Annotated in this window: 69 protein-coding genes and 1 pseudogene (2 of these 70 only partly in view); 32 read left to right on the top strand and 38 right to left on the bottom strand. The window is 46.8% G+C overall.

Features of this window, described 5'->3' with window-relative positions:
• A protein-coding gene (locus D0C16_RS14115; protein ID WP_151032939.1) for a TonB-dependent siderophore receptor crosses the window boundary here: on the top strand, positions 1-367 show its 3' end. 1,592 nt of this gene lie to the left of the window's left edge; 367 of the gene's 1,959 nt are visible here — the last part of the coding sequence; its start codon lies off the left edge, out of view; it ends in the stop codon at positions 365-367.
• Here D0C16_RS14115 and D0C16_RS14110 read toward each other — a convergent pair.
• Complete coding sequence (locus D0C16_RS14110; RefSeq protein ID WP_151032938.1) at positions 354-1,112, bottom strand: polysaccharide lyase; 759 nt, start codon at positions 1,110-1,112, stop codon at positions 354-356. The genes D0C16_RS14115 and D0C16_RS14110 overlap by 14 nt on opposite strands.
• 306 nt (positions 1,113-1,418) lie before the next feature.
• Here D0C16_RS14110 and D0C16_RS14105 point away from each other — a divergent pair, with 306 nt between their 5' ends.
• Entirely contained in the window at positions 1,419-2,990 is a 1,572-nt protein-coding gene (locus D0C16_RS14105) for a serine protease (RefSeq protein ID WP_151032937.1), read from the top strand.
• Positions 2,991-3,058: 68 nt separating this feature from the next.
• Here the strand turns inward: D0C16_RS14105 and D0C16_RS14100 are convergent, their stop codons facing one another.
• The 3 genes from D0C16_RS14100 to D0C16_RS14090 are packed head-to-tail and all read right to left on the bottom strand — an operon-like array spanning position 3,059 to position 8,459.
• Entirely contained in the window at positions 3,059-4,675 is a 1,617-nt protein-coding gene (locus D0C16_RS14100; protein WP_151032936.1) for a general secretion pathway protein GspF, read from the bottom strand.
• Between the two features lie 11 nt (positions 4,676-4,686).
• Entirely contained in the window at positions 4,687-7,209 is a 2,523-nt protein-coding gene (locus D0C16_RS14095) for a LamG domain-containing protein (RefSeq protein ID WP_225318686.1), read from the bottom strand.
• A gap of 11 nt (positions 7,210-7,220) precedes the next feature.
• The gene (locus tag D0C16_RS14090; protein WP_191968492.1) at positions 7,221-8,459 is read right to left on the bottom strand and encodes a hypothetical protein; all 1,239 of its coding nucleotides are present in this window, start codon (positions 8,457-8,459) and stop codon (positions 7,221-7,223) included.
• Positions 8,460-8,966: 507 nt separating this feature from the next.
• Between D0C16_RS14090 and D0C16_RS14085 the strand changes: the two genes are divergently transcribed.
• The 6 genes from D0C16_RS14085 to D0C16_RS14060 are packed head-to-tail and all read left to right on the top strand — an operon-like array spanning position 8,967 to position 15,232.
• A complete protein-coding gene (locus D0C16_RS14085) occupies positions 8,967-11,912 on the top strand; it encodes a hypothetical protein (protein WP_225318685.1) in 2,946 nt (981 codons plus the stop codon).
• Positions 11,913-11,918: 6 nt separating this feature from the next.
• Positions 11,919-12,719: an SH3 domain-containing protein gene (locus tag D0C16_RS14080; protein ID WP_151032934.1), complete on the top strand. Its 801-nt coding sequence runs from the start codon at positions 11,919-11,921 to the stop codon at positions 12,717-12,719.
• Positions 12,689-13,354, top strand: a complete 666-nt coding sequence (locus D0C16_RS14075) for an outer membrane beta-barrel domain-containing protein (RefSeq protein ID WP_151032933.1) — start codon at positions 12,689-12,691, stop codon at positions 13,352-13,354. Before D0C16_RS14080 ends, D0C16_RS14075 begins: the two co-directional genes overlap by 31 nt.
• Before the next feature lie 27 nt (positions 13,355-13,381).
• A complete protein-coding gene (locus D0C16_RS14070) occupies positions 13,382-13,864 on the top strand; it encodes a TlpA disulfide reductase family protein (protein WP_151032932.1) in 483 nt (160 codons plus the stop codon).
• Positions 13,861-14,085 (top strand): DUF4266 domain-containing protein, encoded by a 225-nt coding sequence (locus D0C16_RS14065; RefSeq protein ID WP_151032931.1) that lies wholly within the window; start codon positions 13,861-13,863, stop codon positions 14,083-14,085. Before D0C16_RS14070 ends, D0C16_RS14065 begins: the two co-directional genes overlap by 4 nt.
• On the top strand, positions 14,072-15,232 hold the full coding sequence (locus D0C16_RS14060; protein ID WP_225318684.1) for a DUF3570 domain-containing protein: 1,161 nt from the start codon (positions 14,072-14,074) through the stop codon (positions 15,230-15,232). The genes D0C16_RS14065 and D0C16_RS14060 overlap by 14 nt, the downstream gene beginning before the upstream one ends.
• Positions 15,233-15,269: 37 nt before the next feature.
• Here the strand turns inward: D0C16_RS14060 and D0C16_RS14055 are convergent, their stop codons facing one another.
• From D0C16_RS14055 to D0C16_RS14045, 3 genes are all read right to left on the bottom strand, one after another.
• Positions 15,270-16,247 (bottom strand): esterase family protein, encoded by a 978-nt coding sequence (locus D0C16_RS14055; protein ID WP_151032929.1) that lies wholly within the window; start codon positions 16,245-16,247, stop codon positions 15,270-15,272.
• 96 nt (positions 16,248-16,343) lie between these two features.
• Entirely contained in the window at positions 16,344-18,293 is a 1,950-nt protein-coding gene (gene mdoH / locus D0C16_RS14050) for a glucans biosynthesis glucosyltransferase MdoH (RefSeq protein WP_225318683.1), read from the bottom strand.
• Between the two features lies 1 nt (position 18,294).
• Positions 18,295-19,935, bottom strand: a complete 1,641-nt coding sequence (locus D0C16_RS14045) for a glucan biosynthesis protein (RefSeq protein WP_151032927.1) — start codon at positions 19,933-19,935, stop codon at positions 18,295-18,297.
• A 502-nt stretch (positions 19,936-20,437) separates the two neighbouring features.
• Here D0C16_RS14045 and D0C16_RS14040 point away from each other — a divergent pair.
• The 7 genes from D0C16_RS14040 to mscL all read left to right on the top strand — a co-directional run bounded on the left by D0C16_RS14040 (position 20,438) and on the right by mscL (position 27,759).
• On the top strand, positions 20,438-20,728 hold the full coding sequence (locus tag D0C16_RS14040) for a hypothetical protein (protein WP_151032926.1): 291 nt from the start codon (positions 20,438-20,440) through the stop codon (positions 20,726-20,728).
• Between the two features lie 118 nt (positions 20,729-20,846).
• The gene (locus D0C16_RS14035; protein ID WP_191968491.1) at positions 20,847-23,264 is read left to right on the top strand and encodes a response regulator; all 2,418 of its coding nucleotides are present in this window, start codon (positions 20,847-20,849) and stop codon (positions 23,262-23,264) included.
• 120 nt (positions 23,265-23,384) lie between these two features.
• Positions 23,385-23,714, top strand: a complete 330-nt coding sequence (gene trxA, locus D0C16_RS14030) for a thioredoxin TrxA (RefSeq protein ID WP_151032925.1) — start codon at positions 23,385-23,387, stop codon at positions 23,712-23,714.
• Positions 23,715-24,188: 474 nt separating this feature from the next.
• The gene (rho, locus tag D0C16_RS14025) at positions 24,189-25,448 is read left to right on the top strand and encodes a transcription termination factor Rho (protein ID WP_151032924.1); all 1,260 of its coding nucleotides are present in this window, start codon (positions 24,189-24,191) and stop codon (positions 25,446-25,448) included.
• Positions 25,449-25,553: 105 nt separating this feature from the next.
• On the top strand, positions 25,554-27,035 hold the full coding sequence (gene ubiD / locus D0C16_RS14020) for a 4-hydroxy-3-polyprenylbenzoate decarboxylase (protein WP_151032923.1): 1,482 nt from the start codon (positions 25,554-25,556) through the stop codon (positions 27,033-27,035).
• Between the two features lie 26 nt (positions 27,036-27,061).
• On the top strand, positions 27,062-27,253 hold the full coding sequence (locus tag D0C16_RS14015; RefSeq protein ID WP_151032922.1) for a CPXCG motif-containing cysteine-rich protein: 192 nt from the start codon (positions 27,062-27,064) through the stop codon (positions 27,251-27,253).
• 104 nt (positions 27,254-27,357) lie between these two features.
• Complete coding sequence (gene mscL, locus D0C16_RS14010; RefSeq protein ID WP_151032921.1) at positions 27,358-27,759, top strand: large-conductance mechanosensitive channel protein MscL; 402 nt, start codon at positions 27,358-27,360, stop codon at positions 27,757-27,759.
• An 11-nt stretch (positions 27,760-27,770) separates the two neighbouring features.
• Here mscL and D0C16_RS14005 read toward each other — a convergent pair whose 3' ends face one another.
• From D0C16_RS14005 to D0C16_RS13990, 4 genes and pseudogenes are all read right to left on the bottom strand, one after another.
• A complete protein-coding gene (locus tag D0C16_RS14005; protein ID WP_151032920.1) occupies positions 27,771-28,664 on the bottom strand; it encodes a hypothetical protein in 894 nt (297 codons plus the stop codon).
• A gap of 82 nt (positions 28,665-28,746) precedes the next feature.
• Positions 28,747-29,127, bottom strand: coding sequence for a hypothetical protein (locus D0C16_RS14000; RefSeq protein WP_151032919.1), 381 nt, complete (start codon positions 29,125-29,127; stop codon positions 28,747-28,749).
• Between the two features lie 236 nt (positions 29,128-29,363).
• Positions 29,364-30,161 carry a serine O-acetyltransferase gene (gene cysE, locus D0C16_RS13995; protein WP_151032918.1) on the bottom strand — a complete coding sequence of 266 codons (798 nt, stop codon included), beginning with the start codon at positions 30,159-30,161 and terminating at the stop codon, positions 29,364-29,366.
• A gap of 75 nt (positions 30,162-30,236) precedes the next feature.
• A pseudogene (locus D0C16_RS13990) lies at positions 30,237-31,112 on the bottom strand (serine/threonine protein kinase); the annotation flags it as partial.
• 341 nt (positions 31,113-31,453) lie between these two features.
• Here D0C16_RS13990 and D0C16_RS13985 point away from each other — a divergent pair.
• Entirely contained in the window at positions 31,454-31,750 is a 297-nt protein-coding gene (locus D0C16_RS13985; protein ID WP_151032916.1) for a hypothetical protein, read from the top strand.
• A gap of 56 nt (positions 31,751-31,806) precedes the next feature.
• Here D0C16_RS13985 and D0C16_RS13980 read toward each other — a convergent pair whose 3' ends face one another.
• Both D0C16_RS13980 and D0C16_RS24460 read right to left on the bottom strand, forming a co-directional pair.
• On the bottom strand, positions 31,807-32,382 hold the full coding sequence (locus D0C16_RS13980; RefSeq protein ID WP_225318682.1) for a hypothetical protein: 576 nt from the start codon (positions 32,380-32,382) through the stop codon (positions 31,807-31,809).
• Between the two features lie 46 nt (positions 32,383-32,428).
• Positions 32,429-32,644, bottom strand: coding sequence for a hypothetical protein (locus D0C16_RS24460; RefSeq protein WP_225318681.1), 216 nt, complete (start codon positions 32,642-32,644; stop codon positions 32,429-32,431).
• Positions 32,645-33,505: 861 nt separating this feature from the next.
• Here D0C16_RS24460 and D0C16_RS13975 point away from each other — a divergent pair.
• Positions 33,506-38,863 (top strand): cellulase family glycosylhydrolase, encoded by a 5,358-nt coding sequence (locus D0C16_RS13975; protein ID WP_062064441.1) that lies wholly within the window; start codon positions 33,506-33,508, stop codon positions 38,861-38,863.
• Positions 38,864-39,466: 603 nt separating this feature from the next.
• Positions 39,467-42,478: a TonB-dependent receptor gene (locus D0C16_RS13970; protein ID WP_151032915.1), complete on the top strand. Its 3,012-nt coding sequence runs from the start codon at positions 39,467-39,469 to the stop codon at positions 42,476-42,478.
• 65 nt (positions 42,479-42,543) lie between these two features.
• On the opposite strand, the gene D0C16_RS24055 is transcribed toward D0C16_RS13970, so the two are convergent.
• Positions 42,544-42,681, bottom strand: a complete 138-nt coding sequence (locus D0C16_RS24055) for a hypothetical protein (RefSeq protein ID WP_191968490.1) — start codon at positions 42,679-42,681, stop codon at positions 42,544-42,546.
• Between D0C16_RS24055 and D0C16_RS13965 the strand changes: the two genes are divergently transcribed.
• Positions 42,665-44,188: a tryptophan halogenase family protein gene (locus D0C16_RS13965; protein ID WP_151032914.1), complete on the top strand. Its 1,524-nt coding sequence runs from the start codon at positions 42,665-42,667 to the stop codon at positions 44,186-44,188. The two genes, D0C16_RS24055 and D0C16_RS13965, sit on opposite strands and share 17 nt — an antisense overlap.
• Before the next feature lie 108 nt (positions 44,189-44,296).
• Here the strand turns inward: D0C16_RS13965 and D0C16_RS13960 are convergent, their stop codons facing one another.
• Together D0C16_RS13960 and D0C16_RS13955 are read right to left on the bottom strand one after the other, a co-directional pair.
• On the bottom strand, positions 44,297-45,346 hold the full coding sequence (locus D0C16_RS13960) for a LacI family DNA-binding transcriptional regulator (protein ID WP_062058716.1): 1,050 nt from the start codon (positions 45,344-45,346) through the stop codon (positions 44,297-44,299).
• A 317-nt stretch (positions 45,347-45,663) separates the two neighbouring features.
• Positions 45,664-50,295, bottom strand: coding sequence for a family 31 carbohydrate-binding protein (locus D0C16_RS13955; RefSeq protein WP_151032913.1), 4,632 nt, complete (start codon positions 50,293-50,295; stop codon positions 45,664-45,666).
• Between the two features lie 261 nt (positions 50,296-50,556).
• Here D0C16_RS13955 and D0C16_RS13950 point away from each other — a divergent pair, with 261 nt between their 5' ends.
• Positions 50,557-51,975 (top strand): hypothetical protein, encoded by a 1,419-nt coding sequence (locus tag D0C16_RS13950; RefSeq protein WP_062058648.1) that lies wholly within the window; start codon positions 50,557-50,559, stop codon positions 51,973-51,975.
• Positions 51,976-51,986: 11 nt separating this feature from the next.
• On the opposite strand, the gene D0C16_RS13945 is transcribed toward D0C16_RS13950, so the two are convergent.
• The 3 genes from D0C16_RS13945 to D0C16_RS13935 form a co-directional block, all read right to left on the bottom strand.
• Positions 51,987-52,580: a hypothetical protein gene (locus D0C16_RS13945; RefSeq protein WP_062058645.1), complete on the bottom strand. Its 594-nt coding sequence runs from the start codon at positions 52,578-52,580 to the stop codon at positions 51,987-51,989.
• Positions 52,581-52,643: 63 nt separating this feature from the next.
• Positions 52,644-55,031 carry a family 31 carbohydrate-binding protein gene (locus D0C16_RS13940; RefSeq protein ID WP_151032911.1) on the bottom strand — a complete coding sequence of 796 codons (2,388 nt, stop codon included), beginning with the start codon at positions 55,029-55,031 and terminating at the stop codon, positions 52,644-52,646.
• 886 nt (positions 55,032-55,917) lie between these two features.
• A complete protein-coding gene (locus D0C16_RS13935) occupies positions 55,918-58,425 on the bottom strand; it encodes a CBM35 domain-containing protein (protein ID WP_084617975.1) in 2,508 nt (835 codons plus the stop codon).
• A gap of 622 nt (positions 58,426-59,047) precedes the next feature.
• On the opposite strand from D0C16_RS13935, the gene D0C16_RS13930 reads away from it, so the two are divergent.
• A complete protein-coding gene (locus D0C16_RS13930) occupies positions 59,048-62,086 on the top strand; it encodes a ligand-binding sensor domain-containing diguanylate cyclase (RefSeq protein WP_062059178.1) in 3,039 nt (1,012 codons plus the stop codon).
• 113 nt (positions 62,087-62,199) lie between these two features.
• Here the strand turns inward: D0C16_RS13930 and D0C16_RS13925 are convergent, their stop codons facing one another.
• The 9 genes from D0C16_RS13925 to D0C16_RS13885 all read right to left on the bottom strand — a co-directional run bounded on the left by D0C16_RS13925 (position 62,200) and on the right by D0C16_RS13885 (position 81,352).
• Entirely contained in the window at positions 62,200-63,684 is a 1,485-nt protein-coding gene (locus D0C16_RS13925; protein WP_062059181.1) for a hypothetical protein, read from the bottom strand.
• A gap of 86 nt (positions 63,685-63,770) precedes the next feature.
• On the bottom strand, positions 63,771-65,726 hold the full coding sequence (locus tag D0C16_RS13920) for a methyl-accepting chemotaxis protein (protein WP_191968489.1): 1,956 nt from the start codon (positions 65,724-65,726) through the stop codon (positions 63,771-63,773).
• Between the two features lie 83 nt (positions 65,727-65,809).
• Positions 65,810-67,042 (bottom strand): ABC transporter substrate-binding protein, encoded by a 1,233-nt coding sequence (locus D0C16_RS13915; RefSeq protein WP_062059186.1) that lies wholly within the window; start codon positions 67,040-67,042, stop codon positions 65,810-65,812.
• Between the two features lie 86 nt (positions 67,043-67,128).
• Positions 67,129-68,658 carry a tryptophan halogenase family protein gene (locus tag D0C16_RS13910; protein ID WP_062059189.1) on the bottom strand — a complete coding sequence of 510 codons (1,530 nt, stop codon included), beginning with the start codon at positions 68,656-68,658 and terminating at the stop codon, positions 67,129-67,131.
• Between the two features lie 90 nt (positions 68,659-68,748).
• Positions 68,749-71,808, bottom strand: coding sequence for a TonB-dependent receptor (locus D0C16_RS13905; protein ID WP_062059192.1), 3,060 nt, complete (start codon positions 71,806-71,808; stop codon positions 68,749-68,751).
• Between the two features lie 411 nt (positions 71,809-72,219).
• A complete protein-coding gene (locus D0C16_RS13900) occupies positions 72,220-75,360 on the bottom strand; it encodes a TonB-dependent receptor (protein WP_062059194.1) in 3,141 nt (1,046 codons plus the stop codon).
• Positions 75,361-75,454: 94 nt separating this feature from the next.
• Complete coding sequence (locus D0C16_RS13895) at positions 75,455-78,715, bottom strand: glycosyl hydrolase (protein ID WP_084617981.1); 3,261 nt, start codon at positions 78,713-78,715, stop codon at positions 75,455-75,457.
• Between the two features lie 459 nt (positions 78,716-79,174).
• On the bottom strand, positions 79,175-79,903 hold the full coding sequence (locus D0C16_RS13890; RefSeq protein WP_062059199.1) for a carbohydrate-binding domain-containing protein: 729 nt from the start codon (positions 79,901-79,903) through the stop codon (positions 79,175-79,177).
• A gap of 429 nt (positions 79,904-80,332) precedes the next feature.
• On the bottom strand, positions 80,333-81,352 hold the full coding sequence (locus tag D0C16_RS13885) for a LacI family DNA-binding transcriptional regulator (protein WP_062059202.1): 1,020 nt from the start codon (positions 81,350-81,352) through the stop codon (positions 80,333-80,335).
• A 456-nt stretch (positions 81,353-81,808) separates the two neighbouring features.
• Between D0C16_RS13885 and mgp130 the strand changes: the two genes are divergently transcribed.
• From mgp130 to D0C16_RS13870, 3 genes are all read left to right on the top strand, one after another.
• The gene (gene mgp130 / locus D0C16_RS13880; protein ID WP_062059205.1) at positions 81,809-82,990 is read left to right on the top strand and encodes a 4-O-beta-d-mannosyl-d-glucose phosphorylase Mgp130; all 1,182 of its coding nucleotides are present in this window, start codon (positions 81,809-81,811) and stop codon (positions 82,988-82,990) included.
• 3 nt (positions 82,991-82,993) lie between these two features.
• Entirely contained in the window at positions 82,994-84,232 is a 1,239-nt protein-coding gene (locus D0C16_RS13875; protein ID WP_151032910.1) for an AGE family epimerase/isomerase, read from the top strand.
• A 263-nt stretch (positions 84,233-84,495) separates the two neighbouring features.
• Entirely contained in the window at positions 84,496-85,884 is a 1,389-nt protein-coding gene (locus tag D0C16_RS13870) for an MFS transporter (protein WP_062059259.1), read from the top strand.
• 447 nt (positions 85,885-86,331) lie between these two features.
• Here D0C16_RS13870 and D0C16_RS13865 read toward each other — a convergent pair whose 3' ends face one another.
• The 4 genes from D0C16_RS13865 to D0C16_RS13850 form a co-directional block, all read right to left on the bottom strand.
• Positions 86,332-87,864 (bottom strand): VCBS repeat-containing protein, encoded by a 1,533-nt coding sequence (locus tag D0C16_RS13865; RefSeq protein WP_084617989.1) that lies wholly within the window; start codon positions 87,862-87,864, stop codon positions 86,332-86,334.
• A gap of 18 nt (positions 87,865-87,882) precedes the next feature.
• Positions 87,883-89,436, bottom strand: a complete 1,554-nt coding sequence (locus D0C16_RS13860) for a tryptophan halogenase family protein (RefSeq protein ID WP_062059256.1) — start codon at positions 89,434-89,436, stop codon at positions 87,883-87,885.
• Positions 89,433-90,992 (bottom strand): tryptophan halogenase family protein, encoded by a 1,560-nt coding sequence (locus D0C16_RS13855; protein WP_062059253.1) that lies wholly within the window; start codon positions 90,990-90,992, stop codon positions 89,433-89,435. The genes D0C16_RS13860 and D0C16_RS13855 overlap by 4 nt, the downstream gene beginning before the upstream one ends.
• Before the next feature lie 77 nt (positions 90,993-91,069).
• Positions 91,070-94,045, bottom strand: coding sequence for a TonB-dependent receptor (locus tag D0C16_RS13850; protein WP_062059250.1), 2,976 nt, complete (start codon positions 94,043-94,045; stop codon positions 91,070-91,072).
• Positions 94,046-94,449: 404 nt separating this feature from the next.
• On the opposite strand from D0C16_RS13850, the gene D0C16_RS13845 reads away from it, so the two are divergent.
• Positions 94,450-96,009 (top strand): sugar porter family MFS transporter, encoded by a 1,560-nt coding sequence (locus D0C16_RS13845; RefSeq protein WP_062059247.1) that lies wholly within the window; start codon positions 94,450-94,452, stop codon positions 96,007-96,009.
• Positions 96,010-96,044: 35 nt separating this feature from the next.
• Complete coding sequence (locus D0C16_RS13840; RefSeq protein WP_225318680.1) at positions 96,045-97,016, top strand: Gfo/Idh/MocA family protein; 972 nt, start codon at positions 96,045-96,047, stop codon at positions 97,014-97,016.
• A 47-nt stretch (positions 97,017-97,063) separates the two neighbouring features.
• Here the strand turns inward: D0C16_RS13840 and D0C16_RS13835 are convergent, their stop codons facing one another.
• From D0C16_RS13835 to D0C16_RS13815, 5 genes are all read right to left on the bottom strand, one after another.
• Positions 97,064-98,011, bottom strand: coding sequence for an ABC transporter substrate-binding protein (locus D0C16_RS13835; protein WP_084617985.1), 948 nt, complete (start codon positions 98,009-98,011; stop codon positions 97,064-97,066).
• Between the two features lie 293 nt (positions 98,012-98,304).
• Entirely contained in the window at positions 98,305-99,039 is a 735-nt protein-coding gene (locus D0C16_RS13830) for a GntR family transcriptional regulator (RefSeq protein ID WP_062059237.1), read from the bottom strand.
• A gap of 82 nt (positions 99,040-99,121) precedes the next feature.
• Positions 99,122-99,838 carry a phytanoyl-CoA dioxygenase family protein gene (locus D0C16_RS13825; protein WP_062059234.1) on the bottom strand — a complete coding sequence of 239 codons (717 nt, stop codon included), beginning with the start codon at positions 99,836-99,838 and terminating at the stop codon, positions 99,122-99,124.
• 19 nt (positions 99,839-99,857) lie between these two features.
• Positions 99,858-101,153: a hypothetical protein gene (locus D0C16_RS13820; protein WP_062059231.1), complete on the bottom strand. Its 1,296-nt coding sequence runs from the start codon at positions 101,151-101,153 to the stop codon at positions 99,858-99,860.
• Positions 101,154-101,168: 15 nt separating this feature from the next.
• Positions 101,169-102,779 (bottom strand): glycoside hydrolase family 43 protein, encoded by a 1,611-nt coding sequence (locus D0C16_RS13815; RefSeq protein WP_062059230.1) that lies wholly within the window; start codon positions 102,777-102,779, stop codon positions 101,169-101,171.
• Between the two features lie 382 nt (positions 102,780-103,161).
• Here D0C16_RS13815 and D0C16_RS13810 point away from each other — a divergent pair, with 382 nt between their 5' ends.
• The 4 genes from D0C16_RS13810 to D0C16_RS13795 all read left to right on the top strand — a co-directional run bounded on the left by D0C16_RS13810 (position 103,162) and on the right by D0C16_RS13795 (position 109,825).
• Positions 103,162-104,019, top strand: coding sequence for a diguanylate cyclase (locus D0C16_RS13810; RefSeq protein WP_225318679.1), 858 nt, complete (start codon positions 103,162-103,164; stop codon positions 104,017-104,019).
• Positions 104,020-104,282: 263 nt separating this feature from the next.
• A complete protein-coding gene (locus D0C16_RS13805; RefSeq protein ID WP_151032909.1) occupies positions 104,283-107,948 on the top strand; it encodes a family 31 carbohydrate-binding protein in 3,666 nt (1,221 codons plus the stop codon).
• A gap of 129 nt (positions 107,949-108,077) precedes the next feature.
• The gene (locus tag D0C16_RS13800; protein ID WP_062059220.1) at positions 108,078-108,938 is read left to right on the top strand and encodes a hypothetical protein; all 861 of its coding nucleotides are present in this window, start codon (positions 108,078-108,080) and stop codon (positions 108,936-108,938) included.
• A 149-nt stretch (positions 108,939-109,087) separates the two neighbouring features.
• Complete coding sequence (locus D0C16_RS13795; protein WP_062059219.1) at positions 109,088-109,825, top strand: phytanoyl-CoA dioxygenase family protein; 738 nt, start codon at positions 109,088-109,090, stop codon at positions 109,823-109,825.
• A gap of 68 nt (positions 109,826-109,893) precedes the next feature.
• Here D0C16_RS13795 and D0C16_RS13790 read toward each other — a convergent pair whose 3' ends face one another.
• Positions 109,894-111,843 carry a methyl-accepting chemotaxis protein gene (locus tag D0C16_RS13790; protein WP_062059214.1) on the bottom strand — a complete coding sequence of 650 codons (1,950 nt, stop codon included), beginning with the start codon at positions 111,841-111,843 and terminating at the stop codon, positions 109,894-109,896.
• A 296-nt stretch (positions 111,844-112,139) separates the two neighbouring features.
• Here D0C16_RS13790 and D0C16_RS13785 point away from each other — a divergent pair, with 296 nt between their 5' ends.
• Positions 112,140-112,766, top strand: a complete 627-nt coding sequence (locus tag D0C16_RS13785; RefSeq protein WP_062059212.1) for a putative glycoside hydrolase — start codon at positions 112,140-112,142, stop codon at positions 112,764-112,766.
• Between the two features lie 240 nt (positions 112,767-113,006).
• On the top strand, positions 113,007-115,343 hold the start of the coding sequence (locus tag D0C16_RS13780; protein WP_151032908.1) for a putative Ig domain-containing protein. Its footprint extends 6,075 nt past the window's final position; only the first 2,337 of its 8,412 coding nucleotides appear in the window; the start codon lies at positions 113,007-113,009; its stop codon lies off the right edge, out of view.

The raw sequence follows: 115,343 nt of genomic DNA, 5'->3' as shown, positions 1-115,343 counted from the left end.
CCCCTATGATGTTCCCAAACGCTCAGGTCAAAACATGGGGGCAGCGAGCGGCGTTGCGAATCTTTGGTTTAGCATGAAAACGCCCATAGAAAATCTCAGCACGAATTTCGATTTTCGCTACCTTGGCAGTCGATATGCTCGTCAATACTCAGCGCAAATCGGCGCGGTGCAGATACAAAAAGTTGATGCTGAGAAAAGCGTAAACTTAGCCGTGGAATATCGCCTTAGAACTGTGCACTGGACGTTCGCGGTCAACAATCTGACCAATACAGCTCAGGTAATTCCACAGCCCTATAACGATGTGAGCACGCCGTTTCCTGTTGGAGAGCGAGAATATTGGCTGCGGGCAGAATTTACCTGGCGCTAGCGCATTTTTTTCCGATCAAGTGTCGATCTCTTTCAAGTAGCTCCGTTATGTTGTCAGTTTCCAACGCTCCATCGATAAAAATTTCTTCGATGGTTTCCTCCTGTGTGCGTAAGATACCGATTTGGGTAAACATCAGTGCATCTTTTGCTGGCAGGTTTTTGAAGAAATTTTTCCCCATGTGCTGGCCGTTAACCCAAACTTCAGCGGAGCCAATTTGGGGGTCTGTGGCCCAGTGGATATGCATGGCAACGCGATGCCATTGCCCCGGTGCTGCACCTTGCGGCAATTTCCATAACACCTCTTTGCCTGCACTTTCCTGAAAGCTTAATTCACTGCCGGTAATATTGAAGCGCAACATTTGTTGCCAACTCTTATCCGATTCCCAATACCCCAATTCATGTTTTTGTTCAGTTAATTTATTCGGCAAATAAAAACTGAATGCAAAAAACGTGTCTTTACCTTCGTATGTATTTCCCGCTGCGCTGCGGTGATGAAACTCGCTGCGATTTAAAAATTTATTACCCTTCCAAATAAACGAATCATCGCCCGTTAAGCGCACCTTGCCTGAATATTTCCCATCAAAAGCACACTCAGTGATGACCGATAATCCTGCCGGATTAATGGATGTGTGCCATTGCGATAAATCCTTGGTTTCGAAGTCGCCTTGCCAAAAGATGCTGGCTGTTACCGTAGGGCTGAAAACTATTAATAAGAGGAGAGATTGAGTGCGAAAGAGGTAATTCATGAAGAGTCCTTGCTGGAACTAAATAAATTTTGACCTGATATTTTGGTTGTTTAACGAGTGCAGTATTGAGGTTTTTCGTGAGGAAGTCGATAGCAATATGTGTTTAATATGTTGTGCTTGGTTAACATAGTTTATGTTTCGTGATTAACGTTATAAATGCATAATTTGATGTCGGACATAACTTTTAAAAAATGGCGTCAAAACCACTTTTTTGTCTTAAGTTGATTGTTGATGTGAGCTATTGTTGTCGCGCTGTTGCTAGTTATATCAAATGTACATTGGTTAATAACTTAATATGGAATATTCATGATGAATAAGATCGTGTTTGGACTTTTTTTTACGATTGCAATTAATTCCGCTCTCGCTGATGTTGGGCATTCGCAAGTCCCAGTATTTTCGGGAGTTGCTGCAGAGTCATTGTGCGGGCCTACTGCAACCTATCAGGATGTTGAGCGCTATGATGGTGCCCTCGGACCTACAGTGAATTTTGTTTCACTTCATCAAAGTCGAGTTGGACAAATTCAGTGGAACAATAATTTGGCGAGTGTCTTTAGTAATCCTGGAAATGTAAATGATCATCGGTGGTGCTCAGGAACATTAATCGCTGATAATTTGTTTCTTACAGCAGGGCATTGTTTTGATCCGCAATTAAATGACGGTAGTGGTTGGGATTTTCCTGTGGCAGCTAACGGTGTGCTCATCGATGCGAGTGCCGCAGCAATGAATATGCATGTTAACTTTGGATATCAATTTAATAGCGTGGGCGTATTACGCGAGCCGGAGCGCGTTGCAATAACTGCACTGCGAGAATATAGGAATAATGGCCTTGATTATGCCATCGTCGAGTTGGCGGGCAACCCTGGCGCTAGATATGGTGTTGCTACATTAAGCCAGAATATTCCGGCGTTGGACTCATTGCTCACTATTATTCAGCATCCCAATGGTCGCCCAAAGGTCATTGAGGCGGGACGGTATAGTGGGCAGAATGCTAGCGGTTACGCGAGATATATTAATCTGGATACAGAAGGGGGAAGTTCGGGTTCTGGTATTCTTGCTGAAAATGGAACGCTTGTTGGTGTTCATACTAATGCGGGATGTTCCGCGAATGGGACTGGCTCCAATCATGGGATTTTAATTAATTCAATAGTAAGTTTTTCTCCAATAGTTGATGGAATAATTTTTCAGCCATCAATGGAATTTGAGGTATCTTCAAGAAAGGTTATTGAAGGTGAAACGATTACCAGAACATGGGCTTCGCGCAATACGGATTATTGCTTAAGTAAAACCGGGCAGCGTTTAGCGACCTCCGGAGCTTGGGTTACAGCACCACTGACTGCTTCAAACGAATTCGAAATTTCATGTCATGGGTCAAGAGGCGCTGTGAAAAAATCGATCTATGTTGAAGTTATTCCAAAGCCCAAAATGACTTTTGATGTTTCGCCGCGCAAAGTAATTGAAGGGCAAACGGTTACCAGAATATGGTCCTCAACTAACGCCGATTATTGTTTGAGCAAAACTGGTATGCGTTTGGCAACCTCGGGCGTGTGGGAAACAACACCATTGAGCGCATCGAATGATTTTGAAATTTCTTGTTATGGTCCAGGAGGGGCGGTAAAGCAGTCTATCTATGTTGAAGTGGTTCCAGCGCCGACGATGAGTTTCAGTGTATCGCCAACGGTCGTAAAAGCGGGAGAAGCTGTTGTTCGAACCTGGACATCACAGAATACTGATTATTGCCTTAGTAAAACAGGTGTGAGATTGGGAACTTCTGGTGTTTGGCCAACATCGCCTCTTGGCGCGTCTAATCTATTTGAGATTAGCTGTTATGGGGCTGGTGGCTCAGTAACTAAATCGCAATATGTGACGGTTCTAAATTAATTTAGTGGGCCGTGAGAGGAAGCGCCGACAAAAAATGTCGGCGTTTTTAATTGATCACAAACCGTATATCACACCGGTTGCGAAATCACTCCATTACAAATCGGGGCAAATGCGGTGATTTTATCCAGTGCGGCGGCGTTGCCCAGGCTGTTGCCGGGGAAGAGGGTGCCGAATTGGTTTTGTTGTCCATGCAGAGCGAGGTAGTTGAGGATAACTGTCTCTACCAACGAGTTGACGTTGTTGGCGGCGCCCACGCCTGAGCCGGTTTCCACATCGCCGCTGGGGCGCATTTGGCCGAGCTGTTGGTGCATACGCTGCACATCGCTGATGGCGGCCGGGTCGGTGGCGGAGCCGCCTACCAATACCGCGCGCCGCGCCGGGTTATACACGAGGAAGAAGGCGGCGCCGGTCTGCTGGTCGTCGCCGGTCCAGACACCTTTGCCGCCGCCCATGGCGGAGTCGTCGATCATGCCGTTGCTGAATACCGAGCCATCGCTGAACACGTAAATCATCACCGGCATGCCTTTCTTGGCGGCGTATTCGAGGCAGGCGCCGATACAGCGGCCAGCGCGCAGGTCGCGCGATTCGCCGGTGGATCTATCGCCGGTGTGATAGTCGTAGCCGCCCATGGTGATGGTGCCGGCACCGGCATAGCCATTGACCACCAGCTTGGCGACCGAGGCGGTTTTACGGAATTCGCCGTCGCTATCAAATTCGGCCTGACTGAAGACGCCGGTGGCGCCCACCAGATCGGTATCTGCGACCGGATCTATGGCCGAGGGATTGCCGAAGCGATCGGCCAGATCCGCGCTTTTTACATAGCCGCAGCGCACCATGTCTTTGATCACGGCATCGTTCAAGGTGCCGGTATTCACCTGCCCGAGTTTCTTATCGCTGATGCGGTAAATGGATTCCATTACCGCCACTGTGTCCTGCTGATCCAGCAGGCTCACCAGATCGCCCACATCTACCAGGCCGGTTACATCGTTAGGGTTGTCCACCTTGGTGGGGCGCACCTCGGGGTTGATCATCATCGCCGGGGCCATGGAGTTGCCACCGGAATCGCTGGCGCGCGAGCCGATTAACGCCAGTAGCGAGCCGTTGGCGCCAGCCTTGTTAATGCCATACATGGGGTTGTGCGGGTTGTTGCCGGTATCGTTTTCCGAACGTGCCGGAATCACTGCGCCATTGGTGAGGGCGCGGTTGCCGACGGTGACCTTCTCCAGAATGCCACGCAGCATGGCGCTGGTGGAATGGAATGCGAGACCCAGTTCGGTGTTGATCAATGGATTGGCAGCGGTAGATGCCGCCGGGCTCATGGCCGCTGGCAACCCAAGCTTGCTGTAACCGCCGGCACTGAGGAAATCCAACTGGCCGCCACGTTGGCCGATCAATACGTTAGAGCCTGCGATATTGGCGCCGCCGGCCAGATCGAAACAAATAAACGGAATCTTACCCGCTCCCTGCGCGGCAATACCGCAGGCGCTACGCATGGCAATCAAGTCAGCGGACAGTGCTGCCTCGGCCTCACGCGGGTTGGCAAACAAGCTGAAAATCGATCCGCCGAGTACCGTGGCGGTACCGGCGCGAAAGCCTTGTGCAACCAGTTCGCGGCGGGTGACCGGGCGGCGGTGATTGTTGAGCAGCAGCGGGGCATCTGGATGCAAAGTTGTCTTTTTGGTCATGATGGTTCCCCTTACTGCAACAACATAATGGCGCTGCCCATGGCGGCGGCGCAGGTGGCTTTGACGGTGATGGCAGTGCGGTTGCTGGCACAACTGCTACCGCAGGCGGTCATACGGTCGATCAGCTGGTTCAGCTCGGCGCGAATCGCAGCAGGGTCGGCTTGGTTATTCAGCTTGCCGCCGGAGGCGATATCGCCTGCCAGCAGGTTTTTCATCAGTGGGTCGATAATCTGGTTGCGCCCGCTGCCGGCAAAGGCGGTAGCGGCGCCGGCGCCAAAGTTAAAGCCACTGAAGTAGCTGGCGCGCAGGCTGGTGTCATCCACCAGCGCATTGCAGTAAGACACCGCCAACTGGGTGATGCCCATCTGCTGCGCCGCGAGGAAGCCTTCGATATTGGTCAGGGTTGGCAACTGTTGCTCCACCTTGGTGTAAGTAGAACGCACTGCCGTTTGGGTTTTGCTCACGCCAGTCAGGGCCGAGAGTGTCGCGTTGATTTCAGCAAAGTTGCGCAGGCCGATATGGGCCTGGCCGGGAATATCGGCCGGGGTTGCCGGGGGCGGCACTACCACCTCGGTACGACTGTAGGTGTTAGAGCCAATCTGGTCGAAGGTGAGGAAAAACTGATCCTGATCCGGGCCCTGTTTCATTTCCACAATGGTGCCGAGGGTAGAGAGCGTTTGGCGACCTTCTACCATTTGCGCGGCGCTGATTTTGGTATTCAGGTTGGCAAAGACCTGACCGACATGGGCTTCAGTGCCATTGACGCCAATGCGCAGGCCTTTTAAATCTACTGGGCTACTTACCTTTTGTTCGCCCAGATTGGTGAAGAAAGGCGAGCTGAACAAGTAGGCGTAATCATCAAACTGCTGCACGTCGAACACAATAAAACTCAGCGGCGTGCCCACCAGTTCCGAGACGTTAAATAGCAGCAAGTATTTCGCGCCAACGCCCACGTTGAAGTTGGTTTTGATATCCGCATCGCTCATGGCGCGCTTGTGAATTGCCAGGAAGCGGATGCTGCCTGCCCAGGGGCGATTGTTGGACACATCGTTGCCGATTGCGAGGGCAAAGCTCGGATCCCAGTCTTTCAGCACCGCACCGGCATCAGCGTCCATATCGCCGGTAAATTCGCCATTGACATAAATGCGACGGCCGCGAATCGGATCAAAGGTCACCACCACATGTTGCAAGCTTGCCTGCAGGATTTCCTTGTTGGCCGCAGTGGCCAGTTCGTCCAGGCCATTAGCATCGCTGGCCGAGGTGCGGTTCATGAAACTGTAGTTGTACTCGTATTGGCCGAGGGTGAAGTTGCGGGTGGTGGCGCTGCCGGAGTAGGTGACTATTCGGGCCGGGTTGTTGTCGTTATCGCCTTGCACCACGTTATCCGGAATCACCCAGGCTTCAATGGAATACTCGCCCGCAGCGCGCAGCAAATCGTGGAATTTACGGCTGTCGGCGGTCGCGGCTTGGGCCTTGCCGGTGTCTTTAAATTTCAGGCCCCAGGCGCTGCTCCAGCCGACATTGCCAATCAGGTTGAGGTTGGCAATCGGGTCTACACCCGAGGTGTCATAGGCGATGCTGCCCTTGCCGGTTTTGAATTCGTATTTGGCGATGATATCGGTATCGATACGGCCACCGCTGGTGACTACAAACGCATCGCCCAGGCCCACTGCCTTACTAACCACCAACTCGGGGTCGACCGTGACCGGGGTAATGCTGTTGGCAAATTGGGTGATCGCGGCCTGCATTTCGGCCGCGTTCTGGTTGCAATTACTCCAGCAGTTGTGGGCATCGCCCGAAAGGCGCAGGACAAAACGCGAGGCAGCGGGGTTGTCCAGACGCATACGTGCCTTGGCGGCCTCGTAGGCGGCCTCGACCCGGCTACTGGCAAAATAGGGTTGTTGGCGGGTAAGTGCGCTTTCACTGTGGCATTGCGAACAGTACTCGGTTAGCAGTGGGTAAACCGTGGTGGAGAAACCGCTCGGGCTATCGGGAAAGGTTTTGCTGCTGCTGATATCTTTCTCGGCCGGTGGAGTGAGCTCCACACTGTTGGCAGTGGTGCCCGAGGTGCCCGCCCAGGCGGTGATCCAGGTGGTCATAATATCGCCGCAGGCAACCGGGTCGGCCAGCCAACAGTTGTGACCCGCCGCGACCTTGGTGACCAGCCGCGATTTGGACGGATTACCCAGACTCACCAGGCCGTTATCGATTACGGCGGCATAGGCGAGGTTAATGTCATCGCCGCGCGCAAATTCCGGCGCTTGCTTACCCTGAATATGGCAGCCGCCGCAGCGGTTTTCGCGTGCGATGTTGATCCACAAGCTGTTCTGGAATTTGGTAATGTCGGCGGTGGAGGCGGGCTTTTCGCCCTTGTAGCTAAAGTCTTCGCCGTTGCCATTACCGGGGTTGGTATTGGGCTTGGGTTCGGTTTTAGCGCCGGAGCCTGAGCCGCAGCCGATCAGGGTGGACAAGACCAGGCTCAGCAGAAGCAGACCAGGGCGCAACGGCCATTTGATCATCGTAAATGTCATCATGGTCATCCCCCTTATTGGCCTTTGCAGTAGTTGGCAGTATCGATAAATACCTGCTTCAACTGATAGTTATTGGCGGCAAAGTTCTGGGTAAACTCCTCGATCTTGGCGCGGTCTGTGGCATCGCCCGGTTTGCGCAGGCACACGTTCTGGAACACTTTTTCTACCTGACAACTGGCAAAGGCTTTGGAATGGGCCAGCTCCATATTCATGGATTTGGCGCCGGTGCCGCTGCCAGTAAGCGTGGGGGAGTTCCAGCCCCAGCCCAAATAGCTGTTCTGGCCTTTGCGCCAGTAGTTGAGCCAATCGTCATTGGTGGTGACATAGCCAGGTTTAAACGTGGAGCTGTTGATGCGGTATTTCTTCTCCACCCGTGAATTGGTATCCGGGTCGAGAGTGCCTTCGCCGTTGTAGTGTATGGCGCCGTTGATGCCATCCGGATCGCCGTTGATATCGAATTCGTAATCGTAATAGGCGTAGGCTTTGGCCATTGGGTCCATGCCGTTGTGACAGCCGATACAGTTATTGAGAAAAACGCGGCTATCGCCCCCGGGGCTGCGGCTCACGTCCTGGCGGATAAAGTCTGGCACCAGCGAAGTATCGTGCACCTGCTCCAGATCGCGGCAAAGGTGGTTCAGCAGGGTGAAGCGAAACATGGCGCGGTTGGTGCCGGCAATAAAAAACGCCTTGGCGGCCGCGCGGCTGGTGATTACACCGGAAGTGGCATCGGCCGGTAGACCATTCAGGCTGGATTGGGTGCGGCGCACCAGTGTGTCTTTCAGGCTCACACCCTGGCTTTCAATCGCTTCGTAGTGGCTGTTGTTGGCATTGGAGTAGGCGGGCAGACCGGATGCGTTGCTGGTGTAGATTACATCGTCATAGAGCGCGGTACGGAAATCGGCGTTGTCGCGCACCAGGCCAATAATGGTGGCCACATAATCATTGAGCGGAGCGAAGACTGTCTGGTCGCGGTTGGTCCAGGGCGTCGCCATGTTTTTAAGCGTGACGCTGTAAAAGGCCTCATTGTTCATTGCGATCTTCACCGCCTCGGCGGTTTGGCCCGCGTCGATTTGCGCGGCCATTTGCAGCAGCACGGCTTCGGTCGGCGGAACTCCGGCAACGCGGTTGTGGATTTGCAGTGCCTGTTCGCGCGAGCCGGCATTGGCATCGGTTGCTGCCAGTGTGAGTGCGAGCAATCCGACAGGCAGATACTGGGTCAGCCTGCTTAGCAGGCGGGTAGAGGGAATAATCACGGTAGCTCCCGGCTTGTGCCTTGTTAGTGGCAACATTGGATATTCAATTCGATTTTTTAGGGGGCGTTATGCAGCGAGTATGCCGAACGACGGCAGTAAAAATGGCTTTGGGCTAGCAGCTTTCCAGAATTAGAATCAGTTCTCTGTTCTCCTTCCGGGAGGCGTCTCTTATCACTCTATAAGTGAGAATTTTAGCGCTTTTGCGTGAATTCGGACTTGCCGTTAATCGGATTGTCATCTGCAGAAAATGTGGCACAAATTGTCACTTTAGGTTGCGGATCGGCAAGATGTGAACTGGTTCATGTGAGGTGGATCTGGTGTTAACTCCAAGGTAAACGAAAAGAATGCGCGACGCGGTTCACATTGCGTTTCGCAGAATCAGATGGATGTCGCGTCCTTGACTAAAATTTGCGGGGCAAATCCTGATTGGTGCGGGTTGCGGTTTGATTGGCGTAGCTTTTGAATAGACTCGACGAATCGCTATTTTACAATTTTCGGCAGTGGCTTATGAAACGCGAATTGGGTTGTTTTCTACCCCGTATGAAGGACTTTTTATCGCTCTGCAGTGCAGGTGCGCGGGTATCCGGTGCACTGGTTGCTGCCAGCTTGGCTGCGGGTTTATTGGCCGGATGTGGTGGTGGAGGTGGGGGTAGCGCTGATGGTGGGCAAAAGCCCGACCCGGTGGTGGTGGACTTGCCTATCGCCTATGTGGAGCGCCCCATTCCCGTCGACGAAAATGATAATCCGGTATTTCCCGATGTGTTCGAGCCGGACGCGTTTAACCCCGGTGCCAAACTTATCCTTAAAGATCGTGCTACTGCGCAAGCCGCCCCAGTCGATATCACCTCGGCGGCATTTCCGAAAGAGAACTATCCTCTCGACGACTACCCTGATGGCCCGCTGTACGATGTAAAAGATGTCTCGGTCCACCCCGATGGCAATCGCTTGGTATTTGCCATGCGCGCGCCGGAAATTCCCGATGCTGACGATGAGGATCAACCCACCTGGAATATCTGGGAATACCATCTGCAATCCAAAGTGCTGCGCCGCATTATCAGTACTGACATAGTGGCTGAAGCTGGCCAGGATGTCGCACCACGTTATCTACCTGACGGTCGTATCCTGTTTGCGTCCACACGCCAATCGCGCAGCAAGGCGATATTGCTGGACGATGGCAAGCCACAGTATTCCGCCGGCACTGAAGACAATCGCAATCGCCCCGCCTATGTGCTGCACACCATGAAGGATGATGGGACTGACATCCAGCAGATTACCTACAACCAAAGTCACGATATCCAGCCCGGGCTGTTACCGGATGGTCGGGTGTTCTACTCGCGCTGGGATCATATGGGTAACCACGACAACCTGAGCTTCTATACCGTGAACCCGGACGGCACCAATAGCCAGATCTACTACGGCTACAACAGCCTGAATGGCGAACCGGAAGATGCCACTCAAAGTACCCCGCGCTTGTTCCATCTCAACCCCATGCCCGACGGCCGTATTGCTGGCATCCTTAAACCCAGCGGGGCATTGCTTGGGGGTGATATGGTGGTGATCGACGGTGCTCACTTCAGTGAGGCTAATCGCGCTGTGCCCGGTGTCACCGGGGGGGATGCAGTCGGCCAGAGCCGCATCTCCATACTGCCGGTGAATATTCGCGAAGGTGAAAACGAAATATCGGAACATGGTCGCTTTGCCTCCCTTTATCCGCTTTACGACGGCACCAATCGGCTGCTGGTGAGTTGGAGTCAGTGTCGCCTGGAAGAGCCGGTAACGCTCAAACTACTACCCTGTACGGCAACGAATATGGCAATTACCGGTATTCGTGAGGCTGCTCCTTTCTACGGGATTTGGATCTACAACATAGCCGCGCAAACCCAGCAGCCAGTTGTGCTGGCCAAAGACGGTTATATCTTTACTGATGTGGTTTCGCTGGAGAAAGTCACCCCACCCGCCTATTTCCGTTCAACCCTGGATGCGGACCTGGCGCGCGAGGCCGTGGGCGTGTTGCATATCCGCAGTGTCTACGATATGGACGGTAGTTTTGTTCGCTATGGCGCAAATCCAGCGCTCTCTGACTTGGGGACTATGGCGGCTGCACCCGCTAGCCAACGCCCAGCGCGCTTCTTGCGCCTGATTAAAGCTGTGTCTATGCCCGATAACGACACCCTGAATTTTCAAAGGTTCGCCTTTGGTGTCAGTGGGGGTGTGATGCGCGAAATTCTGGGTTACGCACCTATCGAGCCGGATGGTTCGGTCAAAGTAAAAGTGCCTGCCGATGTAGCTTTTACCATCGAGGTGTTGGATGCCAATGGTCGCCGTATCAGCCCGGTACACAATAATTGGCTGCAATTGCGCCCGGGTGAGGTGCGCGAGTGCAATGGCTGTCACAATAATCAGAATGATGTCGCCCATGGGCGCGCCGGCGCAGAAGCAGTGGCACTAAACCAGGGGGCGGCGACTAGCGGGCTCGCCTTCCGCAACACACTGCGTTTCGATGCTCTGGGTACGCCTATAACTCCGACTATGGGTGAAACCATGGCTGAGTTTGCCGCGCGCTCGGCGTTTTGCCTGACACCCGGGAATGCCGCCAGTTGTGCGCCAGTGGCCCTGCGTGCGCCCAGTGTGGATATCGTTTTTAACGATGAATGGACAGATCCAACGGTGCGTGCCCGCGAAACCAGTTTTGAATACCGCTACTCCAGTTTGGCGGATGATCCTGCACAAATCAGTGCGCCAACCTCGGAAGCCTGCATGGAGCCAGACGGTTGGAACAGCTTATGCCGCGTCATTATCAATTACGAAACCCATATCCAGCCTCTGTGGGAGCGCAGCCGCATGGTTAACGCGGTTGAGCGTCGCTGCACCGGCTGCCATAGTCGCGATGGTGTGGATAACAACGGCAATACGCTTGTACAGATTCCTGCCGGTCAGCTAGAGTTGACCAGTCAGGCCTCGGAAGTGAATAACAATCACATTGCCTCCTACCACGAATTGCTGACTGACGATTTCCGCCAGGTGTTAACGGAAGACGGCGCAGGTCTTACCGATAATATTCCCGTGTGTGAATTCGACGTAGATGAAGATTCGATACCTGAATGCGTAGTTACGCTGGATACCGAGGGTAAGCCAACCTGTGAAGGCGTGGCCGATTGTCCTTTTGTGCAACAGGACATCACTAACTCGCAGGGACAAGTGGAAACCCTATTGGTGTTGGATAGCACTGGTAATCCTATCCCGCTCACCTTCCGGGAGGGCGTTGACTCAAGCATGTCGGTGGGTGGCGCGCGCGCCAGTGCAAGATTTTTTGGTCGGTTTAATTCTTTCAATGCAGCGGACGAAACTGTCGATCACCGGGGCTTTTTAAGCGCAAGCGAATTGAAATTGTTATCCGAATGGCTGGATATACGCGCGGCGTATTACAACAATCCTTTTGACTCGGTAGATTGATTATCAATGACGATTTTCGGCGCATCACAACAACAAAAACGCCCGGGTTTTTACCGAATTATTTTCTGCTGCCTCTTGTTGTGCAGTCATCCTGCCTGGGCGCAAAACTGGTTCACTAACTGGTTTGCTGCGGATGAACCATTACAGGTCAGTGTGGACGATGCTTTTATCAATGTGTATTCGGGGCCCGGGCGCGGCTATCCGATTTTTCATGTGGTCGAGCGCGAAGAAATTATCACCCTGTTAAAAAGCCGTACCGAGTGGATCAAAATTAAAACCCGGCGCGGGATTGTGGGTTGGATCAAGCGCGACGACATGCAATTTACTCTGGCGCTGGATGGCAGCAAACCAGAGTTTCCAGACAGCAAACAGGCAGATTATCTGGTTAATCGCTTTGAAATGGGCGCCGCCTATGGCGATTTTGCCGGGGCCGACAGTTTGACGTTGAACCTTGGTTATCGCTTTACCAAAAACTTATCCGCGGAGCTGCGCTTTGCCGATAACACCGGAAAGTTTTCCGATAGTCAAATCATCGGTGGTGCGCTGCTGTTTCAGCCTTTTCCCGAACTGCGCGGCTCGCCGTTTTTTAGCATTGGTGGCGGTAAAATAAAAACGTTTCCCAGTTCTACACTGGTGCAATCCGAAGATCGCGAAGACAATCTACTTCAAGCAAGTCTGGGTGCTTATGTTCATCTCACCGGCCGGTTCTTTATGCGCGTGGAATATGTCAACCACTACGTACTTACCAGCCGCAATACCAACGAAGAGGTTAATGAATGGAAACTCGGTTTCAACGTCTTTTTCTGATTGGCCTGCTGGCGAGCCTGATAGGTTTTGCCGGTCAGGCTGTTGCGCAGGAAGATGACGAACAAGAAGATGATGAGCTGGAGCAAATTATTACTCCGGATATCAAACGTCGCACCATTAAAGAAGATGATCTGGACAGTGAAGATTTTGAAATGGGTGCGTTTTTCGGTTTGCTTAGTGTGGAAGATTTTGGCACTAACGATGTGCAGGGGATTACCTTTGCCTATCACATCACAGAAGATTTTTTTGTCGAGGCTGCGTATGCGGTCAGCAAAACAGAAAAAACCAGTTATGAATTATTGAGCGGTGGCGTGGAGTTGCTGACCGAGGATCAGCGCGATATTCAGTACTACAATCTTGCACTCGGCTACAACTTTTTACACGGTCAGGTGTATATCTCGGACAAGTGGGCGTTTAACAATCACTTTTACATTATGCTCGGTGGCGGCAACACAGATTTTGCTGCAAAAGATTATTTCACCACCAGCATAGGGGCAGGGTTGCGCTTTTATGCCACTGATTGGTTGGCGTTGGATTTAAGCATGCGGGGCCACAGTTTTGAGCATGAATTATTTGGTGAAAGCAAGCGCGTAACCAATCTGGAATCGCGCCTTGGATTGTCATTGTTTTTCTAATCTATTAAGTGTGATGGTGGTGTGAGCATGAGATATTTTTTGAGGGTTTTTGCAGTCTGTGCGTTGGCTTCCGCATCATTGATTGCCAGTGCGGATGCCGCACCGGATTTCACCTTGCCAAGCAGTAAGGGTGACAATGTGCGCCTGGCGGAACAGCGCGGTCAGGTGGTGATGTTGAATTTTTGGGCGTCATGGTGCGGACCCTGCCGGAAAGAAATGCCGTTACTGGATGCTATGTACCAGCGCTATTCCAGTGCCGGCTTTGTGCTCTACGGCGTAAATGTAGAAGAAGATAATACCGACGCGAAAAAGCTGCTGAAAGAGTTGGGCGTTACCTTCCCGGTGTTGTTCGACTCGGAAAGCAAAGCGAGCAGCTTGTACAACGTAGATGCAATGCCAACCACAGTGGTGATCGACAAAAAAGGTCAGGTACGTTTCGTCAATCGTGGCTACAAAGCCGGCGACGAAAATAAATACCGCGACCAAATTCGCGAGTTGATTAAAGAATGATTGTTCGCCTGTTTGCGCTCTTGGTGCTGCTTGTCAGCATCACTGCCTGTAGCTCCATCAAGCCATGGGTAAAGCCCTATGAGCGGCAAAAAATTGCAGATGAAATTATGAGTTTTGAGCGCGACCCCGTGGCCGATTCCTATCTGCACCATGTCTATGATGCGCGCGAAGCGGCGCGCGGTGGCGATGGTGCATCGGGAGGTGGCTGTGGCTGTAATTAATCGCTGGTTGGTTTTCGTTGCTGCGTTGTTGGCAACCTCATCCTTCGCTGCCGTACTGCCAGACGAGCGTATCGATGTGCTTTATCACGGCTACGATGGCGGTGGGGCGCAAATTGACGGGCCTTCTATTTTAGTGCGCAAAAATATCGGCGCCTCTGTTTCGGTGTCGGCCAATTATTACGTGGATATGGTGAGCAGTGCCTCGATCGATGTACAGGCAACTGCCAGCCCTTACAGCGAAGAGCGCAAAGAGTCAGGTTTTAGTGGCCAGTTCATGCTGGATCGATCCACCATTAAATTGGGTTACACCGGCAGTAAAGAAAATGATTACGATGCTACAACCTACAGTTTTGGTATTGATCAAAGTTTTTTTGGTGATTTAACCACCCTGGGTTTTGGTGTTAGTTTTGGTGAGGATGTGGTTGGGCAAAATACTGACCCGACCTATCAGCGCGATTTGCAGCGGCGCAAATACAGTGTCAATGCGTCGCAAATTGTCACCAAAAATTTATTGGCATCGCTCAGTTTTGATAGCGCGACTGACCAGTGTTTAAATCTCACCGACGAAGAAAGCTGTTTAAATAATCCCTATCGCTCGGTGCGCTATTTAAGTGGCACCGGTGGTTATCTCTATCAAGGGGAGCGCTACCCGCATACGCGCAACAGTGACGCTTTCGGTGTGCGTGCGATTTATTATTTACCTTATCGCGCTTCCATTCGTGCAGAGTTGCGTACCTTTTCCGATAGCTGGGGTGTTGAGGCGGATAATGCGGAATTGCGTTACTTGCATCCCTATGGCGAACGCTTCTTGTTCGAAGTGAAATACCGTATTTATGATCAAACCGGAGCTGAGTTTTATGCCGATTTATTTCCCTACCGCGATGCGCAAAATTTTCTCGCGCGCGATAAAGAATTAAGTCCGTTTTCATCAACCACGGTTGGCGTGGGCGTCACCTACAAGATTCCACCCGGTTTTATTCCCTGGTTCGATAAAAGCACGGCGAACCTTTACTGGGATCATTTCAATATCGACTACGACGACTTCCGCGATGCACGTGTATCCCCGGAAGAATTCGCCGCTGGCGATGAGCCTCTCTACAGTTTGCAAGCGGATGTGATTCGGTTGTATTTTTCGTTTTGGTTTTGACTTAATAAAAACGCGGCGAATGCCGCGTTTACCTACGCTATTTCTTTGTGCCCCACATCCAGCGCAAAATTTCCGGCAATAACACCCCGCCATGTTTATCTGAGTGATCGCCATCACCCCAAATATGCCGCACTTCATAGCGTGCACCCGGGATATTTTTTTCGTCGGCATTTTTATTGGCATAGGTCAGTGCAGCGAGCATTTGTTGATTCGCTAAAAACCAATTGCCGTGTTCGTTATCGATATCGTTGCTGCCGTCTTGCAGAAAAATTTTTAGCGGACGAATTGGGGACTTGCGAATTAGACCGGGGTAGAGATCGCCGCCGGGTGTCATGGGGCTTTCGGCAGTGGCGGGCGCATAACCAATAGACGTGTAGCTGCCGATAATGCTGATAACATTGCGGAACGCATCGGGCTTATGCCATGCCACAGTAAACGCACAAATAGCACCACTACTGGTGCCGCCAATAATTCGATCTTGCGGGTTGCTGCTGATCGCGTAGGTTTTTTCCAGTTGCGGCAATAATTCTTCCAGCAACATGCGCGCGTAGTTATCGTTGAGGGCATCGTATTCCTGTGCGCGATGATCGGGGTTGGACATGCCTAAATTGTCGGGATAAGTCTCGCTTACATTGCCAGGGGTGATAAATAAACCAATGGTCGGTGGAATATTTTTTTTGTGGATTAAATTATCCAGCACTTCGGGAACGCGCAATGAACCGGTGGGGTTGGTGGCGCGTTGACCGTCCTGAAACACGAGGAGGTTTAGTGGTTTTTGATGAAGGGTTTCATAATTGGCTGGTAAATAAACCCAGTAGCGTCGAACGGTATTTTTAAAAATCTTGCTATGAAATTCGTAGGGGCCTTTTAATGTGCCGCTGGGGACACTGGGTTGTTCCAATGAATCAGGGGTAAATTGGTAGTCACCTGGTTTGCGTGCATATTCCGCGAGTGCAGGTGTGCAGAACAGGGATAGGCTTAGCGCGCAGACAATCAGACAGGATGTTTTATTCATTCTTATTGTTTCTCGTGAGTGGTGGTGTTTAGCAAAACGTAGAACGTATAGACCCTAAAAAAACAAAGCCTCCATTTTTAGGTGGAGGCTGTGAGGTTAACGGGTAATGGGGCGATATTCATCGATATCGCCATGCGGCATGTCTAGCCAGTTATCTGCCGGTAGCGGCGGAATTGGCGCCGGGTTTTCCAGTTTGGGATGTTCAACAGCAAGTAGTGCATCCAAATGTACCAATACTGGATCTTCAATCGCCTCGCTTGGGCAGACCAAAATGTTGTGTTCGCGTGTACTGCGCCCCAAGTCGAGACTTGAGGAGTAGCGCACCAGCGCCGCGCCCATGATCAATCCGGTGATGACTGGAATTAACCACCAGAAAAAAACGGGTGCGTATTGATAGGTTACCCAGCCCCAGATAATTGCAGCTGTGGTCATTTTAGAGGTGCGCGCGATACATTCACCCCAAGGCAGTAAACGGCCCTCACGGTCTTGCGAGTCCCAGTTCACTTTGAAACCTAGCAATACGGAAATTACAAAGTACGCGTGGTACACCATCATGATTGGCGCAATCAGTACTGCGAAAATAGTTTCAACCACGGCGCCTTTGATAATTGCAAATCCGCCGCCAAATTGTTTGCGACGATGGACTAAAGTAACGATTACACCGAGAAACTTGGGGCCCATCAATAGCACAGTGGTTAACAGTATCAGCGCGACAATAAGCTCGGTTTTCGCAATCGGCCAATTGGGGTAAAGCTGATAAGCTTCTGTGAAATAGACATTGGAATTAATAGCCCGTACCACCGCGTCAGCGGTGCTCAGTACCAACATTAACAGCCAGATTAATGAAGTGATATACGCCGTCGCACCGAGTAAAAAATGCATACGGCTGATCGGGTGAAGCCCCTTCAGGCCCAAAATACCCAGATGCTGGATATTGCCTTGTACCCAACGACGGTCGCGCTTGGCGTAGTCAATAATATTGCAGGGTACTTCCTCGTAACTACCTTCCAGATCCGACAGCAGAAATACGTCCCATCCGGCGCGGCGAAGCAACGCGGCTTCTACGAAATCGTGACTAAGGATATCCCCGCCAAAGGGGGCCTTGCCGGACAAAGTAGGTAGCCCGCAGTGATCCATAAATGCACGCATACGGATGATCGCGTTGTGGCCCCAGTAGTTGGCTGCATCGGTTTGCCAGAAGGCAATACCTGTCGCGAGCATCGGGCTGTAGAGTACGGCAGCAAATTGTACGAAGCGACCAAAGAACGTGGTTTGGCGCACGGGAATTGGAATGGTTTGGATCAGGCCAGTGCGCGGGTTGGCTTGCATGGCGCGCACCATTTTCACCAGGCACTCACCCGTCATAATGGAGTCGGCATCCAGCACTAGCAGGTGCTCGTAGTTGGCACCCCAGCGCTGGCAAAATTCAGCCAGGTTGCCGACCTTGCGACTGATATTTTTTTCGCGACGGCGATAAAACACCTGCTTGCCCAAATCGCCCAAGCGCTCTTGCAATTGCTGCCAGGCATCGCGCTCGGCCTGAGCAATAGTGAGATTGGTGGTATCACTGAGCAGGAAGAAATCGAAATTGGCCATTTCGCCGGTCTTTTCCAGCGAGCGCAAGGTCGCCTCAAACCCGGCAATAACGCGGTGGGTATCCTCGTTGTACACCGGCATGACTACCGCTGTGCGGGTAGTGATGGGCGATTGGTCTGCCAGCAGGTTCTTGGTGGATTTCAAAGTGAGCGGGTCAATGCGCAGCATCTGCAACACAAAACCAAATAGCCCGCTCCAAAATGCGAGGCTTAGCCAGGTAAAACTTATTCCAAAGAGCACCAGAATAACGGCTTCCAGTGCAGTCAGATCATTAGCGCGCAAGATATCAAACATAATGTAAACACCGCTTACCGCAGTGATCACACTCAGAATGACATAAATGTACCGGCGTAATGATTTGGCTGGAATTCGTATTGCATCCAGAGGGGCTGAGCTGAGGTCAGCCACGGGGCGGCTGACCGGGGGAACAGGCGAGTGCATCTGCGTCATATTAAATTGCGTCCGGGTACCAGACATAGCTCCAGACTTCGCTTAAGCGCTGGTCGCGCAATTTCAGGTACAGTCTCATATCGGCAACTTTATCGCCTTCGGGTTCCAATTTAAATGAAGCGCGCCACGTGCGGCCATCAGGTAGCTGGCGGACTACCAGTTCGCTGACATTGCCAGCGGATTTTTGCATTTCCGCTACCAGCGGTGCATCAGCAGAGAGGTTGTCCAGTTCGCCACCGCGGAAGTCGATGACAAATTTGCGCTTGGACGCTGGGGGCGGGTTAGCCTGGCCGGGGTTGGCGCCCCAACCGATACGGGTGCGGATAACTTTGGCACCGGTGTTCTCGATGACATGGTCATCCATGGCGCGTAAGCGATATTTATAGGTGGCGTTAGAGCCGGCTTTCATGGCTTTTGACGGTACCCAATAGGCAACGATGTTGTCATTGGTCTCGCTGTCGCTCGGGATTTCCACCAGTTCGGCGCGACCTTTGCCCCAGTTGCCCTCGGGGATTACCCACATACTCGGGCGTTTTTCGTAGCGCGCTTCCATATCCATGTAATGGTCGAAATCGCGATCGCGCTGCAGCAAACCGAAGCCGCGCGGATTTTCATCCAGCATGGAAGAAACACGCAGTTGGCGATGATTGCTGATCGGGCGCCAGATCCACTCACCATTGGAAGCGGCCATTAGCAGGCCGTCGGAATCGTGCACTTCAGGGCGGAAGTCATCCACGAAGCGCGTGTGGTTCTCGCCCCACATATACATACTGGTTAAAGGCGCTATGCCGACTTTGAGGATATCCTTACGGGCGAAAATGCGGGCTTCGACCGCCATTTCAGTAGGGGCGCCCGGCATGATTTCAAAACGGTAAGCGCCGGTGATCGAAGGGCTGTCCAGCAGCGCATACATCACCATCCGGGTGTCGGTGGGGTTGGGTTTCACCAGCCAGAACTCGCGGAATACCGGGAATTCCTCGCCCTTGGGTTCGGCGGTATCTATTGCCAACCCGCGCGCCGACAAACCGTAGGCCAAACCTGGGCCAACCATGCGGAAGTAAGACGCACCCTGGAAAACCACAAACTCATCTTTGTATTCATTGCTGTTGAGCGGGTAGTGAATACGGAAGCCGGCAAAGCCGATGTTATTGGGAGCTACGCCGGCGAGCGGTGCAGCCGGGCCATCGTAATTGAAATACTCTTGCTTGAATTGCACGAACGAATCCGGGCCATCGGTGGCCATATGCAGGACAACAGGTTCGCGGTAGAGAAAACCGGGGTGGAACAATTGCAGTTCAAATAGGGATTCGTTGTGCCACAGGGACGCTTCCGGGCGGAAACGGATCGAACGGTACTGGTCATAATTCATATTGGCCAGTGCTTCGGGAATATTTGCCTGGAGCGGTTTGTATTCGCGTTTGGCGAGCAATTTTGCACGTGAGGCTATGGCATCAAAGAGGGCGGGTTGGGCAATCTCAGTTGCAGAGGCGGGCGCAACGGCGGGTTGTGCTGGTGCCTGGGCTTGGGCGCCAATCCCTAAAGCGCAGCTCAGGGCAATGGCCGTCAGGCTGCAGCGGCGGATTAATCTGGCGCTTGCCTTGCTCGTGCTTTCAAACCTGGTGTTGTTAAACAACATGCTCATCCAATTGTCTCCGCGTCGGATTAAGGTGTCTCGTTAAATAAAAAAAGCGTCCCGATGTTTCGGGTCAGCATTGATTGTAGTCGTTGAATTTCCGTATTTTTAAAGGTGGCTGGTTCCCGGGCTTATGTGCCTGTTGCACCTTGGTTCTGAACTATTCCCCTTGTTTGGCGACTGCGATTTGCGCGCACACGAATAACCCTGGCGGCATTTATCCTGCTCATACAAAAATACAAGTGGGGTAATAATTGTCTGAAGATGTCCTGCCGCACGCGTGTGCTTGCACAAGGCTTGCCAGAAAGCAGCGGGAGGCGCACGCATTGTAATACATCTGCCAGCAAAAAATAGCTTGTTTCACCAACACTTGGGAGGGTTTTTTTAGGCGGATTCTGTCTTTTCATTTGCGGCGCGAGGCAGTTTAAAAAAATCCGTTTATTCCCAAACAGTCTTGGCGAAAGAAGGCGGATCGTCTTAACTCAAATCATGAGACGACAAGGAGATTTATATGCAACGATCTGCATCTACAACCCATCCCACTCCCCACAAAATTTTGCCTGTGGTCACCCGCGTAATTGAACAGTTGGATAAGGTGTTTCTTGAGCGGTCCGGCGCCGGCGGGCAAGCCCGATTGGAGATGGTTTTCCAGCGGTGGTTGAGCTCTGGCAAAACCAGTCCTTCGGGGTTGCGGCATTACGTCAACGCGTTAGCGGAGCAACTGGACGAGCGCGAGCGAAAAGAATTCTCAGTCCGCGCCGAGCGTATCTTGCTGCACCTGCAATCCGGTTACGTCAGTTAGCGACTGATTTGGTGAGTTGTTAATGTACCTGCGCGAATTGTCATAAGTAGAGTCGTTTTTGCTGCTACACTCAGGGCATCCTGTCATTTCATTTTGTATTTTGCTGTGGTTTGCCGAGATGCCCAACCTGAGACGCTACATGCGTGAAAATCCGATAGCGGCGCGCCTGCTTGGGCTGATTATTATCAGCAGTTCGATTATCACCCTGATTGCCATTCTCCTGCAGTTGCATAGCAACTTTAACGATGATATCGCCGCGTTGGAAAAACGCTTGGATCAGGTGCGTATCAGCACCCTCGCCAGTATCACGAAAAGCCTGTGGGGCTTTGACCAGGAGCAGCTTAATATCCAGATCAATAGCGTGTTGGCGGTTGATGATGTGGTGCAGGTCAAAGTGGTGTGGCATGACTGGAACAATACCGAGCAAACCCTGGTTGCCAGCAATTACAATTACGATCCCAAGGATCTGGAAAATAAGCGTAGCCAGTTTCTGGTGCGTTCCTACCCTTTGGTCTACGAAGACGCCAGCACCCCCGAGCAACAATTGGGCACGTTGACTATCACCGCGAGCCTGAGCAGCATTTACGATAAATTGTGGGAGCGTGCGTTTTTTATCGCGCTGGTACAGGGCACCAAAACTCTGGTCATTGCGCTGTTTATCGTTTGGCTGGTCCATGCACTGCTCACACGCCATATCAAAACTATTGCTAATTACGCACGCAATTTGAATCTGGAAACGCTCACCAAGCCGCTGAAACTAAAACGTCTGAAAGTCAATTCCGCGTCTGACGAATTGGATAATGTGGTCAATGCAATCAACCACATGCGCGAAACCCTGCTCGATGATATTGAACAGCGCCACGCTATTGAAATGGCGTTGTTAACAGAAAAAGAAGAGAAGCTGGAAACGCGTCGACAGAAAAATGCAGCGGAAGATGCCAGTCGTGCCAAGAGCCAGTTTTTGGCCACGATGAGCCATGAAATCCGCACGCCGATGAACGGTGTTATCGGCATGCTGGAAATGCTGCGTGACACCCCGCTAGATGACAACCAAAAGCATTATATCGATGTTATTCATCGCTCCGGTGAAACTCTATTAAGCATCATTAACGATATTCTCGATTACTCCAAAATCGAAGCCGGGAAAATGCGCTTGGAGGAAACCACCTTTGAGTTGGATGAGCTGGTAGAAAACTGTGTGCAGTTATTTGGCGCAACGGCAAACAAGCGGCAGATTGAATTGTTTGGCGGTCTTGAGCCGGGGGTGCCGCGGTGGTTGCGTGGCGATCCGACGCGTTTGCGCCAGATTATTATTAACTTACTCGGCAACGCCTTTAAATTTACCAGCGAGGGTTTTGTTTCCTTGCGCGTGCAATTGGCAGCAGAGCCTGTTGATCATAAAGTTGCGCTCCGGTTTGTGGTGCAGGATAGCGGCATAGGTCTGGATACCAGTAACACCACGAATTTATTCGACTCTTTTAACCAGGCTGATGCCTCCACGACGCGCAAATACGGCGGTACGGGTTTGGGGCTGGCGATTTGCAAAAGTCTCGCCGAGTTGATGGAGGGCGATATAGGGGTTGAAAGTGTTAAAGGTCAGGGGGCAACTTTCTGGTTTACCGCGCGCATGGGCATCGAGGATGTTTGCGATTGGAATTCCGCGCGCAACCAAGCGAAGTATGAATCCCTGATTGCAAAAAAATTGTTGTTGGTGGAGGCCAGTCGCACCCTGAGCGATTTTTTAACGCATCACTGTGTGGCTTGGGGGGGGTATGTTGAAACGGCATCCTCTGCTAAAGCAGCGTTGGCGCAAATCAAACACGCCATGCACTCGGGTGAGCCTTACGATTTTGTGGGATTCGACTATGCATTGCCGGATACCAATGGCTTTGATTTTGCCCAAGGGGTACGCGATATCCCCGAGTTAGGCGATTTGCCTTTATTTATGTTTAGCGCGGGGGATGTCTATCATGATCAGGCGCATGTACGTCGACTGGGCATACATTCTATTTTGCGCAAACCTATCTCAATTAAACTGCTACAACAGGAACTGATTGCCCTGACCGGGCATGAGGCGCCGCCGGTGGCTCCGGAAGAGCGCAAGGTGCATGATCCGGAAAAGTTCGCCCATTTACGTGTACTGGTTGCCGAGGATAACCCGGTCAACCGCATGGTAATTAAAGGCTTGCTTGGCAAGCTCAATATCGTGCCGCAATTTGCGGAAAATGGTGTGGAGGCGTTGTCGGCGGTGAAATTGGCGCACGAGGCTTTCAGTCTTATCTTGATGGACTGTGAAATGCCGGAAATGGATGGTTTTGAGGCAACCCAGAGTATCCGGGATTTTGAGCGGCGCGAAGGCCTGTCGGCCATTCCTATCATTGCACTGACTGCCCACGCCCTGCAGGAGCATCGAGAGGCGGTCTTTGCCAGCGGTATGAACTATTACCTGTCCAAACCAGTCACGTTTGACAATCTCTACGGCGCATTTGAGGGGGTTGGAGTGGTTCGGCGCGAGCGAAGCGCACCCGGCGCATAGCGTTCCCCTATGGCAATAATTGGTTTTTTCTCCTTGCCTGTACCTGGGGCAATCCTTATGATGCCTTCATTGTTTTGGGATAATCCCGCCACTAATTAACCGCAAGGTTTGGAGTTTCTTATGAGTAGTGATGCAATTGTTCATGTAAGCGATGCGAGCTTTGCGCAGGATGTTTTGAAGGCTGATTTGCCAGTATTGGTAGATTTTTGGGCGGCGTGGTGTGGCCCTTGTAAGATGATTGCCCCGATTCTGGATGACCTGGCTGAACAGTTTGAAGGCAAAATCAAGATCGCCAAAATGGACGTGGATGCAAACAAGGACACTCCCGCACAATTTGGTATTCGCGGCATTCCAACCCTGATCATCTTCAAAAATGGTGCCGCCCATGCGACGAAAGTGGGTGCGCTGAGCAAGCCGCAGCTGGTTGATTTTATCAATAGTTCACTTTAAAACTGATCGGGCCGTTACAAAAACGGCCCAATTTGTTTTTGCACTGTGCGTTTTTTCTGGCTATACTCCACCCAACCTGATGTTTGTTCCTCCTCGAATCGCCTGCCTGATTCACAATAACCAGACGAACAAACCCTTACTCCTGCTGTTAACCTTGTCCTTGGAATCCTGAAGTTTTGGATTTGTCAGTTAGCCCGTCAATTCACTGTATAAATAATTGATAAGTTAATTGAACCTGTTACCTTGGGCTGGCAAGCTTGCATCCTGGAATTTATCTGAAAAGTTCAATCCCCGGCGCAGCGACAATAACAGCAAAAGTGCAAACCTTTTTATAAACAACAAGTCGTTAACCGACATTTTTCCGGCTAACTTTTGTTAAGTAATTATTATTAGATTGCAATTATTAGTTCGTAATTATTCGTATTTGAAAAGTCACTATCTGCAACACTCACATCCATCCATAAAGTCTCTCCTATGAACCTAACCGACCTTAAAAAGAAACCCATTGAAGAATTAATTGATATCGCCCACGAAATGGGTTTGGAAAATATCGCCCGCTCGCGTAAGCAGGACATTATTTTTAATATCCTCAAGCGCCATGCAAAAGGTGGCGAAGATATTTACGGCGATGGTGTATTGGAAATTTTGGTAGATGGATTTGGTTTCCTGCGCTCTGCAGACAGTTCGTACCTTGCAGGCCCCGATGACATTTATGTTTCACCCAGCCAGATTCGCCGCTTTAACCTGCGCACCGGCGACACCATTTCTGGCAAGATTCGCCCACCGAAAGAAGGCGAACGTTATTTTGCCCTGTTGAAAGTTAACGATATTAACTTCGACAAACCGGAAAGCTCCCGCAACAAAATTCTGTTTGAAAACCTCACTCCGCTATTTCCCAATATTCGCCTCTTGCTTGAAGCCGGTAACGGTTCTACCGAAGATCTCACCGGTCGTATCATCGATTTGATTGCCCCTATCGGGAAAGGCCAGCGCGGACTGATCGTTGCACCACCAAAAGCGGGTAAAACCATCATGATGCAAAATATTGCGCAGGCGATTACGCGCAATAACCCCGAATGTCATTTAATTGTGTTATTGATTGACGAACGTCCGGAAGAAGTTACCGAGATGCAGCGCTCGGTGCGTGGCGAAGTGGTTGCATCAACATTCGATGAGCCGCCAGCACGTCACGTACAAGTGGCGGACATGGTAATTGAAAAGGCGAAGCGCTTGGTTGAACACAAGAAAGACGTTGTCATTTTGCTCGACTCTATTACGCGTCTGGCGCGCGCTTACAACACCGTAATTCCTTCATCCGGTAAAGTATTGACCGGTGGTGTGGATGCCCATGCACTTGAGCGTCCAAAGCGTTTCTTCGGTGCTGCACGTAACATCGAAGAAGGTGGTAGCTTGAGTATTATCGCTACTGCTCTGGTAGATACCGGCTCCAAAATGGACGAGGTTATTTACGAAGAGTTTAAAGGTACCGGTAACCTGGAATTGCACCTGGATCGCAAGATCGCTGAAAAGCGTATTTATCCAGCGATCAACGTGCGCCGTTCAGGTACTCGTCGCGAAGACTTGTTGATGAAAGAAGATGAGTTGCAACGCGCGTGGATTTTGCGTCGTTTGCTGAACGATATGGAAGATGTTCCGGCAACTGAATTCCTGCTCGATAAGCTGAAAGACTTTAAAACCAACGACGAATTCTTCCAGTCTATGAAGCGCAAATAAACGCTACATAAAGTAAATTTGCAGGGCGGAATGTGAAACGCCTTCCGCCAATTCTACCAACGGCGGAAGGCGTTTTTGCTTTTTCGCCCCGTGAGTTTTCACCACATGAAATATAAAGACCTTCGCGATTTTATCGCTCTGCTGGAAGCGCGCGGATTATTAAAGCGCATCAAGCAGGAAATCGATCCCAATCTGGAGATGACTGAAATTTGCGACCGCACATTGCGTGCCGGTGGCCCAGCGCTGTTATTTGAAAACCCTAAAGGTTATTCGATTCCTGTGTTGGGAAATTTATTTGGTACGCCTGAACGCGTTGCGTTGGGCATGGGGCAAGAATCGGTAGATGCCTTGCGCGATGTGGGAAAATTACTCGCCTTTTTAAAAGAGCCGGAACCGCCGAAAGGGTTTAAAGATGCGTGGGAGAAATTGCCAATTTTCAAACAGGTTTTGAATATGGCGCCCAAGGTGTTGAGCAATGCGCCCAGCCAGGAAGTTGTGCTGGAAGGCGCGGCGGTCGATCTCGATCAAATTCCGATTCAAACCTGCTGGCCAGGTGACGCGGCACCGCTGGTGACCTGGCCATTAGTGGTTACGCGTGGGCCGCACAAAGAGCGCCAAAATCTCGGTATTTACCGGATGCAAAAAATCGGTAAGAACCGTTTGATTATGCGCTGGCTTTCGCATCGTGGCGGCGCATTGGATTTTCGCGAGTTCCAAATCCAGAACCCCGGTAAACCTTTTCCGGTTGCTGTTGCACTGGGGGCTGATCCGGCAACTATTCTTGGTGCGGTCACACCAGTTCCCGATACACTTTCTGAATACGCCTTCGCGGGTTTATTGCGTGGCGACAAAACCGAAGTGGTGAAATGTATTGGCAATGATCTACAAGTACCTGCATCGGCCGAATTTATCCTGGAAGGTTATATCGCCCCGAATGATATGGCCCCCGAAGGTCCGTTTGGTGATCACACCGGTTATTACAATGAGGTGGATAATTTCCCGGTATTTACCGTCGAGAGAATTACACATCGCCGCGATCCAATTTATCACAGCACTTACACTGGCCGTCCGCCAGATGAACCTGCCATTCTCGGTGTGGCTTTGAACGAAGTATTTGTGCCAATTCTGCAAAAGCAATTCCCGGAAATCGTGGATTTCTATTTGCCGCCTGAAGGTTGTTCTTACCGCATGGCGGTAGTTACCATGAAGAAACAATATCCCGGTCACGCCAAGCGCGTGATGATGGGGGTTTGGAGCTTCTTGCGGCAATTCATGTACACCAAATTTGTGATTGTTACCGATGACGACGTCAATGCGCGGGATTGGAAAGATGTGATCTGGGCGATGACTACGCGCATGGATCCGGCACGCGATACGCTTATGGTGGAAAATACTCCCATCGATTATCTGGATTTTGCTTCGCCGGTTTCCGGGTTGGGTTCCAAAATCGGTTTTGATGCGACCAATAAATGGCCGGGTGAAACGACGCGCGAATGGGGTACTCCGATTGTGATGGACCAGCAAATTAAAAACCGTGTAGATGAAATCTGGAATGAATTGGGAATTGATTTGCCGGCTGCCTATTAACTCGCATTGTTCATAGGAGTATTGTCATGAGTTTACTTGAGGAATGTTGTCTGGATTGTCCTTATTGCGGCGAGCCAATCAGCGTGTTGGTAGATTGCTCTATCGATCAGCAAACTTATGTTGAAGATTGTCAGGTTTGCTGCCGGCCTATAGTGTTGCAGGTCGCGGTAGATGAGCAAGGTTATCCGCAAGTTTACGCGCTGCGTGAAGATGAATGACCGGGGTGGCGTTTTTGCAATTACCGTTTGGTTTTCAGAACGTTATAGGCTATAAAAGTTGCAGCGCATGTGCGCGCTCAACCAACACATAAAGGGGAAGAGCTATGAGCTTTATTAAAGATTTTAAAGAATTTGCAGTGCGCGGCAACGTGGTGGATTTGGCGGTCGGTATTATTATCGGCGCTGCTTTTGGAAAAATCGTCACATCCATTGTGGCAGATGTGATTATGCCCCCCATTGGATTGCTGATCGGCGGGGTAGATTTTAGTGATTTAGTTATTACGTTAAAAGAAGCCGAAGGAGCGACTCCGGCGGTGGTCATTTCTATTGGTAAATTTCTACAGACTATTATTGATTTCACAATTATCGCGTTTGCGATTTTTATGCTGATTAAAGTCATCAATAAAGTGAAAGCGAAAGATGTCCCTCCGCCGCCTGCTCCCAGTGCGCAAGAAGTGTTGCTCACAGAAATTCGCGATTTGCTGAAACAGCAACAACAAAAATAATAGTTGAATAGTTAATTGGCGGCTGGCGGATTTAATAATTGCCAGCTCGCCAGCTCTGGATGAAAAAATCCGCACTCGCGGTAAGCGCGTTCAATGGTACCATTGGCTCGCAGTTGTGAAATGCCTTTACTCAACGCTTGATAAAATGCATCGCCAAGCGGATGGGTTTTGCTCACCGGCCAATGACGGCTCCCTCTAATTGCAACCCTCACGCCTTTAATCGGCACCAAGCGAATTCCGTCTACCACAATTTCCTGCTCCGGGTTCATTGCAAACGGCGACAAAGTTAAATCCACACGCTTGGCATTTATCATGCGCGCCATATTGACCCAATTGGGTGTGAACATAATTTTATTAAATCCCATGGATTCAAGCGTAATCAAATCCGGCTTCCACTGACGGCTGGTCACCACTTTCAACTGGGTTAACTGGGCAAGCGTTTTACTCTCTTGAGCCTTGAGGTTATCAGCAGATGTGTAAAAGCCAACGGTAAATTGCCCATCCAATACCAATGGCGGTGTGATATGTACTTTGTCCCGCTGGTCTTCCAGATCCTGATACCAGATGGTGCCGCTGACAGTGAGTGTTTTCCCGTCGAGCACATTGCGAATGCTGCGGAAATAGTTTTCTTCCGCGAAAAACTGCAGCGGCTGAGTAAAGCCGCCAAGAGCGAGCGCCTGCTGCATCAGTATCAGGTCGATTACATCGCGGCGTGCATGAAGGCCGCCGTAATAATCAACGGCGGTCGGGCTGCGCTCCCCTAAAAATTGACGATAATCCGCTTGAATGTCCGGCAGGACCCCAATGCGTGCCGAGGTTTCAGCGTGCAGTTGGCTGCTCAATAAAATGAGCCCACAGGCTATCGCCAGAGTGCGCAGCCACTCATTTTCAAAAAGTTTGCTCATAGTGCTCACAATTAAAAGTTACTGGCTGGGCCAGTCCTTGTAATTGTGGCTGTTGACACTCTTATCGTCCAGAAATGGATGCTCAATCCACCGGGTGGCCGCGGTACATGCGAACTGGCTTGGCCGGCGCAGCGGCCAGCAGCTCCGGGCGGGGCGCGTCAACCAATATCGTCTGCCCGCGATAGACCTTAACGACCTGTTTCGGTAAATCGGTTTTCGGGGCTGGTTCCGCTTTGATTGCGGTAGCCGACACTGGCTGTATCAGTCCCAGCCACTGTGTACCTGCGAGAGACAGGAGTTCTTTGATCAGGGTTTTAAGAATAGTGTCTTTGGCACTTTGGTAGTAATCCGCTAATTCCTTAAGCAGCTCCGGGTTCGCCATTTTCACACCCGGTTTTACATCGGGCTCAACGCGACGGCGAATCTCGTACACCAAATCAATCATCGGCTTAGTGTATTGCATGCTTCTTCTCCTCGGTCTTGGAATTGCAGTTGAGCAAATATCAGACCAAAGGCGAATTTCCGGTTATAGCTGGCGATTTCGACCTATAAATGAGCAATAAGGGGGAATGTTTTGGTGCGCGAGGATTATTCTGGGGCAGCGCAGAGGCAAAGAAAACGTATCTGGCGACGAAACTAAATTCCCGGCGCCAGCTAGGCTGTTTGGTGTTTGTGGATTTGGTATTTGTAGATGAGTGGTTAGCGAATCAAATGATCCATTTCCCGTGATGGTTGTGAGCACTGGGTTTCGCAGATGATTTGCGCAGGTACACCCGCAACTGTCGCGCGGGAGGGAACATCTTTCAATACCACGCTTCCAGCGCCAATTTTGGCGCATTCACCCAGGGTAATATTGCCAAGAATTTTGGCTCCAGCACCGATTAACACGCCTTTGCGTACCTTGGGATGACGGTCGCCCGCCTCTTTACCGGTGCCCCCCAGAGTCACTGACTGCATGATGGAGACGTTGTCTTCTACCTCAGCGGTTTCGCCGATCACTATACCGGTCGCATGGTCAAACATAATGCCCTTACCGATTTGTGCAGCGGGGTGGATATCCACCGCAAACACCGACGAGATACGGTTTTGCAGAAATAGCGCCAGCGAGTTGCGCCCCTGTTGCCAAAGCCAATGAGCCACGCGGTAGGCCTGCAGCGCGTGAAAGCCTTTGAAAAAGAGCAGCGGGGTTACCAGCGAGCAACAAGCTGAGTCGCGCTCACTCACGGCGAGTAAATCAGCGCGGATCGCTTCGATAATACGGTCATCTTTGCCCATGGCCTCTTCAATCACTTCGCGAATTAGCATGGCCGGTAAAGCAGGGCTATCCAGTTTATTGGCGAGATGAAAGCTAAGCGCGGCTTTCAGTGAGTCATGGTTGAGGATGGTGGAATAGAGGAAACTGGCCAATACCGGTTCTGACTCCGCCTGTTTGCGGGTTTGCAGGCGAATCGATTCCCAGAGGCTATCGACCACCAGGGCGGGTGCAGATGCAGTCATGGGAATACTCCAAACAATCAATCAGATCAGAAAACCATTATTGGGGGTGAATGTTAAATTTCCAACCGCTTGTTACTAGTAAATGACTAATGGTGGCTCATTGAGTGCCGCCAGCTGTTCGCGCAGTTCCAGAATATGCTCGCCCCAGTAGCGCTCGGTATTGAACCAGGGAAAATGCCGGGGAAAGGCCGGGTCGGTCCAGCGACGCGCCAGCCAGGCGCTGTAATGCATGATACGCAAGCTGCGCAAGGCTTCGATCAGTTGCAGTTCGGCCAGATCAAAATCGCAAAACTCGCGGTAACCCTCCAGTATCTCGCTCATCTGCGCCGTCTGCTGGTCGCGTTCACCCGAGAGCAGCATCCATAAATCCTGGATCGCCGGCCCCATGCGCGCATCATCAAAGTCGACAAAATGCGGTACTTCATCGCGCCACAAAATGTTGCCCGGGTGACAGTCGCCGTGAAGGCGGATAGGCGTGTAATCCACGCGCGCGAACACCGTATCGCAGCGCGCCAGTAGGTCGGCACCCAGAGTGCGATAGGACTCGCGCAAACTTGCCGGAATAAAGTCCTGCTCGAGCAAAAAAGTGTAGCTCGCCCGACCGAAGGTTTGGATATCTAACCCGGGGCGATGTTGGAATGCTTGTGCCTTGCCCAAGGCATGCATGCGTCCGAGCGTACGTCCCAGAGAGAGTAGCGCATCAAAGTCATCGAGGTTTGGCGCATGACCGCCCTGGCGCGGGTAGAGTGCAAAGCGAAACCCCTGGAATTCGCATAGGCTGTTGCCTTGATCGTCGACTAGTGGTGGTACGACTGAGATCTCCAAGTCCTTTAACGCTTGGGTGAACTGGTGTTCTTCCAGTATCTGTTCATTGCTCCAGCGTTCCGGGCGATAAAACTTGGCGATCAGCGGCGAGCTTCCCTCAATCCCCACCTGATATACGCGGTTCTCTGACTAACCTTAACGCTATCATACATGTACATCTGTAACTAATTGTTAATTAAAGTGTTTAGTTAAACAAAAAGTAGCATATGTATACATAACTATTCAGGGCAGATGTGTACAAATTTGGGCTGGGGGGGGAGATTGCTAATGAGTTGGCGCCAAACAAACGCGATAAAATCTGAATAAGCCTCAAAAAATGTAACCGCAAAAGCCACTCATGAGCCATTAAGCGCCATGAGTGACAGTATTATGCAAGATTCCGATTTTTTACAATAATCTGTAATGCTATACCCAAGCGAGAGATGCGTTACCCCGATTTTGCCAGCATATGAAATTACGCTGGGATCTTGAAGAGATCCGATCCAAAGAAATATATTGATGCAGCAATGGCAATAGTGTCTTCGTCTAAAAATGCGTTACGTAGAGTATTACGGCATGATTTGGTATTTCAGTTGAAGTTACGTTTAACCGATGAACTGACCCCGCAGTATGTATTTAACATTGCCGCAGAAACTTTGCTGCCGCATGACGTTACTGAAACTGTGTCTTCAGTGCGGATTGCGCAATATCAAAGCCATTCCAAATTAAACGTGGACTTCCAAACTCTAGTGGACACACCTAAGTCAACAACCTTGAGCGGGTAGTGCAATCCAATCACTATTACACTACCTGCTCAAAATCTACCCCAAAAAATTACCGACTACATTACCTTGGAGTAACGAATTGATGATGCATTATTAAGATACTCATCAACCACCATACAAATTCTCCGAATAAGCAACCGCCCCGCATTGAGAACGTCAATTCCATCATCAATCATTAGCTTTAGTTGCGATAATTCTTTAGCAAAATGAGTGCGCATATCCCGGCAAAATGCACTATCAACAGCAGCAAAATTCAAATTGAAATGACAAATTAACTGATTAATTACAAACCGCCGCAAAAGATCTTCGCTGGTTAATTCAATACCTTTATTAAAAGGAATTGCACCCGAGTCAATCGATTTTTGATAATGTTCAACGCGCTTAGCATTTTGTATATAGACATTGCCGAATGCGCCAATCTCAGAAGCTCCAAAAGAGAGCAAATCGCAATCGCCATGAGTGGGGTAGCCCTGAAAATTTCGTTGTAACTTTCCTGCTCTTTGTGCTTGTACCAAACTATCATCCGGTTTTGCGAAATGATCCATGCCAACATAAACATATCCAGCGCCCTGTAACCGCTCTATCGCCATATACAGGAGTTCAAGTTTTTGCTCTGCTGAGGGGGAGATCACGCTCGCTAATTAATTGCTGGCTCTTAAAAAGATGCGGCATATGGGCCTAATTAAATAATGACAAGCGGTCGGGGGAAAGTTCTATCACTCTATTTAATGTTTCACCGACACTGCTCAAAGTTTGCATTGGCAGGCCATAAATTAAATCCATACTGATCGAGCGATAGTCTTGTTGACGTAGTGCTTTTACCAAGGTGCTTACATCTTCAACACTGTTATAACGATTTACTGCTTTTTGAACTTGGGAATCAAAATCCTGCACACCCACTGGCCAAGCATAAAGGCTTACTCGATTTTTTTCCTACATTAAGCACAATTTTTGGTATACATCTACGCCTCTTCTAAGCGATTTTCTTTTATTCAAATCAACAAAGTACCGAGCAGACTTAAATTATAACGAATGTTCAAGTGTATTGATCATAAATTGATGGCATCGGATCTGCTCCCTAATTGTTCCAAAGTTAATGCGTGGGCCTTTAAGGTAGGTTAGCTTGGCGCTATGCGTGCCTCAGCGAAACATTCTCCGCTTCCATTTGTTCATTGCACCCTCGTATTAGTAAAGCAAAAAGGGCCCAATCGATGATCTAAGTCCAGCGGCGGCACGCCGTCTTTGGCATCTATCGGTTCGATGCGACTTAAATCTACACTTACTGACTTGAGTATCTGCATGTTATCAATCGCAGTTGTTGCACTACTGCTGCAAACCTGAATCTCATTGCTAGGGTTAGAACGATGATTGCGCCACGCGAGCGTTGTCTTTTTGATGAGGTGCGATGTAATTGGTTACTTGATTGTTTTATCTTCCTACATAAAAAGGTGTTTTGCGATACATCATACTAATGTTAACGCTATTTTTGAGATTCAATTCTGCTTATTCCTGTTGTTAGTGTAATCGATTACATGTACTCTTTAATCGCAGCATTGCATTCAGCTCTCCCTTCTCAATCAGGTGAGTTGGTCTTCAAGGGAAACATAATATTGCGCTTAGGAAGTGCGCTTAAGAGAGAAAGCAAGTTAATACATAACAATTATGCGGCTCGTGCTTTAGGGCGTGGGCTGGGTTGTGTTAGGGCAGTACTTGCGCTGGTAACGATAATTCTAAAATCAACTAGCAGGCATTCTTATGAAGAAACTTCAATTGTGTTCCTCCATTGTCGGGGTTTTTGCTATGGCGAGTGCGCTTCCCGCATTAGCCGGGCAATGCACTTCGGTGGTGTGGTCTTCCAGTACAACCTACAAAGGGGGCGAGGTGATCACCTATCAAGGTGATGAGTATAAAGCGCGCTATTGGATTAACCCGGGTAAAACACCCAATAAAGCCGATGAGTGGGATGCGTGGCAGTGGCTGCAGGCTTGTAGCTCAAGCCAGAGCTCGGCAGCTTCACTGGTACCCTCCTCAAGTGCGCAGTCTTCGTCGGTGCGTTCATCTATCGCCTTTTCATCGGCAGCACTTTCATCCCTGGCAGCCTCATCCATAGCGCCTTCGTCAGCCGCCACCTCATCTGGCACAGGCTCTTCGTTGGCAACTGCCGCCCAATGTAATTGGTACGGCAATCTTTATCCCTTATGTAAAGCCACGCCGTCGGGCTGGGGTTGGGAAGAGCAAAAAAGTTGTATTGCACGCACCACCTGTAGCGAGCAGCCCGCGCCCTATGGCGTAGTGGGTGCCGCCTCTAGCGCGGTGGCTAGCTCAATAAAAAGTTCGGTTAATAGCTCAGTTGCCAGCTCGATAAAAAGCTCGGTGACAAGTTCAGTTGCCAGTTCATTGAAAAGCTCAAGTCTTGGTACGGTGAGCTCGTCTAGCCTTAGCTCGGTCATCGGCACACCGAAAACCCCGGGCTTTGTGTACGCCACGCCCGATGGCCACTTTGGTCTGGATGGCAAATACTTTTACACCAACGGTTCCAATCAATACTTCATGTTCTACAAACATCCCAAAATGGTGTTGGATGTTTTGGGTGACATGAAAAATCTGGGCATGACCAGTTTGCGTGCTTGGGGTTTCTGCGATGGTGAATACTATGGCAGCACCGACTACACCGGTTATTGGGACCCGATTTTTGGCACTGGCACCCAGTCCGATAGTCACTGCTTCCAGCCTAACAACCCCGATAAAGTGACCGCAGCGGCACGCTTCAATGAAGTGGGCTTTAAGCAGTTGGACTTTATGCTGAAGGAGGCGGGCGATCGTGGCATCAAGTCGATTTTGCCGCTGACCAACTACTGGGGCGGTTTTGGCGGCATGTGCCAATACGCGGCCTGGTCACCTAATATCGATGTGGATGGCGATGGTCAAACCACCGATGCCGACGAAGCATTGCAATGCTATCGCGTGGAGATCAAACAGCGTTATGCCGAGCGTTTCACCGCCACTACGCCGGATGGTATCAACAAGGCAGTGGCAGATTACAACGCCGCTATAGTCAATGGCCCGCAAGGTAAAGAAGACCATGAGTTCATCGTTGAAGCGGCGGCGAAATTCTATGGTGATGCCTGGTCGCAACAGCGGTTCCGCGAATACATCAGCTATGTGTTGAATCGTACCAACCACTTGACTGGCATTAAGTACAAAGATGACCCCAGCATCATGATGTGGGAGCTGGCCAACGAGCCGCGCTGCGTCGGTTGTACGGAAGAGCAGCGCGCTGCATTTCACCGCTGGATCGACGAGACCTCACGCTATATTAAGTCTATCGATGGCAAGCATTTGGTCTCTACCGGTATGGAAGGGTTTGATGCGTCCAATCCTTGGGAAGAGCGTCAGCGCAATGAGCTAGTGGCACAGGGGCAAACTCGCGCCCAAGCCGAAGCGGCCATTCCTTTAGCCTATAAAGAGGGTACTGACTTCATTGCCGATCACAGCTATCCCGCGATTGATGCCTACTCCTTTCACCTCTACCCAGATTGGTGGGGCTTGAATGAAGCGGAAGCCAAAAGCTATATCAGCAGCCGTATCGATAAAGCCCGCGCCGGTGGCAAGCCGGTTTATTTGGGTGAGTTTGGGCGCATGGTGGAGTTTGATCAGGCGGCCATGTACGACTATCAGTTTTGGGATGGCCGTCAGGGTGTAAGCCAGGCTGAGCGCGAGCGCATTTATGGCGAGTGGTACGACCTTATGGATGCCAAGCAGTTGGATGGCGCCATGCTCTGGTTGTTGTCGGGCTTAGATTACTGGGAGCGTGACAATATGCAGCCCTGGACTTACAACGGCAAAACCGACTACGGCAACAAAACCAAATACTGTTTTGCGCCTGAGTATGAGGCCAGCCGTACGTCACACCCGGGTGCTGCCGCCAACCTGAACAGTTGGACTTGCGATGGCCTGTACAACGACTGGGACAGGTTTACCGTCTACTGCAACAGTGCGCGCACCGATGTGGTCTGCGCCAAAATCGGTGCCTACAGTAATTTGCTGCAAACCCAGAAAAACACCGTCGATGGTACAGGTATGGGCGCTGCGTCCAGCGCGCCTAATAGCAGCAGTTCTACCGCCAGCTCCGCGCCCAGCCGTCAAACTATCTATGTGAGTGGCCGCTCTATCTACCTAGCCGATGGTACGCCGCTGGTCATGCGTGGGGTGAACCTGCAATACGGTGACGACCCGGCGGTTAAGTTTGCTTCCATCGCACAAATCGCTAAAACCGGTGCCAATGTGGTGCGCTTGCAACTGCGCGCCGATACCACTGCCGCCCAGTTGCGCAGCGCGCTCGATGAGATTGTGCGCAACCGCATGCTGGCTATGCCGATGTATTGGGAGAACGGCAGCCGCGGCACCTATCAAATCACTGGTGGCAGCGATGCCAATGCGATTGATAACGGTGTGGTCGGTGGCGATGACGCCGTCAGTAAGTGGACGGAAACCTGGGGTGCGGTGATTAAAGACCCTAAATACCAACCATACTTGCTAATTAATATCGCCAATGAATGGGGTCAGGATAAAACAGTATGGCGCGACACCTACGCCAAAGCGGTAAAAACCCTGCGCGACAATGGCATCACTGCGCCCTTGGTTATAGACGCGGGCGATTGGGGGCACAACCCTTACTTCTTTGATGGTGGTGCCAGCGTGCTGGCGGCAGACCCACTGCGCAACACCATCTTCTCGGTTCATGGCTATTACGAGTGGTCAAACACGGCAGAGATAGATACGCGCATGCAGTATCTAATCAATACCCAGTTGCCGGTGGTAGTGGGCGAGTTTGGGCGTAGCAATCACACTGCGGGTGGCAAAACCACTGATCATTTCTACTTGATGCAAAAAGCGCAAAGCGTATCTATGGGATGGATCGCCTGGTCTTGGCGCGGCAATGGCGCGGGTGAAACCATGCTCGATATGTCCAACGCCTACGACAGTTATTCACTGACGCAACACGGGGTGGATATAGTCGATTCCGCAACCGGTATTAAAGCGACGGTAGTACCTTTAGCGACGAGTTATTTTGGCGGCTCGACTAGCTCGGCAGCGGCCACATCACAAGCGTCAAGTTCATCTGTGCCCAGCTCTGTGGCAGCGTCGAGCCAGCCTGCGTCGTCCCTTGTCAGTTCTAGCAGTGTGCAAACTACTAGCTCGGTCGCCACCAGTGTGGCACCTGCGGAGATGACTTGGAATTACGCCGCCAATAGCGCCAGCTTGCAGGGCGCGGCAGTGTTATCTGGCGATGCGGTGGAATTAAAAGCTGCGGGCAGTGGTGCCATCTGGACATTTAATGCACCTATGGCGGGGGAGTATCGCTTGACCCTGACCTGGAGCACGCCCAGCGGCAGTAAGGTCAATACGCTCATGGTGGACGGTGCCGGTGTTGCCACTAACTTTAATTCAGCAACCCCAGCGACCAGTGTGCGTACTCTGATGCTAAGTCAGGGCAGCCACAGCGCCGGTATTCAAGTGAACGCCGGTGATTGGGGCTACATGACTGTGCATAGCCTTAAGGTGGAGTTGTTGGGCGGCTTGCAAATTCAAAGCCCGGCGAACTTTGCGCAGCTGGCTTCGGGTAGCAATATTCAAATCAGTTACCTTAAACAAGGTGCGGGCAAACTGAGCTACAGCCTCAATGGTGCAGCGCCGGTGAGTTATAGCGGTGCTAGCCCCTTGGTTATCCCCAATCAGGGCGATGGCATTTATCGCCTGCAGTTCGGAGTTGAGGGCACTGGCCTAAGCCAAAGCCTGCGCTTGCAAGTGGGGGCATCGGCCAATAAGCAGTTTGTAGAGCGCTCGGGCACGCAGTTTGTGTTGGGCAATAAACCCTTCTACTTCAACGGCTCTAATCAGTATTACTTGATGTACAAGCCCGAGGCTATGGCTAAGGACTTCTTTGAGCGCGCCGCCCATTTAAAAATGAATGTAGTGCGCACCTGGATGTTCTGCAACGACACCAAAACCCACGACGGCGTCTGCATCAATATGAAATCCAATGGCTCGTTCATTTTGAGCAAGCCAGCGGCGCAGCGCACGGCGCAGGAGCAAGCGATTATCGACCGCAGTTTCCAACTGTTTGATAATTATGTGGCTCTGGCCGAGGAGCGCGGTATTCGCTTGGTGTTGTCGCTTGGCGATCACTGGAACTACTTCGGCAATATCGACAGCTACGGTGGTTATGCCAGTGCGCCCGGGCGCGAGATCTACAAGGCCTTTATCACCAATCTGCTCAATCACACCAACAGCATCACCGGTGTGGCCTACAAAAATGATCCAACCATCATGATGTGGGAGTTGGCCAATGAGCCGCGTATTGGCAGCGACTTGCCCGGTTTTAGCGCTTGGGTGAGCAGCATTGCCGCGCACATAAAATCCATTGCGCCACAGCAGTTGGTCTCTATCGGTATGGAGTCGTCCTTTGGTGCTGCAGGGGCGGGCGATACTTACGCCAACCTGCGCGCCGTCAATAGCGACCCAAATATCGACGCTATTAGTGCTCACCTTTATCCCACTTGGTGGGGTTTAACCGATGCCCAAACCCTCGGCAACTTTGACCTGCTGGCGGACTTGGCGCGCGATTTGGGCAAGCCAGCTTATATCGGTGAGTTCAGTTGGCCGGTTAACGAGCAGCGCACCACTGGCGCGCAAACGGTAAAACTCACCAGCTTTACTGATCAAGCACTGGTGGATAGTTTTGTGAAGGTGTCGCTGCAGCAGCGCGACCAATACTTTGCCAGCTGGTACGCCAAAGCTTGGGCCCAGCGCGATGCTATTGGCGGCATGCTTACCTGGCAGCTGTCCGGATTAGAGTGGGGTAATGGCATGACGCCCCTGGGCGGTTGTCAGTGGTGTTCTGGCCCCTATGGTGAAGCCAGCGGTGGCTGGACAGCTAATAATGACGGCTTCCAGTTCTACTGCGCAATTAATGAAGCTGAGCTCAGCCTTAGCAAGCTGGGCGCACCGGGCAACAATGTTGAAGGCAAAGTCATCCACATGACTTGGCATAAACCCAGCTGCGACATCATCAAGCAGTATTCGGAACTGTATCAGGGCTTAAATCAATAGTGATGTAACTCTGAGCGCTCTCCTCGCTCTCTCTTCCCTCGGGTCGGCTAAAGCCGCTCGGGGGCTTTTTGTTTTTATCATTCCGAGAAATTAATTGGTTGTGCCGTGCTCTATATTGCCTTCACTTCAGGCGATGACAGTGGTTCTATGCTGAGGGCTTCACAAACAGTGCGACGACAGGGTGAAAGTATACCTTTTGCGTCCCCTGATACTAGGGTCACTCAATGTAAAAAGTAACCGTGTACAAATTTTCGAGGTTACGAAGATTTAAATTTTTTCGCTATCCTTTCCTAATATAAATCAAGTCTAGTGGCACACAATAAATTAAAGTCTTTACTAATCAGTGTTATATGAATTTTATGCACACCACAAACAATTTTAATAATAAAAAAACCTAATCTTTTTAATATATGAAATATATATGTTATCGTTAACTCGCTGGGGCATGCTCGTATATGTAAACGGTTGCACTAGGTTCACCAGTCTCTCAGAATTGAACGGTGCCTCCACGCGGTGCCAAGGTTCTGACTGAGAGCCTGTATAAGCTTAAAATACAGGGAACACACACATAAGAAGTCAAAACTAAAGGACCCACTATCGGCTATGAAAACGTCTACGAATTTTAATAAAACCCTACTCGCCACGCTTATTACCACCTGCTTCGCTACTGGTGCTTATGCACAGGGCGATTCGGTCGAAGAAGTTGTTGTCACCGGTGTGCGCGGCGCACAGGAAAGAGCGATTGATGTAAAACGCAACTCAGCACAAATCGTCGATTCAGTCGCCGCCGAAGATATAGGCAAACTGCCCGACACCACCATCGCCGACTCGCTCCAGCGTATTACCGGTATTCAAATCCAGCGCAGCGGCGGCCAGGGCAGTGTGGTGAGCGTACGTGGTATGGGGCAGGTGTTGAGCACCATGAACGGCGAATATTTTCTAACGCCCGCCAGCATGACCACTAACGGCGTGAACTTTACCGATGTTCCCGCAAGTCTGGTTTCTGGTTTGAATGTGTCCAAATCCCAATCGGCAGCGCAGTTGGAAGGCGGCATTGGCGGCAGTATCGATGTACTCACCCGTCGTTCACTGACATTGGATGAAGGCTTCAGCGGTTCAGTGCGCCTGCAAGGCAGCAGCGGCAGCATCACTGAAACGACTGATCCGGAATTAAGCGGCTTGGTAGGTTGGAATTTTGATGATGTAGCCGCTATGTCGCTGGCCTTTTCCTACGGTGAATCTACCCTCGCGGAAAATCAGGGCCGCCTGCGCGCCGACCGTGTTGCCGAAAGCTGGGGTTGCAGCAGTAGCTGCGCCGATCTGGATGGCAACGGCAATACCAATGGCGATTTCATCAACCCGATGAGCTGGAACAGCCCAGAATTTTCCGCCCGTGAAATTGAACGCGAACGCTTGGGTTTGGCCTACAACTTTAATTTGGCGGTGAGCGATGCACTCGAATTAAATGCGGATATTTTTTACACATCAATGGATGAAAAAGCTGCTGGCCAATTTATTTATTTGGGCAACCAAATTGGCGGCCGCGCCGGTTTCCATGAATACACTCTAGTGACTGGTAAACCGGCGATTGTTAACCCCGGCGATGGCTCACTCGGCGGTCAACCTTTCTACGCTACCGACATGAATATGATGGTGTCCGGTTTCCGCGCCGGTGTGCTCGGCGATTACCGCGAAAGTTCTGCGCTCAACTCTAACGTAGAATTGAAATACGATAACGGTGGTGCATTTACCGGTAGCGCGCGCTGGGTATCGGGCAATGCCGATAACGACAACAACAATCTCACCCTCGCCCAAGTCAGCAATGCGATGATGGTGAAGCGTTCGCCAACAACAGCTCCAGTTAACATCAACCCCGGCGCTATTGATGACGGCTTGATTTACCCCATGCATGTTCAAGTCAACAACGAAAATGTTTTGGCAGAACTTGACCCGGCAATGATTAGCAAAATGGCCAATCCGGAAGCCTGGTATTTGCACTCTGGTTGGATTGAAAGTACTTACGCCGAATCCGATTTTGATGTACTGCGTTTTGACGGCAATTTTAAATTTGCCGATGAAGGTTTGACTTCGGTAGATTTTGGTTACCGGTTTGCCGATCGCAATACCAGCTTCAAAAACATGTCATTCTTCTCACCTTCTGGTGTCGTAAAAGACGGCGTGGAACTGCTCAATAAATATCACGAAGTGGGTTACGCCACCGGCCAAGCAGGCAGCACCGGCACCGCCGCTGGTTTAACTTACGATCCGCTGCCCGTGGTTGAAATTACCGATGCAAAACTCAATGGTTACATCGGCAATGTGAGTAATTTCGGCGAAGCCTTAAAAGGTTTTAACGTAACGATTCCCATGATCGATACACGCAAAATTGATGACCCGATTGCGTTTAACGATATGATTTACGGCAAAGGCCAACGCATAGTCAACCCGGATCGCTCTTACGCGATTACCGACAGCAAACAAAGTTTCCACTTCCAAGCTAACTTTGATAAAGCGCTAAACGATACGTTCACCATCAGTGGTAACACTGGTGTGCGCTACGTAAAAACCGATTTAACCGTCACACAAAATATTACTGATCCGAAAAAACTGAATCCGTTAATTTTGGCGGGCACAGATCCGAACCACACCACCTATACGGATCTTGGCGATAAGATTACCAACGTCTCTTACAATCACTTTTTGCCCAGTTTAAATTTAAACATTGGCATTGCCGATGATTTCAAAGTGCGCTTAGCGTTTGATAAACGCATGACATTGCAAGATTTGGATCGCTTGGGTCAAGGCTCTATCACTTATTTGAGTTCAGAAGAAACCGTTACAGATCCAGTCACCGGCGAATCGGTTAAAGAGCCATTCCAACGGGTTAGTTCACGCCAGAACAACGGCAACCCTTATCTCAAACCTTGGTCTGCAAATGTATTTAACATTGCCGGTGAATGGTATCCAACCGACAACGCCATTGTGTCACTGGGTTATTTCAACATTGAAGTAGATAGTTTTACTTACACCAAAGTTGAAAAAAATCCCACACTGGCAGATAGCGATGGTGTAGTACGTCGCGGTGGTGAAGAGCAAACCGTATCCAATGGTTCCGGTGGAACCGTCAAAGGCTGGGAATTTTCTTACCAACAAAGTTTTGATTTCTTGCCAGGGTTTTTAACTAACACAGGTATGACACTCAACTATACCTACTCACCCACCAAGAGCCCTTCCAGCGAATTGTTACCCAATGGCAGTGTTGCGCCATTTAACAATACCGCTGAAGATCAAGCGAACCTGGTGCTCTGGTATCAAGACGAGAAATTTGAAGCGCGTATTGCCGCCAATTATTTGGGCGATCAATACCAAGGCAAAACTTCTGGCTGGATGTGGAACCCAACCAATGAAGACAAGGGGATGCCGCGCTACATGAAAGAAACCTTATTTGTTGATGTCACCACGGCTTACAACATAACCGAAGAACTGCAGATCACGCTGGCGGTAAATAACCTGACGGAAGAAAACAATATCACCTATACCCAATGGCAAGATTTTGTTGATTCCTACAATATTTTTGAGCGTCGTATTACTGCCGGGGTTAACTATAAGTTTTAAATAAATTTCAACTTGCTTTAAATACATGGATCCCCGCACGCGGGGATGACGAGCCACGATTGACTCTACTGCCATGTCATCGCCTCATGGATACCCGCACGCAGGGTGACGACTCCCTGTTTAACAAACACCTCGTCGTCATACCCGCTTGCGGGTATCCAGCTTTTTAATTTTTCAGGTACTGCTATGACCGATTCACGCATTCGCTCCATTGTTATTCTCGGTGGCGGCACTGCCGGTTGGATGGCCGCGGCCGCTTTAGCCAATCGTTTTAAGCAAGGCATCACCAGGATTACCTTAATTGAATCGGCCGAGATCGGCACTATCGGTGTAGGCGAGGCCACAGTTCCCTATATCAAAGAATTTCTGCAAGACCTGAACATTAATGAAGTCGATTTTATGCGCGCCACCCAAGCGACTTATAAACTCGGCATCGATTTTGATGGCTGGTATAAACCCAGCGAAAAATTTATCCACCCTTTTGCCGGATACGGCGCGCGTATCGCTCGCATTCCCTTTCATCACTACTGGGCAAAATTGCGCGCGCAAAACAAAGCGCAAACGCTGGACACTTACTGTCTCGCCGTACAAATGGCGCGACACAACAAATTTGCACTGCCCAAAGCCAATAATGATATTGAATTATCCAGTTTTAATTATGCATTTCATTTTGATGCGGGTTTATTTGCCCAGTATTTATCATCACTCGCGCAAGGCATGGGCGTTAATCGTATTGAAGCCAATGTCGAGCAGGTTGCGCAAGATCCAGATACAGGCTTTATTCAATCGCTGACACTGAGTAATGGCGAAAAAATCCAAGGTGAGTTTTTTATCGATTGCTCGGGATTTAACGGTTTGTTAATTGAGCAGAGACTAAAAACGGGTTACGAAAGCTGGAGTCAATGGCTACGCTGCGATCGCGCAGTAGCAATGCCCTGTGCGAGCACACTTGCACCCCAATCCGCCACCCGCGCCCTCGCAATGGAAGCTGGTTGGCAGTGGCGAATTCCTCTGCAACACCGTGTTGGCAACGGTTATGTCTATTGCAGTGATTATATTTCCGATGAAATTGCCGCTGAAAAATTACAGGAAAATCTGCAAGGTGATGCACTTGCCGAACCCAAATTTATTCGTTTTACCACCGGCATGCGCAAACAGGCGTGGAATAAAAATGTGTTTTGTTTGGGGCTGGCCAGTGGTTTTATGGAACCACTCGAATCCACCAGCATCTATTTAATCCAATCAAGTCTTACCCTGCTGCTTAATCATTTCCCTAATAATCAATTCAATCAAACCCTGGTCAACACGGTGAACAACAACTTGCGTATACGGCAGGAGAAATTGCGCGATTTTTTAATCCTGCATTATTACGCCAACCAGCGCCATGGCCAAGCCTTCTGGGATGAATGCCGCAACATGGCAATTCCCGATACACTCAGCGCGCGCATTGAGTACTTTAAAGCCACCGGTCAACCCCAGGTAGATGAACTCGATTTTTTTGACACCAACAGTTGGCTGGCGATGTTTTCCGGGTTCAATATTCAGCCGCAGCATTACCATCCGGTGGTAGATGATTTTGATGTGCAACTCGTCGAACAGGAATTAAAAGCAATCGCTGCAAGCATTGCCAATACCGTTAAAGATCTACCGGATCACCTGCATTTTATGCAGCGCAATATTTTTATAAAATCTTCGCAAGTGGTTGAATAATTTCTGCGAAGGCATCATCTTTTGATGGCTTTCGTGAGCTGCCCACAATTTTCCGCAAGAAAACTTTTTATCCTGGTTGAATTGACAGTTCACTCCGTAATCGGGCATCTAATGAATTTCGTTAATAGACTCTCGATCTTTTAAATAATGATCAAGTTCTATCTGTACTTTAGATGTGATTTTTTTATCGAAATTTGAGCGAATGGATTCTACTAATAAATCTACTGCCGATTGCGACATTTCATAAATGGGCTGATGGATTGTGGTGAGTTTTGGCCACATGGATTCAGCGAGTGTGGTGTCATCGAATCCCGCAACACTTAATTGTTCAGGTACGTCTATATGCATTTTGCGCGCAGCGGCAATTACGCCTGCAGCCATGTCATCATTGGAGGCAAAAATCGCACTGACTTTGGTTTTTTTCAAAATTTTTTCAGCGGCAAGCATGCCACCTTCAAATTCAAAGTTACCTTCACCGATCCAGCTGGATGCCACGCGCAAATTGTGTTTTTGCATGGTATCCATATAACCCGCGAAACGACGGTGACTAGTTTCCTGAGAGAGATCACCTTTAATAAAACCAATATTTTTATGGCCTTTATTGATCAGGTGTTCGGTCATTTGTACTGCGGCAGCATAGTCATTGATGTGGACACAAAAGGCGCGTTTGAGTTGTGCGCCTGGGCCGACGCGCACATAACGCAGTCCTTCGGCATCCAATGCATCTAGTAGTTTGGCGTTATCACTAAGGGGGGGCGGTACTATGATGCCGTCCAGTGCATGGCGACGAACCATTTTTTTAATATGAGAGTTGATATCCATATCGGAAAAGTCGCAGGGTTCCAGAATGAGGTGGTAGCCCAATTGGTTGCAGCGCAGCATGGTACCGATCAAATATTCTTTAATAAAGGCGCCTTTACTTTGATCGTAAAAAAAACCTATCTCGTAAGATTTTGCGCTGGATAAGCTGCGCGCTGAAATGTTGAGTTTGTAATTCAGTTTTTCTACTGCGGCCATGACGCGTTCGCGTGTTTCATCGGCGACTTTGCCATCTTCATTGAGTACGCGCGATACGGTCATCAGCGAAACGTTGGCCATTTCCGCTACATCGCGCATAGTGGATTGTTTATTTTTCTCGGGGGAGCGTCTTCCACTCATTACATATTTCCATGGAATAAAGAGATTGAGGATTGCGCGGCATCATAACGCGATTGTTATCTGGAGCAAATTATCCTAGGCAAAATAGCTTGATGCAATTACTAAAAGAGGGAATCGCGGGAGGAGAGAGAGGGGCAAAAAAGGGCGACCCAAAAGGATCGCCAACAGCTTATCCGTTACAGCACAGGTGTTGTAGCGGACTTCACCAGCCAAAACTCATTGGCTAGAAACGCCAATGATGGAGATAGGGAGTGGCGCGATCCTTGCGCCTAAGTGTAAAAATATCCTTATCCTGTATTTATAAAGTTAACGCTGGTTTAGAGTGATTTAATAAAGTCCACGACAGCTTTTTTATCTGCAGCGCTCAATGCGTTATAGGCGCTGCGCGATGTTTGGCCTGCTCCGCCGTGGGCAGCAATGGCTGCTTCAACGCTGGTGGCAGAGCCATCGTGCATGAAGAGTACTGCGCGTCCACGCGATTCCAGTAGCGTCAAGTTGTGGCTTAAGCCCCATAGTGCAGGGGTGCGGTAAGCTTGATCGCCGCCTAAATCCCAGGTTTTCATATCTGTGTAAGGTCGGATACTAATGTTGCGCAGGTGCGAAGGCGCATCCGCGCGGGTTCTGGCTTCTGGTTTGTGGCAACCGGCGCAACCAATTTCATTGAATGCTACATCGCCACGCGCAACTGAAGGATTGTCGTATACCGCTGGGCGACGTGCAGGCACGGTCAGCACTTCGGTGTAGTTAACAAGAGTTTCCAGCACGCGGGGAGGTAGATCTTCTGCTCTAACACCATGATCTTCCAGTAGCGCGTTATGGATTTGATCTTCAACGCTTGCTACTTGGCCATCCCAACGGAAACCCGCTTCACGGCCGACCATCCACTCCAGCAATTTTACGCCGTATACCGGTGGTGGTAGGCGTTTGCCGCGTGGTGTGTCAATCACCTCTGAGCCGCGACCATCGCGGAAGTGACATCCGCCACAGCTGCGCTCACCAATTTTTACTTGGTCGTGTGCACCATGACGAACCTTGGGGTCAATACCATGGAATAGGTGGTGACCGACAATGAAGTCATTCATCAAACCTTCCGAGTGAACTGTGACCAGTGGTTGGGTAAAGATAGCTTCTTGTTCATTGAAGATGTCCGCACCCGGTGCACCGGCGATAATCATGGTGGTACTGGCACGGCCCGCTGGGTTCAAACGCGGGTCACCGTAGTTACCCCAACCTAAACCGACGGTGTAGTAGGAGAAGTCGTTGTAAACCTGCGAGCCGGCTACAGCGGTGATCTCAAATTGAATGACTTGACCATAACTGAACTCACTGCCAAACCCAGTACCCATGTTGTAGGTGAATTGTTGTTGGCCATTGGAGTTGCCGGCGTGATGACGCGCTGCTTCAATCCGCAAAATACCGCCGCTTGCCGAGTGGCGAACTTGTACATTGTTGGGCGAGTCATCGACCCAAATGGTGTAGCGATCCAAATCGCGCAACAAGCTGTTGTTATGACATGCATCCGATACCGCTGCGGTACAACCGTCATGCGCAATCGGGTGGCGCCAGCGCATCCAGTTGGAAGAGCCATCGGTGAAGGGGGTGTAGGCATTGACGTTAACCCGTGTGGCGATAGTGAAGAGTGCCGTGTGAATCCAATCGGTACCGGCCAAACTGCTCATTGCCAGCGGGTGTTTGTAGCGGAAGAAGTAAGTGTAATTAGCTGACGAACATGGAATGGTCAGGGTTGAATTAACCAACTTGGCCATTTTAAAGGTCTTGTTGCCATCTTCAGAGCAATGCATTTCAAGGCCGGAATCGCCTGCGGTACGGGTGAAACCAACATCGCCCGCAGTACCTTGTGGAACATTGTTTGCACCCCAGCGCCAAGTTAATTGGTTGCCGGTGATATCAAATGCAAAGCCACGTGGATTAGCGGTGGCGCCATTGATGGGGGTTGCTAAGGCATCTGGGCGATTGGCGCGCGGTGCTGGGCCAACTTCATTGCCACCAAAGTGTACATAACCTTCATGGGAATTGGTGGTGAAATCCAGATTGCTAAAATCTGGTGGGTTAGTAGCCACGCTGATAGCGGTTGTTTTGGCCGAGCAATTGCCGGAATCATCACAGGCTTGTACGGCGTAGCTGTGACGCTCACCGGCTTTCATACCGCTAGCGGTGAATGATGTTGTGGTCGGACTGCCAATTTTTACGTTGTCTTTAAATACGTTATAGAGTGCAACCAAACCTGCTGCATCGGTTGATGCATTCCAGCTCAACAAGACTGCATTAATCGAATTGCCTTTACCGGTGAAATTACCTGGAACGGTAGGGGCTGTGGTATCGGGCGTAAAATTGCCCGTTGCAACAATGATTGCCGCACTTTTTGCTGAGCAGTTATTGGCTGCATCACAGGCACGGATCGCATATTGGTAACTGCTGTTTTCGGTCAAACCAGAATCGTTGTAGCTGGTGCCGGTGGGCGATGCAACCAGTATGTTGTTGCGGAACAATTCATAGCGGGCAACACCGCGGTTATCAGTAGAGGCAGTCCAAGTCAACGCAACGGCGCGGCCATTTTTCTGCACACCTTGTAAATTTCCCGGTAAGGTTGGTGCATCAAGATCCGGTGGTAAGCATGCGCTGGTAACAAAAGTGCCCTCTTTTTGGAAGGTAACATTGGTATTAATGGCGCACTGGCCGATAGCATTGTCCTGAATTTGGGTGCCGATATTGTAAACCGCGCCCAAGGTCAAGCCATCGATATTGCGTTCCCAGTAGCCATTGCGCAGCGTTGCTGTAGAGCAGGCACCGTTAAAGCACAGATTGGCAAACGCAGCGGTGAAGGGTTTATCGCGATGGCGAATAATACCGCTGGTATTGCTCACATAAACCAAGCCGAAATCACCGCTCGCGGCGGGTGCTGAGCTGGATGAGGATTGGCTGCTGGAACTTGGCAATGCTACGGTTGAAGATTGGCTGCTAGAACTCAAGGGTGTTGATGACTTGCTGCTCGAGTTAAGCGGTGTTGATGATTTACTGCTCGAATTCAATGGGGTTGATGACTTACTGCTGGAGCCAGGGGCAAGTGAGGAAACGCTCGCCGAGCTGACACTGACGCTACCATTGAAACAGGCGGTTTCGCTTAATGCACTGCCGGGTATGAGGTTGCCAGAGGTGATGCATTGGCCAGTGGCATTGTCCTGAATTTTAAACTCGACCTTATAGTTGGTCGCAGCGCCGACCGAACCAAAATTGCGCTCATAGCGGCCATTGGTTTTAGTGGCCGTTTGGCAATTGTCATTCAAACACAAATACACAAAACCACCGGTTTGACCGCCGTCCAAATGGTACAGCAGTCCGCTGGTGGTCAAACCGAATACACCTGCACCGTCTGTATTAGCACTGCTGGAGCTAGTCGCTGCAGGTGCTGAGCTGGCGGGAATAGATGAGGCTGGTATTGAAGCCGGTGCTGAAGAGGTTGCGGCTGAACTTACGGGGACTGAGCCGGAATAACAAGGTGTGCTTGCGACCGCATTGCCGGGTTTAATCGATGCAGATGTCAGGCATTGGCCAATAGCATTGTCCTGGATTTTAAATTCGATTGAATAGGTTGTGGCTGTCGTCACCGGAGCGAAAGAGCGCTCGTAACGATTACCCACTTTAGTCGCTGTACGGCAATCGCCATTCACACACAAGTACACAAACCCTGCGGTTTGGCCACCATCTAAATGGTACACCGTGCCGCTGCTGGTCATGCCAAACACACCGCTAGTGCCAGTGCTGCCAGTTGAACTTGCGGCTACCGAGGTTGTTGCAGTAGAGCTTGCAGGCGCGGAGCTGGCTGCGGCTGAAGATGGCGTGCTACCAAAACCCAATTTGCTAAACAAATCGCTCGAAGTTTTATAGATAAATGTTTCACCCGTCAGCGCATTATTGTTCAGTTCATTCAGCCAATTGGTTTTGATTGTTGCATTAGCCTCTACACGGCTATCGCCCCAATAACCTTCATTGCCCGATGCCCAGCGCGATTGCGCATTCCAGTTGGCGTCAATGTAAGTCACCGCTTTTAAGTGCGATGAATAGCTATCCATAAATTCAAAATAACCCACAAACCACTCATTCCAGATTTGGTTGGCTGTTTTATTTATCCGACCGGTGCCGCGTGCTGCATCAGCGGAATAACTTAATTCGCCAATCGCAAAACGTTGCGGAGTGGATTCATTAATCATCAGCGGTTTATTGTGCGCAACCGCAAAGTTTGCGGTTTTATTTACTTCGCGGAAATTGCAATCTTGTGGTGCGAAGTAGGACAGGCCGATCCAGTCAACATATTGATCACCCGGATACCACTGCTCGATATTGGAATCGATAGGGCAGTAGGACATGGTTTGCCACACCATCGCAATGCGGTTGGAATAACCCAGCTGCTTAACGCGATCGGCAACATAACGGAACGATTGAATCACGCCACTGGGGCTGTGACCATTCCAAGGGCCATCTACTTCGTAAGCCCAGCGTAAAAATATTGGGCGGTTATAACTGGCGAGTTTATGCAAGAGCGTATCGATATTCGCGTTGTAGCTGCCTGAGGCAACAGCATCGACTTGGCCATTCATTGACACCCCAACCACTAATGCGCTGTTCGGATAAGTATTTGCCAGCTCATTAATATTGTTGCGGCCAGCACCGGCATCGGCGTTGTTATTTAATCCATCCAGATTGGCGATACCCACATAATTGGTGACACCCGCCGGCACATGGCCAATGGCGTTTTTGTAATTGTTAATACTGTCCACATCCTGCCCGACAGTCATGAGAATGCCGCTTTGGGGAACAAATTTACCGGTGACGGCATAGGTTGTTGGTGCAGCCAGTGTTATTCCGGTTGATAAAGCGGCGAGCGCCGCCCACCGACCAAGCTGCCACTTGGTTGATTTTATATAAGGCATACGTCTTTCCTCATTAATTATTGAGAGTATTTATTGCTTTTATCCTGAATGAAGCGGATAGCCATATCTGGTGAATTGCTGAGAAACTGTTTTGCTTGAAGCACTTTTATTGTTATTTTCTACTATCAGTGTTAACGTTACCAGTAATGATCCCTATATTCAATTGCCATCTGTCGGTTTTTTAGAGAAAAATAAGAATAAAAATGTATAAGTAGAATGCTTATAGCAAACATGAACTTTACTAACTTAACTATAAATTCTATGCAAAACACAATTCAGTTGCGTTTGAAGCCCTTGGCTGCTGTGATTGTGATGGCAATGTTAGGCGCTTGCGATAAAACAGTGAATGTATTGCCATCCCATCAACAGCAAATTCAGGCGCAATTAATTCATACCGGTGGCAGCGCAACGCGGGCGGGTATTTGCCCTGCATCTGCCCTGGATACTGTTGTGCCAATTAGTGCTTTAAATCCATCACCTTTGGTTGATCAGCCGGACATGACGGTGGAAGGCATTTATGCATTTATTCAGAAAAAAGACATTCGCTCGATTGATGAGTTAGTGAATTACTTTCCAGCGCACTATCAAAATAACTTTTCATTAGTTGAGCATACCCGTGCAACAGGACAATCGAATTTGGAATACCCCCGCATTGTGTTGTTTGGTTCTGATGGCCGATTTTTACTAAACATCGGCACCAAACTGGATGATCCTAAATACAATCTATTAGATGTTGCGCAATTGGATGAGAATACTGGACGGTGGGAATTTTCAGTGTTTGATTTTGATGGGGATAAACCGCGCTTGATTCGCAATGATCCAAGTTGTGCGCAATGTCACGGCACTGAGAATGCGCGCCCGGTGTGGGGCACTAATTTGGATTGGCCTGGGGTATTTGGCGATAATATTGCTCCGGGGCCACAGGGTGAAGCACTGGACGGAAAGCACGCAAAGAAAATGAATGCACTGATGCACGGTGAATATAACTCACCGCGTTTTTCTTTTTTGCAGTGGTCACCGCAGACATTGACGCGCGGCGCTAAACGTAAAATTGCCAAGCATGCGTTTGGAGCGGAATTAATTATGTCCAATATCGCTATGGGCACAGCCACTGCTCGCGGCGCTTTTGTTCGTTTGCAGAATATCCATCCGCAACAGTATAAATCCCAGCGCGCGGAACTTTTGTTGGCTTATTTCGCCAAACGTTTAGCGGCTGCTCAGGGTGAATCAGCGCAACAGCTCTATAAGCAGTTAATTCAATCACCTCGTTTTCCCACCGCCAATATTGAACAGTTACTCCGTGATTTGGGGGTTGACCCCGATGAAGCTTTTTCACTGGCAACATTGGCTCATTTAGAGGCGCCACAGCCTGATTGGAGCATGGGGGAGGGGGATTTGTTGGATATGGTTATGCTGCAAGTATTAAATGATTTACGTCAAGAGGATGCACAGCTTGCCGATTTGTTAGCCGTTGTTCCGGCAGAGATGGGAGTAATTGATTGCCCTGATACCGTGGCGACTATTGCACAATTAATTGATTTTAAAATGCTACATTTGTTTTATCTGCGCGGGGCTGCACGCTATCAGGTGAATTGGATTTATTATCCGCTTGATGCCGAAGATATTTATGAGCGGGTATTTGATCCTATCGTAAAGCCGGTTGTTAAATATTTTCAATAAGCAGGTGGTTTTTATAAGTCACTCAATATGTAGGTATTGGTTTCGCTATTGTAGTCGCAGCGATAAACGTGTTGTGTTTGTTTTGCATTGCTCTTTGTGATTAATACAATGTGATGGCTTAATTCTATGTAATAGCCACCTAGTACACATCCTTTTACGCCATAATTTAAGTCTGTTTCAGTAGGGTAATAAATAGGTGAGGTCGACTGAATAAGGCTTTCTTCTTTGCTATCAGTTGCAATGGTTACAACGTAATTTCCCTGCTCGTCCCTGCCTATGTTATTTATTTTTCGATCAAAAAAATCAGATTTTATTTTATAAGTTTCGGTGCTCTCCATGTTTTTTGATGGCGTGGTTATTTCCGTTGGTGCGAAGATTAATTCTGGTTTGTGGTTATAGACTGATGTGGATATGACGTTGTTATCAAGCTTTCCATCGTCGTCGCGGGCGGTTGTTTTTTCTGCCTCGCTAAGAGGCGAATCATGGGTAAATGCAGGTGATGAGTAGAGCACTGAATCGCCCGGTTGCACGCCGATTAATAACATCATGCTGTAAATAAACACGCTTCCGATTGTAAAAGCGAGAAAAAGCCGATTGTTTTTCATGTTGTTATCACGCAAATTAAATTGCCTGCCTGAATACATCAAGCAGGCAAGCAAAGCAATTACTTAATGACAAGACGCCGATGCAGCTTGGCTGGCATCGACAAAACAGCGTTGGCAAGAGGCTGCCCAGAACGGGTGGCTAACTGGGCAGTTATTGCTGGGCGCCGCACTGCTCGCTGCTGCAGAGCTGATTGCTGCTTTGGATGAGTTTAGGTTGCTAGATGAAGCCGCTGAGCTTTTGGCGCTGCTTTGAGTATTGCCGCAACCGCCGCGATATTCACAGGCTTGTGCGCTAACGCCTGGCTGCCAGCTGCGAGTAAATGTAAGCATGGATGCTTTTACTGAAGCGTCCAAATCGCCCGCGTATTTATCAATGGCACCATCGCCCATGTACAAACCGAGGTATGCCATTATGTCATCGGTTGATAAGCCACAACCAAAACCGGTGGTGAGTAATTGACGTGGGTCAGAGCCTTTTGCTTGACTGGCCTCATTGCGATCAATCCAGGCATCACCATTGGTATTCAAGGCATCTGTTAATGAAGAGCCTCTGTCTTGCCCAAGTAGTGCGACAAAATATTTACGTACATCTTCGGTTTTCATCCGTGGATTGAGTGAAGGAACGGCACCTTGGTAGCCTGAAGCAGCAACAAATGCATCGTCAATATCGATCCCCAAGTTGTATTCAATATCCAGCATGGCTTCTTTGGCGTTTGCTGGGTCACTACAAATGCTAGCGTTGCTGACAAAAATACCGTCTTTATTTAAGCAGCCCGTATCATTTCCAATCATGGTCACACAGACTGTATCGCACCAACTTTGAGTGAATTCTCCACGGCGACCAGAAACTACATGGGATGGATTTGTATCGCTTTGACAAGTGAGTGCGGTACTGGTTGTTGCACTGCTCGCTTTTGAACTGGCCGCTTTACTGGCGGGCATGGAGCTGGTGGCAGTGGAGCTCATGGCGGTTGAGCTGGGTGCAGTGCTGCTGGTGGTCGCCACTGAGCCTAAATAGCAAGGTGTTGAAACGGCCTGACCGGGTTTGACATTGGCTGATGTCAAGCATTGACCCATGGTATTGTCCTGCACTTTGAATTCAATCGCATAACTCATGCTGACATTTACTGGTGCATAGCTGCGCTCGTAACGATTACCCACTTTAGTCGCTGTACGGCAATCGCCATTCACACACAGGTACACAAAGCCCGCAGTTTGGCCGCCATCTAAATGATACACAGTACCGCTGCTGGTCATGCCAAACACACCGCTAGTGCCAGTGCTGCCAGTTGAACTTGCGGCTACCGAGGTTGTTGCAGTAGAGCTTGCAGGCGCGGAGCTGGCTGCGGCTGAAGATGGCGTGCTACCAAAACCCAATTTGCTAAACAAATCGCTCGAAGTTTTATAGATAAATGTTTCACCCGTCAGCGCATTATTGTTCAGTTCATTCAGCCAATTGGTTTTGATTGTTGCATTAGCTTCTACACGGCTATCGCCCCAATAACCTTCATTGCCCGATGCCCAGCGCGATTGCGCATTCCAGTTGGCGTCAATGTAAGTCACCGCTTTTAAGTGCGATGAATAGCTATCCATAAATTCAAAATAACCCACAAACCACTCGTTCCAGATTTGGTTGGCTGTTTTATTTATCCGACCGGTGCCGCGTGCTGCATCAGCGGAATAACTTAATTCGCCAATCGCAAAACGCTGCGGAGTGGATTCATTAATCATCAGCGGTTTATTGTGCGCAACCGCAAAGTTTGCGGTTTTATTTACTTCGCGGAAATTACAATCTTGTGGTGCGAAGTAGGACAGGCCGATCCAGTCAACATATTGGTCACCCGGATACCATTGCTCGATATTGGAATCGATAGGGCAGTAGGACATGGTTTGCCACACCATCGCAATGCGGTTGGAATAACCCAGCTGCTTAACGCGATCGGCAACATAACGGAACGATTGAATCACGCCACTGGGGCTGTGACCATTCCAAGGGCCATCTACTTCGTAAGCCCAGCGTAAAAATATTGGGCGGTTATAACTGGCGAGTTTATGTAAGAGCGTATCGATATTCGCGTTGTAGCTGCCTGAGGCAACAGCATCGACTTGGCCATTCATCGACACCCCAACCACTAATGCGCTGTTCGGATAAGTATTTGCCAGCTCATTAATATTGTTGCGGCCAGCACCGGCATCGGCGTTGTTATTTAATCCATCCAGATTGGCGATACCCACATAATTGGTGACACCCGCCGGCACATGGCCAATGGCGTTTTTATAATTGTTAATACTGTCCACATCCTGCCCGACAGTCATGAGAATGCCGCTTTGGGGAACAAATTTACCGGTGACGGCATAGGTTGTTGGTGCAGCCAGTGTTATTCCGGTTGATAAAGCGGCGAGCGCCGCCCACCGACCAAGCTGCCATCTGGTTGATTTTATATAAGACATACGTCTTTCCTCATTAATTATTAAGAGTATTTATTGCTTTTATCCTGAGTGAAGCGGATAGCCATATCTGGTGAATTGCTGAGAAACTGTTTTGCTTGAAGCACTTTTATTGTTATTTTCTACCACGATAGTTAACGTTATCATAATCGGAATAAAAAATCAAAGATCAACAGGGTCTGTAGTAATCAGCCATGTCTCTAGTCAGCGCAAAACTGTCGTCGGATTTGGAGCGAAGTTGCGGTGGCATCACAATTCTATTTTTTAGTACTAACCCAGTAGTTAATTGCAAAGGCTGAAGCAGCTGGAAATCTTTAGATATGTGCACATTAGTTGAGTTGGTCCTTGGCTTGAAAAATTAAATAGAAAGCTATAATTAAGACTTAGTGAACACCGAGATTATGAAGGGAGAAATTTGCGGAAAATCCGTTGAGCTCAGTGTTGAAACGTAAATCAAAAACGGAGAATTTGAAGAGGGGCGCTGCATCTTAATAGCCCCTTTGCCTCCTGCTCGGGCATGTGATCTTCCTAGTTACATCGGCATCGTGCCTTATCTATCCCGCATCCATCTTGGAATTTCTTCCTGAGAAGCTGAACTCTGAACTCCTTTAATTGTTACGTCCTGGTTTGATCGACGTCCTTGGACAGGTTGTGTTAAATATTTTTTAGGCAGAGCGTGGTCGGGAAAATATGCAACTATCGTAAGGTATTGACTGCCATAAGCATCAAGTCACTGGGGGTCTCGGGAAATAAACGTTTACGTGTTGCCAGACTCGTCAGTCCAGAAAATAAAAAACCCCCGGCCAGATACACAAGCCGGAGGAAGAGGGAACTACTGATACAAGATTCATATCAGAAGGGGGGGAGAGATCCTGTTATCGATATTAAATTACTGCGTCAGCAATTGATATTTACCTGAGTAGTTTTTAATAACGTCACAACTTGGCTTGTGTAAATCCATATGGATTTTGTCGCCTTCTTTATTGCTACCTACTGCGCCCAATGCTGTCAATGACATTTCTGCCTGAGTAATCGCGCAATAGAACTGATAGCCGTCGTGATTACCCGACCAGCCATTGGTTGGCTCGCCATAAGGACCTGCACACCATTGACAGCCCTGCAGTGGCACACCACCGTTACCCCATTCTTTGCCAGACAATTGCCAGATTAGGAAACCGCCGATTGCATCTTGATTTGCATAAGCTTTGGCGTACCAGCTTTCCATGTAACTTGCACGCTGTGCCAAAGACACCGCAAGGAAAGCGTCTATCGCCGCTTGGCCTGATGGAATATTTTCCACTTGTGAGCCCGTGGTGCGTTTTTTATCAACCGGCCAACCCAATTCACCAATGTACGCAGGCTTACCAACTTCACGCGCAAGGTCGGCGAGCTTTTGAATATTGCCAAGTACTTGTTCGTCGGTCATTGACCATGCAGTTGGATAAAGGTGCCCACTGATTGCGTCAATATTTGGGTCACGATTTAATTCCACCAGCGATGCGTAGCTATCATCCAGAGCAATACCGAATGAGGATTCAGAACCAATCGATACTAATTGATTAGGTGCAATCGATTTGATGTGTGCTGCGATATCGGAAACCCAGACTTTAAAATCAGCAAAATTGCTATTGGTATAACGCGGTTCGTTCGCCAATTCCCACATCATGATCGTTGGATCATTTTTGTAGGCTTTACCCGTTAATGGATTTACGTGATTCAGCAAATTGGTGATGAAGGTTTTAAAGAGTGTGCGACCTGCCGCGCTACCGTAGGGGCCGTAATCTTCAATCTTGCCGAAGTAATCCCAGTAGTCAGACAGCGACAATACCAAACGCATATCATTGGCTTCAGCTTGTGCAACATAGTTGTCGAACAATTCGAAGCTGCGTGCGATCAGCGCCTTTTCTTCTGCAGTGCGTTCAGACTCCGGTTTTACCAAAATAAAACTAGTGCCGGATTTTTTATTGATACAAACGCCGTCGTGCGTTGATGAACCATTACAGAACATCCAGGTACGCACTACTTTCATATCCAAAGCTTTGGCACGAGCAAAGAAATCATTTGCCATAGACTCAGGCTTATACATCAGGTAATACTGGTTTGAACCATTGAAATAAAATGGTTTATTGCCTAATACAAACTGAGTACCTGAAGCTTCAACAAATGCTGGCAAATTGGTAGTACCTACAGTCACACGCAAATTGCTGCTCAGCGTTGTACCTTCCATTCCTAGCTTGATGCGATACACACCATCACCCTTTGTTGGAATGGTCAGCGGGCTTGCGCCTGTGTACACAACCGTTGTGCCGTCGTTCACGCTGTAAGTAAGATTGCCGCTACCCAACTTGGTGTACACCACTTGAATATTACTGCCCGATGGCAATTGCGCAAAATTGGCAGGCGATGTAACAGTAAGGCCGCCTAGCAATTCCACTTTCAAGCTGTGAACGTTCATGTAGCCCCAATCGCTGCCACCTACTTGAATACCAAAACTATGCGCGCCTGCTATCAGTGTTTTGGTTTGGGTGTATGCAACGGGAGTAGCGGTTTCAGCAAACACATTGCTGATGCCTGTACCATCCACCACTAAGGTATTGGTTTTAGTACCGTAAGGCGCACTCCAATTAATGGTAATGCGATATTCGCCAGTCACTGGCAGATTCACATTCCAAATCACAGCACTGCCGTCGCCCATTAAGTTTCCAACACCATCCGCTAGCTCTGCTGGTGCAGTAATTACAGCGGTTGATGCGTCGTAGTTCCAGGTAGTAATTCCGGATGCTACCGAGCTGGATGAAAGAGAACTTACCGAACTTTTAATTGAAGAGCTTGAGCTGCTAATACTGGAGCTGCTAACAACAGAAGACCCCACTGAGCTGCTTGAAACGCTAGTAGAAATACTGGATGAGCTTTTGCTGGAAAGCACACTTGATGACGCACTGCTTGCAGATCCTATCACTCCGTAAGGGCTGGCCAATGCAGCGCAATCTGCATAAGCAATACAGCTTTGATTGTTTTCCCATCCCCAACCACTATTGGTTTGTGAACAAATAGAGTAAACACTGCCATACCAATTGCACTGCTGCCCGGTAGCAATAACAGAGCTTTTGCTGGAAGAAATTGATGGTATCGACGATGGGTTTGCAGACGACACAGAGGTTCCGCTACAGGTTTGGATATGTTGCCATGCATCCCATGGGTTGGATGCATTCGGGGCTTGCCCTACGTTGATCCAATAGCGCGCTTTAAATTCGCTGCCCTGATATACAATAGATTCACCACCGCGATATTGCGTGGTAGATGACCATCCAGATGAATTGCAATCGGCAGAAGCCTGCCAACTGAGAGTCGCCAATAGGGCACCCGCCCACATAGGGGAAGAAGTAAAAAGTTTCATAGAATACCTGCCAGTTGATATTAGATTTATGTAAACCAGCGCAAGGTGGAAATAGCAGCATGAATACCTCCTGCTGAAAAAAACTTCTCATACTTGCGAATTCCCTCAAATCCCACTCCGGGGCATTGTCTTATTCCTCAGTTCGATTTTTATATTTGTCACGTTCATAAGATCGGGAGGTCTTGCAGATTGCATTCTCGAACCGCTTATAGGTTTTATTGGTTAGGCAAATTCGAAAATAGATAACATTGTTTGTAACCGATTACATATTATGGTCATAAAACATGCTTTTAGGATAGGGTGGATTAGTGGTTTATTTGCTTAAAATTTTTAAATTATTGATTTTAAACAATTTATTCTAAGTTGATTTTTAACGGAAATCGTAACCGATTACAAATTTTAGTGGGTGAGGCGAAATTAGAGGGGGGTGGGGTATGGCTACGGTGTCCTCCATGCGTTTCTGGGGGCGGAAAATAGACTCTTAGCTCTATGCTCATAGTGCTATGAACGACAAAGGTTTGTTCAAGGGGTTTCCTATTCTTTCTGCTACTCTTTTAATAGTTTAAAGCCCGACTTTGAGCCCCCTGACTACCGCTTTTAATTGATGCGCGAAGGCAATCGAGTGAAATCAATTCTTAAAAGATATGTGTGCAACCTCCTATCGATTTTTCTTCTTTCCGGTAGTGCGAATGGATTTTCAGAAACATCGATAATCGATTATCCCGAAATGCGGTTCACGACGCCCTTCGATAATCAAGATCGCGCCAGGCAGGAGCTAGGGGGAGTGAACGCGATAGTCCAAGACAAGTTAGGCTTCATTTGGATCGGTGGTGAAAACGGCTTGGCTCGTTACGACGGACGCACGCTGCTTTATTTCAAATCTGATTTGAGTGGTGATGGCTCTTTACCCTTAAACTATATATTTCAGATGGTAGTGGATTCAAAAAACACTTTATGGCTTGCAACCGAGGAGGGTCTGATTCGTTACGATATTGGCGTCAATCGTTTCGAGCGAGTAACAACTATCGGCTCATTTACTATTGATGTCGATTCAGTATCGGCCTTAGAAATTGATGCAAATGATCAGTTGTATGTAGGGACGGCAAGAGGTTTGTATGTAATTGATCCTTCCCAGCAACACATGCGTTTTTTCTTACCGCGCCCTCCTCTTACCATAGAGCCGAATATAGAACAGATTCGCGACATACTAATTGATGACAAAAAAAATGTTTGGTTAGCGACTGCCGGGATGGGGGTCGCTGTCTTAAATCCTAATACAGAAAAGTTTAACTACTTTTTGCATAATCCTCAGGATTCAGGATCACTTGGCCATAATAGTGTGCGCTCTGTGCTGCAAGATTCTCGCGGTAGAATTTGGTTTGGCACCTATGGTAATGGTGTTAGTAGGCTGGACGCAGGATCTGAGATTTTTCAGCGCTATGTCTACAATGCGGATGTGTCAGGCTCTATTGGCGGAAACATTATATGGGACATTAAAGAAGATGCTGCGGGAAATATATTGTTTGCGATAGACCAACGAGGGTTGGCAAGATTTGACGAGGAGTCCGAGCATTTTGTCCACTACCGACACCGTCCCTATGACTTAACGAGTCTGGTCTCTGACCAGCTTCGCGTTATTTATGAAGATAACAATAATGACCTTTGGTTCGGTGCATCACCTTCTGGTGTGAGTTTTTATAGTCGGAATACCAACAAATTTCGACATTTCATTACGCAGCCCTCCGATCCCTTCAGCCTTTCTAATAATTCCATCTTAAGAATTATTGAAGCTGCTGATGGCATGCTTTGGGTTGGAACTGAAGGTGGTTTAAACAGGCTGGATCCAGCGACTGGAAAGGTAACTCGATACTTAGCCAATCCTACCGATCCTGCTGCCTTGCGGGCCAATGCCGTTTTGGCGCTTGAGGAAGACAGTGATGGTCAAATATGGGTAGGAACTTGGGGTGGTGGATTGCACCGGTTAAACCCACACAGTGGCATATTTTCACGCTACTTTCCAAATCCAAGCGAGAGCGGGTCTATTAATAGTGAGTTTATCTGGGACATCACAAAAGATCGTAACGATAATATCTGGATTGCTACTGAGACCGGCGGTTTAAATCGATACGAAAAAAGCACTGATAGTTTCATTCATTATTATCATGATCCAAAAATAAAAGGTGGCATCACCGGCAACTTCATTTCATCCCTGATGGCTGATAGCAAGGGAAATTTGTGGCTTGGTGGCTATACAGGCGTTAACGTTTTCAATCTGAAAAATGAAACATTTACCCAGATTCCTTATGAAACTGGCTTTTCAAATTCCACCAATAGCAAGAATACCAAGGCATTCTTTGAGGATAGCAAGGGGAGAGTTTGGATCGGTACCCAGCATCGAGGTGTTAATATTTTTGATACTCGCTCGAAGGAGTTTCGATATTTAGACACAAGTGATGGGCTGCCATCTCAGAATGTCTCGGGAATATTGGAAGATGACAACCAAAACATATGGTTAGCAACGGGGAACGGGCTTGTAAAAATTGATTCACTCTCCGAGAAGATTACGATTTTCGGCCGCGAGGCCGAGTTGGCAGGTAGTAATTATAATCGTGAAGCACTTCTGAAGGATCGCAACGGAAGATTATATTTCGGAAGCTCGGAGGGTATTACAAGCTTTCATCCCGCCGAGCTGAGAAGCGATTCGGCTCCACCTCCAATCAGGTTGGTTAGTTTTCGAATCTTTAATAAGGAGGTCAATCTTGGCGAAAACTCACCGTTAAAAGTCCCTATTTTTATCGCTGATAAGATATCCCTGTCTTACAAAGACTCAATGTTTACTTTTGGATTTTCTGCGCTGGATTACCGCAACTCAAAAACAATTCACTATAGTTATAAGTTAGATGGTTTTGACCAAGACTGGATAGATGTTGGGCGCAATGCGAATGCGGTATACACAAATCTAGGGCCTGGAAAATATACTTTTCGAGTGCGTGCATCGAATGACGACGAGCATTGGTATACTGGGCAGTCACTTGAAGTGAGGATACAGGCTCCACCTTGGAGAACTTGGTGGGCATATGTTCTGTACGTGATCATCATTTTTTCAGCGCTTTACTATCGCCATAGCCACATTGTGCTGCGCGCAAATGCGCGAGCTTATCAAGCACAAGCTACCAAAGACGCGCTAACCGGTGTCTACAATCGATTTGGATTGGGGCAGATCGCTGAAGGTGTTTTTTCAAATTCAGAAACCAAGAGGGGGGTGGGGGTTGCTTTGTTTGATGTTGATCATTTCAAGCTAATAAATGATCGATGTGGGCACGATTCGGGTGATTATGTTTTGAAAAATGTTGCGAGAATTGCAAAGGATACCATCCGTCATAGTGACCACTTTGGACGGTGGGGTGGAGAAGAATTTGTTTTAATCTGTGTTGTCCGTGATCCCGAGGATGGGATGGAATTAATTGATAAGGTGCGTATTGCGATACGAGAATTTAATTTTGGATTGGATGGGATTGCAAAAGTAACGGTTAGTGCCGGCTTTGCGATGGTGTCAGAAGTTGACTCTTTTGAATCTGCTTTGAAACGAGCTGATACTGCAATGTATGAAGCTAAGAAGTCAGGGCGTGATCGTATCGTTCTTGCGAGTCCAAAAGAGTGAAAGCATTAGTGTGACCCATTTGGGTTTTGATATGTTTGTAGTGATTCTTCCCCTTTAAAGGGGAAGAAAATTGGTTCGTAATTAAATGTTTTGTTGATCGCCACTGCGTGATGCTAGCGAAGCAAAAACATCACCACATCGGAGGGTGCCGACTCTCCAGATTCATTAATGGCGATAACGCGATAATAATAAGTGCCTTTGCTGACACTATCCGTGTCGGAAAATAAAGTCATAGTGGAGGGGTCAAATCGGTTGATGCCGTCAGATATATTATCGCCAATAATTTTCCATGGTCCGTTGATAGTCGTTGAGCGTTCGATACGATAATAGCGACCGACTGCGGCTCCCATCCACCGAATATCTTTTTGATCCCTGATAGGGCGAAGTTTTGGGGGCAGAGGTTTCGGTAATGGAGCAACGTTTTTATCGCCGTTCATGTGAGCTATAGATTCTCGCACTAAATCAATTACTGCCGATTCTTGATTCGACTCTCCCTCCGGAAATCCAGGAATGTGATAGCTATAAGTTTTGTTATTAGCTGGTTCCAAGTGCCAATAAAAGCCACCGTCGTGGCGATGTCCGCGCAATCCCCAAATAAAAAAGCCAGCAGTTTTATGCCCTTGATAATCCTGTTTGATGGCGGCGTTAGCAATCGCTGAAAGTTGATCGATATCCAGCAATCCAAATTCACCAACTACATACACCTTGTTTCCTGCGATTTTTTGCAAGTCTTTGCTGACAGTGGCAGGGCTTAGGTTGCCCACATTCTCATAATAATGATTGGAAATGATATCGACGTTGGGGTCTTTTAGTGCAAAGTCATGGATTTGGGTGTAGTTGCCGTCCATCACCAGATGATTTTTATCAAGCGATTTAATATGCGCTGCAGTGCTTTGTAAAAACTCAGCCGTAGTATCTTTTAATTCATTACCGGTCTCCCACGCCATGATGGCTTTCTCATCGCGATACAATCGGCCGGTAATTGTGTTTTTGCGGTTGATAACTTGCTCAATAATACTTAAATAAGCGGCATAGGTTTTACTGTTTATGTTGTAAAAATCCTCTGGCGCTTCACCGTAGAATGCAGCAAGTTGTTCTCGCCCACCCCACCACGGCCAATGATCGATGAAAGGAAGTATCAGACGAACATTATATTTTTCAGCCAGTGCGATCATTCGATCATAATGCACCATCGCGGATTCGTTTAATTGTGGAGTAATTTTTCCCTTCAATGGTTTGGAAATATGTGTCTCCCTTTGGCAGTTTGGATCAAATTCTTGTTCTACGGATAAGACATAAGTGCGCATTACCTTGTGGCCGGTAAATGCTAATGATTGGAACCAATTTTCCTGTTCGTCAGCGGTTGGCCATTTAAAATATTGTCCCCAGCCGCGCGGATCTGCTTTGCATACTCCTTTGGCGTCATCCTCTATTCTGTGTAGTTCTGGGGCATGTATTCCAGCAAAGCGTAGGGCATTTTTTCCATCCATTAGTTGCGATCCATCACGCTTCACAAAGTAGTCAAATGCTTGACTGGAGGTGCTTAAGAAAAGTCCAGTTGCAAGTAGAAGTGATGATTGTAATTTAACGAATTCCATAGGATTTTACCTTCCAAATTTAAATAATCGGTAGTGATACTTTTTCTGTTGTTTCTGACAGAGTGGTATTTGAAATAACGCGAACGTCATGGCAGCACAAAATTTGCTGTTACTTGTTCTTGCTGATGCGCCATTTGCTTGAGCGCGTTACTGGACTCCTCTAGCTCTATGGCTTCGAGCTGCACGCTGTCTGCTATATCCGACATCCTGACCACTCCCCTTGCCAGTTCGGTGGCGACACTGCTCTGCTCACTGACCGCTTGGGCAATAGCGGCGGTCATATCCTTAATCTGGTCCAGACCATTGGCGATTACGGCAAGTGCTTCACTAGCTAAATCAGATTGCTCAACACATGAAGTGGCGACATGTTTATTGCGCTGCATTATGTCGGTCGCTTGTACTGCGCTACTTTGCAAATTGGCGATCATCTCGGTGATTTCAGCTGTGGAAGCTTGCGTTTGTGTGGCAAGAGTGCGTACTTCATCAGCCACCACGGCAAAACCACGCCCTTGTTCGCCCGCACGGGCGGCTTCAATCGCAGCATTCAGTGCAAGCAAATTAGTTTGTGAAGCGATACCGTTAATCACTGAAATAATTGAGCCAATACCATCGGAATTTTTACGTAAGCTATCCACCACTTGGGTAGCTGTGTTTAATTCGCTGTTCAGGCTCCCGATTAGGTCCTTATTTCGGTTGACGACTTGCTGCCCAGATTTTGTCGAAGAATAAATATCAAACACCACATCGTTCGTGTCGCGTGCATTATTTGCGACATGGCGCGCAGTCTGCTCCATTTCAGTCACAGCGGACGCGAGGTTTTCTGCCTGCGATTTTTGAAAATCAATTTGCTGCCTTGAATTGGAGCTAATTCGGCTGGAACTGTCTGCCATGTTCAATAAGCGCCCGCTTTGGTCTTTAAGATTGCGAATAATACAGGTGAGATTGCTTGCCAATTTGTCCAAAGAGAGGGATATTTCACCAAATTCACCTGAGTTAGATTTTTCATGGGAATCGCGCAAATCATTTTTCGCCAAAGCCTCCAGTCGCACTACTAACTGTTTAATTGGCTTACGTACTCCAGCAACGACTTTTGCTGCTACTGCAATACCGACAAGTAGAGATATGAAAAATACAATCCAGATTGTCATGCCTCCGCTAGATATAGCGGCCTTTGTGTGCGAGCTGGAATTATCTGAAACAGATTTTAAATGTTTGTTCAGTTCTGCTAGCTTGGCCATGCTCTTGTCCAATTCGGCGACTAATGCCTGTAAAAGTTTTCGGCTTTCTGCTTCCGAGACGAGTAATTGTTGTTGCTGATGCAAGACTCCGTTGTCAGCGGTAATGTGTTTTTGTAAAATTTCAACAGAAGTGCGCAATGGTTCGGCAACTTTCGGAAATCGTTCTTCCAAAACGAAATTTTTTCGGTCAATATTTTTCCAGAAATAATGTAGCTCTTTAGCGCGTTCTTCCAGTTCGACACTGGCATGAATAGAAGGTATTTTAGAAAGTAGTGCGGACGCCTCATTCGCATCCTGCTCTATAGATGCTAACAGCCATTGAGAGGGGATATCCGAATCGGACATATTAAAGCGGATGTCTTTCATTTCTGCGCTGAAATATTGCCATTTATCTTCAAATTGACGCAGTGCCTCGAATTCATTATTGCGTGCGTGTAGCATTTTTTCGTGAGCTTTTAGGTGTGCCCCTGCTTGGATAAAAGTAAATTCAGTTACTCGATTCAATTCCTCCAGTCGGTCTGCAATGTCAGGGAAATCTTTAGCGTAGTCTTCCGCAATACTATATTCTTTGCGATAACCTTGCTGAAATTCAGTAAATTTATTTTGCAAAACAGTAAGTCGATTCAACTCCTGTTCGGCTGCATGTTGGCTTACAGTTTGGGCTGCGCCCTGCAAATTCTGGGTGAGAAGTGCGCTAGATTGTAGTAAAGGAGTGACCACGCCAGAGGAGAGATCGATATTGCCTGATAAGTGTTTCTGGCTGGTAACGCTAAATGTGGCTACCACTAGTTGTAATGCCAGCAATACCGAAAAACCAAAAATAACCTGAGCGACAATGGATAATTTATTCATAATATATGCTGCAATTCAATGTTGAGTTCGATTTACTAAAAATTTTCTTTAGCTTGTCCCCAACGTTTGTTCCAATAAGCCATGCTACCGTCAAAGTCGGGGCTTAACAAAATATTGCGAATATAATTACCGCTCATGAAATCCATTCCTGCCTTATTGGTGAGTCGAATAAAATCATTGCTTTCAGGAGCTACTTGAATAATCTCGGGTTGATAGGCCATGTATTCCGCCAGCTGGGGCATATTGGACTTGCGCGATTTATCGGTGGGTATGAAGCCAGCTACGTCGGCAAAGTTGGATTTGGTAATCATGAATGCAATCCAGGCTTTGGCTGTATCGGGGTTTTTACTATAACGGCTTACCGCCATACCCCAATCAAAATTCAATATCGCTTTTGATTTTCCGCTATTGTCAAATGGAAAGGGAATAAAACCAATATCGTCGCTTCGCATGCCAGATTCAATCAATTGGGGAATTGCCCAATTTCCCAGAAAAAACAGGGCATTTTTACTGGCAATAAAATCACGTTTAGATTGTTCCCAATTATTCAATACAAAGTCTGCCTCACTGAAACCGGAAGAAAATAATATGTGAGCAATTTTTAATGATTGGTAGTAGGGCTTTCCGGGGGAGAAGGGGGCATTGTCATTAATCATGCTGGCAAAATAATTGCCATCGCCCGCTAACGCTAATGTAGCTTTGTCCCATTGTTGTAGTGGCCAAGCTGCGCCCACATTCAATGCAATTGCAACCTTACCTTGAGTTTTTAATGTGGTTGCAATGCGGATTAGTTCATCCAGTGTGGTAGGGGGCTCGCTAACGCCAGCAGCTTTTAACGCGCGTTTGTTGTAAATCAGTCCCTCGGCAATAACGCCTTGAGTGTACGCGTATTGTTTTTCGTTGAATTCCCAATTGTCAGGAAAATAAATTTTATCCTGCAGTTGTAAATCATTTAATGGTAAAAAATATTTAGCATACATTTGTTTTGGCATGTCGCGTGGCACCAACATCACATCACCATAGTTGCGCGCTTCAAACCGTTTTGGCATGGCCGCTTCGTAGTCAGGAATCCCCTCAACTCTTACTCGAGCCTGTGGATATAGTGATTGAAACTCTTTTATCCAGCGCGCATAACTGCCATTAGTTACTAGATCGACACGGTTGGAATAAAACGTGATATCGCCTGCAACAGCGGCGATAGTGGCGGGGCTGGATAGACTAAGCAATATACTCAGTAGGAAACTCCAGCGTAGATAAAAGTAGTTCATAATTATCTCCGTAAACAGAAGTTTATTGTTGTTATCCAACCTTGGAGGCAATAAGTCATTTTTTGTGAGTGATATTCGATAGTTATTTAAGTAGGGAGTTCGTGTTGAGCGGTCCTCCTTGTATTGGTTGCGTTTTCAGGATTTAAAAAATGTTGATGTGAGGGTAAATCACCAACCGCGCGTTGAATTGCCGAGCGCATGTCAGCTAACTCGCGGATGACGTGCTGCTTGTCAAAAAACGCCACTTTAGGGTGATGATGCGTTGGTAATAAATTAAAGCCGGAAAATAGAGATAACCAGGAACTGATTTGGAAAAAGTCCAGGTCATCGAAACGTAGGTTGGCGGTATAACGAAACTCTTCTATGCGTGCTTGCAGGCTTTCAGGTATTGTCATATTCTGGCATTCATTCCAGAAAGGTTCACCGGTACGTTGGTTAAGGTAATAGTGCAAAATAATAAAATCACGCAGGCGTTGGTTATGTTGTGCGAGTGTATGGTTGGCATGTTGTGCAATTGTCGCGCAATCTTGCGTTTGCGGAAAGTAAGTGAATAGCGTATTGATTGCTGTTTGGACCATATAAATACTAGTGGATTCCAGCGGTTCTAAAAAGCCACTGGCGAGCCCCAACGCAAACACATTGTGGTTCCAGATTTTGCGGCGCATACCTGTTGCAAAGTGAATCAGTTTTGGTTCGGCCAAACTTGTTCCGGTAATATTTTTTTGCAGCTCTGCTAATGCTTGTTCATCGCTAATCTGTTGACTGGAATACACATAGCCATTACCTACGCGATGTTGCAATGGGATTCGCCATTGCCAGCCTGCGCTGCAGGCAAGGGCACGTGTGTAAGAGGGAATCTGTTCATCTGAACTGGAGGGTAGCGCAATAGCGCGGTCGCAAGGCAACCATTGGTTCCAGTGTTCATAACCTGTGTGCAGGGTTTCTTCAATTAGCAATCCGCGAAAGCCTGAGCAATCAATAAAAAAATCGCCGCTAATAATTTCTCCACTTTCAAGCACTAATTCACTGATATTGCCTGTCGTTGCGTCGCGCGTTGCATGAGAAATTTGCGCTTCAATACGCGTTACTCCCTGCCGTTGTGAAAAGCGGCTTAGGTAGTTGGCAAATAAGCCTGCATCAAAGTGATAGGCATAATTAAAGCGAGCTATATCCAACGCATTTTCTTTAGGGCGGGCAAATTTATTGGAGCGCGCCAGTTGCGTTGCTAGCGAGTAATCATCAATCGGCCCTGCTTGTTGTTGTGTGCGTAAATTAGCCCAGTAGTGGTGGAAGGGTATACTCGCAATTTTTGCACCGAACATGGCAAAGGGATGAAAAAAAGATTCGTTCGGCTTATTCCAACCATCAAATTCAATACCCAATTTAAATGTGGCTTGGGTATTGAGCATAAATTCACGTTCATCAATTCCTAAATCCGATAAAAAAACTTTCATCGCTGGAACTGTGGCTTCACCTACGCCAATTGTTCCGATAGTGGCTGACTCCACCAAAGTAATGTTTAACGGTGTTCCGGCAAAACGTTTGGCAAAAAATGCAGCGGCCATCCATCCTGCTGTTCCTCCTCCCACTACTACCAATGATTGAATCGCACTCATATAAATATCTACCTCTTAAAACAGAACGAGCAAGTAAACCGGATGGGTGTTAAAAAAGGGGCGGAAAGCCGCCCCTAAAGGCTTCCACAATTAAAACTTGGCGTTCACACCCAAGGTAATGCGGCGTTCGTAAGCATGATATTCACTGCGGAAATTCGACCAGTGAATGTATTTGTACGAACCTTCTTCTGTCAGGTTTTGCACGTTCAGATTGATGTCCACAGACTCATTAATGTGATAAGTACTGGTGAGATCAACATAGAGCGATGTATCTTCCCAGCGATCCAATCCGCCGAGAATTTTTTTCTCGTTGTCGGTGCCTAAAGGATCAGTCGTCCAACTGGCTAATTGGCCGTCGTAACGATCATCCAGATAGTTGGCTGCAACGCGGAACTCAAAGCGATCATCGTTGTACCAAAGAACTAAGTTGGATTGGTTTTTGGCGGTGGCATTGAAGGGAACATCGTTGCCATCGGCCGCAAATTCCCAACCTTCTTTAACACTCGGTGAGTAGGTGTAGTTGAACGTCATGCCCGTGTTAGCTAGTAACCCTGGCAAGAAATCAAAGCTTTGTTGGTAAGAGAACTCAACACCTTCAACAGTCGCGTTTTTACCATTAACCAATTCCTGAATGGTTGCGCCATTGCGCACTATGCCGTCAGAGTCAGGCAGAGCAGCATGAGTACTCTTGGTATCTACAAAACCGCCGATATCCATGTAGAAGAAAGTCAAACCGAGCAATGCGTTATCGGTGGGGTAATATTCGCCAGCCAAGTTGTAGACTTTTGCACTCCATGGTTTGAGGTATGGATTGCCGCCGCGTTTTACTTCTTGAATGGCTTGATATTTTTCACCAGTGGTTTCATCCGTTTGGAAGCTGCTATAAGTGGTGCTTGAAGCTTCTCCAAAATTATTCAGCGACTGCAATGAGGTGCGCTCATCGTAAGATGCTTTGATTTTGTAGCTGTCGCCAAAAGAGATATTCAAATTAACACTTGGCAAAAAGTGTGAGTGACTCACATTCAGGAACTCATCACCTTTGTCTTCATAGAGTGTGTGGTTAGGGTCAGCACCGGCAAATACATCGGCTACCAGAGTGCCATCAGTAATGTTGCGCTCAACGGTGATGTCGGTAGTGATATGACGTACACCAGCGTTACCGCTCAGGCTAGTGGTGTCGGTCAGTTGATCTTCAAAATTGGCACTAATGTAGAAAGAGTCGCGCGTTTCCAATACACGGTAAGAGGCATCAGGACGTTGCTTGCGCACGTGGTCGGTATCGTAAAGGCCATCCATAAAACTTTTGTGATTGCCAATTTTGGATACATCAACCATCGGCAGACTCAGGTTGTAGTTTTTCACTACATCACCCATGTCATCTACCATGTGCAAATACTTTGCAACATAGGCTTCATCCAGATTTACGCCGCGGACAGGTTCAATATCCAGATTGTCTACGGTGTCGTAAACACCAGGGCTGACCTCAACCAAATAATTTGCAAATTTTCCGCCAGTAGTGACATTAGGTACGTAACCAGCCTCGTGATATTTCACCAGCATATTGTGAGGGGTCATGCTGCCCGGCTCGTAAGCGACCAAGCCGGTATCCATGAAGTAGTGGTAAGTATTGCGTGACATATCGCGGTCGGCGCGACGAAAACCAAAATCGATAGAGGTAATACCTTCGTCGGCTAATTTGTAATTGCCATCAATACGTAATACATCCAGATTGGATTCGTGAGTTTCACCTTCCAGCCACGCAGAATGGAAATACCAAGATTCTTTTTGCGCGAGGCGATCGGCAAATGTAGGATCAAAATTGACGCTGACAGAATCATCACCCGCAAGGAAAGTCACTGGGTAATAATCTTCAATCCAGCCTGGATTCACCACGCGTTTATCGCCATCTACGTTGTAAACCAAACCATCGTTACCGCCAGGGGATGCAGCGCTTTGTGCTAAATCCAAATTACTTTGCTCGCGATGCGCGCGCGAAGAAACCAATTTGGCGCTACCGGTAAATGCACCACCGTTATTAAATTTCAATTCAACACTGTTGTTGAATGCGGATGTATCAACGTAATCAGAATCCACACCGGCGCGCAGGCCGCCGTACATGTTGGCGCTAAAACCGGTTGCATAAGAGTTGGTGTACAAACCTGTATCGCCAGTGGAGTGCAAACCGTGCAACTGAGTGAAGTTGCCACGGTTCCAGTTCAGGCCTTCAGAGCTGACATTCAAAATATTGCCAGAGGCTTTTTCATCCATGCTGTTGTAGAACATGTCAACATTCAGCTCTAACGCATCGCTCAATTGTGAGTTGATGTTGTAGGTCAAACCCAAGCGCTCGCGTTCAGCGATACGGTTATAGAGTTGCGGGCCGTTCCACGCCATCATGATCAGCGAGTCAGTATTTTTCTGTCCGTCACCATCCAGATCGCAATCGCAACCCCAAGTTTCTGCAGTACGGTCTTCGGCTGCACGGGTATAAACCGAATTGTCAGAGAGTGTTTGGTCGGCGTAAGAAAATCCCAATGACATTGCGGTATGGTCATTCCAGTTAAAACCAATCAAGCCGCTTAATTCAGGATCTGTTTCTTCAGTGATGCTGCCGTTACTTGCCTGAGCGCGCACAGAACCGCTAAAACCTTCATCCAGTGTGAGTGAGCGGCGAGTCAATAAATCGATGCTACCGCCGATGCCACCTTCCAATTGTTTTGCACTGGAGGATTTGGATACGTTAGCCCCGCTGATCAGTGCCGATGGAACATCGGTGTAGTTTGCTTGGTTGTTCAAAATATTTTCGGCAGTCAAAAACAACTCGCCGTTTAAGGTAGACAGTACCTCGCGTGAGCCACGGATACTGACCAATCCACCCTGACCGGCAGAGCGTGAAATCTGGATACCGGTAACACGTTGCAACGAGTCAGAAATGGTAGAGTCGGGCAGCTTGCCGATATCTTCTGATGAAATGGAATCCACCACTTCTGCAGAGTTGCGCTTAATATCAATGGCTTTTTCCTGTGCGCTGCGCACACCGGAAACCAATACTTCTTCCACTACATCGTTTTGCGCCTGAGCGCCGGTTGCAATAATTGCCGAGATCAAACTGGGCAACAGTTTGGTTGAGAAACTGTTGAAGTGTTTCATGAGTATTTCTCCTTTGTGATTGTTATCAATAGGGCGGCTGCTGGCAGGCATTCCTGCACAAGTTAGCGCTTAGTTATCTTATGTGTAATCGATTACACTTTAAATAAGTGTAGAGAAAATTTTTACTGAAAACATCATGGTTAAATTGACAGCAATTATGCATTTTCTATTATTGTCCATTTAAATCATATGCTTATGATTAGATTTGCTAGGTGGGTCAATGTTGCTGCTTTCTACAAAATTACTATTACTGAGTGTAACCGTATACATTTTTTGTTACTTCTGGTGACGAGATGTCGTGCTGGAGGCGTTGAGGTGGGATCAATGGAGGGTGCTATTGAGTACAGGCACTGGTTAAAATTTCAGATGTTGAAAGTTTAACGCAGCACTTGCACTCAGTAGTTCAAGACATTAGTACTTCACTTGCAAACTCAAGCTGGTGCGGCGTTCGTTGTAGAACGATGCATCAACGTTGGATTCCCATTGGTTGTAGTACTCTTGATGCTCTTGCGTCAGGTTGGTGACTTGCAGCGCTACCGTCATGTTTTCAATGAATTCATAACTGATAGATGCATCCACATAGTTGGTCGGTTTTTGAAAATAGGCGAATTGATAATCGCCCTGCAATGTGCGACCGAGATACATTTTGCTGCGATAGTTATGAGCAATGCGCGCTTGAATGCCATCTTGTTCGTACCAAAGTGCGAAGTTTGATTGATATTCAGAGTTGTTAATGCCCGGCATGGTTTCGCCGTAGTAATCTTGGTCTGAACCTTCACTTGGTGAGTAAGTGAAGTTGGCATCCACACCAAAACCGCTCCAGAAGCCGGGCAAGAAATCCAGCGATTGTTTGTAGCCAAATTCCACACCGTGTGTAGCATCGCCTTTTTCATCAGAGCTGATAATAGAGTCGATGGGTACTACACCAGTGAATTGACCGGTTTCAGGGTTGTAACCGCGCACTTGACCATCATCGTCCGCAATGTCCGAACGATAAATACGTGTATTTTCTATTTGCGTTAAACCTTGAACCCAAAACATGCCCAAGCTCACCATGCTACTGTCATTCAGATACCACTCATAACTCAGCTCGGCGTTGTATTGCAAATTAGGCAGCAATGCAGGGTTACCAATTTGCGACCCCGAGTTAGCACAGGCAACCGGACCACCATTCGGACGAGTGATATTGCACGAGTTGGTGCGGTTAACATTGAGCCCTCCACCCAGTGAATCTGTGTCATGGGTGCCGATGGTTTTGGTGAAGGCAAAGCGCAATACCTGCTCATCAGTTAAGTCCATGGACAAGTTAACCGCAGGCAGCAGCTCGTCGTAACTGTTGATCGTGGTAATCGATTCACCTACCGATGCCACCATACCTGGGCCAAGCAAATAGGATTCACCGTTGATCACAGTGGATGCCGCAGAGCCGGCAACACTTTGAGTGATGGTGTATTCAGTATCGATGTAACGCAAACCCAGATTACCGCGCAGCGCTTTACCAAAAACTTCAGTTTCCAAATTGCCTTGAAGGTAGAAGGATGTGGTTTGATCTTGCAGGTCATACACGTTGGCCGCATCGGCAACCAGCATATGCGGGCCGTACATTTTTTCATGCCATGCAATAGGATTATCCATTGCTTTTGGATCGATGAAATACACAGTGCCCAAACCGGTGGTGCCATAAAAATCGCTAATGCCTTTAATCATTCCCAGTTCGTTTAATTCAGTGAATGAAATCGGGTCAATATAGGATTCACCTGTAACTGGTGCGGGCGATACTGTGTCTTTCCAGCGCGCTACAAAGGCATCGCCGTATTCGTTGGTTCTTAATACGCCGCCGATCCAACCATTTTTTTCAACGTTGCGTTCGCTGTAGCGTGCACCTACATCAATCGATGTGAAGGTGTTCAGTAACGGCGAGTCAAAGGCGTAACTGGTATCCAAACGGAGTACATCCATATCGGCATTGGAATAGGTGCCGGTCAGGTTGGATGATTTGGCGCTGTAGCGATCCAAATTGCTGCCAAAGGTTTCATTGACGGTGCTAGTTGTGCCATCCGCATTGGTGATGGGCAAATTGCTGCTGGGCAGAGTCCAATGTTGTTTGCCACCGGAGTAGGCGATATGGATTGGGACTTGAATCGCTGTTCCATCTACCTCAGTGCCGTTGGGCAGCAGGGCATTAAAGCTGCCATAGCCCCAAGGGTTAGCCCAAGATTCATCACCATTCGCGGGGCGATATTTGTCATTGATTTGCGAGCCGTCGGTCAGCGTGGAATCCACAGTGCTGTTTGCCGAATCATCCACCGCTTCACCGTGCAACCAACGCAATTTACCAGTTAATGGGCCGCCGTTATCGAATGATAATTCCAGATTGGTGTTAGTCGATTCTTTGTCGGTTGCCGTGGTTTGGTTTTGGGTTTTGGCCAAGCGCGTTTGCCACAATGCCGACGACATAGTGTAAAGATTGCCGGGCAGGGTAATGGCTTCGCCGTTGCGATGAATAATATTATCGTAAGCCTCGGTTGCGCCTTCATCCGGATTAGCCCAGCCGATAATGCTTTGCCAGGATTGCTCAGCCACAAACGCCTGCATGTAAATATGCTCATCCAACTTGGTGTAAAAAACATCGCCTGTCAGCTGGAAGGCATCGTTAATTTGATATTGCATAGAACCGTTGATGCCGGTTCTTTCGCGATCAATAAAACGGTTGGCAGCTTGATGACCTTCAAAGGTGTAGTACACATCGTTGCTGTCGCCATCGCCATTCACGTCAACATTGTTGGCGACATAACCGGTTTCTTCACTGGCAAGGTTGCGCCAGCCTGACCAGCGGCCAGCGTTACCGCCTTGTGAACCATTCCAATAATCGGCGAGGTAAGAAGTGCCGTAAGAAAGGTTCAACGACGCACCAAATTTATCGTCGTTGTTGTAACCAAAAAAACCGGAGTAGGAGCCATCGGTTTCCTCACCTAAAGCCCCTTGAATAGCTTCTACTTTACCCACAGCAGTAAAACCGTCTTCCAATAAAAACGGGCGATTGGTTTTCAGGTTAATGGTACCTGCTAAGCCACTCACTACATTTTTGGCTTCTGCCGATTTAAATACTTCAATGCCTGACACCATCGTCGAGGGAATATCGGCAAAGTTGGGCGATACGGTGGTGATAGAGCCTGCCGCCAACATTTGCTCGCCATTGAGCGTAGTGGTGACATTGGAGTTACCGCGAATGTTTACGCCAGTACCTTCGCCGCCAGTACGCGTAATTTGAATGCCAGGTACGCGTTGCAATGAGTCAGCGATAGTCGCATCGGGTAATTTACCGATATCGGTTGCGGTAATCGCATCAACCACCGAGCTGGCATTGCGCTTGGTATCGATAGATTGCATGACGGAGTTGCGTATTCCGAGTACAACCACTTCTTCAACGTTGTTTGGTGAATTTTCTTGTACTGCGTCCTGCGCGAGTACAATACCAGCGGGGTACAGGGTTGCGAGTGCAACCCCTACGGACAGAAGATTGTTTTTAAATAAATGTTTTGGGAAAGACATAATTCGTTCCTGTTTTAAATTCGTTTACCTGGGAGCCTGAATTAACCTGATGGGTAGCGCTCCGCGGAGCGCTACCAATTTGTCAGTTGTTTAGTTATTCAAAGCTAACGTCATCGATGTAGTAACTTGATTCTGTCGCACTGTTGACTGGCCCCATAAAGCGCACACCAAAGCCACTCAATTCGCCGCCCATAGTGGAAATATCCAGCGTCAGGTCAGCACTGCCATTGACCAGTGCAACCGCACCACCATCTTTCCAGGCGTAGTCTTTATCCTTAGCGAACAATTGCACTTGTGTGGTGTTGCCTGTGTTAGCGGCATGCACAGAAATTTTTAGCGTGGTGACATCACCTAATAACACTCCGCCAGTTGGATAAATTTGCAGAATGATATTGTCGTCACCGTTTTGTAGTTGCGTGGTTCCAGCAAGAGCAAGTCCGCCTGATTTGCTCCACTCACTTGCCAAATGGATTCCCGCTTCTGGCGACCAGTTTTTCTGGAATTCCCACTTGCCTGTGCCCTCAAAATCGTAAACCACCTCATTATCTAATTTGACGGTATCGATATAGAAACCAGCAGCAGTGCTGGTGATATCAAAGCCTTCAAATTGCACGCCAAGACCTTGCAATGTAGTAAGTGCAGAAACATCAATTTGCAGTGTGGCATTACCGGTTGCAGAGACTGCACCGGAATCCAACCACTCCCAGTTATCGCCATGTTTCACAAATAATTTGGCAGTGGTACCCGCACCGGCATTGGCAGAGTGAGCAACCAAAGTGAGGGTTTGTTTGCTGGACACATCAATTCCACCGGTAGGGTAGGCTTGCAGTATCACGCTGTTGGGCGCATTTTCTTTGGTTAAATCTTTAATTAAACCTAAAGATCGGCTGCCCGTGTTTTTCCAATTGCCTGAGAGGGTCGCGCCTGCAGTTGCAGCCCAGTTCACTTGGCCTTCCCACGGAGAAATTGCCGGTTCAAAGTCATAGAGCACTGCATCGTCCAGCATGACTTTATCGATCGCAAACGTAGCCATGGTGCTGGTTGGGTCAAAACCTTCGAACTGCACGCCAATACCCTGAAGCTTTTCCAGTGCAGATACATCAATCGTCAAGATTACATCGCCTGCGGTAGACACCGCGCCTGAATCAACCCAAGCCCAATCATCGCCGTGTTTTACAAACAATTTTGCGGTGGTGTTAGTACCAGCGTTGGCCGAGTGGGCGACCAGTGTGAGTGTTTGTTTGTCAGCGACATCAATACCGCCAGGAGGATAGGCTTGCAGTACAACACTGCCAGGTGCATTCACTGTGCTCAGGTTTTTGGTCACCGATAATGCATGCCCACCTTGGGCGGCCCAACCGCTGGACGCCATTGCACCAGGCACATCACCCCAATTGATTTGTGCGCCCCAACCAGAAACAGAAAGTTCAAAACCATCGTACAAACCAGCTTCTACTTTCGCGCGGCCACCGGGAACATCATCCAGATTCAATGTGCCTTCAAATTCATAGCTGGCTTTTACCTCAGCGGCGTCGGCATTTTGCGGCCCGTATTCGCTGCTACCTTCAGAACTCCAAGTTACAAAGTAAGCCCACCATGCATTTTGTTGTTGCATTAAGGCGATATCAGGAACTGTTCCGGTTTCAGTGAGTGCAATTAATTTTTTGCCATCAAAACGATCTTTCAATGTGGTGAATTGTGTTTTGAATGGATTGCCTGCGTTTTTGCCATCGTAGCCGTCATAGCCCACGATATCGACGTAAGCATCGCCCGGATACCAATCGGCACTCAGTGAGCCTGCGGCGGTATAAACCCAAATCAAATTATTAAGTTGATGCACTTCAGTAAAACGTTGATACATCAATTGCCACAACGCTTTCAATGATGCCGCATCAGATGCGCCCCACCAGAACCAACCGCCTTCTGCTTCGTGAAGTGGACGCCACAACAAGGGAATATCAGCATCTGCAAATTTTTTCAATTCAGCAGCGATATCATCCATATCAGAAATCAATGCTTGATAATCAGCGCTGTTTTGATCAGCCAAAGCATTTTTTAAATTGAAGTTGGTGGCGGTGGTGTAGAAACCGGAGTACCAAGCAGTGCTACCGCTACCGCTGCAGTTGGAATCTTTTAATTGGGTCGGTGAGTTCCAGTGCCAAAGTGGAGAGAGAATCACATTTTTGGTGTTGTGCTCGCTGATCATGTCTTCGCTGAGGAAGCCGGGTTCTGCTCCACAGTTAATACGTGAGCTGGAGTAATCCATCAAATCAAAAGCAACAATTGCAGGTGATTGTCCGCCAGTCATTTCAGTCACTTTGTTAAAATCACGCAGACCGGTTTTATTGCCCAGATCGTTGTAATCCATATATTCAGTTTGGCCGCTCAGTGTTTTTGCACCGTAGCTGCTAACCAAAAATGTCATTACGTCTTTAGTGGCTGCTGTTGCGTTTGCATTTACCAGTGTCGGTGCAACGGCTAAAGGTTTGGTCGGTTGTGGGGCGGGAATTAATAAAATGCTGTCGATGCGGTAGTAGTTCCAGCCACCGCCAATTTCGATGCTGTTGTCGCCTTCATTAATTTTAATGACATCAACACGCGCATTGTTCCAGCTGCTGGTAGCAAGAAATTGCACGCTGGCATCAACACCATTGGTTTTCACTACGGCTTCTTTTCCACCGTAAGATGCAGGAATGGCATATCGTACAAACAACGTGTAAAAACCAGCGCCAATCGTTTTGTCGCCAACCGTGCTACCAGAAGGGATTTGATAAATGACTTTGGCACCGGGGGTGATATCGGCAGTGTGAGAACCTACAGCACCGGTGATGTAATTGGAACCATTGTTCACCAGTGTTGCGCCGCCAACCAGCGTTGAGAACGCCGTATCTTCCGCTTCAAGAGTGATAATGACAGCAGGGTCATACACCAGAATTTCAATCTCATCGACCAGCGGGTTGCCGCTCGCGTCGTTAATAATGTTGTCGGCACTGTCGCGTGCCGAAATGCGGAATTTAAAGGTTTCCAATCCATCTACATCGGGTGAGGGAAAGGTCAGGTTGGGGGTAGTCCAATCGCTAACACCGGTAATAGGTGTACCGCCAATTTGTTCCCACCTTACGGCTTGGGTTGTAACAGTACCTACCAAGCGGCCAGACAAGGTAATGGTTTGGCCTTTCTCATATTCGGCATTGTCCCCTGCGATGACGCCCAGCGGTCGAGTTTCGGGAACGTAAGTCACGTCGTCATTATTGATTTTTGATCCGTTTCCACCTCCGCAGGCGGGAAGCAGTCCGAGACATAGCGATGTGAATAACAGTAGATTCACTCGCGCTAGGGTTTTTACTATGAGCATTGGTCACCTCAATTGTTTATATGGTTATAGATATTTGGATTTCTTCCTTGGGCGTGCGAAAGCAAAGAATGACTAGTGACTGAAGGTATTGTCATTAGTGGGACGTTGAATGGGTAATAACACAGCCCGTAAACATTTCATGTGTAATCGATTACATTTTAAAATGTGGCCGAGAATTTTTTTTTGATTTTTTTTGCCAGTCTCAAGTGGGCAAGGTGGCACCGATAAATATTATTATTAATTATCAATGGTTTATATCCTTATTCTGATGATGGTTCCTTATGTAGTAATTCGGAGACATGGTGTTTCTCTATGTAACCGGTTACTTTTTGTTACTGATTGTTACGCAGATTTCAAAAGGCGGACAATCAGTATCTCCAGTATTGTGCCGTTCGGAAGCGAAAACCGCCTTTTGTAACAACAAAAAGCGGCGTTTTTAACTGATCCGAAATTTGAAAACTAAATCGCTGGGATATCTACCCAAAAGCGGATGTCGTCCGTTTCATGACCGCTTAAGTTGTTGTAAGTCCACTCGTAACCGATTTTGAAGTTATTGATGTCTTGCGTATTGGGGTTGCTCAAACCTGTAGAGCCATTGCGGTGGCCGGCAAACCAGCTATCGCCAAAGTAACTGCGACAAGTGTTGTACACAGTCACGTCCAAACTGCGGTCATTGTTCATCGCGGCGGATACTGAATAATCATTCGCGCCCAGACCTCTCCATGCAGAGTAGCACTGGCGCATCATGCCCCAGTTCTGCTTGGTGGCACCGGCGTTAAAGGCATCACCGGATTTACCATCGCCATAGGTGTAGTTGGTGTCCATCATTTCGGTTTCCATCATTGCAGAGGCTAGGAACCGGCGGTCAGCGCCAGCGTTTTTGTAGGCCACTTTATTGGCTCCCAGGCCGGATACGGTATAGCAACCGCAACTCATACCGCTTGGGCAGGACAGGCTAGTTGGGCAGCTTCCGCTAGTGCTGGTAGTGCCTGATGAGCTGGAGCTTGCCACTGTGCTGGGACACGAGTTGTAACCCACACAGCTTTGGTTGTTCTCCCAGCCCCAGCCGGTTGCTTGGGAAGTGCAGAGTGCATAGGTGGTGCCATACCAATCGCATTGCGCGGCTTGGGATGAAAAGGTGACGCAGCTTAGAAAAACGAATGAGATAAAAGCGAATAACTTTTTCATAGAAATCACTCCAGATTAGCGTCGTTATTAATGGCGCGCTAGGGTACTCACGGGCATTCATTTCCCAGGGAAAGATGAGTTAGCGCGCAGGATGATGAGATAGAAACAAATCGCTGTTGTGATGACTTACTTTTATTGTTGTGTTTCAGCCCGTGGGCTGCGCGAGGTTGCTTTTTGGGGCAAGCCAAGGGAATGCTGGCATAAATTGTAACCGATTACAACAAAACCTAATCTACAATATTAAGTAATAAGCTGAAATTACGGGGTTTAGGCAATTAAGTATTTAAAGAAGTACTTGAATTATGTATACGGTTACATTAATCTTTTTTTGAGTTGTGGTTTTTATCGGGTGATAATGGCGTCACTTGTTGGATTCCACCTCTAGAACGTAGTTATCGTGTTGTTTAGCTCCGCTTTGCGGAGCTTTTTTTAGGTGGCGCCTGTTTTCTTCGGTGCTGGCCCGGTGCTTTTGCGGATAATAAATTCCGTCGGCAGTACGCATTCGCGCTGGCTTAGGGGTTCGCCGTTGATGACTTTTAACAGCATGTCCATCGCCATCTTGCCCATTTCTTCAGCTGGTTGCGAAATCGTGGTCAGGCTTGGGTCGGAATACTTGGCGTAGGCGATATCGTCAAAGCCGGTGACTGAAATATCTTCCGGAATACGAATACCTTGATTTTTCAACGTCTGCATCGCGCCAATTGCCATTTCATCGTTCATCGAAAAAATTGCGGTAGGGCGCACTTTCATATTGCAGAACTGGAAGGCGGCGTTGAGGCCGGACCACATGGTGAAATCGCCTTCGGCAATCAAATCTTTTTCAAAGGGGATGCCCGCCTCCGCAATCGCTTCTTTATATCCCTCCAGACGGTCAATGGCGTGGGGGTTATCTTTTAGGCCGGAAATAACACCGATGCGTTTGTGCCCGAGCGAAATCAAATAATTCACCATGGTTTTGGCGGCGGCGCGGTTATCGATACGGATTGCCGGGCCGGTAGTGTATTCGCAGCCGCAGGCATTCACGCAGGGGATGTCCGGCGGGATATTGTTCTGACTTTTTTCCAAACTGGGGCGCAGCTGCACTATGCCGTCGGCAAGGCGGGTTTCTACGCGGCGGATGTAATCCATTTCGAGTTCGGGGTCGCCGCGGGTATCGCCCAGCAGTACTGCATAACCCTTTTGTTGCGCGCGGTCTTCCAGCGCACGAATAAAGAGTGAATAGAAGGGGTTGACTATATCTGGCACGAGTACCATCACGGTCACTACTTCATAGCTGCGGGTTGAGCGAAAGTTTCGCGCAAGCATATTTGGGTGATAGCCAATCTGTGAAATGGCGTTGTGAACTTTGTTAAGACTTATAGTTGAAACCATTTCTGGGTTGCTCAAAGCGCGTGACACGGTGGCGATTGAAACACCAGCCAAACGAGCGACATCGCGAATATCCGACATAGAAAACGACCTTTATAAGGTGACGCAAGAGCAGGCGAAGATTACGTTTGATAAGAAATTTGCATGTTTTCTGAAAATCTACTTCGCCCCCTCATCGGGAGACTAGCAAAAGCTAATGTAATCGGTTACATTTGTGAAGTGGTTTTCATAAGATTGTCACGAAATTTTGTTTCGTTGGCGCTCGATTTCATCTGCAGTGTGATCAAAATCTCAATCACTATGGCTGTCGCAGCGCCACTGACCTACTTGATGAATCTGGAAAGCTATTTCACCAACCCTATGCGATGGTGCTGAAAGGCACGGGCGGCAAATATTTCCTATGCACTAAGCAAATTTTTTGCAGCATGGATCTGTAGAGAGATGATTTTTTTAGATCTGTAACCGGTTACTTTTTGGTCTGAAAAGACTGTGTAAGTGCTGAATTAATGTGAATTTCACAGAGTGGAGTTATCAAACATGAGTCGTTTTAATGAAAAAGCCAAAGCCTTACTGCAACAGCACGAAGCTTTGGTAACAAAAAAGAATACAGTGAAAGCTTCCGGTAACGGCATTTACGATTGCTATGACAACCCGATTCTCACCGCAGAGCATGCTCCGATATTCTGGCGCTATGACCTGAATGAAAAAACCAATCCGCACTTGATGGAGCGCCAAGGGGTTAACGCTGCATTTAATTCCGGTGCGATGCTGTGGAATGGAAAATATATTTTGGCGGTGCGTGTGGAAGGTGTGGATCGCAAATCCTTTTTTGCGATTGCTGAAAGCCCCAATGGCATCGACAATTTTCGCTTCTGGGATTATCCCATCACCCTGCCGGAGACAGATCGCCCCGACACCAACGTGTATGACATGCGTTTGACCCAGCATGAAGATGGCTACATCTACGGTTTGTTCTGCACCGAGCGCAAAGATTTAAATCACCCGAATGACACTTCAGCTGCAGAAGCGCAGTGCGGTATCGCGCGCACCAAAGATTTGGTTACCTGGGAACGTTTACCGGATTTGATTACCCATTCCGGCCAGCAGCGCAATGTAGTGCTGCACCCGGAATTTATCGATGGCAAATACGGTCTGTTCACGCGCCCGCAAGATGGCTTTATCAGTGTCGGTGCCGGTGGTGGTATCGGCTGGGGGCTGGTAGATGACATGGCCAACGCCGAGGTGAAGTCGGAAGTGATTGTGGACGGCAAGGTTTATCACACCATCAAAGAAGTGAAAAACGGCCAAGGGCCTGCGCCGATTAAAACGGCAGAGGGTTGGTTGAACCTCGCGCACGGTGTGCGCAACACCGCTGCCGGTTTGCGTTATGTGCTTTACATGTTCATGACGGAGTTGGAGCGCCCGTGGGTAGTTACGCATCGCCCGGCCGGGCATTTTATTGCACCACACGGCGCTGAGCGGGTAGGCGATGTTTCTAACGTAGCCTTTTCCAATGGCTGGATCGTGAATGAAAACCATGAGGTATTTATTTACTACGCCTCATCCGATACGCGTATGCATGTAGCGACATCCACTGTAGAAAAGCTTGTCGATTACTGCAAAAACACCCCGGAAGACGGTCTGCGTTCAGCCGCTTCGGTCGCGGTGCGCAACGAATTGATCAGCGCGAATTTATCCATCCTGAAAGCGTTGGTGTAGTTGATGGATCACTCGGTGTTAGCGACGCGCGCAGCAATGTATTCCACAGATCATGCAGCGTTATTGCAACAGGAATTTCGTTCGGAATTAATTGCAATTGCCAACTGGTGGGCGACGCATTCGCCCGACCAGGAGCGCGGTGGTTTTTATGGCGAAATTGATGCGCATAATCATCCCGTAAAAGAGGCGAGCAAAGGGATTATTTTAAATGCGCGCATCCTGTGGTTTTTTAGCGAGGTTGCACAAGAGCTGGATGACCCTCGCTATCGCGAATGTGCGATGCGCGCTTACGATTATATCGTTGCCCATTTTTTTGATGCCGAGTTCGGCGGCGTTTACTGGGAACTGGATGCAAGCGGAAATCCCCTCAATACAAAAAAGCAAATCTATGCGCAGGCATTTACTATTTATGCGTTGGTTGCCTATTTTCAGTTAACCAAAAATGATGCCGCACTTGCGCGTGCTTTGGAGTGTTTTGAGTTGGTGGAGCGCTACGGTATCGATGGCGTCAATCAAGGTTATCTGGAAGCTTTTACGCGCGAATGGATGGCAATTGACGACTTGCGCTTAAGTGAAAAAGATTTGAATTATCCCAAATCGCAAAACACCCATTTGCATATTCTTGAAGCCTATACCACCTTGCATCAGGCGCATCCTGCACGGGAAATAAATGCAGCGCTCAGAGACAACATTGAGATGTTTGATCAGTACATGATTGATCGCAGCAATCATCACCTGCGCATGTTTATGGATTTGCAGTGGAATGATTTTTCGCCCGGCTATACCTATGGTCATGATATCGAAGCCAGTTGGTTAATTGCCAAAGCACTTGAATCACTGGGCGATGAAGGCTACACGCAAACATTGACGCCCACACTGATAAAGCTCGCTGAGGTCACCCTACAAGAGGCAGTGGGCGATTACGGGCAGGTGATTGACTCCTACGACTTTGCTACCAATGCAATCAATGGCGATACCGTATGGTGGGTGCAAGCTGAAGCGTTGGTAGGTTTTTTATACGCTTACACCACCACTGATGATCAGCGCTATTACGCTGCTGCAAGCAATGTGTGGGAATTTATCAAGCAGTACCAAATTGACCAACAAAATGGCGAATGGTTTTGGTTATCCAATCTGGATGCGCCAGATCAGAATTGCTATTACAAAGCTGGCTTTTGGAAATGTCCTTATCATAACGGGCGCGCGATGATTGAAGCAATTTGCTTTTTGAGTCGGATCTAACGTAATTTGGAGTGTGTTAGTGATTTCTGTGTGAAATTGCAGAGCTACTGGCTAGCTAATGTAAACGGATGCTGTGAAAATATTTCAGTATTTCAGTATTTCAGTATTTCAGTATTTCAGTATTTCAGTATTTCAGTATTTCAGTATTTCAGTATTTCAGTATTTCAGTATTTCAGTATTTCAGTATTTCAGTATTTCAGTATTTCAGTATTTCGGTATTTCGGTATTAACTATTTTCATCTATATGAGTGGCTATATCCTATATGAACGAACCACAACAGGTAAAAATAAAAGAAAAAATTGGGTATGGATTTGGTGACTTCGCATCATCTATGTTCTGGAAAATGTTTTCAGTTTATCTGATGATTTTTTACACCGATGTATTCGGTATTTCTGCAGCTGCGGTTGGCACCATGTTCTTATTGACTCGTATCTGGGATACAGCTAATGATCCGATAATGGGTATCATTGCAGATAGAACTAATAGTAAATGGGGAAAATTTCGACCATATCTTTTATGGGGGGCAATTCCGTTTGCCGCGATTGGGGTCTTAACATTTATTACTCCATCTTGGTCTCAAGATGCAAAACTAATTTATGCTTACGTCACTTACACGTTAATGATGATGGCATATACCGCTGTCAACGTGCCCTATGCTTCTCTATTGGGCGTGATGTCTTCTAATGGTGACGATAGAACTCAGCTGGCATCATTTAGGATGGTATTTGCTTTTGCCGGTAGCATTTTTGCATTCATCATGGTTGATCCACTAACCAATTTCTTTAGTCATCTTGGGGCTGTAGCAGATCCGCAAACGGGGTGGGCGTTGACAATGCTTGTTTACGGAGTCATTGCAGCGATATTGTTTTATTTTACTTTTGCATGGACCAAGGAGCGTATCTCACCACCGGCCGCCCAAAAAACAAATTTAAAACAAGATTTTTCTAATTTGGCTAACAACAAGCCTTGGTTTATTTTATTGGGCGCTGTCCTCTCAACACTAATTTTCAATAGCATGCGTGATGGTGCTTCAGTTTACTACTTCAAATATTACATCGAGTCTCCAGAATGGAGTTTGTTTGGTTTAAACTTTGGATTGACTACTGTTTATTTGGTTTTAGGGCAAGCATCAAACATTATTGGTGTTGTACTTGCTCAACCCATTTCCAAGCGAATTGGGAAGCGTAATACTTTTATGTACGCTATGTTTATGGCTGCCATTTTAAGTTACGTATTTTATTTTTTAACTGTTGATCAACTTGGGTTTATTTTGTTGTTACAAGTACTGATCAGTACCTGTGCAGGTATTGTCTTTCCTTTGATTTGGTCTATGTATGCGGATATCGCAGATTTCTCTGAATACAGTACGGGACGTCGGGCAACCGGATTAATATTTTCATCATCTTCTTTTGCTCAAAAGATGGGTTGGACTTTAGGCGGTACGCTCACTGGGTGGACACTTGCTTATGTTGGCTATGTAGCAAACGCCGAACAAAGCGAACTAGCGAAGGAGGGGCTGCGTTATATGGTTAGCTTTATCCCGGCTGCTGGCGCACTGATTTCTGGTATATGCATGGGTTTCTATCGGTTAAAAGATGACTTTATGATCAAAGTCAATGCTGAACTTAATATAAGGCGCACCGGAAATTAATTCTAATTTTTACTGACATATGCAGTTCTCAAAACAATTTTTAGGAAATACTTGGTTTTGTCGGTTCATATTCAAACGATTCCAATAGGCGACCACTAGAGATTGTTCCAACTTTCTCAACTGTCAGTTTCGTTGATAGTTGGAGAGCCGCACCCTGTATTCATCCTGCTCGTACTCTTGACTCCCATCCTCCCAAATTGGAATTTGGTCAAGATGATCACAAACACTCCATCGGCGTTTTACCTTTGAACGGTCCATATGCTCGTTGTCAGTTGTAATGATGCTGCCATTCAGAAAGCGTCTTGGTTTAAAGCTCAGGAAGATCAAACTTGGTATGAATCTCAAATTTTCATGAGCGAGATATATCAGTTAAGACACTCCAATCGCTCCTCGTAAAGTTGATGATTTTGTGACAAAAACTAAACAATAACCACTTATTTGAGCAAATTATTGCAATATGAGTTGAGAAGTAACTTTTATGCTGAGTATTCGGTCCACAGCTGCCGCGCTCTTTTTTGCAGGGTTTCCTTTTACTAATTCAGTTAGCGCGGTTGCCCGAAAAACTCCGGCGATTATTTCGGGATGATTATCCCCATCCAAATCATAAAGCTCGATTGGAACTACGCTGATTGGGCGGTTGACAAGATCATGAGCTATAAACTTTTCTTGCCCTATATTTTCATACCACATGATGCTTTGGCGCTTTTCGTCCTCCCAGTAATTCGACCAACTGCTGGCGACTATGTCTATGTCTCCGTCTCCATCGATGTCACCGCCTTTTGCATTAACCGCACCATAAAATCGTCCAATGTCTCTAAATGCAAACTGCAAATTTCCTTTGTTCTCCAACCATTGAACCCCATGATAGGGCTTTGGATCTTCTTGCAAATCGAAATTGTCTCCATTGGTGAATAAAATATCTAGATCTCTATCCCTGTCTATATCGATAAGGGACATGCTGGTGGAACCAAACATGGGATGAGGTGCTTGGGCCAATTTAACAGGTTTAAAATTTCCTTTGCCATCATTTATAGACGCAATAAATGCTTCATTTTCTTGGGTAAATAAACTTACCAAGTCCATATGACCGTCGCCATTTAAATCAACAGGCGTTGCATTTAGGGCTCCGGGAATTTTTATTATTGTATGTTTTTGGTGTGTGCCATTGCCCATGTTTTCTAGCCATGCGACCTCACCAACATTACGGCCGCCAAAGATTGCTGTGACTATGTCTAGATCCTTATCTCCATCTATATCTACAGCTTGAGCATCAACGACTCTACCAATATTCTCTAAAATGACTTTTTTATCGAATACTCCATGCTTTGTTTGTTCCAGAAGAATAATTTTTCCTGCCAATACATCAGAGGGGGGGTAGTGCCCCAAAGCGGATACCAAAATATCCATGTCTCCATCGTGATCATAGTCAATAGCATGGGTATTTACCGGAATAGGTATTTCAGCTAAAACTTTTTCATTCCAACCATTATTATTTTTGCTTAAAAGTTGGATCTGATTTTTCTCCCCGTCGCAGATCAGAAACTCTGTGCCTTTATTAATTCCCAAATTAACCGGCTGAATTTTTACGACAAGTGGAAATTTGGACTTTATTCCAATGCCGGAGGGCGTGAATGTTAAGGGGGAGATGCGATTGTTGTAGGCTAATGTGGGAAGCTTCTCGGGGCTGCTGCCATAATAAAATGCGGTTATATCCTGAATGATTAATTTGGGGATAAACTCTACGCCTGTTCTTTCTTGAGCCAACTCAGCCATTAGTTTTACAACCCTGGGCCAATCCTTTTTAGGTAATATGCCAGGCGGAGGAACTTTGTGGCATGAACCACAGTATTGAGCGACATGTTTTTTTACTTGCTCCAGTTTTTCTTCTTTGGTGGGGGTAGCGTTGGCTGAACTAAATACAAAAGTAATTGCAATAAACAAGAAAAAACCTGTAGGAAAATAACGGAACAGTAGATTCATAAAATTCACTTTTCAATACTATTTAATATTGCACGAGTATCTTTCTTTCAATTTTTGCAGTAATTCCCGATTTGTGGGTAGGCCGGATAAATGCAATTCGGTTAGTTTTCTATTTCCAAAAAAATACTTTTCAGCCGTTGCCAAGGATTTTTTATCATTCAGGATGTTTTTTGAAGTGGTTTTATAGCCCATACCATACAAAATATATTGATAGCTGGCCGATGGAAAAATTTCCTGAATTTGAGGGAAGTCATTTTTTGATGGTGAACGAAACTCCCATAGTTTTAACAATTCCTGCAGCTGATCAGATTGATGGGATTTGTCTTGCTGATCAATCCAATAGTCTGAGTCGCGTCTTTGGCTGAGAATATAGTGTAGTTTTAGGAAGTCGATTATTCTTTCCCAGCGGTACAGAAATGTATTATTAAAGCGTTTAGCTACTATTGCCATAGTTTCTCTGGTTGTTGGCAATTCTTCTCGTATCATGCCAGCTGCCAATTCAACCAATACTAATGCAGAAGCTTCAAGCGGCTCAATAAACCCAGCTGACATACCAATAGCGACACAGTTTTTATGCCAGAATTGTTGATGAAATCCTGGTAATATTTTTATCGTGCGTGGTTCTGTAATTATGTTTTTTTCACTACCACTTTTTAGCAGGTAGTTCAGAAGCGTTTCTTCAGCGGCTTGCTGGTTAGTGTGTTGGCTGGAGTATACAAAGCCAATCCCCCTGCGTGAGGATAGTCCTATGTCCCATATCCACCCGGATTTTTGTGCAGTGGAAATGGTTGCTGATTCTATGGGATAGGTGGAGTTAGGGTAGCCAACTTGGACGGCTATTGCCCGATCATTAAAAAGCACATCAGATTTATCAATAAAGGGAATTTTAAAGTGCTGTTTAATTAACACCCCGTGGGTTCCGGAGCAATCAATAAATAAATCAGCTTTTAATTGGCCATTTTGGGTTGTCTGTACTGCGTGTATATAGTCTTCTTGATCACTTATTATGTCTGTTATGGTGTCGGCAATATACTTGACGCCCAATTTCTCAACGCAATGTTTTTTTAAAAAGGCTGAAAATTTTCCTGCATCAAGGTGATAGCCATAATTATTGACGGCAGCAAATTCGGGTGTTGATAGTTGTTTGGGAGCTTTATGGGCGTGGCAAACTTTAGGTTGGGTTGCAAAGGCACTGGCAAAATCTATATTTTTTTGTTTTTCATTCCAGTAGGCATATAGGTTCGCGTCGAAATAACCATTCGGTACAGCGAATGGGTGGTAATAGTTATCGCTCTCAGTGTTATCTTTCCAATTAACAAACTGAGTTCCTTGTTTGTAAGACGCGTCACATTCTACTAGGAAATCAATTTCTGAAACTCCTATTTTTCTGAGGGTGTCGCGCATTGTTGGCCAAGTGCCTTCCCCAACACCTATGGTGCTAATATTTGGCGATTCTACTAGAGTAATCTGACCGCTTGAGTTCTTTTTCAGTTCGGCCGCAAGTATACCTGCAGCCAGCCAGCCAGCCGTGCCTCCGCCAATAATTAGAATATCGATTTTAGAAGCGCTCATTCTGTTGTCATCTTTTTTTGGCGTAGCCAGTTAAGGTATTGGCGATTGCTGGGCAATTTTTCAGTTGCTGCTGATTTATTGGCAGCATTTTGCTGAAAGAGTCTGCTTGCATCAAAATTTATATAGCTATTGCGTACCTGCCTTTCTTTAACGGGTAAAAAGTCCATGCCGTAAATAACGTATTGATAGCCAATGGCAGGAAAGACTTCATTTGCATGAGAAAGCTCATCAAAATCGATAACCCTATATCTCAATTCTTCCAGGAAATTCTGAAGGCTATCTGGAATGCTTTGAAGATTGCGGTTGTCATTCCAAAAATCACTGTCTGTTCTTTTGCTCAATAAATAATGCAGCTTTAAAAACTCTATCACTTTTTCCCAATGATATTGCATTTCTTTATTGAAGCTTTTTGCTGCTCCATGTAAGGCTTCTTTTGATCCAGGGAGTTTTTTAATAATAAGGTTGGCTGAATATTCAACCATGGCAAGCGCTGATGCTTCCAGGGGCTCGAGAAAACCTGATGCCATGCCAATAGCAACGCAATTATTTTTCCAGAAGAATTTTCGGTGTCCAGGGCTAAATTTAATTGTTTTTGCCGATGAAATGTCTACATTTTTGCCATTATTTTTATGTAGATAGTTGGCTAAATTGTCCAGAGCCTGTGTTTCTGTTGAGTGAGCAGAAGAGAATACGTGACCAATTCCTCTGCGTGAATACAAGCTGATATCCCATATCCATCCTTGAGTTTGTGCAGTGGATAGTGTTGGTGAGGGAATCACCTGATCTTCGTTTTCATAAGGTGCTTGAACTGCTATGGCAGAGTCTGTAAATAATATGTCCTTTTTACTTGTAAATTTAACGTCAAGTGCATCACCTAATAAAAGGGATTTTAATCCTGTGCAATCAATAAAAAGATCACCTTCTATACGGCTACCATCATTAAGGCTTAATGATTCTATAAAACCTTCCTTGTCTACATTTACTTTATTTATCTCGCCTTCAATTCGCATGACTCCAAAAACATTAATGGAATGTTTGGCTAACATGGCGACAAATTTGGATGCATCTAGGTGATATGCATAATTAGCAACTGCATCATAATCGGGAGTGTGAGGGGTTTTCGGTGCTAAATGCAATTCTGATATTGCCTCTTGAAAGCAAACAGATTTAGAGAAGGATGTTGACAGTCCCTGCTCTTTTTCTTTTATCCAGTTATGAGCAATATTTACGTAAGGAAAGCCAATTGGAGGTTCAAATGGTTGATAAAAAAAGTCGCCCTTATCGGTTGATCTCCAATTAATAAATTTTGAGCCTTGCTTAAAAGATGCATCACAGGTGAGTAAAAAATCTTTTTCTGAAATTCCAATTTTCTTTAGTGTGGTGCGCATGGTGGGCCATGTTCCTTCTCCTACACCTATGGTACCTATCCGATCAGACTCGATGAGCGTAATTTTAATTTGTGACTGCGAATTGTGATATTCCGCCGCCAGCATCGCCGCAGCTAGCCATCCAGCTGATCCACCTCCTGCAATTACAATGTTTTTAATATTTTTCATTTTCTGAACGTTCTCTCGGATAATATCTATAAAAAAGGGTCGCCATATAGGCGACCCTTTTTGGCGGCTCTCACAAATTAGAATGTTGCACGAACACCAATGTTGTAACGAGGACCATATTGGCGAGCAAAAACTAACTGATTCTCCCAGCGCCCATGAGCACGTTGGACTTCGTCAGTAATGTTTAGCCCTTCAACGAACACGGTAAACATTTCATTGATCTCATAACTAACATTAAGATCCCATTGGCCATACTCTTCAACAAAGGTTGGCTCATTTGCAACACGAAGTTGACCTATGCCTGCTAGGAACTCATCGCGCCAGTTATAAGCAAGGCGAACTTGGATTCCGTGATTTTCATAAAAACCAGAAAGGTTTGCTGAATCACTTAGGCCTGTTAGCGCGAATGCTTCTCCAAGTTTATTTACATCGTATTCAACATCACCGTTTACCAAGGTGTAGTTTGCAGATGCTCCAAAACCAGATTCGCCGAACACATGTTGAATGTTGAATTCCCAGCCATCAATAGTTGCTGACTCTTCATTTTTTGGCAGAGTGGTTCTAAATTCAGCCAATGGGTCATCTGAGTTACCAACGATGATACCTGATCCGCCCGAAGCAACGTCATTTGCTTGTACCTGTGCGAGTACTTGAGCTTGGTCAGTTGGGTCACCGCCTGCCGCAGTTACTTGTGCAATCGCTTCTGCTGCACGTGGACCATTAGCCGGATTGCGCACACCTGGAATAGTGACAATTTCTTCGCGGGTTACAATAAAATTATCAACGATTTTTCTATAATAACCAGCAGATGCATAGCTTGAATCAGCATAGTACCACTCCAAGCTAAGATCCAGGTTTTGAGCAAGGTAAGGTAGCAGGGCAGAGTTGCCTTTGTTTGCAGTGAGATTGGTAAATGCTTTTGTCTCACCTGGTGTAAAGGTTTCGCGCATGGCGTTCAAATCTGGGCGAGAGAGTGACTTGCCATAGCTGAAACGACCCACTAAATCTTCAACGAACTCCAAGCTTACATCGAGGTTTGGCAAGAAAACATCATACTCACTGTCTACATCTGAGTAGAACTTGGTATCTTCCCTAACCATGCTCATTTCATTGCCAGAATTCCAGCGCATATTAGTGTAATTTGGCACCAAGCTGGACGCATTTACTTCGGTGTGCTCGTATCGAACACCCGCGACGGTATTTAATGGCATACCGTTAAATTCAGATTCGAAATCTAACTGAACATAGGCTGAGGTGGTCTTTTCATTGATTATGTGATCTTGCTTAAGATCTGCATCTGTCAATGTAGTTAGATAATTATCAATGACAAGATCACCATATGCGGGATGGTTTTGACCGCGTAGAGGATCATAAAGACTTTCTAAGTCTGCAATATGTCGCTTAACATCATAGCTATATAATTGCGATGGCAAATTTTCAGTGCCGCTAAATCCGTCCAGCAAACCTGAAATATCAACAGCTTTCCAATAGCTAGTATCAATATTGCCAACGGGTTCAAATGGGAAGCCTCCGTAATAACCGGTACTTCTCTGGCTTTGGCGGCGTTGGGTATTGGTTGTATAATCAACGTGACCCAAGCCAAAGCCCACTTTTTTCAAAGCGTCGTCGCTAGCATTATCCCAAACGCCATTCAATTGAACTTGATCAACTTCTGTTTTTTGGTAAGTGGCATTCGCGGCAACAAATAATGAGCTAACTGATGCGAGATCATATATGCCCCCGGTAATGGGAGTTCCATCGGGAAGTGTTCTACTGCCATCGCGATAGTTGGTGTCATTGATTACCATTCCAGGAAGATCTTTGCCGTTACCATAATCCATGGTGATTGCAGTTACGCCGGGTTGGCCAGAAATAACAAATTGTTCATTGGCATCTCTATCTGGTTGAGCAACCGATTCAGATGAGTGGATATCAAGGTTCAGATTCAGGCTATCTGTAGTCTGCCACTCGAGATTGAAGCCAACTGATTCATTTTCTGTTTCAATGTGATCTGTATAGCCGAAGAAGTCGGTATTGGAGTTTGTCTGAGTAAAGGAAGTTAAAGTGCCATTCTCGTCAACCTTGCCGGTTACACCGGCACCACCATTAAACCAAATCCCTAATTGGTTGCGATTAATGTCATCTTCGAAATGAGACATAGTGTAATCGAGAGTAGCTGTTACCGTGTCAGTGGCTGCAAATTGGACAACACCTTGAGCATTCAAGCGCTTACGTTCGTGATCAGAGATATCCACATTGTAATTTTGGGGCATCCAGGTGGAGCCAGACCAGTCTGCATTACCTTGGGTCGCAGATAAATCCAGATTTGCCGCTGGAATTCCATTTAATGAGCTTGGAAGCCAGCCGTCTGTTGCGCTGATTTGCTCTCTGTTGTCGCGCTCTTGATAGGACGCATTTATTAATACGCCCACTTTGTCATCAGCAAATTTAGTGCTGAAAATTCCTGATAATTCAGGAGTAATGGAGTCTCCCTCTTCTACAGTATCTGCAACACCCTTAAAAGAAACTACCGCTTTGGTCTCGTTGAGGTCAAATGGTTTCGCGGTTTTGATGTTGATAGTTGCACCTATACCACCTGATGCAACATTAGCTTTTGCTGTTTTGTAAACCTCTACCCCTGAAACTGCTTCTGCAGCGATTTCGTTAAAGTTGAATGCACGGGAACTGTTTACATTGCGGTCTGTAGCAGCGGCAGGCATATAGCGATTGTTTAAGGTTACCAGATTGAAGTCTGGGCCAAATCCACGGACGGTGACTCGGGAGCCTTCACCGTTTTGGCGGTTAATAGACACGCCTGTGATGCGCTGAAGTGATTCTGCAAGGTTGGTGTCAGGAAACTTACCCATGTCTTCAGCAGATATCGCATCTACTACGCCTGAAGATTCGCGTTTGACGTCCATGGAGCGCTCAAGAGAGCCGCGAATACCGGTCACAACAACTTCTTCAACGGAGTTGTCTTGTGCAAGTACTGCACTTGATGTCAAGGTCCCTACAACCGTAGCAATAGCTACTGAGAGAACTTTTCTTTTCATGTCTAACTGCCTCATTATTTTCTTCCCCTTAGAGTTTTTATCATAAATATTAGGCATTTAAGAGCTGCAACAGTGAATAAATGCCGATGTTACTTGTTTTGCACCAAGCCCATACGAACAATCAAAAGATGTTTTTTTGATGGGGGCTCGTTTTAATTTGGCGCCGATATCGATATACTCTATCGATACGGTTAACGTTAACAACTGCTTTGACCTTTTGCAAGAGGGGGGTTGCAGGTTTCTGGATAGCCACGATAGAAAAACGAACAAGCTGTAGCTTAAGGTTGGTATTTGGGGAATTCCCATTAGCTAAATCGCTCTTAATAGACTGTAATTATTGGAGCTTAATAGCTGAATCTAAGCAGAGTTTTATTATTTTAATAATCATCAGGCGGTAAATTTGAATGGCTTATAACAAATATAATAGTCTTGGTTTGGCGATTTTGGTCTCGCTAGGGGGCTTTGTTTTTGGATTCGATGCCTCAGTTATTTCTGGAACGATAAGTCAGATAAGTAATCAGTACGCATTAGGCTCTTTACAACAGGGTTTGGTGGTTGGTGCTCCAACGCTGGGGGCGATTATTGCGGCCTGTTTTGTGGGTTATCTGATTGATTGCTATGGGCGAAAAAAAATATTACTACTGATCGCTTTTCTTTATCTGGTTTCGGTGATTGGATGTGCTTTCGCCAATGGCTATTGGATGTTGGTTATTTTCCGTTTCATCGGCGGTTTAGCCTTCGCGTCTTTAATGGTTGCTCCTGTATATATTGCGGAAATATCGCCTGCTGCATTACGTGGTAAGTATGTATCGATAAATCAATTAAATATTGTCTTGGGTTTTTCTGCGGCTTATTTTTCCAATTACGGCCTCATGAGTTTGGTTGAGTCAAAAAGCGATCTGTATTACTCATGGTTTACAAGCGAACAGCTGTGGAGGGTGATGTTAGGTGCAGAGTTGATTCCAGCTTTAATTTATTTCGTTCTGTTGTTGTTTATTCCCGAGAGCCCACGTTGGCTAATCCTCAATAATCGTAAACAAGAAGCAAGTATTCTGTTGAATCGTCTGATGCTAGCAGCTGAAATTAACGAACAGTTGGCTGTAAAACCTGATGATATGCACGATGCAAGTCTATTCAGGAAAATTCTGAGTTTGTTTGAGAACAAAACACGATTTATTTTATTCGTTGGCATTGTGGTTTCAATTATTCAGCAGGCAACGGGAGTTAATGCTGTTTACTTTTACGCGCCGACCATTTTTGAGCAGAGCGGTTTAGGAACAAATGCTGCTTTTGCTCAGGCTATCTGGATTGGCATAGTGAATGTTGTTTTTACCATTGTCGCTATGCTAGTAATCGACCGCCTGGGACGCAAACCCCTATTGATTGTTGGTTTGGTTGGGGTCGTGATAAGTATGGGTATCTGTGGTTACGGATTTTCTCAGGCTAAGTATCAGTTGACAGCCGAAAATATCCAACATTCTGTTGAGCAGATTGAAATCGATAAATTGGCACCGATGATCGATAAAATTTATATGAGTGATGTGGATTTTAAGCGGGACCTTCGTTTGAATTTGGGCGATAAATTGGCGAAAGAGTATGAGCCTGTACTCTTGAAAAGTGCCACCCAAATTAATGTAACACTGATTTTAATTGGAATATTTGGTTTTGTAGCGGCTTTTGCGGTTTCACTGGGTCCCGTGATGTGGGTTTTGCTTTCAGAGATATTTCCAAATCAAGTGCGCGGCGTTGCTATGGCATTTGTCGGCGTTATTAACAGTGTGGTGAGCTTTGCGGTGCAGTTATTCTTCCCTTGGCAATTGGAGAACCTTGGTGCTGCGTTCACCTTTATCATATTTGGAGCCTTTGCCGTTCTTGGATTGCTATTTGTCTGTAAATACCTGCCTGAAACTAAAGGTAAATCATTGGAGCAGCTGGAAGAGTCGCTTTCGAATAAACATTTTTAGATTTTTCAGCAATGAGTTTCAAAGGGGATATATCTGTGAATAAAAAAGTTCGATGGGGAATTGTTGGAGCAGGGCGTATCGCGCACACCTTCGCTAAAGATATAGCTCATACGAAATCGGCTGAATTGGTTGCTGTTGCTGCACGTAGTTTGGGCAATGCTACCTCTTTTGCTTCTGAGTATGACATAGAAAAACAATATGGAAATTATGATGAGCTGTATCATGATGCAGATGTTGATGCGATCTATATAGCAACGCCACACAATCTTCATGTTCAGCAGGTATTGGATGCGCTGAAAGCGGGCAAGCATGTACTGTGTGAAAAGCCTGTAACGGTTAGTGCTGCAGAGTGTGAAGAGCTTATTGCATGCGCAAAAAGTATGAATTGTTTTTTTATGGAAGCGATGTGGACTTATTTTTTACCGGCGGTTGTTCAGGCAAAGCGCTGGGTGGAGCAGGGGCGCATCGGCCAGATTCGTCATGTTAAATCTGATTTTGGTTATCCTCTTCCTTATGACCCTGATCGTCGTGAATATGACGCTGCTTTAGCTGGCGGGTGTTTGTTGGAGATGGGTGTTTATCCCGTTGCTATGGCGCATATGTTTATCCAAGAAGACTTGTTGCAACATTATTCGAGTGTAAAACTGGCTCCTAACGGTGTAGAGACTGACGTATCAACTATTATTACTTACCCGAATGCAATTGCCACTATTGGTAGCTCCTTCAGTGCCAAGCTGCAAAACTGGACTTATGTGATCGGTACGGATGGTTATATTGCTATTCCTGATTTTTGGCGTGCTGATAAATGCTATTTATATAAATTGGATGAGCAGGTAGATGCATTTTTTGATGGTCGAACAACACTTGGTTTTGATTATCAAATTGAGTCGGCAAGCTGCGATATTTTAGCGGGTAAAATCCAATCAGATGTAGTGCCGCATAGTGCAAGTTTGCGTTTTCAGCGGCTGATGGAACTCATCAAGACCGAGTGGAATTGTCTTGGATAGGTTCGCATCGACGAAAGAGTTTTCTGTGTCTGATCGGAGGTATGTGTTCAGGGGGGTAATGGTAGCCAGTAACGATATAAGTTGTTTCGATTTTCATCTGATAGAAATGGATTGTTAAGTTTCAATATTTTTCGGTTTTTTATATTAGCTTGAGTAATGCTATCGCCGTGATATTGCCAAAACAATTTATCAAACTCACCGCGCGCATAAAGAGTTTGCAATCCTCTTTCTATGGCATTAGCGAGTTCAGCGTTTTCTTTGTTAACAAAATAATAAAAAGCTGTTGGGTAATAGATCATTAGGTGCTTATCAATCGCCAGATTTAGATGTTGATGGTTATTCAGCTCAGAATAGATCTCTAAAATTGAGCGGGGAAGATAGTCTATATGCCCCGTTTGTAGCATTTTGAACAATCCTTCATAGCTAGGGGTAGGTGAAACACTGAGTTCATTGTGTTGAAGAATTTTTGTGTCTTGCCAGGCCTGACCCTGTCCGCAACGCAAATGCGCTAATTCGGATATTTGGGTGATTTCTGAAAAGGCTGCTTGCTGGTTGTCACGGACAAGAAGCAAGCGCCATCCCATTAAACCGCGATCAATCGGAAATGGAATTTGCCGAAAAGACGGGTCTCTTTCCGGGTCACTAAAATTCCATGCTACTGACAAGTCGCCTCGTTGGATTAATTGAAATTGACGCGTAGCGGAAAAGCCGCGCCCGAGTTCCTTAACTTGATACTGTTCACCTGAGGCATTCAAGGCCTTTTTTAATAATTCTATGTAGAAGTGATTGCGAGAGTCATTGTTGTAGTTTGAGTCCGATCCTGGGTAGTAAACGATTCTTGCTTTCGAGTTGGAACTGTTTTCTATCGAATCGGCAAAGACTAAAGAGGAGTGAAACCCAAATAACAGTATACCCCAGATGCAATACCAGTGTATTAGCGTAAATAAACCTGCTCGATGGGCCCTTGTAAATATGTAGGGAGGTAAGTAAACCATGGTTAAAACCTATGGTGAGTAAATGGCATTTGAATTCAAGCAGGAAACAATTCTAAAAGGACAGACTGAAGTTAGGCTTCACCATAATGCCTATTATAGATCATGATTTAAGTGCCATCTTGCTGAGAAAGGAAATCTTAAATTCTAGATAGGTGAGGCTAGTGAAGTCTGGGAAGTTCTGTTATTGGCAAAGGGAGGGTAGTGATGACGATTGTTGGAAATGGCTCTGATCCTTAAGGGCGTAACTGTCTGATGTGTAGTTTTTATTTGAATACATTATAAATATAGGGCTTTTAGTTATTTTTATCGTCTGTAAAGTATTCCGGATGTTCTTGTGGAATCAATTTTAAAATATTAAAAACATCCTGCATGTGTAGGCTCATGGATTGTATTGATTTTTCTACTGCGCCAATTTTTATGGCATTTAGAATTGCTGCGTGTTGCGTTATGACGCGCTTGTATTGATCTGATAAGTTAAAACTTAGATTGCGTATTCTATCCATGTGGGCTTTTTCGCTTTCAATCAAATGTCCAACTCTTGGATAAGGAACAAATTTGGCGAGAGTTTGATGAAACTCATCATCCAACAGCTGAAATGTCAGTGAATCATTGGCTTTCACCGCGTTCTTCTGTTCGGTGATAATTTTTTCGCAAGCCAATACCACTTCATTTCTTAGGCTGTCATCTGAATTGGCTGCAAGTTGGCTTACTACCGATATTTCCAGTGCCTCTCTAATAAATCTGGCTTCAAGAATTTTTTCCATACTTAATTTAGATACATAGGTTCCCCTTTGCGGGAGTACTTCAATGAATCCGATGTTGTTGAGCTTAATCAAGGCTTCTCTTACGGGGGTTCTGCTAACTCCAAACTCTTGCGCGAGAGCTGTTTCAGAGATCAACTGGCCTGGCATCAACTTCATACTTATAATTGCATTGCGAACAAATTCAAAAATTTGGCTCGCGGCAGGTCTATGGTAAGACAGCGCATTGGGCGGGGTATTCATATTTGTGAGAGATTGCATAGCCATGATAGTCGTACCGATTTGTTAACAAATAATGACTACGTATAAGTAGCCATTATTGAGAATTGATATTAATGTGTTGTTAAATTCATACTGCGCCTTGTAGTCTGTCCTCTACTACAGAGCTGGTAGAAAATTGATAACGCATGTTGCGATAGACACATATGTCTGTAATGTTTTCGGGTGTTCCTATTGGGGCAGAGCGATAATTGGTCGATACACGATATTTACCTGTAACCGGCAATACTTTGTGCCAGGTATGACCATGCAGCAGAATAAGTGTGCCCTTTTTAGGGATAAATGTTTGCTGCTCGGGAAAATCAACATCGTGATCACACGCTGGTAGTAAACCTATTTTGTGAGAACCTTTTACTGCCATAGTGTAGCCGCCCGTTTCTTCGGTGATATCCATGGTGTAGATCAAGCGGTTCATGTTAAAGCGAGATGAGTCTTCCGGTGGGCAGTCTTGATGCCAAGCTTGCCCCTTAGTGCCTTGCCTTGAAAACATCACCATGCAGTATTGGGTATACCAGTCATCACCAAGAATAGCTTGAGTAAGCGCTACGAGCCGAGGGTCGTGCTCTACCGTATCAAATAGATGCTCGCCTTCACGTTGCGGAAACCAAGGGATCACTTCAGTTTCGGACTTTTCTAAAAATTCTGCGTTATGTGAGAACTCTGGCGACTCACCAAAATGATCCAGAATTTTTTGGTTGTAGCTATCCATTAATTCTGCTGAGAAAAAGTTTTCCAGCATGATGTAGCCATCGCGCCAAAATTGTTCTGCAAGTTGTTGATAATTCATAACTGTAAATTCCACCTAATCAGGGACGACTTTTCTGTACAAAATGTGACTTGGAAATTTCTTTGGAAAACCTTTCCAGAATAATAGGGTTGCCTTCAATGCGACTGTCTCCCCAATAACTCTGCTTGCATCCTTCGGCACCTGCGGTAGCTTCTGGTTCGCAATACCACATGGATTGCGTATGCCAATTAGTGTTGATGTAAGCAGCAGCGCGAATTACATCGCGATTTTCCTCAATATAGTCAAAGTAGTCCTGATACCAGGTTTCCCATAAATCATCGACAGTGATGGCTACTGGGTGATTGGTAAATATGCAGCTTGCTGTTAGTGTGGAGGTGCTAAATGCGGCTGGTGCAGCTTCGGAGATCATGACAGGTTTGTGATGGGCGCGAGCAAAGTTTAACACGCGATCATGTTGGGACACAGCGCTAACCTGTGGTGTAAACCACTCGGGATTTAACGCGTCGCAATTCCATTGGTATTTACGATAATGCTCGCCATAAAATTTGGAAAATGAAACCCAGTCTACAACATCATCGCCGGGATAGTAGGTCTCTAAATGATTCGGATCGCTGACTTTGTATATACCTTGGTCGCGTAACCATGAGGCAGTTTGCCATACGGTAGCAATATTTTTTGCATCCAATACGTCGATTCGCTGTTTGATAAAGCGGAAAGTTTCCTTATATGCTTCCGGGTTATAGCAATTCCAAGGACCATCGAATTCATAGCCTATGCGCAAGAATATCTGACGATCTGACTCTTTGAGGAAGGTCAGCAGTTTATCTACTTCACTGCGATAATAGGACACCAGCTCAGGCGTTACCTCTCCATCCACAAGCCCTGCAACGGCTTTAGTGGGTATGGATTTGCAGTCATCGTGTGCATCGGTAATGTCCAAGCCAACGGCTAGCGCCGCGCCAGGGAATTGATTTAGAGTTTCAACAAAATTATTTCTTCCTGATCCATAATCAACATCGGAGGTGACGCCGGCAAGGCTGCCAAATTTAAAGGAGTGAGCGATTTTGGTGTATAACGTCACTCCACCAGGATAGGGAAAGTTGGCGTCCTTATCTAATACGTCTGTCTTGAATGCATTCAGGGTTTCTGTATCTTGCCCCATTATGAAAAGCACTTTGTCATTATCCGGCAAAAGTTTCGCGGCCAGCGATGGTGATGAGCTGGCAACTGACTGGGTTTTATCTTCTACTGGCGCAGTAGCTGATTGGTTGTCAGCGGAATCTTTTTTGCATCCTGTCAGTCCTATTAACAGTAGCAGCGGCAAAGCTTTATATTTCGCATTTGATTTATACATACCTACCTCATATTGTTATTCATCAAACTCTTCATAAGAAAACCAATCAAAATCAGCGGTAATTCCTTTGCCGGTTAAATCCTGGCAATTTAAGCCTATAAAGGCACCGGTAAAGGCGGCACGATACTTGTGCCCTCCGTATCGAACGTAATCGTCAGACAGTATGCTGCCATCAAGTTCTGGCCCTATGGATACCCAGGAGCCCGGAGCATTGGTGTGCGAGTAAGAAAACTGAAGTGATGACTTATTCCAATTTAGTTTTAAGTGCACGGGCTCATGCCGAGAGAAAACGGTTATGGCTGTTTCAGGTTCAGTGGCAACTCCGTTATCAACCTTCATGATTTTAAGTTGGTTTTTATTAGGTTGAGCATCTGCAGCTGATACATACAAATAAATATAGTGGTTGGTATTGTAGTAGCACACCAAACCTGCCATTTGTTGAAATGATTCCGGCTGAAAATCTAATTGGCAACTTGCTTGAACATGGAAAGCTTGAAGTCTTCGAGCTATAAAGCTTTGCGAATGTGTAGAGCTAAGTGATTCCCTGCCGCGCAGGCGCAAATAACCCGGGCGCTCATGCAAGCTTAACCAGGATTCATTGATCGGAACCCGCAATGATTGCCATATAAGTGACAAGTTGGTCTCATTAAAATGATCCAAACTGGGTGCGGGCTTATAAGGTAGGGAGGGTGCATTCAACCCCTGTATATGTAGCCTTGTTGTTTTTTCAGGATGGGAAAGCTGAGGCCAGTCATTTTCCCAAACTATTTCCTCAATTAAAGTTTCTCTTCCTAGAATGCACCGGCGTCTAGGCATTAACGGTCTGCTGCCCAAGTACACGGCATACCATTGTCCTGTTGCGGTTTCTACCAGGTCACCATGCCCGGTTCGCTGAAAATGAGCTTGAGCGTCATCTTTTGCCGTAACAATCGGGTTATGTGGGTGCAGCTCATAGGGGCCGGTGATTGCCCTTGAGCGTGCTATTGACACAGCATGGCCGTACTCAGTACCGCCTTCCGCCGTCAAGAGGTAATACCAACCGTTTCTTTTATAAATATGAGGGCCTTCAGTGCAGCCTAGTTCAGTGCCAGGGAATATGTCGTAAGTGTCGCCAATCAATTCTTTGGTTTCTGTATCAAACTCTTGTAATTGTATGCCGCCAAAAAACCTTCCGTTGCGGTGATCGACAACCATATTGACCAGCCACTTTTTCCCGTCCTCATCATGATAAAGAGATGCATCAAATCCATTTGAATTGAGATAGGTAGGTTCAGACCAAGAGCCTTCTATGTTAGTCGTTGTAACCAAGTAGTTAGGGGTGTCCTTCCAGGGGCCATCAAATGAGCGCACATTGCTGTAAACCAGATAAAAAATACCATTGCTGTAGCTTAGGCAGGGAGCCCATACGCCGCACGAGTCAGGAGTTCCTTTCATGTCCAATTGGGATTTTCTGTTGAGCGCTTGGCCAACGAGCTGCCATTCGGATAGATTTCTTGAACGATGAATTTGCACTCCGGGAAACCATTCAAAGGTGGATGTTGCAATATAAAAAACATCATCGACGCGAATGATACTGGGGTCTGGGTTAAAGCCTCTTAGAATCGGATTCGTAATAATATTATTCATGAATAACCTTTTTATTCTACTGGGGTGCTGGAGTTCATTGTGAAATCACAATTGCCCCATCCTTAATTTTCAATTAGCGCTTTCGTATCACAGTATGAGGGGCTATTGAAGCCTGAGTGCATTTTGGTTGTGTCAGGTGATAACTGCATTTTTGTTGTTTGACAATCCATTATTTATTCGTTAATGTTAACGTTAACTGATCGCTAAAGCAATAACCTTTGTTGTCGCCTAAGCTGTCTTGTTAATGTTGTTGGTTCAGGAACCCCTTGATATTTCTTTTGCTGTGTATTGAGGGTTATCGTTTGGCGATCGAGTTTCGATCGCCTTTTTTAATCGCTACCGAGAAGGACGTGGTAACAGGAATCTTCTTGAGGGCGTTTTGATGCTGCGAAATATCCATTTTGTGTGTGCTGTGCTTGCGCTGCTTGTCAGTTGTAAGTCAGTAGCGGAGGTAATATCAACTCCGCCTATTGCAAATAGCAATGATCGTTACTGTTTGGAAATGTTGCGCTTGGCGCTTTCTTATGCCGATAAACAATATGAAATTCAACCTCAGCAGGGAGGTGAAAAAACCTTATTAAGAGTAATTAATGAGGTTCAGGGAGGGCAAATGCATGTCATGTGGACTGCCACTGACAAAGAGAAAGAGGAGCAGCTTCTACCAATTAGAATTCCTCTCTTCAAAGGAATGTTCGGATTTAGAGTTTTTATTATAAACCGTGATACTCAATCGAAATTTGATGGCATTGAATCATTTGATCAACTCAAAAACGCAATTACTTTTGGGCAAGGGCGAACTTGGGCAGATACAGAAATTCTTAAAGCGGGTGGGTTGACAGTAGTCACTACGATGAAGTTTTCTGGCTTGATGCACATGGTTGATGGAGGAAGATTTGATGCTTTTCCTCGTGGGGTGCACGAACCTTGGTCAGAGCTTGAGGCATTCTCACAGCTTAATTTGAGTGTCGAAAAAAATTTAGTGCTGCATTACAAAATGCCTTTTTACTTTTTTGTGAGTAATACCAATAGAGAGTTGGGGCGTGATATAGAAATGGGATTGAATCGCGCTATAGCGGATGGCTCGTTTGATCGTATGTTTTATGCCAATGAAGCAGTACAAAGTGCTTTGGAAAAGGCTAATTTGAAAAATAGAAGAGTTTTTGAAATACCCAATCCAAACCTTAGTTCAGCTACGCCAATCGAGCGTAAAGAACTGTGGTTGGATGTGGAAAGTTTGTAATGTCGTGTCGTCAGGAGAGCCAACCCATATCTCTCCGTGTTCTTGCCCCCTTTTAGGGGGCTTTTTTATCACCTCATTGACATCAAACAAGTTTTTCCCAGGGTTCATCTGCGATATACATAAAAATAGTGTTAATAATTTGTTCGTCATAATGATAAGTGCGTCTTCAAAGCGCGCGGATAATTTCAGCTTTTCACCAGATAAATCCTTTAAGGCTCAACATAAAAGCAATAATCAGTATTCATCTCTATGAGGGAAGACTTATGTCTAAACACTTATCTACCAAACAGCGGTTTGGTCGGTGGCTTGTTCCTGCGGCACTAATCATCGGCGCCTCCGCTTCTACCGGTGTGGCTGCCGCTGAATCAGGCGTATTTGGCATGCAAACTAACGGAACCATCTACCATTTGGATGGCGGCCAGTCCGCTAACTTTGTGTATCTCTGTGTGAATGGTGACTGCCGCACCGCCACCAAAGTGGGTAACCGTTACGAGCGCAGTTTTGGCTCTGCAAACACCAGCACTAGCTACAGTATCGAGTTCAAAGTTCAAGATAATGCGACCGGCCAGTGCATTACCTCTACATCGGTAAAACCTGGTCAGGCGGTAGCCTCTACCCCATGCTTTTCTGGCAATGTGCCCGTTAGTTCTGCAGCTTCAAGTCAGGCTTCAGCAAGCAGCAAGCCGACATCTAGTGTGCCTGCATCTAGTAGTAAACCGGCGAGCAGTAGTGTCGCGTCTTCAGCGTCGAGCCAAGCTATCAGCAGCGGTGTTTTCGGTTTAACAGCTGGAGGTACCTTGTACCATCTCGATGGTGGCCAAACGGGCGGCTTTGTTTTTCTGTGTCTGAATGACAACTGCCAATCAGCCAATAAAACCAATGGTCGCTACGAAGCGAATTTCGGCAGCCTGAATGCGGGTAGCAGCTACAAAGTGGGGTATAAGATTCAGGATAATGCGATTGGCCAATGCTTATTTGACGGCACCTTGACCCCCGGTAATGCCTATTCTCAAACGTCTTGCTACTCAGGCGTAGTAAACCCTAGCTCATCCAGCGCACCATCTTCAATTACTGCAAGCTCAAGTTTGCCCGCAAGTTCCAGCACACCTTTATCCTCGGTTCCTGGTTCTAGTAGCAAGTCTTCTATGGTCGTGAGCTCTAGTAGTTGGTCATCAATTACACCTAGCTCCAGCAGCAAGTCATCGGTGCCATTAAGTTCTAGTAGTAAATCTTCTGCTGTTATATCAAGTGATAGCAGCTCAAGCAATCCATCCTCAAGTGCAATAGGTACTGATACGTTTGGTGTAGAAAAAATTGATGCGACTACCGCGTTATATTGGGTAAAGGATAATTCGTCTTGGCCTCGCGGTGGTGACTACTACAGCTGTAAAAACGGCGATGCAGATTGCTATCGTGCTGAATTAAAAAATGGTCGCTGGGAGCGCACACATACCAATATGACTCCCGGTAATTACAAGGCTGTGTTGAAGGTTCCTGGATTGGGAGTAGATCAATATCCTAGCTTGAGTTTTTCTTGGGCGGGCGGAGGTAGTTCCGGTAATTCGGGCTCCGGTTCCGGTTCTGTTGGCAGTGGTGGTACACGCATCATTGCTCCAAGTTTAAATCCGGAAATTTACCCTGCGCTGGATATTCAGCATGATGTCGCTACCGCATCTAACTATCTTGCAGGTGGTTTGCACAATCCGCAGTATTTTGGTCATACCCTTTACACATTTGCTAACGATTCCGCAGGTGTTAGCAATTGCTCAGGTGGTTGTGCGGCGAACTGGCCTCCATTGGTTGTGACTGATAACAAAGCATTGGTCGCTATGACCAGCTTGAAAGGCGCGCTTTCTACTTTCAAACGCGATGATGGTCGCTTACAGGTCGCTTATAAAGGAAAGCCTCTATATTTTTATGCTGCCGATAAAATTCCGGGGGATCGTAAAGGTGATGGTGCAGGTAATGTTTGGTTTGTTGCAGATGCTGAAGTAACTCCAGTAGCTAGTCAGCTTTATCAGCACGCGTTGAAAACACCTTCAAATATGCCTGTAAGCCAAAATGGATTTGGATTTTCGATTAATAATAATCGTGTCAATTTCCAATTTGGTTCTGTATTGGCTGAAGTGTCTGCGCCAAATGTTAGTTTTTTTTGCTCTGCTAATCAGATGGATTTTTCTGAAGTTGCTATAACCAATGGTACAGCGACTATACCTGCTGCTTGTACTTCTGCATCGACTTATTGGTATTTCTTCCGCTACAAGATGAAAAATCCTGGTGCGGGTAAATACGTCATGAGTAATAACCACGACTTTGATCAAGACAGCGCCTATCAATATACCGCGCTCTTTATTAATGATGGGACTCGATTGGATTTGAGTAAACGTGGTCTGTTTGATGATGTAGGTGCGAACTGGATGCGTTTCCGTCATCCACGTGCTTATGATGGCGTTACTGAAGCGATTCGCGATGCAACACATAACTCCTCACGCTTAGCGGAACTGGCGCGTTATTCTATTCACGCCATCGAGTCAACATCGGCTAATGGTGTTATCGATTTAACGCTGGATTTGAACCTGCCAGAGAATCAGGGGCTGGTGCGTTTGGAAGGTTTGGAAAATGGGGCAGGCGATGAGAAGCTGCCTACATGGCGTTATCAGTTTGAGCCATCAAACGGTCAGCGCACCTATTCAATGGGTGGCTGGAGCTATGGTCAGTCGATCAGTTTTGAAATGACAGGTGTGGTGGGGGCGATTGGTTCGCAAACTTACAATACCTATCAGTACTATACATTTGGTTTAGGTTTTCACTCGCCGATTGGTGATCCGCGTTTAGCGCTGGTTGGTAAGGGTGGCACTTACATGCAATTTAATATTAAAAACTACGGTGGAGAATTTAAAAACGGTCATATCGGTGCGGGAATTCATGATGTCATTATGGAAAAGGCCGCTATTTTCACTCAGCACTTAACGACATTGCATGACCCTAAAGAGGTAGATGATTTCTTGTGGGGGCACCATCTGTTTCATGGGGTGAAATTACAGCGCGCCACTGCAGAAATGCCAAGTCAGGAAAATCTTGGGTCGAATCCAGGTGATACAGGTATTGGTCGCGAAATATCCTCGATCAAGAAAGGGGCACCGATTGCCTGTGGTGATTGTCATTACCGGGATGGCCGTGGCTCGGATGTCATTGATACCGCATTCGGCAAACGCATTGCGCCGCCAGTCTTTGGTGTAGGGCTTCTACAATATATCGAGGGGCGTGAAGCCGGATTTACTTGGGCAGGTACTGTACCTACTGTGCGTCAACAGATTAAAAATGCACTTGTAGCGGATCACCAAATTGATCCGAATAATCCCAGTGATATTTCGCCCGAAAACTTGGAATTAATTAATCGCTACACTGAATTTTTAACGGTACCAACGCGTTTTGCTGGAGTCTATGAGCAGCCGGGAGTAAAAGAGGGGGATAAGTTATTCCGTGATATTGGCTGTGCAGGTTGTCACCAGCCGGTACAAAAAACGACGAGTCATGCCCCTGAAAAATTCCGTAATTTAACGATTCGTCCTTATACTGATATGAAAATACATCAGGTTGCCGATGGAAATTATCGCACTGCACCTTTGTGGGGTTTAGGTCGTAATATCGATTTGCTGGAGAATAATAACAAATTAGTGGCAGGTGATTTGGCGATGGGAATTGCGCTTTATGGAGGTTCAAATCAAGAGGCTATGGATAAGCATCATATGCGCAAACGACCACTGATATTTTTACATGATGGAAGAGCGATTTCGTTGAAAGACGCTATAGTTAAGCATAGAAATGCCGGTGCCAAAGCCAGTGATGCGGATGCGGTCATTAATCGTTTTGAAGCTCTAACAGCAGGCGAACAGGAGAATATTATAAAATTCTTACGGAGTTTGTAATTAATCAGAAAATAGCCATGCACTCTTGCATGGCTATTTTTCATTATTCATAACTATAGGATATAAGTGGTTAGGATAAGTCAGCGGGTTGTCTAGTTTTCGAGTGACTTCGAAAACTATGGAGACACAATGAAAAATCTTTCTGCAGTGTGGCTATTTATATTTTCTACATTTGTTCCGCTTTCTGCATTCGCAGAAAAGATTAACATTTCCCTCGGGGTGTATACTGAACATTTGGAAGCCTTTCAATCCGTATTATCAAGCGGGCAGTGCCCAGATCCTAGAAATTACTTGGTCAGTGATAATCAAATACTCACTGAGTTTCTAATATTATGTGAGGCAATAAAATTAGGCGGTCTTGAGCCAAAGATTGAATTCAAGGCATTTCCTGTCTATGTACGCTTACTGCGAGAACTGGATGGCAGTTCAATTGCTGCTTTGGCCTTCGGCGGTTGGCGGCGCGATTTGGATATATCCCGTTTTTACATCTCACCCCCTATCATTCCTCCGAATACATTTACTAAAGGCTTTTTTGTGAAGCCGGAAAATCAACATGCATTGATGGCTAACTCTAGAGAACAATTGGCTTCGCTCACTGCTGTTACAAGTGCGGGATGGAAAGTTGATGTAGAGAGTATTAGCTGTGTTGGATCAAAAATGATTAGCGCTCGCACCTATGTAAATATGTTTCGCATGGTAGGAGCGGGCAGGGCTGATTATTTAATTACGACTTTTCCTGCGGGTGATGACCTTAATGTAGATTTTTACGGTGTTAAGTTGCGACCGATTCATGGCGTAAAAATAGTATTTAAGGATTCATTGCATTTTGCGGTTAGTAAAAGCCACCCTGATGGAGCAAAAATATTTGCAGCGCTTGAGCTAGGTATGCAACAACTTATAGCTGATGGCACCATTGATTATGTGTTGGCTAAGCTGGGTATCATTAATCACAATGTAACGTCCTGGAAGGATATAGGCTGTATCAAATAGTTGCATTAGGTTGTTTGTAGTTAGGTGATAAAAATGGCTCTGACTTTAATTTTTATTAAATCAATAAATAAAATTTGATTTGGCGCAAATTGGGTTGCATCAAATTAAATATCATGCCTCTGGTAATCATAGCATCAGCGAGGCATTAAATGAATTACCAAGACTTTTCAGAACAATTTTGGAAGCAGGGATATATTGTTATTGAAGATTTCTTCCCTGTTTCACAAATGGATGATCTAAATAAATTAATTCTTGCCCATTATGGTGATGATCCAGCGTTCTACCATAATCCTGAATTTTTGCAAAAGACCAATACCGAAGTAATCCCCTGGTTTCCTCGGCGCGAAGGTGAGCAAAAATTTGATCTTATTGAGAAAAGTGAACATTTTATCAATCTAACGAATGCCATTTTAAATGACGATTGGAAGTCATTGTATTGTATGGTCATGTTCTCCAAGCAAGGAACAAAGGGGCAGTCTTGGCATCAAGATTGTCCACCAGAGGACGCTGAAAAGTTTAATATGAATAGGCTTATCTATACACACGATGTTAATGAGCACACTGGTGGTCAAACGGTGGTCTATCCAGGCTCTCACAAGTTGGGTGTATTACCTGCGGGTACTGAAACCCATAAGGATTATGCCGAGCAGGTAATTTTATCACCCAAAAAAGGCACATTGGTTATTCTGCATGGCCATACATGGCATAGAGTTTTGCCGCTTAAGGGTAAATATCGGGTATCTACTAATTTTCGTTGTGCTCCGCAGGGCACGCCTGATGATATTACGGACATATGTGTTTATCCCAATATGCGTTATCAGTTCTCGATCAATAAAGTTATTGAAGAGCGAGTACCTGGTGCATATGGCGCGAAAGTTGGTTATTAAATACATGAGCTGCTTGCGCAGCTTAGACGCTACGCAATGCTCAAAAAATAGGCCTTACTACTACATTGCTACAGTTTGAACTTATCTACGATTGCTCCTTGTTTTATTGCTAGTTCATTTAGGCTTTGCCCACTGGTGGTGAGTTGTTCTAATACTTGTTGTGTGAGTGCTGTACTTGTCGATATACCGTTAATATTGCGAGATATTTCAGCTGCTGTTTTTTGTTGCTGTTCGGTTGCTGTGGCAATGTGAGAAGCCATATTTACAATTTCTCTAATCAGCTTATTAAATTCGCTGATATTGTTGGCAACGTCCTTATTCTTTTTGCTGCTCTTCTCCATTGCTTGCACACAACTATTCATATTTTCTACCGAGGTTTTTACCGCGCTTTGTAGTTTGTTAATCATGTTGCCAATTTCAATAGCTGATGAATTTGTTTTCTTGGCTAGATTGCGTACCTCATCTGCAACGACGGCAAAGCCTCTCCCCTGATCTCCAGCTCGCGCCGCTTCAATAGCAGCATTTAATGCCAATAGATTGGTTTGCTCAGAGATGTTGCGAATCACATCCAGTACGCGACTGATATCTGAGCTGTGTTTTTCAACACCATTTGTGAGTCGAGCGGATTCACCTAATTGTTCGCTAAGTATTAGTGTTATGTTTAAGTTTTCTGCAACAGATTGGCTGGTGTCCGAAGCTATATTTTGGGCGCTCATTACATGTTGATGAGTAAGGGATGCTGAGTTTGCAACCTCAGCAAAAGACTGCTCCATTTCCGTCATTGCTGATGCAACACTCATTGCCTCGCGAGTTTGGGCGATAACTTCGTTTGTGGCGGTAGAAACTGCCTTGGCATTGGTGTCTGTTGCCTTGTTTATTTGTGCTGTGCTTTGCGTTATTTCTTCAACTATATGCCTGAGTTGATCAATGGTGTTATCGAAGTTTATGCATAGCTCACCAAATTCATCAGGTTTCTTATAGTTTGCTTTATCTTTTAAGTTTCCTTGCGACAACCCGTTTAGCAGTTTCATCATGAGTTTTAACGGGCGACGAATAGAGTTGGGTATGGTTAATGTGAGAAAAATGGCGATTGCTACCGAAGCACTAAATATAATCGCGAGTATATTTATGCCTCTGCTGAAATCGGCACTAGCAGAGTTGGTTGCATCGAGAACAGCTTTATAGGCTTGCGATAGCAGTAATTTTACCCGGCTGCTACTTATGTTTTCATAATGCGTTATTTTTTTTAAGGCGTTATTTTTCTCTTGGAATAATTTATTTCTCTTTTTTATGTTTTCTATGAGTCCACTCGTTTCCTGAAATTTTATTAACTGATTTTTTAATTGAGTCGCGCTTGAAAGTTCAAAGTCGATATTTTTTATTATTTGTTGAGACGTTGATATGTTTTTTTCGATAATTACGTTGTCAGTACTAATTTCTGCTTGGTTTAGCGCAATGTATAATTGAATCAGCTTGTTGAAATTTTCGGTTGAAATACTGCCTAGCGTTTCTTTACTCTGGATTAACTCGCCAAATACTATCAGGTCTGATGTGATTTTATTTTTTGTGATCAAGTACTCTTCATGAGCCTTCATCAGTATATCTGCTTGCAGAATAACGGCATTAGCATTTTCTTTGACCACATTTAAGTTGATGATTTGATTGGCTTTATCTGCCAGGTCTAGATTCTCAGAGCGCTTTAGATCTGATTGAAAGTTCTCTAGTGCATCAACGTATTCCTGTCTGTTTTTTTCAAGATCCTCTACTTTTTGGCTGGACACATAACGAATAATACAGTTAGCCACTGTTGATAGGGATTCGATTAGATAATTGCCCGCTTCTAAATTGCGTATCTCGCGATTCACCAATGTATCTACGTTGCCCTTAAGCTGGCTTCCCATATGCCAGGAAACGCCGGTCACAATTACGATTAATCCTGTCATGAGCACAAAACCGAAAATGGCCTTTTTGATTACACCTAAGTGAAATGATGCTTTTGTGGGGAGTGTTTTAATCATACTTTTTGATTCTGTTTTGGATGTTTAAGAACTTTTTAATTTATGGTCTTTGTCCTTAGATCAGCCAAGTATTGAGTAGGCTGAAATACTCTTCGTTAAGATCTATCGCTGAATATATTTCTGCATCACATGCCTTTGTGCTACAAATAAACTCGATAGCGATAACATTAACATTAGCCTATAGTAAATCGAAAGATAGCTGTTTTGAGCATTATTTTTTGCGCTATGAAGCTGATTAAAGTTTTTCAGCTGTATAAATTGGTGTTTATTTCCCGGGGCAGTACTTTTAAGGTGGCATGAATATTATGGTTATAAAGAATCATCTGTATTTATCATTGGTTTCTCTTCTGGCAAGTTATTTATTCTTTTCTGGATTGGTTTTTGCTCAAGAATTAATTGTGCTTAATGAGCGGGGCAAGCCAACGCGGGATGTATTGGAGTTGCTGGGTGATATGAAAAGTGGTGATTTCGGGAGGTCAATTTATGCCGTCAATGATGCCAGTGCTTTTCACAGCGAGTTGGTGAATGGGCCGACTGACGGGACTAAAGCCAGATTAATTGATTTTACCGGTGATAGCTGTGTAACGCCTGACAATTGTTTTTCCCTATTGTTCTACAAGTCTTATCACGGCTATTTGGATCTTAGTCGTTATAGCGCCTTAGTGTTTGATGTGAAAGTGGAAACATTCCCAAGCAGGCCAATCGGTATTCGGATCGGCAGTTATCCCACGAGAGCAGAGATTGATATTACGGATCGGCTGCCTTTAGCTGGCGAAGGTTGGAAAACAATTCAATTAACCCTTAAGGAGTTCAACGATAATCTCTATGAGAACTTTTCATCCGTTTACACTGAGGATGTGTTCAGTATTGGTACTACCGGAAAGGCTCGACTTCTTTTAGCTAATATTCGCTGGGTGGAATAATTAGAACGCTACCCTGATTATTGCTAAAGGTGCTAAAAAATCAATAATAAGAATATTTAATTAAGCTGGCTGCAGGCGAGGTTTTTTGTGCTATAATGTGGTAACGATAACGCTATTGATATTGGTTGTGTTGCCTTAGCGTTCTTTGGAGGTTTTTATGGGGCCAGTTGCCAGATTTGACCGCCTTTAAGGTACGCCATGGATTTGACGAATAACTAATTATTCAGAGCTTTTTCATTCATGCCTACTAAGCGACGCCCTCTTATTGAACCTCTTGAGCCTCGCCTACTATTTTCTGCCACCGCTGATGCCGCTGTTTTTGAATACGGTGATTTTGATGGGTATAACCTTGTTCAGGCAGCCGAGTCGCTAGATTTAATCAGTGTTTATTTTCCGACAGAGCCAGTGTTGGTTGGCGCTTTGGATTCTTTCGATGATGTTTATTCCACATCTTCAGCGACAACAGCTACTTCGACAACTGTAATTTTTGTTGATACCAGTGTAGATAATTATTCTACATTGGTAGCTGATATTTATTCTCGATACGACGCTAATTCAGTCGAACTTCTGTATTTGGATCAGGCCGTGGGTGGTGTTGAGCAAATTACGGAATATCTAAGTCATTTTTCCAACGTGTCATCCATTCATCTCATTTCTCACGCGGTTGCGGGAAATTTGCAATTGGGTGGCCAGCTTCTTAATGAGCGCAATCTTGAGGAGCATAAAACTCAAATTTCTTCTTGGCGGTCTGCGTTGACTGCAGATGCAGATATATTGCTCTACGGTTGTACTCTCGGTGCAGATACGAGTGGCGAAAACTTTTTACAACGTTTACATCAATTGACGGGCGCCGACATTGCTGCCAGTGATAATTTGACGGGTAATAGCCGAGCTGGAGCCGACTGGGTTCTCGAACGGCAAATAGGAACCATTGAAACTAATTCTCTTTTTTCGCCCGATACAGTTTTGGCTTGGAGTGGTGTTTTAGCCGATATCACTTACATAGATACTGGCGAGCCAGCTGACCCCTCATTAAATTCGGATACGCTTACTGCATTTCAAATGGGGCAAAGTTTTAGTTATCCCTCAGGTATTTCTGTTGATCAAATTAGTTTGATGTTGAGCTACAACAGTGCACAGGGTGGGGCTCAAACTGTGACCGTGCAATTGTTGGATGCCTGGGGTGGAAATGTGTTGGCGATGGGGACTTTTGTAATTGCGCCAACCGATGCTGATTTTGGTTTTCAGTGGGTTAATTTCGTGTTGGATAACGAGGTTTTGCTTACCGGTGGGAATACTTATGTATTTGCTGTTAGCTCTGACGCGGGCGTCGGCGATAATGCAGTGCGGGCTTCTATCTTTGATCCGGGTACCTATGCGGATGGTACTTACATTATTAACGGAATCGATGATGCTGGTGGGCGCGATCTTGCATTTCGAGTCACCAATTTGGCGGTAGCAAATTCAAGCCCATCAATATCGATTCCTCTAACGAATTATTCGGCTACAGAGCAGGTTGCGGTTAATTTACACGGCACCGGAATTACAGTCGCTGATGCAGATGGCGATTCGTTAACAGTGACATTGGCTGTAAATGATGCAGCGAGCAAATTAACAGCGGTTGTGGGGGCAACTGGTGTGTCGATTACCTCGGGTAATGGCTCTAACAATTTGATTATTACTGGAGCCGCTGCTCAATTAAATGATTTCTTTTCGGGAGGGAATGGGGCAACACTCTCCTACTTGGCGGATTCGGATTCTCCTGCAGCTAATGCAACATTGACGCTCACAGTATCGGATGGCAGCTTGTCGGCTGATGATAGTGCAGCTATCGATATTACTGCAGTTAACGATGCCCCCACTGTTGTTAATGCGATCCCCGATCAAAACGCCACTGAAGATGCTGCGTTTAATTTTCAATTTGCATCCAACACGTTTAGTGATGTCGATGTGGGCGATACGCTGACTTATAGCGCGCAAGTAGCGGGTGGTGGTGCATTACCTGCGTGGCTGAGTTTTGATGCAGTAACTCGCACGTTTAGCGGAACGCCAGCCAATGGTGATGTCGGCACTGTATCGATTGATGTGATAGCCAACGATGGTAACGGCGGTACCGTCACCGATACGTTTGTTATTACCGTTGCCAACACCAATGATGCACCCACTGTTGCTAATGCCATTCCCGACCAAAATGCGACCGAAGATGCTGTGTTTAATTTTCAATTTGCATCCAACACGTTTAGTGATGTCGATGTGGGCGATACGCTGACTTATAGCGCGCAAGTAGCGGGTGGTGGTGCATTACCTGCGTGGCTGAGTTTTGATGCAGTAACTCGCACGTTTAGCGGAACGCCAGCCAATGGTGATGTCGGCACTGTATCGATTGATGTGATTGCCAACGATGGCAACGGCGGTACCGTCACCGATACGTTTGTTATTACCGTTGCCAACACCAATGATGCACCCACTGTTGCTAATGCCATTCCCGACCAAAATGCGACCGAAGATGCTGTGTTTAATTTTCAATTCGCATCTAACACCTTTAGTGATGTTGATGTCGGCGATACGCTCACCTAT

This window comes from Cellvibrio sp. KY-GH-1 (assembly GCF_008806975.1).
In the GTDB taxonomy this organism is placed as follows: domain Bacteria; phylum Pseudomonadota; class Gammaproteobacteria; order Pseudomonadales; family Cellvibrionaceae; genus Cellvibrio.
The sequence above is the reverse complement of the archived record's forward strand: the minus strand, read 5'-3'. Positions and strand labels throughout refer to the sequence as shown.

Bases quoted from the DNA above. Each gene is read 5' to 3' on its own strand.
- D0C16_RS14110 (WP_151032938.1), bottom strand. From the start codon at position 1,112: ATGAATTACCTCTTTCGCACTCAATCTCTCCTCTTATTAATAGTTTTC.
- D0C16_RS14105 (WP_151032937.1), top strand. From the start codon at position 1,419: ATGATGAATAAGATCGTGTTTGGACTTTTTTTTACGATTGCAATTAAT.
- D0C16_RS14100 (WP_151032936.1), bottom strand. From the start codon at position 4,675: ATGACCAAAAAGACAACTTTGCATCCAGATGCCCCGCTGCTGCTCAAC.
- D0C16_RS14095 (WP_225318686.1), bottom strand. From the start codon at position 7,209: ATGATGACATTTACGATGATCAAATGGCCGTTGCGCCCTGGTCTGCTT.
- D0C16_RS14085 (WP_225318685.1), top strand. From the start codon at position 8,967: ATGAAACGCGAATTGGGTTGTTTTCTACCCCGTATGAAGGACTTTTTA.
- D0C16_RS14080 (WP_151032934.1), top strand. From the start codon at position 11,919: ATGACGATTTTCGGCGCATCACAACAACAAAAACGCCCGGGTTTTTAC.
- D0C16_RS14075 (WP_151032933.1), top strand. From the start codon at position 12,689: ATGGAAACTCGGTTTCAACGTCTTTTTCTGATTGGCCTGCTGGCGAGC.
- D0C16_RS14070 (WP_151032932.1), top strand. From the start codon at position 13,382: ATGAGATATTTTTTGAGGGTTTTTGCAGTCTGTGCGTTGGCTTCCGCA.
- D0C16_RS14065 (WP_151032931.1), top strand. From the start codon at position 13,861: ATGATTGTTCGCCTGTTTGCGCTCTTGGTGCTGCTTGTCAGCATCACT.
- D0C16_RS14055 (WP_151032929.1), bottom strand. From the start codon at position 16,247: ATGAATAAAACATCCTGTCTGATTGTCTGCGCGCTAAGCCTATCCCTG.
- mdoH (WP_225318683.1), bottom strand. From the start codon at position 18,293: ATGACGCAGATGCACTCGCCTGTTCCCCCGGTCAGCCGCCCCGTGGCT.
- D0C16_RS14045 (WP_151032927.1), bottom strand. From the start codon at position 19,935: ATGAGCATGTTGTTTAACAACACCAGGTTTGAAAGCACGAGCAAGGCA.
- D0C16_RS14040 (WP_151032926.1), top strand. From the start codon at position 20,438: ATGCAACGATCTGCATCTACAACCCATCCCACTCCCCACAAAATTTTG.
- D0C16_RS14035 (WP_191968491.1), top strand. From the start codon at position 20,847: ATGCCCAACCTGAGACGCTACATGCGTGAAAATCCGATAGCGGCGCGC.
- trxA (WP_151032925.1), top strand. From the start codon at position 23,385: ATGAGTAGTGATGCAATTGTTCATGTAAGCGATGCGAGCTTTGCGCAG.
- rho (WP_151032924.1), top strand. From the start codon at position 24,189: ATGAACCTAACCGACCTTAAAAAGAAACCCATTGAAGAATTAATTGAT.
- ubiD (WP_151032923.1), top strand. From the start codon at position 25,554: ATGAAATATAAAGACCTTCGCGATTTTATCGCTCTGCTGGAAGCGCGC.
- D0C16_RS14015 (WP_151032922.1), top strand. From the start codon at position 27,062: ATGAGTTTACTTGAGGAATGTTGTCTGGATTGTCCTTATTGCGGCGAG.
- mscL (WP_151032921.1), top strand. From the start codon at position 27,358: ATGAGCTTTATTAAAGATTTTAAAGAATTTGCAGTGCGCGGCAACGTG.
- D0C16_RS14005 (WP_151032920.1), bottom strand. From the start codon at position 28,664: ATGAGCAAACTTTTTGAAAATGAGTGGCTGCGCACTCTGGCGATAGCC.
- D0C16_RS14000 (WP_151032919.1), bottom strand. From the start codon at position 29,127: ATGCAATACACTAAGCCGATGATTGATTTGGTGTACGAGATTCGCCGT.
- cysE (WP_151032918.1), bottom strand. From the start codon at position 30,161: ATGACTGCATCTGCACCCGCCCTGGTGGTCGATAGCCTCTGGGAATCG.
- D0C16_RS13975 (WP_062064441.1), top strand. From the start codon at position 33,506: ATGAAGAAACTTCAATTGTGTTCCTCCATTGTCGGGGTTTTTGCTATG.
- D0C16_RS13970 (WP_151032915.1), top strand. From the start codon at position 39,467: ATGAAAACGTCTACGAATTTTAATAAAACCCTACTCGCCACGCTTATT.
- D0C16_RS13965 (WP_151032914.1), top strand. From the start codon at position 42,665: ATGACCGATTCACGCATTCGCTCCATTGTTATTCTCGGTGGCGGCACT.
- D0C16_RS24055 (WP_191968490.1), bottom strand. From the start codon at position 42,681: ATGCGTGAATCGGTCATAGCAGTACCTGAAAAATTAAAAAGCTGGATA.
- D0C16_RS13960 (WP_062058716.1), bottom strand. From the start codon at position 45,346: ATGAGTGGAAGACGCTCCCCCGAGAAAAATAAACAATCCACTATGCGC.
- D0C16_RS13955 (WP_151032913.1), bottom strand. From the start codon at position 50,295: ATGCCTTATATAAAATCAACCAAGTGGCAGCTTGGTCGGTGGGCGGCG.
- D0C16_RS13950 (WP_062058648.1), top strand. From the start codon at position 50,557: ATGCAAAACACAATTCAGTTGCGTTTGAAGCCCTTGGCTGCTGTGATT.
- D0C16_RS13945 (WP_062058645.1), bottom strand. From the start codon at position 52,580: ATGAAAAACAATCGGCTTTTTCTCGCTTTTACAATCGGAAGCGTGTTT.
- D0C16_RS13940 (WP_151032911.1), bottom strand. From the start codon at position 55,031: ATGTCTTATATAAAATCAACCAGATGGCAGCTTGGTCGGTGGGCGGCG.
- D0C16_RS13935 (WP_084617975.1), bottom strand. From the start codon at position 58,425: ATGAAACTTTTTACTTCTTCCCCTATGTGGGCGGGTGCCCTATTGGCG.
- D0C16_RS13925 (WP_062059181.1), bottom strand. From the start codon at position 63,684: ATGGAATTCGTTAAATTACAATCATCACTTCTACTTGCAACTGGACTT.
- D0C16_RS13915 (WP_062059186.1), bottom strand. From the start codon at position 67,042: ATGAACTACTTTTATCTACGCTGGAGTTTCCTACTGAGTATATTGCTT.
- D0C16_RS13910 (WP_062059189.1), bottom strand. From the start codon at position 68,658: ATGAGTGCGATTCAATCATTGGTAGTAGTGGGAGGAGGAACAGCAGGA.
- D0C16_RS13905 (WP_062059192.1), bottom strand. From the start codon at position 71,808: ATGAAACACTTCAACAGTTTCTCAACCAAACTGTTGCCCAGTTTGATC.
- D0C16_RS13900 (WP_062059194.1), bottom strand. From the start codon at position 75,360: ATGTCTTTCCCAAAACATTTATTTAAAAACAATCTTCTGTCCGTAGGG.
- D0C16_RS13895 (WP_084617981.1), bottom strand. From the start codon at position 78,715: ATGCTCATAGTAAAAACCCTAGCGCGAGTGAATCTACTGTTATTCACA.
- D0C16_RS13890 (WP_062059199.1), bottom strand. From the start codon at position 79,903: ATGAAAAAGTTATTCGCTTTTATCTCATTCGTTTTTCTAAGCTGCGTC.
- D0C16_RS13885 (WP_062059202.1), bottom strand. From the start codon at position 81,352: ATGTCGGATATTCGCGATGTCGCTCGTTTGGCTGGTGTTTCAATCGCC.
- mgp130 (WP_062059205.1), top strand. From the start codon at position 81,809: ATGAGTCGTTTTAATGAAAAAGCCAAAGCCTTACTGCAACAGCACGAA.
- D0C16_RS13875 (WP_151032910.1), top strand. From the start codon at position 82,994: ATGGATCACTCGGTGTTAGCGACGCGCGCAGCAATGTATTCCACAGAT.
- D0C16_RS13870 (WP_062059259.1), top strand. From the start codon at position 84,496: ATGAACGAACCACAACAGGTAAAAATAAAAGAAAAAATTGGGTATGGA.
- D0C16_RS13865 (WP_084617989.1), bottom strand. From the start codon at position 87,864: ATGAATCTACTGTTCCGTTATTTTCCTACAGGTTTTTTCTTGTTTATT.
- D0C16_RS13860 (WP_062059256.1), bottom strand. From the start codon at position 89,436: ATGAGCGCTTCTAAAATCGATATTCTAATTATTGGCGGAGGCACGGCT.
- D0C16_RS13855 (WP_062059253.1), bottom strand. From the start codon at position 90,992: ATGAAAAATATTAAAAACATTGTAATTGCAGGAGGTGGATCAGCTGGA.
- D0C16_RS13850 (WP_062059250.1), bottom strand. From the start codon at position 94,045: ATGAAAAGAAAAGTTCTCTCAGTAGCTATTGCTACGGTTGTAGGGACC.
- D0C16_RS13845 (WP_062059247.1), top strand. From the start codon at position 94,450: ATGGCTTATAACAAATATAATAGTCTTGGTTTGGCGATTTTGGTCTCG.
- D0C16_RS13835 (WP_084617985.1), bottom strand. From the start codon at position 98,011: ATGGTTTACTTACCTCCCTACATATTTACAAGGGCCCATCGAGCAGGT.
- D0C16_RS13830 (WP_062059237.1), bottom strand. From the start codon at position 99,039: ATGGCTATGCAATCTCTCACAAATATGAATACCCCGCCCAATGCGCTG.
- D0C16_RS13825 (WP_062059234.1), bottom strand. From the start codon at position 99,838: ATGAATTATCAACAACTTGCAGAACAATTTTGGCGCGATGGCTACATC.
- D0C16_RS13820 (WP_062059231.1), bottom strand. From the start codon at position 101,153: ATGTATAAATCAAATGCGAAATATAAAGCTTTGCCGCTGCTACTGTTA.
- D0C16_RS13815 (WP_062059230.1), bottom strand. From the start codon at position 102,779: ATGAATAATATTATTACGAATCCGATTCTAAGAGGCTTTAACCCAGAC.
- D0C16_RS13810 (WP_225318679.1), top strand. From the start codon at position 103,162: ATGCTGCGAAATATCCATTTTGTGTGTGCTGTGCTTGCGCTGCTTGTC.
- D0C16_RS13805 (WP_151032909.1), top strand. From the start codon at position 104,283: ATGTCTAAACACTTATCTACCAAACAGCGGTTTGGTCGGTGGCTTGTT.
- D0C16_RS13800 (WP_062059220.1), top strand. From the start codon at position 108,078: ATGAAAAATCTTTCTGCAGTGTGGCTATTTATATTTTCTACATTTGTT.
- D0C16_RS13795 (WP_062059219.1), top strand. From the start codon at position 109,088: ATGAATTACCAAGACTTTTCAGAACAATTTTGGAAGCAGGGATATATT.
- D0C16_RS13790 (WP_062059214.1), bottom strand. From the start codon at position 111,843: ATGATTAAAACACTCCCCACAAAAGCATCATTTCACTTAGGTGTAATC.
- D0C16_RS13785 (WP_062059212.1), top strand. From the start codon at position 112,140: ATGAATATTATGGTTATAAAGAATCATCTGTATTTATCATTGGTTTCT.